The organism is Micromonospora globbae (assembly GCF_036184225.1).
Classification (GTDB): domain Bacteria; phylum Actinomycetota; class Actinomycetes; order Mycobacteriales; family Micromonosporaceae; genus Micromonospora; species Micromonospora globbae.
In genome coordinates this window covers 6,006,592-6,117,459 of sequence record NZ_CP108084.1, presented here as the reverse complement: position 1 = coordinate 6,117,459, position 110,868 = coordinate 6,006,592, and the positions used below count along the sequence as shown (strand labels likewise).

114 protein-coding genes and 2 riboswitches (1 of these 116 only partly in view) are annotated in these 110,868 nt (G+C 74.1%); of the genes, 52 read left to right on the top strand and 62 right to left on the bottom strand.

Annotated elements, in window-relative coordinates:
• Positions 1–162: the start of a sensor histidine kinase gene (locus OG994_RS27935; RefSeq protein WP_328851490.1), read on the bottom strand. Its footprint begins 1,119 nt before the window's first position; the window shows 162 of its 1,281 coding nt (coding positions 1–162); its start codon is at positions 160–162; the stop codon falls past the left edge of the window.
• Positions 163–362: 200 nt separating this feature from the next.
• Between OG994_RS27935 and phoU the strand changes: the two genes are divergently transcribed.
• Positions 363–1,016, top strand: coding sequence for a phosphate signaling complex protein PhoU (phoU, locus tag OG994_RS27930; RefSeq protein ID WP_120329680.1), 654 nt, complete (start codon positions 363–365; stop codon positions 1,014–1,016).
• Between the two features lie 69 nt (positions 1,017–1,085).
• Here the strand turns inward: phoU and OG994_RS27925 are convergent, their stop codons facing one another.
• Positions 1,086–1,853 (bottom strand): phosphoglyceromutase, encoded by a 768-nt coding sequence (locus OG994_RS27925; RefSeq protein ID WP_120329679.1) that lies wholly within the window; start codon positions 1,851–1,853, stop codon positions 1,086–1,088.
• Positions 1,854–2,003: 150 nt separating this feature from the next.
• Here OG994_RS27925 and OG994_RS27920 point away from each other — a divergent pair, with 150 nt between their 5' ends.
• A complete protein-coding gene (locus tag OG994_RS27920; RefSeq protein ID WP_120329678.1) occupies positions 2,004–3,317 on the top strand; it encodes an MDR family MFS transporter in 1,314 nt (437 codons plus the stop codon).
• 83 nt (positions 3,318–3,400) lie between these two features.
• Positions 3,401–4,687 carry an MDR family MFS transporter gene (locus OG994_RS27915; RefSeq protein WP_328851489.1) on the top strand — a complete coding sequence of 429 codons (1,287 nt, stop codon included), beginning with the start codon at positions 3,401–3,403 and terminating at the stop codon, positions 4,685–4,687.
• Positions 4,688–5,361: 674 nt separating this feature from the next.
• Here the strand turns inward: OG994_RS27915 and OG994_RS27910 are convergent.
• From OG994_RS27910 to mshA, 3 genes are all read right to left on the bottom strand, one after another.
• The gene (locus OG994_RS27910; protein ID WP_407942551.1) at positions 5,362–6,300 is read right to left on the bottom strand and encodes a hypothetical protein; all 939 of its coding nucleotides are present in this window, start codon (positions 6,298–6,300) and stop codon (positions 5,362–5,364) included.
• A 194-nt stretch (positions 6,301–6,494) separates the two neighbouring features.
• The gene (locus OG994_RS27900; protein ID WP_120329754.1) at positions 6,495–7,007 is read right to left on the bottom strand and encodes a type III secretion system chaperone family protein; all 513 of its coding nucleotides are present in this window, start codon (positions 7,005–7,007) and stop codon (positions 6,495–6,497) included.
• 63 nt (positions 7,008–7,070) lie between these two features.
• Complete coding sequence (gene mshA / locus OG994_RS27895; RefSeq protein WP_120329675.1) at positions 7,071–8,435, bottom strand: D-inositol-3-phosphate glycosyltransferase; 1,365 nt, start codon at positions 8,433–8,435, stop codon at positions 7,071–7,073.
• Positions 8,436–8,625: 190 nt separating this feature from the next.
• Here mshA and OG994_RS27890 point away from each other — a divergent pair, with 190 nt between their 5' ends.
• Both OG994_RS27890 and OG994_RS27885 read left to right on the top strand, forming a co-directional pair.
• Positions 8,626–9,393 carry an SDR family NAD(P)-dependent oxidoreductase gene (locus OG994_RS27890; protein WP_120329753.1) on the top strand — a complete coding sequence of 256 codons (768 nt, stop codon included), beginning with the start codon at positions 8,626–8,628 and terminating at the stop codon, positions 9,391–9,393.
• 74 nt (positions 9,394–9,467) lie between these two features.
• The gene (locus tag OG994_RS27885; protein ID WP_328851487.1) at positions 9,468–10,265 is read left to right on the top strand and encodes a class I SAM-dependent methyltransferase; all 798 of its coding nucleotides are present in this window, start codon (positions 9,468–9,470) and stop codon (positions 10,263–10,265) included.
• Between the two features lie 101 nt (positions 10,266–10,366).
• On the opposite strand, the gene OG994_RS27880 is transcribed toward OG994_RS27885, so the two are convergent.
• Positions 10,367–11,458: a UDP-N-acetylmuramate dehydrogenase gene (locus OG994_RS27880; RefSeq protein WP_120329673.1), complete on the bottom strand. Its 1,092-nt coding sequence runs from the start codon at positions 11,456–11,458 to the stop codon at positions 10,367–10,369.
• A 70-nt stretch (positions 11,459–11,528) separates the two neighbouring features.
• Between OG994_RS27880 and OG994_RS27875 the strand changes: the two genes are divergently transcribed.
• From OG994_RS27875 to OG994_RS27840, 8 genes are all read left to right on the top strand, one after another.
• Entirely contained in the window at positions 11,529–12,290 is a 762-nt protein-coding gene (locus OG994_RS27875) for a maleylpyruvate isomerase family mycothiol-dependent enzyme (RefSeq protein ID WP_328851486.1), read from the top strand.
• 186 nt (positions 12,291–12,476) lie between these two features.
• Complete coding sequence (locus tag OG994_RS27870; RefSeq protein WP_328851485.1) at positions 12,477–13,787, top strand: ABC transporter substrate-binding protein; 1,311 nt, start codon at positions 12,477–12,479, stop codon at positions 13,785–13,787.
• Between the two features lie 97 nt (positions 13,788–13,884).
• Complete coding sequence (locus tag OG994_RS27865; RefSeq protein ID WP_120329670.1) at positions 13,885–14,889, top strand: carbohydrate ABC transporter permease; 1,005 nt, start codon at positions 13,885–13,887, stop codon at positions 14,887–14,889.
• Positions 14,886–15,719, top strand: coding sequence for a carbohydrate ABC transporter permease (locus tag OG994_RS27860; protein ID WP_120329669.1), 834 nt, complete (start codon positions 14,886–14,888; stop codon positions 15,717–15,719). Before OG994_RS27865 ends, OG994_RS27860 begins: the two co-directional genes overlap by 4 nt.
• Positions 15,716–17,098, top strand: a complete 1,383-nt coding sequence (locus OG994_RS27855) for a GH1 family beta-glucosidase (protein WP_328851484.1) — start codon at positions 15,716–15,718, stop codon at positions 17,096–17,098. Before OG994_RS27860 ends, OG994_RS27855 begins: the two co-directional genes overlap by 4 nt.
• Positions 17,099–17,121: 23 nt before the next feature.
• Positions 17,122–18,129, top strand: a complete 1,008-nt coding sequence (locus tag OG994_RS27850) for a LacI family DNA-binding transcriptional regulator (protein WP_120329667.1) — start codon at positions 17,122–17,124, stop codon at positions 18,127–18,129.
• Between the two features lie 62 nt (positions 18,130–18,191).
• The gene (locus OG994_RS27845; protein WP_120329666.1) at positions 18,192–18,605 is read left to right on the top strand and encodes a RidA family protein; all 414 of its coding nucleotides are present in this window, start codon (positions 18,192–18,194) and stop codon (positions 18,603–18,605) included.
• Positions 18,598–19,503 carry a GNAT family N-acetyltransferase gene (locus OG994_RS27840; RefSeq protein WP_328851483.1) on the top strand — a complete coding sequence of 302 codons (906 nt, stop codon included), beginning with the start codon at positions 18,598–18,600 and terminating at the stop codon, positions 19,501–19,503. The genes OG994_RS27845 and OG994_RS27840 overlap by 8 nt, the downstream gene beginning before the upstream one ends.
• A gap of 10 nt (positions 19,504–19,513) precedes the next feature.
• Here the strand turns inward: OG994_RS27840 and OG994_RS27835 are convergent, their stop codons facing one another.
• Together OG994_RS27835 and OG994_RS27830 are read right to left on the bottom strand one after the other, a co-directional pair.
• The gene (locus OG994_RS27835; protein WP_328851482.1) at positions 19,514–20,029 is read right to left on the bottom strand and encodes an O-acetyl-ADP-ribose deacetylase; all 516 of its coding nucleotides are present in this window, start codon (positions 20,027–20,029) and stop codon (positions 19,514–19,516) included.
• Position 20,030: 1 nt separating this feature from the next.
• Positions 20,031–20,822, bottom strand: coding sequence for an EI24 domain-containing protein (locus tag OG994_RS27830; RefSeq protein WP_120329663.1), 792 nt, complete (start codon positions 20,820–20,822; stop codon positions 20,031–20,033).
• Positions 20,823–20,977: 155 nt separating this feature from the next.
• Between OG994_RS27830 and OG994_RS27825 the strand changes: the two genes are divergently transcribed.
• The 5 genes from OG994_RS27825 to OG994_RS27805 are packed head-to-tail and all read left to right on the top strand — an operon-like array spanning position 20,978 to position 25,573.
• Positions 20,978–21,886 (top strand): ABC transporter ATP-binding protein, encoded by a 909-nt coding sequence (locus OG994_RS27825; protein WP_120329662.1) that lies wholly within the window; start codon positions 20,978–20,980, stop codon positions 21,884–21,886.
• Positions 21,887–21,897: 11 nt separating this feature from the next.
• Positions 21,898–22,632 carry an ABC transporter permease gene (locus OG994_RS27820; RefSeq protein ID WP_120329661.1) on the top strand — a complete coding sequence of 245 codons (735 nt, stop codon included), beginning with the start codon at positions 21,898–21,900 and terminating at the stop codon, positions 22,630–22,632.
• 11 nt (positions 22,633–22,643) lie between these two features.
• Complete coding sequence (locus OG994_RS27815) at positions 22,644–23,912, top strand: sensor histidine kinase (RefSeq protein WP_328851481.1); 1,269 nt, start codon at positions 22,644–22,646, stop codon at positions 23,910–23,912.
• Positions 23,909–24,553, top strand: a complete 645-nt coding sequence (locus tag OG994_RS27810) for a response regulator transcription factor (protein ID WP_328851480.1) — start codon at positions 23,909–23,911, stop codon at positions 24,551–24,553. The genes OG994_RS27815 and OG994_RS27810 overlap by 4 nt, the downstream gene beginning before the upstream one ends.
• Positions 24,554–24,577: 24 nt before the next feature.
• Complete coding sequence (locus tag OG994_RS27805; RefSeq protein ID WP_328851479.1) at positions 24,578–25,573, top strand: helix-turn-helix transcriptional regulator; 996 nt, start codon at positions 24,578–24,580, stop codon at positions 25,571–25,573.
• Here the strand turns inward: OG994_RS27805 and OG994_RS27800 are convergent.
• The 6 genes from OG994_RS27800 to OG994_RS27775 form a co-directional block, all read right to left on the bottom strand.
• On the bottom strand, positions 25,557–26,471 hold the full coding sequence (locus OG994_RS27800) for an SDR family oxidoreductase (RefSeq protein ID WP_120329657.1): 915 nt from the start codon (positions 26,469–26,471) through the stop codon (positions 25,557–25,559). The two genes, OG994_RS27805 and OG994_RS27800, sit on opposite strands and share 17 nt — an antisense overlap.
• 89 nt (positions 26,472–26,560) lie before the next feature.
• Complete coding sequence (locus OG994_RS27795; RefSeq protein ID WP_120329656.1) at positions 26,561–27,298, bottom strand: alanyl-tRNA editing protein; 738 nt, start codon at positions 27,296–27,298, stop codon at positions 26,561–26,563.
• A gap of 11 nt (positions 27,299–27,309) precedes the next feature.
• Positions 27,310–28,197, bottom strand: a complete 888-nt coding sequence (locus OG994_RS27790) for an alpha/beta fold hydrolase (protein ID WP_328851478.1) — start codon at positions 28,195–28,197, stop codon at positions 27,310–27,312.
• Positions 28,194–28,508: a DUF2516 family protein gene (locus OG994_RS27785; protein ID WP_120329654.1), complete on the bottom strand. Its 315-nt coding sequence runs from the start codon at positions 28,506–28,508 to the stop codon at positions 28,194–28,196. The genes OG994_RS27790 and OG994_RS27785 overlap by 4 nt, the downstream gene beginning before the upstream one ends.
• Positions 28,509–28,578: 70 nt before the next feature.
• Positions 28,579–29,343 carry a hypothetical protein gene (locus tag OG994_RS27780; protein ID WP_328851477.1) on the bottom strand — a complete coding sequence of 255 codons (765 nt, stop codon included), beginning with the start codon at positions 29,341–29,343 and terminating at the stop codon, positions 28,579–28,581.
• Positions 29,340–29,957, bottom strand: coding sequence for a helix-turn-helix domain-containing protein (locus OG994_RS27775; RefSeq protein WP_120329652.1), 618 nt, complete (start codon positions 29,955–29,957; stop codon positions 29,340–29,342). The genes OG994_RS27780 and OG994_RS27775 overlap by 4 nt, the downstream gene beginning before the upstream one ends.
• A 113-nt stretch (positions 29,958–30,070) precedes the next feature.
• On the opposite strand from OG994_RS27775, the gene OG994_RS27770 reads away from it, so the two are divergent.
• Positions 30,071–30,868, top strand: coding sequence for an alpha/beta fold hydrolase (locus OG994_RS27770; RefSeq protein WP_328851476.1), 798 nt, complete (start codon positions 30,071–30,073; stop codon positions 30,866–30,868).
• A gap of 21 nt (positions 30,869–30,889) precedes the next feature.
• Here OG994_RS27770 and OG994_RS27765 read toward each other — a convergent pair whose 3' ends face one another.
• The 4 genes from OG994_RS27765 to OG994_RS27750 form a co-directional block, all read right to left on the bottom strand.
• On the bottom strand, positions 30,890–31,849 hold the full coding sequence (locus OG994_RS27765; protein ID WP_328851475.1) for an asparaginase: 960 nt from the start codon (positions 31,847–31,849) through the stop codon (positions 30,890–30,892).
• Between the two features lie 93 nt (positions 31,850–31,942).
• Complete coding sequence (locus tag OG994_RS27760; RefSeq protein ID WP_120329649.1) at positions 31,943–32,770, bottom strand: BKACE family enzyme; 828 nt, start codon at positions 32,768–32,770, stop codon at positions 31,943–31,945.
• A 108-nt stretch (positions 32,771–32,878) separates the two neighbouring features.
• Complete coding sequence (ygfZ, locus tag OG994_RS27755) at positions 32,879–33,991, bottom strand: CAF17-like 4Fe-4S cluster assembly/insertion protein YgfZ (RefSeq protein ID WP_120329648.1); 1,113 nt, start codon at positions 33,989–33,991, stop codon at positions 32,879–32,881.
• Positions 33,988–34,416 (bottom strand): Fur family transcriptional regulator, encoded by a 429-nt coding sequence (locus OG994_RS27750; protein ID WP_120329647.1) that lies wholly within the window; start codon positions 34,414–34,416, stop codon positions 33,988–33,990. Before OG994_RS27750 ends, ygfZ begins: the two co-directional genes overlap by 4 nt.
• Positions 34,417–34,482: 66 nt before the next feature.
• Between OG994_RS27750 and OG994_RS27745 the strand changes: the two genes are divergently transcribed.
• Positions 34,483–35,367, top strand: a complete 885-nt coding sequence (locus OG994_RS27745; RefSeq protein WP_120329646.1) for an aminotransferase class IV — start codon at positions 34,483–34,485, stop codon at positions 35,365–35,367.
• On the opposite strand, the gene OG994_RS27740 is transcribed toward OG994_RS27745, so the two are convergent.
• Both OG994_RS27740 and mtfM read right to left on the bottom strand, forming a co-directional pair.
• Positions 35,348–35,953, bottom strand: a complete 606-nt coding sequence (locus OG994_RS27740; RefSeq protein ID WP_120329645.1) for an FABP family protein — start codon at positions 35,951–35,953, stop codon at positions 35,348–35,350. The genes OG994_RS27745 and OG994_RS27740 overlap by 20 nt on opposite strands.
• A gap of 55 nt (positions 35,954–36,008) precedes the next feature.
• Complete coding sequence (gene mtfM / locus OG994_RS27735) at positions 36,009–36,113, bottom strand: small membrane protein MtfM (RefSeq protein WP_275670844.1); 105 nt, start codon at positions 36,111–36,113, stop codon at positions 36,009–36,011.
• A 12-nt stretch (positions 36,114–36,125) separates the two neighbouring features.
• Between mtfM and OG994_RS27730 the strand changes: the two genes are divergently transcribed.
• From OG994_RS27730 to OG994_RS27720, 3 genes are all read left to right on the top strand, one after another.
• A complete protein-coding gene (locus OG994_RS27730; protein WP_120329644.1) occupies positions 36,126–36,500 on the top strand; it encodes a DsrE family protein in 375 nt (124 codons plus the stop codon).
• A 61-nt stretch (positions 36,501–36,561) separates the two neighbouring features.
• Entirely contained in the window at positions 36,562–36,942 is a 381-nt protein-coding gene (locus tag OG994_RS27725) for an SCP2 sterol-binding domain-containing protein (RefSeq protein ID WP_120329643.1), read from the top strand.
• Positions 36,939–38,996, top strand: a complete 2,058-nt coding sequence (locus tag OG994_RS27720) for an amylo-alpha-1,6-glucosidase (RefSeq protein WP_328851474.1) — start codon at positions 36,939–36,941, stop codon at positions 38,994–38,996. The genes OG994_RS27725 and OG994_RS27720 overlap by 4 nt, the downstream gene beginning before the upstream one ends.
• 196 nt (positions 38,997–39,192) lie before the next feature.
• Here the strand turns inward: OG994_RS27720 and OG994_RS27715 are convergent, their stop codons facing one another.
• The 6 genes from OG994_RS27715 to OG994_RS27690 all read right to left on the bottom strand — a co-directional run bounded on the left by OG994_RS27715 (position 39,193) and on the right by OG994_RS27690 (position 43,710).
• Positions 39,193–40,047, bottom strand: coding sequence for a hypothetical protein (locus OG994_RS27715; RefSeq protein ID WP_328851473.1), 855 nt, complete (start codon positions 40,045–40,047; stop codon positions 39,193–39,195).
• A gap of 153 nt (positions 40,048–40,200) precedes the next feature.
• On the bottom strand, positions 40,201–40,524 hold the full coding sequence (locus OG994_RS27710; protein WP_120329640.1) for a DUF1416 domain-containing protein: 324 nt from the start codon (positions 40,522–40,524) through the stop codon (positions 40,201–40,203).
• Position 40,525: 1 nt separating this feature from the next.
• Positions 40,526–41,374 (bottom strand): sulfurtransferase, encoded by an 849-nt coding sequence (locus OG994_RS27705; protein ID WP_120329639.1) that lies wholly within the window; start codon positions 41,372–41,374, stop codon positions 40,526–40,528.
• A 209-nt stretch (positions 41,375–41,583) separates the two neighbouring features.
• Positions 41,584–41,661 carry an Ms5788A family Cys-rich leader peptide gene (locus tag OG994_RS27700; protein ID WP_311202345.1) on the bottom strand — a complete coding sequence of 26 codons (78 nt, stop codon included), beginning with the start codon at positions 41,659–41,661 and terminating at the stop codon, positions 41,584–41,586.
• A 117-nt stretch (positions 41,662–41,778) separates the two neighbouring features.
• The gene (locus OG994_RS27695) at positions 41,779–42,561 is read right to left on the bottom strand and encodes an LmeA family phospholipid-binding protein (protein WP_120329638.1); all 783 of its coding nucleotides are present in this window, start codon (positions 42,559–42,561) and stop codon (positions 41,779–41,781) included.
• Between the two features lie 102 nt (positions 42,562–42,663).
• Positions 42,664–43,710, bottom strand: a complete 1,047-nt coding sequence (locus OG994_RS27690) for a hypothetical protein (RefSeq protein ID WP_120329637.1) — start codon at positions 43,708–43,710, stop codon at positions 42,664–42,666.
• Positions 43,711–43,971: 261 nt separating this feature from the next.
• On the opposite strand from OG994_RS27690, the gene OG994_RS27685 reads away from it, so the two are divergent.
• The 7 genes from OG994_RS27685 to pstB all read left to right on the top strand — a co-directional run bounded on the left by OG994_RS27685 (position 43,972) and on the right by pstB (position 51,185).
• Complete coding sequence (locus OG994_RS27685; RefSeq protein ID WP_192902184.1) at positions 43,972–44,688, top strand: winged helix-turn-helix transcriptional regulator; 717 nt, start codon at positions 43,972–43,974, stop codon at positions 44,686–44,688.
• 184 nt (positions 44,689–44,872) lie between these two features.
• Positions 44,873–45,790 carry a polysaccharide deacetylase family protein gene (locus OG994_RS27680; RefSeq protein WP_120329636.1) on the top strand — a complete coding sequence of 306 codons (918 nt, stop codon included), beginning with the start codon at positions 44,873–44,875 and terminating at the stop codon, positions 45,788–45,790.
• A 66-nt stretch (positions 45,791–45,856) separates the two neighbouring features.
• Positions 45,857–46,783 (top strand): mycothiol synthase, encoded by a 927-nt coding sequence (gene mshD, locus OG994_RS27675; protein WP_120329635.1) that lies wholly within the window; start codon positions 45,857–45,859, stop codon positions 46,781–46,783.
• Positions 46,784–47,066: 283 nt separating this feature from the next.
• The gene (gene pstS / locus OG994_RS27670) at positions 47,067–48,173 is read left to right on the top strand and encodes a phosphate ABC transporter substrate-binding protein PstS (RefSeq protein WP_120329634.1); all 1,107 of its coding nucleotides are present in this window, start codon (positions 47,067–47,069) and stop codon (positions 48,171–48,173) included.
• A gap of 38 nt (positions 48,174–48,211) precedes the next feature.
• Positions 48,212–49,303, top strand: coding sequence for a phosphate ABC transporter permease subunit PstC (gene pstC / locus OG994_RS27665; protein WP_120329633.1), 1,092 nt, complete (start codon positions 48,212–48,214; stop codon positions 49,301–49,303).
• Entirely contained in the window at positions 49,300–50,388 is a 1,089-nt protein-coding gene (gene pstA, locus OG994_RS27660) for a phosphate ABC transporter permease PstA (protein WP_120329632.1), read from the top strand. Before pstC ends, pstA begins: the two co-directional genes overlap by 4 nt.
• A gap of 20 nt (positions 50,389–50,408) precedes the next feature.
• The gene (pstB, locus tag OG994_RS27655; RefSeq protein ID WP_120329631.1) at positions 50,409–51,185 is read left to right on the top strand and encodes a phosphate ABC transporter ATP-binding protein PstB; all 777 of its coding nucleotides are present in this window, start codon (positions 50,409–50,411) and stop codon (positions 51,183–51,185) included.
• 85 nt (positions 51,186–51,270) lie between these two features.
• On the opposite strand, the gene OG994_RS27650 is transcribed toward pstB, so the two are convergent.
• Positions 51,271–52,458: an epoxide hydrolase family protein gene (locus tag OG994_RS27650; RefSeq protein WP_328851472.1), complete on the bottom strand. Its 1,188-nt coding sequence runs from the start codon at positions 52,456–52,458 to the stop codon at positions 51,271–51,273.
• Between the two features lie 62 nt (positions 52,459–52,520).
• Here OG994_RS27650 and OG994_RS27645 point away from each other — a divergent pair, with 62 nt between their 5' ends.
• Positions 52,521–53,477 carry a helix-turn-helix transcriptional regulator gene (locus OG994_RS27645; RefSeq protein ID WP_328851471.1) on the top strand — a complete coding sequence of 319 codons (957 nt, stop codon included), beginning with the start codon at positions 52,521–52,523 and terminating at the stop codon, positions 53,475–53,477.
• Positions 53,478–53,565: 88 nt separating this feature from the next.
• Here OG994_RS27645 and OG994_RS27640 read toward each other — a convergent pair whose 3' ends face one another.
• Positions 53,566–54,396 carry an NUDIX hydrolase gene (locus OG994_RS27640; RefSeq protein WP_328851470.1) on the bottom strand — a complete coding sequence of 277 codons (831 nt, stop codon included), beginning with the start codon at positions 54,394–54,396 and terminating at the stop codon, positions 53,566–53,568.
• A gap of 70 nt (positions 54,397–54,466) precedes the next feature.
• Here OG994_RS27640 and OG994_RS27635 point away from each other — a divergent pair, with 70 nt between their 5' ends.
• Complete coding sequence (locus tag OG994_RS27635; protein WP_328851469.1) at positions 54,467–55,435, top strand: Gfo/Idh/MocA family protein; 969 nt, start codon at positions 54,467–54,469, stop codon at positions 55,433–55,435.
• Positions 55,436–55,483: 48 nt separating this feature from the next.
• On the opposite strand, the gene OG994_RS27630 is transcribed toward OG994_RS27635, so the two are convergent.
• The 3 genes from OG994_RS27630 to OG994_RS27620 form a co-directional block, all read right to left on the bottom strand.
• Positions 55,484–56,491, bottom strand: a complete 1,008-nt coding sequence (locus tag OG994_RS27630) for an inorganic phosphate transporter (protein WP_328851468.1) — start codon at positions 56,489–56,491, stop codon at positions 55,484–55,486.
• Positions 56,492–56,495: 4 nt separating this feature from the next.
• Positions 56,496–57,122: a DUF47 domain-containing protein gene (locus OG994_RS27625; RefSeq protein WP_076466922.1), complete on the bottom strand. Its 627-nt coding sequence runs from the start codon at positions 57,120–57,122 to the stop codon at positions 56,496–56,498.
• A 118-nt stretch (positions 57,123–57,240) separates the two neighbouring features.
• Positions 57,241–58,245, bottom strand: coding sequence for a PPK2 family polyphosphate kinase (locus OG994_RS27620; protein WP_328851467.1), 1,005 nt, complete (start codon positions 58,243–58,245; stop codon positions 57,241–57,243).
• 266 nt (positions 58,246–58,511) lie between these two features.
• Here OG994_RS27620 and sigJ point away from each other — a divergent pair, with 266 nt between their 5' ends.
• Positions 58,512–59,477 (top strand): RNA polymerase sigma factor SigJ, encoded by a 966-nt coding sequence (gene sigJ, locus OG994_RS27615; protein ID WP_328851466.1) that lies wholly within the window; start codon positions 58,512–58,514, stop codon positions 59,475–59,477.
• A 21-nt stretch (positions 59,478–59,498) separates the two neighbouring features.
• Here sigJ and OG994_RS27610 read toward each other — a convergent pair whose 3' ends face one another.
• Entirely contained in the window at positions 59,499–60,005 is a 507-nt protein-coding gene (locus OG994_RS27610) for a DUF402 domain-containing protein (protein WP_120329625.1), read from the bottom strand.
• 131 nt (positions 60,006–60,136) lie between these two features.
• Between OG994_RS27610 and OG994_RS27605 the strand changes: the two genes are divergently transcribed.
• Positions 60,137–62,296 (top strand): ATP-dependent DNA helicase, encoded by a 2,160-nt coding sequence (locus OG994_RS27605; protein ID WP_328851465.1) that lies wholly within the window; start codon positions 60,137–60,139, stop codon positions 62,294–62,296.
• Positions 62,297–62,311: 15 nt separating this feature from the next.
• Here the strand turns inward: OG994_RS27605 and OG994_RS27600 are convergent, their stop codons facing one another.
• Complete coding sequence (locus tag OG994_RS27600; RefSeq protein ID WP_192902183.1) at positions 62,312–63,610, bottom strand: AI-2E family transporter; 1,299 nt, start codon at positions 63,608–63,610, stop codon at positions 62,312–62,314.
• Between the two features lie 155 nt (positions 63,611–63,765).
• Here OG994_RS27600 and OG994_RS27595 point away from each other — a divergent pair, with 155 nt between their 5' ends.
• Positions 63,766–64,104, top strand: a complete 339-nt coding sequence (locus OG994_RS27595) for a GroES family chaperonin (RefSeq protein WP_120329622.1) — start codon at positions 63,766–63,768, stop codon at positions 64,102–64,104.
• 82 nt (positions 64,105–64,186) lie between these two features.
• Entirely contained in the window at positions 64,187–64,354 is a 168-nt protein-coding gene (locus tag OG994_RS27590; RefSeq protein WP_165947321.1) for a hypothetical protein, read from the top strand.
• A 69-nt stretch (positions 64,355–64,423) separates the two neighbouring features.
• On the opposite strand, the gene OG994_RS27585 is transcribed toward OG994_RS27590, so the two are convergent.
• Positions 64,424–65,878 carry a PrsW family intramembrane metalloprotease gene (locus OG994_RS27585; RefSeq protein WP_120329621.1) on the bottom strand — a complete coding sequence of 485 codons (1,455 nt, stop codon included), beginning with the start codon at positions 65,876–65,878 and terminating at the stop codon, positions 64,424–64,426.
• Positions 65,879–65,901: 23 nt separating this feature from the next.
• A riboswitch (SAM riboswitch) is annotated at positions 65,902–66,022 on the top strand.
• 44 nt (positions 66,023–66,066) lie between these two features.
• Between OG994_RS27585 and OG994_RS27580 the strand changes: the two genes are divergently transcribed.
• The gene (locus OG994_RS27580) at positions 66,067–67,332 is read left to right on the top strand and encodes an aminotransferase class V-fold PLP-dependent enzyme (RefSeq protein WP_328851464.1); all 1,266 of its coding nucleotides are present in this window, start codon (positions 66,067–66,069) and stop codon (positions 67,330–67,332) included.
• A 6-nt stretch (positions 67,333–67,338) separates the two neighbouring features.
• Here OG994_RS27580 and OG994_RS27575 read toward each other — a convergent pair whose 3' ends face one another.
• Positions 67,339–68,610, bottom strand: a complete 1,272-nt coding sequence (locus OG994_RS27575) for an FUSC family protein (protein WP_120329619.1) — start codon at positions 68,608–68,610, stop codon at positions 67,339–67,341.
• Between the two features lie 75 nt (positions 68,611–68,685).
• On the opposite strand from OG994_RS27575, the gene OG994_RS27570 reads away from it, so the two are divergent.
• Positions 68,686–69,330: an HD domain-containing protein gene (locus OG994_RS27570; RefSeq protein WP_328851463.1), complete on the top strand. Its 645-nt coding sequence runs from the start codon at positions 68,686–68,688 to the stop codon at positions 69,328–69,330.
• 56 nt (positions 69,331–69,386) lie between these two features.
• Here OG994_RS27570 and OG994_RS27565 read toward each other — a convergent pair whose 3' ends face one another.
• Complete coding sequence (locus OG994_RS27565; RefSeq protein WP_120329617.1) at positions 69,387–69,653, bottom strand: DUF4031 domain-containing protein; 267 nt, start codon at positions 69,651–69,653, stop codon at positions 69,387–69,389.
• Between the two features lie 68 nt (positions 69,654–69,721).
• Here OG994_RS27565 and OG994_RS27560 point away from each other — a divergent pair, with 68 nt between their 5' ends.
• The gene (locus tag OG994_RS27560; protein ID WP_120329616.1) at positions 69,722–71,119 is read left to right on the top strand and encodes an FAD-binding oxidoreductase; all 1,398 of its coding nucleotides are present in this window, start codon (positions 69,722–69,724) and stop codon (positions 71,117–71,119) included.
• Between the two features lie 4 nt (positions 71,120–71,123).
• Here OG994_RS27560 and OG994_RS27555 read toward each other — a convergent pair whose 3' ends face one another.
• Positions 71,124–71,654, bottom strand: coding sequence for a hypothetical protein (locus OG994_RS27555; RefSeq protein ID WP_328851462.1), 531 nt, complete (start codon positions 71,652–71,654; stop codon positions 71,124–71,126).
• Positions 71,655–71,821: 167 nt separating this feature from the next.
• Entirely contained in the window at positions 71,822–73,633 is a 1,812-nt protein-coding gene (locus OG994_RS27550; RefSeq protein WP_328853811.1) for a glycerol-3-phosphate dehydrogenase/oxidase, read from the bottom strand.
• A gap of 198 nt (positions 73,634–73,831) precedes the next feature.
• On the opposite strand from OG994_RS27550, the gene OG994_RS27545 reads away from it, so the two are divergent.
• The 3 genes from OG994_RS27545 (at position 73,832) to OG994_RS27535 (ending at position 77,650) form a co-directional block, all read left to right on the top strand.
• Positions 73,832–76,306: a S8 family serine peptidase gene (locus tag OG994_RS27545; RefSeq protein WP_328851461.1), complete on the top strand. Its 2,475-nt coding sequence runs from the start codon at positions 73,832–73,834 to the stop codon at positions 76,304–76,306.
• A gap of 81 nt (positions 76,307–76,387) precedes the next feature.
• On the top strand, positions 76,388–77,317 hold the full coding sequence (locus OG994_RS27540; protein WP_328851460.1) for a GNAT family N-acetyltransferase: 930 nt from the start codon (positions 76,388–76,390) through the stop codon (positions 77,315–77,317).
• A gap of 87 nt (positions 77,318–77,404) precedes the next feature.
• A complete protein-coding gene (locus OG994_RS27535) occupies positions 77,405–77,650 on the top strand; it encodes a hypothetical protein (protein ID WP_120329612.1) in 246 nt (81 codons plus the stop codon).
• Between the two features lie 62 nt (positions 77,651–77,712).
• On the opposite strand, the gene groL is transcribed toward OG994_RS27535, so the two are convergent.
• From groL to OG994_RS27520, 3 genes are all read right to left on the bottom strand, one after another.
• Complete coding sequence (groL, locus tag OG994_RS27530; RefSeq protein ID WP_120329611.1) at positions 77,713–79,335, bottom strand: chaperonin GroEL; 1,623 nt, start codon at positions 79,333–79,335, stop codon at positions 77,713–77,715.
• A gap of 275 nt (positions 79,336–79,610) precedes the next feature.
• Positions 79,611–80,390: a hypothetical protein gene (locus OG994_RS27525; RefSeq protein ID WP_328851459.1), complete on the bottom strand. Its 780-nt coding sequence runs from the start codon at positions 80,388–80,390 to the stop codon at positions 79,611–79,613.
• Between the two features lie 1,120 nt (positions 80,391–81,510).
• Positions 81,511–81,714, bottom strand: coding sequence for a cold-shock protein (locus OG994_RS27520; protein WP_013288855.1), 204 nt, complete (start codon positions 81,712–81,714; stop codon positions 81,511–81,513).
• Positions 81,715–81,937: 223 nt separating this feature from the next.
• On the opposite strand from OG994_RS27520, the gene OG994_RS27515 reads away from it, so the two are divergent.
• Complete coding sequence (locus OG994_RS27515; RefSeq protein WP_328851458.1) at positions 81,938–82,468, top strand: GNAT family N-acetyltransferase; 531 nt, start codon at positions 81,938–81,940, stop codon at positions 82,466–82,468.
• Positions 82,469–82,561: 93 nt separating this feature from the next.
• Here the strand turns inward: OG994_RS27515 and paaN are convergent, their stop codons facing one another.
• From paaN to OG994_RS27495, 4 genes are all read right to left on the bottom strand, one after another.
• Positions 82,562–84,235, bottom strand: a complete 1,674-nt coding sequence (gene paaN, locus OG994_RS27510; RefSeq protein ID WP_192902181.1) for a phenylacetic acid degradation protein PaaN — start codon at positions 84,233–84,235, stop codon at positions 82,562–82,564.
• A 52-nt stretch (positions 84,236–84,287) separates the two neighbouring features.
• Entirely contained in the window at positions 84,288–85,307 is a 1,020-nt protein-coding gene (locus OG994_RS27505; protein WP_120329608.1) for a GNAT family N-acetyltransferase, read from the bottom strand.
• 263 nt (positions 85,308–85,570) lie between these two features.
• Positions 85,571–86,857: a threonine synthase gene (gene thrC, locus OG994_RS27500; protein WP_120329607.1), complete on the bottom strand. Its 1,287-nt coding sequence runs from the start codon at positions 86,855–86,857 to the stop codon at positions 85,571–85,573.
• Between the two features lie 10 nt (positions 86,858–86,867).
• Positions 86,868–87,002: riboswitch (SAM riboswitch) on the bottom strand.
• A gap of 160 nt (positions 87,003–87,162) precedes the next feature.
• Positions 87,163–88,134, bottom strand: coding sequence for a DMT family transporter (locus OG994_RS27495; RefSeq protein ID WP_328851457.1), 972 nt, complete (start codon positions 88,132–88,134; stop codon positions 87,163–87,165).
• A 95-nt stretch (positions 88,135–88,229) separates the two neighbouring features.
• Between OG994_RS27495 and OG994_RS27490 the strand changes: the two genes are divergently transcribed.
• Together OG994_RS27490 and OG994_RS27485 are read left to right on the top strand one after the other, a co-directional pair.
• The gene (locus OG994_RS27490) at positions 88,230–88,544 is read left to right on the top strand and encodes an ArsR/SmtB family transcription factor (protein WP_120329605.1); all 315 of its coding nucleotides are present in this window, start codon (positions 88,230–88,232) and stop codon (positions 88,542–88,544) included.
• Positions 88,545–88,781: 237 nt separating this feature from the next.
• Positions 88,782–89,444 carry a DUF4232 domain-containing protein gene (locus tag OG994_RS27485; RefSeq protein WP_328851456.1) on the top strand — a complete coding sequence of 221 codons (663 nt, stop codon included), beginning with the start codon at positions 88,782–88,784 and terminating at the stop codon, positions 89,442–89,444.
• Positions 89,445–89,456: 12 nt separating this feature from the next.
• On the opposite strand, the gene OG994_RS27480 is transcribed toward OG994_RS27485, so the two are convergent.
• Positions 89,457–90,320, bottom strand: a complete 864-nt coding sequence (locus OG994_RS27480) for an ABC transporter permease (RefSeq protein ID WP_328851455.1) — start codon at positions 90,318–90,320, stop codon at positions 89,457–89,459.
• Positions 90,320–93,178, bottom strand: a complete 2,859-nt coding sequence (locus OG994_RS27475; protein ID WP_328851454.1) for an alpha/beta fold hydrolase — start codon at positions 93,176–93,178, stop codon at positions 90,320–90,322. Before OG994_RS27475 ends, OG994_RS27480 begins: the two co-directional genes overlap by 1 nt.
• Before the next feature lie 383 nt (positions 93,179–93,561).
• On the opposite strand from OG994_RS27475, the gene OG994_RS27470 reads away from it, so the two are divergent.
• The 7 genes from OG994_RS27470 (at position 93,562) to OG994_RS27440 (ending at position 101,757) form a co-directional block, all read left to right on the top strand.
• On the top strand, positions 93,562–94,707 hold the full coding sequence (locus OG994_RS27470; protein WP_328851453.1) for a hypothetical protein: 1,146 nt from the start codon (positions 93,562–93,564) through the stop codon (positions 94,705–94,707).
• Positions 94,694–97,066, top strand: a complete 2,373-nt coding sequence (locus OG994_RS27465) for a sensor histidine kinase (RefSeq protein WP_328851452.1) — start codon at positions 94,694–94,696, stop codon at positions 97,064–97,066. The genes OG994_RS27470 and OG994_RS27465 overlap by 14 nt, the downstream gene beginning before the upstream one ends.
• An 84-nt stretch (positions 97,067–97,150) precedes the next feature.
• Entirely contained in the window at positions 97,151–97,627 is a 477-nt protein-coding gene (locus OG994_RS27460) for a roadblock/LC7 domain-containing protein (RefSeq protein WP_192902180.1), read from the top strand.
• Positions 97,624–98,070 carry a DUF742 domain-containing protein gene (locus OG994_RS27455; RefSeq protein ID WP_328851451.1) on the top strand — a complete coding sequence of 149 codons (447 nt, stop codon included), beginning with the start codon at positions 97,624–97,626 and terminating at the stop codon, positions 98,068–98,070. Before OG994_RS27460 ends, OG994_RS27455 begins: the two co-directional genes overlap by 4 nt.
• A complete protein-coding gene (locus OG994_RS27450) occupies positions 98,048–98,830 on the top strand; it encodes a GTP-binding protein (RefSeq protein WP_328851450.1) in 783 nt (260 codons plus the stop codon). The genes OG994_RS27455 and OG994_RS27450 overlap by 23 nt, the downstream gene beginning before the upstream one ends.
• A gap of 43 nt (positions 98,831–98,873) precedes the next feature.
• Positions 98,874–99,341, top strand: a complete 468-nt coding sequence (locus tag OG994_RS27445; protein WP_328851449.1) for a hypothetical protein — start codon at positions 98,874–98,876, stop codon at positions 99,339–99,341.
• 43 nt (positions 99,342–99,384) lie between these two features.
• Complete coding sequence (locus OG994_RS27440) at positions 99,385–101,757, top strand: AAA family ATPase (RefSeq protein WP_328851448.1); 2,373 nt, start codon at positions 99,385–99,387, stop codon at positions 101,755–101,757.
• Positions 101,758–101,836: 79 nt separating this feature from the next.
• Here the strand turns inward: OG994_RS27440 and OG994_RS27435 are convergent, their stop codons facing one another.
• The 15 genes from OG994_RS27435 to OG994_RS27365 all read right to left on the bottom strand — a co-directional run bounded on the left by OG994_RS27435 (position 101,837) and on the right by OG994_RS27365 (position 110,837).
• A complete protein-coding gene (locus OG994_RS27435; protein ID WP_328851447.1) occupies positions 101,837–102,298 on the bottom strand; it encodes a gas vesicle protein K in 462 nt (153 codons plus the stop codon).
• Complete coding sequence (locus OG994_RS27430; RefSeq protein WP_120329597.1) at positions 102,295–102,579, bottom strand: gas vesicle protein; 285 nt, start codon at positions 102,577–102,579, stop codon at positions 102,295–102,297. Before OG994_RS27430 ends, OG994_RS27435 begins: the two co-directional genes overlap by 4 nt.
• Positions 102,573–103,397, bottom strand: a complete 825-nt coding sequence (locus OG994_RS27425; protein WP_328851446.1) for a GvpL/GvpF family gas vesicle protein — start codon at positions 103,395–103,397, stop codon at positions 102,573–102,575. Before OG994_RS27425 ends, OG994_RS27430 begins: the two co-directional genes overlap by 7 nt.
• On the bottom strand, positions 103,381–103,758 hold the full coding sequence (gene gvpJ, locus OG994_RS31695; protein ID WP_120329595.1) for a gas vesicle protein GvpJ: 378 nt from the start codon (positions 103,756–103,758) through the stop codon (positions 103,381–103,383). The genes OG994_RS27425 and gvpJ (OG994_RS31695) overlap by 17 nt, the downstream gene beginning before the upstream one ends.
• A gap of 1 nt (position 103,759) precedes the next feature.
• Entirely contained in the window at positions 103,760–104,107 is a 348-nt protein-coding gene (locus tag OG994_RS27415; protein WP_120329594.1) for a gas vesicle protein GvpO, read from the bottom strand.
• A complete protein-coding gene (locus OG994_RS27410; protein WP_120329593.1) occupies positions 104,064–104,459 on the bottom strand; it encodes a gas vesicle protein GvpG in 396 nt (131 codons plus the stop codon). The genes OG994_RS27415 and OG994_RS27410 overlap by 44 nt, the downstream gene beginning before the upstream one ends.
• Positions 104,460–104,462: 3 nt before the next feature.
• Positions 104,463–105,218, bottom strand: a complete 756-nt coding sequence (locus OG994_RS27405) for a GvpL/GvpF family gas vesicle protein (RefSeq protein ID WP_120329592.1) — start codon at positions 105,216–105,218, stop codon at positions 104,463–104,465.
• Positions 105,211–105,645 carry a gas vesicle protein GvpJ gene (gene gvpJ, locus OG994_RS31690; protein ID WP_120329591.1) on the bottom strand — a complete coding sequence of 145 codons (435 nt, stop codon included), beginning with the start codon at positions 105,643–105,645 and terminating at the stop codon, positions 105,211–105,213. Before gvpJ (OG994_RS31690) ends, OG994_RS27405 begins: the two co-directional genes overlap by 8 nt.
• The gene (locus OG994_RS27395; RefSeq protein ID WP_328851445.1) at positions 105,642–106,847 is read right to left on the bottom strand and encodes an SRPBCC family protein; all 1,206 of its coding nucleotides are present in this window, start codon (positions 106,845–106,847) and stop codon (positions 105,642–105,644) included. Before OG994_RS27395 ends, gvpJ (OG994_RS31690) begins: the two co-directional genes overlap by 4 nt.
• Before the next feature lies 1 nt (position 106,848).
• The gene (locus tag OG994_RS27390) at positions 106,849–107,265 is read right to left on the bottom strand and encodes a hypothetical protein (RefSeq protein WP_328851444.1); all 417 of its coding nucleotides are present in this window, start codon (positions 107,263–107,265) and stop codon (positions 106,849–106,851) included.
• Between the two features lie 291 nt (positions 107,266–107,556).
• Positions 107,557–108,108, bottom strand: a complete 552-nt coding sequence (locus tag OG994_RS27385) for a GNAT family N-acetyltransferase (protein WP_396844868.1) — start codon at positions 108,106–108,108, stop codon at positions 107,557–107,559.
• Between the two features lie 60 nt (positions 108,109–108,168).
• Positions 108,169–109,050 (bottom strand): hypothetical protein, encoded by an 882-nt coding sequence (locus tag OG994_RS27380; protein ID WP_120329587.1) that lies wholly within the window; start codon positions 109,048–109,050, stop codon positions 108,169–108,171.
• Positions 109,043–109,750 carry a DUF3618 domain-containing protein gene (locus tag OG994_RS27375; RefSeq protein WP_120329586.1) on the bottom strand — a complete coding sequence of 236 codons (708 nt, stop codon included), beginning with the start codon at positions 109,748–109,750 and terminating at the stop codon, positions 109,043–109,045. The genes OG994_RS27380 and OG994_RS27375 overlap by 8 nt, the downstream gene beginning before the upstream one ends.
• Positions 109,751–109,773: 23 nt before the next feature.
• Positions 109,774–110,184: a phage holin family protein gene (locus OG994_RS27370; RefSeq protein WP_120329585.1), complete on the bottom strand. Its 411-nt coding sequence runs from the start codon at positions 110,182–110,184 to the stop codon at positions 109,774–109,776.
• Positions 110,181–110,837 (bottom strand): hypothetical protein, encoded by a 657-nt coding sequence (locus tag OG994_RS27365; protein ID WP_328851443.1) that lies wholly within the window; start codon positions 110,835–110,837, stop codon positions 110,181–110,183. The genes OG994_RS27370 and OG994_RS27365 overlap by 4 nt, the downstream gene beginning before the upstream one ends.
• Positions 110,838–110,868 lie beyond the last annotated feature (31 nt).

The window sequence follows — 110,868 nt, the reverse complement described above, 5'->3', positions numbered from 1 at the left end:
ATCGTCGCCTATCGCCGGCCTCCCCGTGCTCACCCGGGAGCCAACGCTCCCCGTCGACCTGTCGCCTCGGCGCGGCGCCGACCGGAACCTGGCCAGGACCAGCCCGGCGACCACTCCGGCCACCAGCGCCACGGCCACCGCGACCGCCACCGCCCACTCCACCCGGCGATCGTAGGGTCATTGTTAACCTGGCTACCGCACACAACGGGATGAATCAGGCTCGCTTCCCGCAAAATTCACGTACGCGACCGGTGTCGTTCACCGGGGTTCATGTCGGGTCCGCCCGGGCCACCTACCGTGGGCGGCGCACCGCCCGACCCCCGGCCGGCCCTGGCCGGCCACGACACCTACAGGACGTGACGATGCGCGACGAGTTCCGGGCCGACCTGCACCTCGTGAGCCAGCTCCTGGTGGACATGGCCGAGGCGACCCGGTCCGCCATGCGACAGGCCACCCGGGCCCTGCTCACCGCCGACCGGCAGGCCGCCGAGACGGTCATCGAACGCGACGCCGAGATCGACGAGCTCTACCGGCACGTCGAGGAGCGGGTCTGCGACCTGCTGGCCCGGCAGTCGCCGGTGGCCTCCGACCTGCGCGCCATGATCACCGCGCTGCACGTCGCCGCCGACCTCGAACGGATGGGCGACCTGGCCGACCACGTCGCGAAGACCGCGCTGCGGCGGCACCCCTCCCCGGCCGTACCGGCCGAGCTGCGGCCGATCTTCACCGACATGGCGACGATCGCCGACCGGATGGCCGAGAAGATAGCGTCCGTGCTCGCCAAGCCCGACGCCGACATCGCCGCCGAGCTGGACCGCGACGACGACGCGATGGACGACCTGCACCGCAGCCTCTTCGGGGTGCTGCTCGGCGCCGACTGGCCGTACGGGGTGGAGACCGCCATCGACGCGACCCTGCTCGGCCGCTTCTACGAGCGCTTCGCCGACCACGCCGTCAACGCGGGCGAGCACGTCGTCTACCTCATCACCGGCGAAACGGCCGCCTCGCCCAACTGACCCGCCCGTCGTACCGGAAAGGGCCCCTCCACGCAGCGCGAGCGTTGCGTGGAGGGGCCCTTCCGCGCGTCAGCGACCCTGGTTGGCGACCGCGGCGGCGGCCTCCTTGGCGGCCTCCGGGTCCAGGTACGTCCCGCCGAGCACCTGCGGGCGCAGGTGGGGGTCCAGGTCGTACCGCAGCGGGATGCCGGTCGGGATGTTGAGCTTCGCGATCGCCTCGTCGGAGATCTGGTCGAGGTGCTTCACGAGGGCACGCAGCGAGTTGCCGTGCGCGGCCACCAGCACCGTACGGCCGGCCAGGATGTCCGGGACGATCGAGTCGTACCAGTACGGCAACATCCGCTCGACCACGTCCTTGAGGCACTCGGTACGCGGCATCAGCTCGGTGGGCAGCAGCGCGTACCGCGGGTCGCCGACCTGGGACCACTGGTCGTTGTCGTCGATCGGCGGCGGCGGGGTGTCGTACGACCGCCGCCAGAGCATGAACTGCTCCTCGCCGTACTCGTCGAGGGTCTGCTTCTTGTTCTTGCCCTGCAACGCGCCGTAGTGGCGCTCGTTGAGCCGCCAGGACCGGCGCACCGCGATCCAGTGCCGGTCCGCCCTGCCCAGCGCCAGCTCGGCGGTGCGGATGGCCCGGCGCAGCACGCTCGTGTGCACCACGTCCGGCAACAGGTTGTGTTCGCGGAGCAGCTCGCCGCCGCGCCGCGCCTCCTCCTCCCCCTTGGCGGTCAGGTCGACGTCGACCCAGCCGGTGAAGAGGTTCTTGGCGTTCCAGTCGCTCTCGCCGTGCCGCAACAGGACCAGCGTCCCGACGGTGGGCCCCTCGCTAGCAGTCATGCGGATCATCCTGCCGTACGTGGCCACGGGACATGCGGGGACCCGTCGTGACGACCACCACGTGGAAAAGCTGGTGACCGGCACTGCCGGGCGGCACTAGGTTGTAAGGCGCTCAAAAGAGATCAGTCATTACCACGGGGGGCACGGCGGATGCGGACGGTACGCGGCTGGTTCAGGGACACGGCGGGCGGACTGCCGACCCGGTTCTGGTACCTGTGGACCGGCACCCTGATCAACCGGCTCGGCTCGTTCGTGCTGGTGTTCCTCGCCATCTACCTCACCCAGGAGCGGGGCTTCTCCGCGTCCCAGGCCGGTCTCGTGATCGGGCTGTGGGGCGTCGGCGGCGCGCTCGGCACCACGGTCGGCGGCACGCTGGCCGACCGCTGGGGACGCCGACCGACGTTGCTCACCGCCCACCTCGGCGCGGCGACCATGATGCTGGCGCTGGGCCTCGCCCGGCCGCTGTGGGCGGTCGCGCTGGGCGCCCTGCTGCTCGGGGCGTTCGCCGAGGCGGCCCGCCCGGCGTTCGGCGCCATGATGATCGACGTGGTGCCGGAGAAGGACCGGCTCCGCGCCTTCTCGCTGAACTACTGGGCGATCAACCTCGGCTTCGCCTGCGCCGCCATCCTCGCCGGCTTCGCCGCGCAGGCCGGCTACCTGCTGCTGTTCGTGGTCGACGCGATCACCACCCTGGTCACCGCGGTGATCATCTTTACCCGGGTCGGCGAGACGAGGCGGGTGACCGGCCCGGTCAGCCGGGGCTCCGCGGCACCGGCGGGCGCCCTCCGGACCATCCTCTCGGACCGGATCTTCCTGGGCTTCGTGACGCTCAACCTGTTCGCCGCGCTGCTCTTCCTCCAGCACATCTCGATGCTGCCGATCGCCATGGGCGACTCGGGCCTGAGCCCCGCCACGTACGGCTCGGTCATCGCGCTCAACGGGGTGCTCATCGTGGTCGGCCAGCTCTTCGTGCCGCGACTGATCCGGGGCCGGAGCCGGTCGCACGTGCTCGCCCTGGCCACCCTGGTGACCGGCGTGGGCTTCGGGCTCACCGCGTTCGCGGAGACGGCCTGGTTCTACGGCCTGACCGTGCTGATCTGGACGCTCGGCGAGATGCTCAACTCCCCCTCCAACGCCACCCTCATCGCCGAGCTGTCCCCCGCCGAACTGCGCGGCCGCTACCAGGGCGTCTTCTCGCTCTCCTGGCAGGTGGCCGGGGCCGCCGCGCCGATCCTCGGCGGACTCGTCCGGGAGCACGCCGGCAACACGACGCTCTGGCTGGGCTGCGCCGTGGTGGGCGCCGTCATGGCGGTGGCCCACCTGATCTCCGGCCCGGCCCGCGAGCGGCGCGCCGCCGAACTGCGCCGGGTCGCGCAGCCGACCGTTCCGGCCACGGCCGTCGACGCCCCGCAGGCCGCGGAGGCCGCGGCGACCGCCCCCGCCGAGCCCGTCCGGGCCAGCTGACGGAATCCCGGCGACCGGCCCGCCGGGCGTCCGATACGGTTCTGGGCGGCAACGGTTAGGAAACTGAACTGTCTGGAGGGCGGGTGCGCGTCCTGCGGCGCTGGTGGCACGACACCGCGGGTGGACTTCCCGCCAGCTTCTGGTACCTCTGGGCGGGCATCCTGATCAACCGGGCGGGCGCGTTCGCCATGCTCTTCCTCTCGCTCTACCTCACCGACGCGCGGGGGGCCAGCGAGGCGCTCGCCGGCACGGTGGTCGGGGCGTACGGGGCCGGCGGCGCCGTGGGCGTGCTGCTCGGCGGAGTCCTGGCCGACCGGTGGGGACGGCGGGCCACCCTGCTCACCGCCCACCTGACCACCGCCGGCCTGATGGTCGCGCTGGCCCTCAGCCAGCACCTCGTGCTCATCGCCGTGCTCTCCGCGCTCGTCGGGGTGGTGCACTCGATGCCCAGTCCGGCGTTCGTGGCCGCGATCGTCGACATGGTTCCCGAGGACCGCCGGGCGCGCGCCTTCAACCTTCAGTTCTGGGCGTTCAACCTCGGAATGGCCGTCGCGTCCCTGCTGGCCGGCGTGCTGGCCGAGGCGAGCTTCCTGGCGCTGTTCCTCGTCGACGCGGGCGCCACGCTGGCCACGGCGCTCGTGATCGCCTGGAAGGTGCCCGAGACGCTGCGCCGCACCGTCGCGTCCCCACGGGCCGTCACGGCCACGCACGGCAGGCGTCGACCGGGCCTGCTCACCGCGCTCACCGACCGGATCTTCCTGACCTTCGTCGGGCTCACCTTCCTGCTGGCCGTACTGAGCATGCAGACCTCGACGATCATGCCGCTGGCGATGCGCGCCGACGGGCTCGGGCCCTCGGCGTACGGCCTGGTGGTGGCGCTGGGCGGTGCGCTCATCGTGGTCGGCCAGCTCTTCGTGCCCCGGCTCATCGAGGGGCGCCGCAAGGACCTCGTTCTCGCGGTCTCCACAGGGCTGATGGCGGTGGGGTTCGGGGCCCTCACGGTCGCCGACGCGCTGGGGGTCTACCTGGCCGCCTCCGTCGTCTGGACGGTCGGCTCGATGCTGGCCGCCCCGCCGAACGCGCAGATCAACGCCGACCTCGCGCCGCCGGAGCTGCGCGCCCGGTACCAGTCGGTCTTCTACCTGACCTTCCCCGCCGCCTCGTTCGTCGCACCCACGCTGGGCGGGGTGAGCCTCCAGTACCTGGGCGCCGCGCACTGGCTCATCGTGGGCGGGCTCGGCCTCGTGGCGGCCGCCGGCCACCTGCTGGCCGGTCCGCCGCGGGAGCGCCGGGTCGCCGCGCTGCGGCGGAAGACGGCGTACGCGGACACCGGCCCGACCCCGACCGAGGACCGCGTGCCGGCGGCGTAGACCTGCCGGCGCCCGTCGAGACCCGTCGAGGGCCGCGTCGCGCACGTCGACGCCACAACTCCCCCGACGGCCCGGCGCAGCCGAGACCACAACATCCCGGATCTTGTCGCTTCCGAGCGCGGCCGAGGCCACTAGATCCTGGATGTTGTCGACGCGGGGCGTGGCCGAGGCCACTAAATCCTGGATGTTGTCCGCTCACGGCGTGGTCGAGGCCACTAAATCCTGGATGTTGTCGCTTCCGAGCGCGGCCGAGGCCACTAAATCCTGGATGTTGTCGACGCGGGGCCCGGTGCGGCTCCCGGGTCGGACACGCAGAATGCCCACCACGCCGATGGCGGTGGTGGGCATTCTCCACGCAGGTGGGGCCGGCGGCGGCGGGCAACACTCACCCCCGTAAGCGTCGCCCGCTCGCGCCGCCGGTCCAAACAGGTGGGCACCGTCCCCCAACGGTTGAACCACCCGTCCCCTCGCGCCTCGCTTGGTGCGCGGACCTGATCGGTCCGCCGCTCCCCCGAACGTTTCCAAGCGTGGCGCGGCGCAATAAAGCTAATTCGCCCGGATTACGGTTTCAACCCAGATCGGCTGTCTCGCCGATCACAGCTGCGGGTGACGCCGCTGCTCCGGACCTCGATCTGGCCAACAGCGCATACCCGCCGGGCATTCCCGCAAACACCTCAGGCGTCCTCCCGATCCGGTGACTCCGTACGGAAGAAGTTGCTCTGCCGGCCGTCGCGCATCTGCTCCTGGTAGATGAGGTTCAGCCGGCGCAGGTCGAACGTGTGGAACCACTCGTCCCAGGTGATCTCGCGGATCCGGCTGCTCTCCCGGTAGCCCGGGATGTTGAACGTGAGCACACCGGCGCGGCCCTCCCGCTCGGTGCCCGCGATGGTGGCCGGCTTCGCGCCCCGCTCCCGGGCCCACCGCATGATCACGTCGTGGTTGCTGGTCACCAGGCTGCGGCCCGGGCGTTCGGGACGGTCGGCCAGCGACGTGATGACCTGCGACGAGCGGGACGACCGGGACGAGCTGCGTCCCGTACGCACACCGGTCGCGGCCTTCGCCGCCGTACCGCCGCCGGCGCTCTTCCGCGCGGGCGCCGTCTTCCTCGCCGCCGCCGTCTTCCGCGCCGGCGCGGTCTTCTTCACCGCCGCCGTCTTCCGCGCGGGCGCGGTCTTCCTCGCCGCCGCCGTCTTCCGCGCGGGCGCAGTCTTCCTCGCCGCCGCCGTCTTCCGCGCCGGCGCCGTCTTCTTCACCGCCGCCGTCTTCTTCACCGCCGCCGTCTTCCGCGCCGGTGTGGTCTTCTTCGCGGCCGCCGTCTTCTTCGCCGCCGCCTTCTTCGCGGGTGCGGTCTTGTTCGCCGGGGCCGCCTTGGCCCGGCCCGGTGCGGCCTTGCCCGCCCGGCCGGCGGCGGCCTTCTTCGTGGCGGACGGCCGCCCCGCCGCGCGGGTGCCGGTGGCCCGGCCGGCCGGCCCGGTCGCCTTGCGCGCCGCACCGCCGCCGCGCGCGGCCCGCATGGCGCGCACCAGTTCCTTCACCAGCTCCGGCTTGCGCAGCGCGGAGATTCCCGAGACGCCGTGCTTGCGGAGCTGGCCCCGGATGTCGTCCACCCGCATCCGGGAGATCTCCGACTCGGAGATCGGTGGGGTGTTCGGCGTCTGGTTCCCCGGCCGTTGCCTTGTCCTGGTCGCAGTCCCGCCGCGACCCGAGCTGTTCCGCTGAGCCATGAGACGCTCACGCTCCTCGACAGTTCGTCCTCGGCGCGTGTGCGGGTCCCATACCTGCCGCACCGCGCGGTGCGGCATACCCGTCAGGACGGCTCCGAACCTCCGGACGGCTCGAAGAGGTGCCGGAAGGCGGCGAGGTTCGCGGTGGATTCACCCCGCTTGATCCGCCACTCCCATTCCCGGCGGATGGAACTGCCGAAGCCGATCTCGAGCATCGTGTCGAAGGACTCGTCGGCGTACGTCAGCACGGCGCCGAGCAGGCGGTCCAGCTCCTCGGCGTCGACGCCGGCGGGATTGACCCGCCCGGTCAGGTAGACGTCGCCGACGGCGTCGATCGAGAAGGCCACGCCGTACATGCGGGCGTTGCGCTGCAGCAGCCACGCCCACAGTTCCTCGCGCCGCTCGTCGGGCTGGCGCATGACGAACGCCTCGATGCGCAGCGCGTGCTCGCCGACGATGAGGTTGCAGACGGTCTTGAGCTTGTGGGTGCCCGGCAGGGTCACGGCGTACGAGAGCGGGCCGGTCCGCTCCCAGGCCAGCTCCCGCTCGTCGCAGACCGACTCGATCAGGGCTCCGAGATCGTTCTTCCCGCTCACCGGGCCCACTCTACGGTCGTACCGGGCGCCGCACCCGTGTGCGTCCGCGCGGACGCGTCCCCGTCACCAGGAACACGAGAGGGCGGCGTCGCCGGCGAGCTGGGCCGCGAGGCGGTCGCGGTGCGCCGCCATCGCCTCGCCGTACACGTCGAGCAGGTTCGCGACCGTACGGTCCCAGGAGAAGACGCGGGCGTGCCGTTCGGCGCCCCGGCCCAGGGTCCGGCGGCGGAGCCGGTCGGGCAGCAGCCGGGCGAGCGTACGGGCCCAGTCGTCGGGGTCGTGCCCGTCGATGAGCACGCCGCTCACCTGGTCGCGTACGGCGGTGACGAGTCCGCCGACCGCGGCGGCCAGCACGGGCGTCCCGCACGCCTGCGCCTCCAGCGCGACGAGACCGAACGACTCGTTGTGGGACGGCACGGCGACGAGGTCGGCGGCCCGGTAGAGGGCCGGCAGGTCGTCACCGGTCTGCGGCGGCAGGAAGGTCACCCGGTCGAGGATGCCGAGCGAGGCGGCCAGCTCGATGAGAGCGGTGGGCCGGTCCAGCCCGCTTCCGCTCGGGCCGCCGCAGATCACGACGGTCAGCTGCTCGGCCAGTGCGGGGTTCCGGTCGCGCAGCGCGGCGGCGGCACGCACCAGCACGTCGGGGGCCTTCAGGGGCTGGATCCGGCCGACGAACGCCACCACGTACCCCCGGGCGGGCAGCCCCAGCCGGCGCCGGGCGGCGGCGACGGCCGCGTCCCGGTCCCCGGTGGGCGGGGAGAACCGGGCCAGGTCGACGCCGGGCTGGACGACGGCGACGCGATCCGGTTCGGCCGCGTACCGCTCGACGAGGTCGCGGGCCTCGGCCCGCGTGTTGGCCACGAGCCGGTCGGCCTCGGCGACCACCTGCTCCTCGCCGATCACCCGCGCCTTCGGCTCGGGCCGGTCCCCCGCGGCGAGCTGCGCGTTCTTGACCTTCGCGAGGGTGTGCGCGGTGTGCACGAGCGGTACGCCCCAGCGTTCCTTGGCCAGCCAGCCCACCTGGCCGGAGAGCCAGTAGTGGGAGTGGATCAGGTCGTAGTGGCCCGGGGGGCGGGCGGCCTCGGCCCGGAGCACCCCGGCGGTGAAGGCGCAGAGCTGACCGGGCAGCTCTTCCTTGGTGAGCCCTTCGAGCGGGCCGGCGGTGATGTGCCGGACCTGCACGCCGGGCGCCATCTCGACCACGGGCGGCAGGTCGCCGGAGGTGGCGCGGGTGAAGATCTCCACCTCGACGTTCGCCTCGGCGAGCCGGCGGGCGATCTCCAGGATGTAGACGTTCATGCCGCCCGCGTCACCCGTGCCGGGCTGGTGCAGGGGCGACGTGTGCACGGAGAGGGTGGCGATGCGCCGTGGACGCGGCCACGGCCGTGCTCCTCGCTGCCGACCGACGCCGGTGTGCAGTTCCGCCACGTCCGCTCCCCTGCTCACGGTTGATGCCGTCTCGCACGACCGGCGCTTGGGTCAACCTGTACGTCGGATGTCATCTTCCCGATCGGGCTCGGGAAATGCGCGGGGACGGCGGGTCGGCGTGACGGACCTCATGGTGAGCGCCGACACGCCCGCGCGGAGCGCCGTCGGGCGGGAGGGTCACAATGTCCGGATGACCTCTGTAGCCATCGTCACGGGTGCGTCGAGCGGGATCGGGGCGGCCACGGCCCGGCGGCTCGCCGCCGAGGGGTTCCACGTCCTCGCCGCGGCTCGGCGTACGGAGCGGTTGGCGGAGCTGGTCGCCGGGATCGAGGCCGCCGGGGGGCGGGCCACGGCGGTGGAGTGCGACGTCACGTCGGACGAGTCGGTGGCGGGGCTCGCGGCGGCGGCCGCCGCGGCGCCCGGGCCGGTCACGCTGCTCGTGAACAACGCCGGTGGCGCCCGCGGGCTGGACCCGGTGGAGTCCGGGTCGGTCGGCGACTGGCAGTGGATGTACGACGTCAACGTGCTCGGCACGCTTCGCGTCACCCAGGCGCTGCTCCCGGCGCTGGAGGCGTCCGGCGCCGGCACCATCGTGGTCGTCTCGTCGACCGCCGGGTTCACCGTCTACGAGGGCGGTGGCGGCTACACCGCGGCGAAGCACGCGCAGACGGCGGTCGCCGGCACGTTGCGGCTGGAGCTGTGCGGCCGTCCGATCCGGGTGATCGAGATCGACCCGGGCATGGTGAAGACCGAGGAGTTCAGCCTGGTGCGGTTCGGCGGCGACGCCGAGCGGGCGGCGGCCGTCTACGCGGGTGTCGCCGAGCCCCTGGTGGCCGACGACGTGGCGGACTGCATCGCCTGGTGCGCGACCCGGCCGCATCACGTCAATGTGGACCGGCTGGTGGTCCGCCCGCTCGCGCAGGCCGCGCAGCACAAGGTGCACCGGGCCGGGCAGTGAAGCGCGGGGGGTGAGCCGGGTTTGCGGGCCCTCCGGGTGGCGACGGCGTCCTCGCGGGATCCGGCGGTCACGCCGTGACCCAGCCGGGGCGGCGCCGGCCGTACGGGGTCATCACCCGGGGCACCACGAACCCCAACCGGCTGCGCCGGGTGGACAACTGGATCGTGGCCACCTGCGGTGACCTGCTGCGCTCCGCGGACGACCCGCTCGTGGTGGACCTCGGCTACGGCGCCACGCCGGTCACCGCCGTGGAGCTGCGTGCCCGCCTGGCCGCCGGCGTACGGCCCGACGTACGCCTGGTGGGCCTGGAGATCGACCCGGCGCGGGTGGCCGCCGCGGCGCCGGCCGCCGACCCGCCGGGGCTGACCTTCGCCCGGGGCGGGTTCGAGCTGGCGGGGCTGCGCCCGGTGCTGGTGCGGGCGCTCAACGTGCTGCGCCAGTACGACGAGAGCGAGGTGGCCGACGCGTGGCGGACGATGACCGCCGCGCTCGCGCCGGGCGGGGTGCTCGTGGAGGGCACCTGCGACGAGTTGGGCCGCCTCGGCGGGTGGCTGCTGATCGACGCGGACGGGCCGCGCTCGCTCACCCTGGCCGCCCGCCTCGCGACCCTGGAGAGCCCCGCCGAACTGGCCGAGCGGCTGCCCAAGGCGCTGATCCACCGCAACGTGCCCGGCGAGCGTGTGCACGACCTGGTCCGCGCCCTCGACGACGCGTGGCGGGCCGCCGCCCCGTACGTCCCCTTCGGCCCGCGGCAGCGGTGGCTGCACGCCGTACGGTCGCTGAGGGAGTCGGGGTGGCCGGTGCTCGACCGTCCGGCCCGCTGGCGTCTCGGCGAACTCACCGTCCCCTGGGCGACGGTGGCCCCGCGCTGACCCCCTCACCCCCGCGATCTTGCACTTTCAGCCCTCGACTCGCGGCTCTTGCCCCGTTTCGCCGGGGCGGAAAGTGCAAGATCGACGGGGTTAGGCCGGGGTCAGATCGCGCAGTTCACGAGGACCGGTTCCGGGTGGAGGGTGACGCCGAAGCGGGCGTGCACGCCCTCGCGGATCTGCCGGGCGAGGGCCACGAGGTCGGCCGTGCTGGCGCGCCCGCTGCGGTTGGTGAGCGCCAGCGTGTGCTTGCTGGAGATGGCGACGCCGCCAGGCCCCGGGTGTCCCTTGCCGAAGCCGGCCTTGTCGATGAGCCAGGCGGCGCTCACCTTGACCATGTCGCCGGGGCACGGCCAGGAGGGCGGCTCGCCGAGGTCGGCGGCGCGCTCCCGGAGCAGCCCGTACGCCTCCTGGTCGAGCACGGGGTTGGTGAAGAAGGAGCCGACCGAGCGGGTGTCCGGGTCCGCGTCGTCCAGCACCATGCCCTTGCCGGCGCGCAGGCGCAGCACGGCGGCCCGCGCCTCGGCCAGCGGCACCCGGTCGCCCACCTCGACGCCGAGCGCCCGGGCCAGTTCGGCGTAGCGGACCGGGCCGGAGAGCGGTGACCGGGCGAGCCGGAAGTCGACGGTGAGCACCACCCACCGGTCGCTGTACTTGAAGATGCTGCCCCGGTAGGCGAACCCGCAGTCGGCCGCGGCGATGCGGCGGGTGGTGCCCTCCACCCGGTCGTACGCCTCGACGGCGGTGATCGTCTCGGCGACCTCCTGGCCGTACGCGCCGACGTTCTGGATCGGCGTCGCGCCGGTGGAGCCGGGCACCCCGGAGAGGCACTCCAACCCGGACCAGCCGTTGGCGACGGTCGCCGCGACCAGGTCGTCCCACGGTTCGCCGGCCTCGACGCGTACGGTCACCGTGTCGGTGTCCTCGGCGACCACCCGCAGTCCCCGGGAGCGCACCAGCACCACGGTGCCGGGGAAGCCGTCGTCCCCGATCACGACGTTGCTGCCGCCCGCGAGGATCAGGACGGGCTCGTCCCGGATGCCCGCCTCGCGTACCGCTCGTACGATCTCATCGGCGCTGGTGCCCGACACGACACGGCCGGCCGGCCCGCCGGTGCGCAGGGTGGTGTAGCGGGCCAGGGAGTTCATGTCGGTCGTGTCGGCTCCGGTTGTCGGCTGGGCGTAGACGTCTGACACACCCTTCACCCTAGGCTGAGGGGTAGCCGCGGCACCCACTGGTGGCCCGGTCACCCCCGGGAGGATGGCGATGAGCAGAGTGCATGGCACGAAGGACTTCTGGATCGGTGCCCTCCGGGTGGAGGGTCCCGCCTTCGCCGCGGCGGTGGCCGAGGCTCCCCCCGAGACGCCGGTGCTCTCGTGCCCGGGCTGGAGCATCGCCGACCTGACCCTGCACCTGGGTTCCTTCTACCACTGGGTCGCCTCGTTCGCGGGCTCCGGGGCGACCAGCGCGCCGGCGGAGCGCCTGGAACGCGGCGAGCCGGCCCCCGGCGTCACGCCGTTGCAGTACTGGCAGCAGGGCTACGACAGGCTGCTCGCCCTCTTCGACGGGCTCGACCCGGAGGCGCCGGCGTGGAACTGGGCGCCGCAGCCGAAGAAGGCTGGTTTCTGGCCGCGCCGCGCGGCGCACGAGACGGCGGTGCACCGGTGGGACGCGCAGCTCGCCATCGCCGCGGGTGAGCCGGTCGAGGCGAAGCTCGCGGCCGACGGGGTGAGCGAGGTGCTCGACACGTGGCTCCCGGCGGGCCGCCGCCGTGCCCCGGGCCAGTGGCACGGCGTGGTGCAGCTCGCCGCGGTGGACGCCGCCCAGCAGTGGTACCTGCGGCTGCGCGGGGAGGGCGTGGCGCTGCTGGACACGGACACGATCCTCGACCACGACGAGCACCGCGCGCGGGCGCACGTGAGCGGCACCGCGAGCGACCTGCTGCTCGCCCTCTGGGGTCGGGTCAGCTTCGACACCCTCGACGTGACCGGCGACCGCGGCCTGCTGGACGGTCTCCGGGTCGGCTGACCGGGGCCACCGCCCCGCCGCCACATCGACGAGAGTGGCCGTCCGCACCGGGCGGCCACTCTCGTCGTACGCGTCGTGAGAGCGCTCTCTTGACATGAGGTGGATCACACCCCACTCTGTGTGAGAGCGCTCTCTCAGATATCTCCCACCCACCACCCACCCGACCTGAGAGGGGTCCGAGACGACATGGGTGCCAATCCGCGCCGCCGCCGGGCGGCCGCGGCCCTCGTGGCCGCCACCGCACTGCTCGTCACCACGGCCGCCTGCGGCGGCGGTGACGACGCCGCCGAGGACGGCCAGATCACGCTCACCGTGGACGTGTTCGGCCAGTTCGGCTACGAACAGCTCTACCAGGAGTACATGGCCGCCAACCCGGGCGTGAAGATCGTCGAGCGGGGCACCGGCGGCAACCTCGACGAGTACTCGCCGAAGCTGACGCAGTGGCTCGCCGCCGGCAAGGGCGCCGGCGACATCGTGGCCATCGAGGAGGGCCTGCTCGTCGAGTACAAGGCCAACCCCGACAACTTCGTGAACCTGCTCGACCACGGCGCCGCCGACCTCAAGGGCAACTTCCTGGAGTGGAAGTGGAATGCCGGGCTGACCGCCGACGGCAAGCACCTGATCGGCCTCGGCACCGACGTCGGCGGGATGGCCATGTGCTACCGCAAGGACCTCTTCGCGAAGGCCGGCCTCCCCACCGACCGGGAGGCCGTGTCGAAGCTGTGGCCCACCTGGCAGGACTACATCCGCGTCGGCGAGCAGTTCACCGCGAAGCGGACCGGCGCCTCGTTCCTGGACGCGGCCACCAACACGTTCAACACCATCCTGTTGCAGACCGCCGGCAACGCGCAGGGCTACAGCTACTACGACACCAGCGACAACCTCGTGGTCGACAGCAACCCCGCCGTCCGGCAGGCGTGGGACACCACCATGGACATCATCGACTCCGGCCTCTCCGGCAAGTACGCGGCGTGGTCCGAGGAGTGGGTTTCCGCCTTCAAGCAGTCGAAGTTCGCGACCATCGCCTGCCCCGCCTGGATGACCGGGGTCATCGAGGGCAACGCCGGCCCCGGCGCCAAGGGCAAGTGGGACATCGCCCGGGTGCCCGGCGACGGCGGCAACTGGGGCGGGTCGTACCTGGCCGTGCCGAAGCAGAGCAAGCACCAGGCCGAGGCGATCAAGCTGGCCACGTTCCTCACCAGCGCCCAGGGGCAGATCGGCGCGTTCAAGGCCAAGGGGCCGCTCCCCTCGTCCCCGCAGGCGCTCGACGACCCGGCGATCGTCCAGGCCACGAACGAGTACTTCTCGGCCGCGCCGGTCGGGCAGATCTTCGCCAAGGGCGCCCGGGAGCTGAAGCCCGTCTACATGGGCCCGAAGAACCAGGCCGTCCGTACCGAGGTGGAGAACGCCGTGCGGACCGTCGAGCTGGGCCAGCGCAGCCCCGAGCAGGGCTGGACCGACGCGGTGACCAACGCCAAGAAGGCCGCCGCCAAGTAGCCCGAGCGAGCGTGCGGGCGGGCACCGCGGGCCCCGCCGGGTGACCACCGGCGGGTCCCGGGGTCCCGCCCGCACACGCGGAAAGGAGTTCCCGGGCATGACGGTCCAGCTCGACGCCCGCCCGCCGGTCGCGCCCGCGCCCGGCCACCGCCGGCGGACACCGGGTGTACGGCTCAGCCGGCTCGACACCCGCTACTCGCCGTACCTCTACATCGCCCCGTTCTTCCTGCTCTTCGCGGTCTTCGGGGCCTACCCGCTGGTCTACACGTTCTGGGTCTCCCTGCACGACTGGGACCTGCTCGGCAGCGACCACCCGTTCGTCGGCGCGGACAACTACACCCGGCTGCTGGCCGACGCCGACTTCTGGCACGCGGTCGTCAACACCCTCGGCATCTTCGTCATCTCGACCGTGCCGCAACTGCTCGCCGCCCTCTGGCTGGCGAACCTGCTCAACCGCCGGCTGCGGTTCCGCACCGGCTGGCGGATGGCCGTGCTGATCCCCAACGTCACGTCGACCGCCGCGGTGGCGATCGTGTTCGGCGTCCTCTTCGGCCGCGAGTTCGGCATGGTCAACTGGCTGCTCGACCTGGTCGGGCTCGACGGGGTCGACTGGAAGTCGAACCGGGTGGCGTCCTGGGTGGCCATCTCCGCCATGGTCGACTGGCGGTGGACCGGCTACAACGCGCTGATCTTCCTGGCCGCCATGCAGGCCATCCCGCGTGACCTGTACGAGTCGGCCGCGATCGACGGCGCGAACCGCGCCCGCCAGTTCTGGTCGATCACCGTGCCGCTGCTCAAGCCGACCATCGTGTTCTGCGTCATCATCTCCACCATCGGCGGCCTCCAGCTCTTCACCGAGCCCCGCCTCTTCCACTCCGGCACCAACCCGATCCGGGGCGGGCCCCTGCGCGAGTCGCAGACCGTGACCATGTACATGTTCGAGAACGCCTTCGCGCCGCACTACAACTTCGGGTACGGCTCGGCGGTCGCCTGGCTGCTCTTCGCGCTGATCGCCGTCGTCGCGACGGTCAACGTGCTGATCATCCGGCGGCTCGGCGGGCGGATGCCGGGCGGCCGGGCGGCGAAGGGAGACTCCCGATGAGCCGGCTCTGGCGGGCCAGCCCGCTCACCTACGTGGCGCTGCTTCTCGCCACGGTCGCGTCGATCTTCCCGATCTACTGGATGTTCGTGGTGGCCAGCCGCTCCAGCGACGCCATGGGGCAGCTGCCGCCGCCGGTCACCCCGGGCGGCAACCTCGGGGCGAACATCGCGCGGCTCTTCGACAACACCGACGCGTACTTCCTGACGGGTCTGGTCAACTCGGCGATCGTGGCGGGCACGGTCACCGTCTCGGTGGTCTTCTTCTCCAGCCTCGCGGGGTTCGCGTTCGCGAAGCTGCGCTTCCGGGGCCGCAACGCGCTGCTGCTGGTGATCATCGCGACGATGATGGTGCCGACGCAGCTCGGCGTCATCCCGCTCTACCTGCTCATGACGAAGCTCAACTGGAACGACCGGCTGCCCGCCGTGATCGTCCCGGCCCTCGTCACCGGGTTCGGGGTGTTCATGATGCGGCAGTACGCGGGCCAGGCGGTCAGCGACGAACTGATCGAGGCGGCCCGGGTCGACGGCTGCGGCACCGCGCGGATCTGGTGGAACGTCGTGGTGCCGGCCCTGCGCCCCGCCGCCGCCGTCCTCGGCCTGCTCACGTTCATGACGACGTGGAACGACTTCCTGTGGCCGTACGCTGTGTTGAACGACCCGGAGAACCCGACCGTCCAGCTCTCCCTGCGGGCCCTGTCGGACGGGTACTACCAGGACATGTCGCAGGTGTTCACCGGAACGGCCCTCGCGACACTGCCCCTGCTGCTGGTCTTCGTCCTGTTCGGCCGCCAGATCATCGGCGGGATCATGGAAGGTGCGGTCAAGGCGTGAGCGAACTCCGATTTCCCGACAACTTCCTCTGGGGCGCCGCGACGGCCGCGTACCAGATCGAGGGCGCGGCCCGCGAGGACGGCCGCGGCCCGTCCATCTGGGACACCTTCAGCCGTACGCCGGGAAAGGTCCACCAGGGGCAGACCGGGGACGTCGCCTGCGACCACTACCACCGGTACGCCGAGGACGTGGCGCTCATGGCCGAGCTGGGGCTGCGGGCGTACCGCTTCTCGATCGCCTGGCCGCGCGTCCAGCCGGACGGCACCGGCCCGGTCAACCCGCGCGGCCTGGACTTCTACGACCGCCTCGTCGACGCCCTGCTGGCGAGGGGGATCGACCCGATCGTCACCCTCTACCACTGGGACCTGCCGCAGACCCTCGGCGACCGGGGCGGCTGGACGAACCGGGAGACCGCCGAGCACTTCGCCACGTACGCCACCGCGGCGTACGCGCGCCTCGGTGACCGGGTGGACGTCTGGACCACGCTGAACGAGCCGTGGTGCTCGGCGTACCTCGGCTACGGCAGCGGGGTGCACGCGCCCGGCGAGCAGGACGCGGCCGCCGCCTTCACGGCCGTGCACCACCTCCTGCTCGGCCACGGCCTGGCGGCCCGCGCGCTGCGCGCGGCCGGCGCGCGGACCGTGGGGATCACCCTCAACCCGGCCGACGTACGCCCCGCCGACGAGTCGAGCGCCGCCGACGCCGCGGCCGTCCGCCTCGTCGACGGCCTGCACAACCGGATCTTCCTGGACCCGCTGCTGGCCGGGGGTTACCCGGAGGACGTGCTGGAGCACCTGAGCCGGATCGTCGAGCCGACGTTCGTGCGGGACGGCGACGAGAAGCTCATCGCCGCGCCGATCGACCTGCTGGGGATCAACTACTACCAGCCGACGTACGTGGCCGGCCGGCCCGACGGCGGCGGGGGCGGCGGCGCGTACCCGGGCACCGACGGTGCCGTGGAGTTCCTGCCGCCGGTCGGGCCGCTCACCGACATGGGCTGGATGGTCGAGCCGGCCGGGCTGACCCGGCTGCTGGAGCGGATCGCCACCGACTACCCGGGGGTGCCGTTGCTGATCACGGAGAACGGCGCCGCGTACCCGGACAAGGCCGGCGCCGACTCGCCGGACGGCCCCGGGCAGGTCGCCGACACCGACCGGATCGCCTACCTGGAGGGGCACCTGCGCGCGGCGCACGAGGCGATCTCCCGGGGGGTGGATCTGCGGGGGTATCTCGTATGGTCGTTGCTGGACAACTTCGAGTGGGCGGAGGGCTACCGCAGGCGGTTCGGGATCGTGCACGTCGACTACCTGACCCAGCGCCGCACACCGAAGGCCAGCGCCCGGTGGTACCAGGAGGTGATCTCCCGGAACGGGCTGTGAGACGAACCGGGGGGAACGGCGCGATGACGACGGCAGGGCGGCCGACGCTCGAAGAGGTGGCCCGGCGGGCCGGGGTGTCCCGGGCCACCGTCTCCCGGGTGGTGAACGGCTCCACCACGGTCGCGGAGCCGATCCGGGAGGCGGTCCACCGGGCGGTGGCCGAGCTGGGGTACGTGCCCAACCTCGCCGCCCGCAGCCTCGTGACGCAGCGCACCGACTCGATCGCCCTGGTCATGCCCGAGGCCGCCACCCGCGTCTTCTCCGACGACCAGTTCTTCCCCGGCATCATCCGGGGCGTCAGCCAGGAGCTGGAGGCGGCCGACAAGCAGCTCGTGCTGATGCTGGCCGGCTCGCCGGCCGGTCACGAACGGGTCGCCCGCTACACCACCGGGCGGCACGTCGACGGTGTGCTCTTCGCGTCGTTGCACGCGGCCGACCCGCTGCCCGCCCGGCTCGCCCGCCTCGGCATCCCCGTGGTGTGCAGCGGCCGGCCGCTCGACGACGCCCCGCTGCCGTACGTCGACGTCGACCACGTGGGCGGTGTGAGCCGCGCCGTCCGGCACCTCCTCGACAGCGGCCGGCGGCGGATCGCCACGATCGCCGGCCCGCAGGACATGGTGGCCGGCATCGAGCGGCTGGCCGGCTACCGGGAGACGGTGGCCGCCGCCGGGCTGCCCGAGCGGGTGGCGACCGGGGACTTCACCCGGGAGTCCGGGGCGACGGCCATGAGGCAGCTCCTCGCCGAGCACCCCGACCTCGACGCCGTGTTCGTGGCCTCCGACCTGATGGCGCAGGCCGCGCTGCGTACGCTGCGGGAGGCGGGCCGCCGGGTGCCCGAGGACGTCGCGGTGATCGGCTTCGACGACACCGAGACGGCCGCGTACACCGAGCCGCCGCTCACCACCGTCCGGCAGCCGATCCAGGAGATCGGCCGGCAGATGACCCGGCAGCTGCTGCGGCTCGCGGCCGGCGAGCCCATCGAGCCGGCCGTGGTGCTCCCCACGGAGCTGATCCTGCGCGACTCCGCCTAGCACGGCGCACCGGCCGCCTTATTCGGTCGAGGCGGCACCGGAACGGCGGTAGCCTGCCGCGGGTGACCGGAGCCGTACGCCTGATTCCCGTTCCCGCCCTGTCCGACGTCGCCGAGTACGCCTACGCGGCCACCGTCGAGCCCCCGACCCGGCTGGTCTTCACCGCCGGCGCGTGCCCGCTCGACGCCGAGGGACGGACCGTGGCGCCGGGTGACCACGTCGCGCAGGCGCGGCAGGTGATGGCCAACCTGGAGGTGGCTCTCGCGGCGGCCGGCGCCGCTCTCACCGACGTGGTCAAGACCACCGTGTACGTCGCCTCGTCCCGGCAGGACGACCTGGTCGCCGTCTGGGAGGTGGTGCGGGACGCGTTCGGCGACCACGAGCCGCCCAGCACCCTGCTCGGCGTGGCCGTTCTCGGCTACGACGACCAGCTCGTGGAGGTCGAGGCGGTCGCCGCGGTGCGCGGCGATGGGTGACCCGCGACTCCGGACGGCCCGCCCCGACGACGCGCCCGCGGTGGTGGCGCTGCGCGCGGTCGTCCACCCGTACCTGGTGCGCGGGGTGGAGTCCACCCGACGGATGATCGCGCAGCCGCCAGCCGGCGAGGACTGGACGGCGTTCGTGGCCGAGGTCGACGGCCACCTCGCCGGTTGGGCGTCGGCGTACCGGAACATCCGCACCTCGGAGACCGGTGTCGGCGAGGTGTCGCTGCTGCACGTCCACCCGGAGCACCGGTGGCGCGGCATCGGCACCGCGCTGCTGGACGCCTCGCTGGACCACCTGCGGTCGCTGGGCGTACGCCGGGTCCGCGCCTGGGCGCTGCCGGACGGGCTGCCCTTCGCCCGGCGGCACGGCTTCACGCCCAGCCGGGAGGTGCGCTACTCGGCGCTCGACCTGCGTCCGGCCCCGCCGGCGCCGGCGACGCCGCCCGGCGTACGGCTGCGGCCGGTGGCCGACGTGGACCCGCGGCGGATGTACCGCGCCGAGGTCACGGCCGCGGCCGACGAGCCGGGCGACGTGCCCTCCGACGCGGTGAGCTACGACGTCTGGCGCCACGACGTCTGGGAGAACGTCGGCCTGGACCGGGCGGCCAGCACCGCCGCCGAGGTGGACGGCGAGATCGTGGTGTTCAGCCTCGTCATCCGCGACGGCGACCGCATGTGGTCGGACATGACGGCGACGGTCCCGCAGTACCGGGGGCGGGGGCTGGCCCGGCTGGTGAAGGCGACCGCGCTGCGGCGGGCCGCCGAGTTGGGCGTCCGGGTCGCGTACACCTCGAACGACGAGGGGAACGCGCCGATGCTGGCCGTCAACACCCGGCTCGGCTACCGGCCGGTGGCCGCCCAGTGGTCGTGCCTGCGCGAGCTGAGCTGACCGGCGGGGCTCAGGCCGACGCGGCGACCCGCTCGGCCGTGGCGTACGTGCCGGCGCCGAAGAGCACGAGCCGGGACTCGGTGACCCGCGCGGGCGTGGCCGCGCGCAGCACGGTCAGCGCCTGGCGTACGGCGTCCTCTACGGGCCAGCCGTAGACGCCCGCCGAGACGAGCGGGAAGGCGACGGTGGTGGCGCCCAGCTCGTCGGCGATCCGGAGGCTGGTGGCGTAGCAGTCGCGCAGCAGCGCCGAGCGGTCCTCGGTCGCCGACCAGACCGGCCCGACGGTGTGGATCACCCAGCGGGCCGGGAGCCGCCCCGCCGTGGTGGCGACCGCCTGCCCGGTGGGCAGCCCCTTCCCGTAGCGGGAGGCGCGCAGGGCGCGGCACTCCGCCAGGATCTCCGGTCCGCCGGCGCGGTGGATCGCGCCGTCCACGCCACCGCCGCCCAGCAGGGACGATTTGGCGGCGTTGACGATCGCGTCGACCCGCTGGGTCGTGATGTCGCCCTCCACCAGCGTGATCTCCACGTCAGCCCTCCTCGATGGACTGGCCGAGCGTGCGCCGGGCCAGCAGGGTGGCGCCGGCCACGGCGGCCGGCATGACGAGCACGGCGCCCAGCGGGACGAGGAAGCAGAGGAAGACGGCCACCCCGAAGCCGAGCGCCGTGGGCCGGTCCGCCTTCAGCAGCTCCCGCCGCTCCGGCAGCCGCATCCCCCGCCGGTAGAAGGGTGCGCCGACGAGTTCCACGGCGAGGAACCATCCGCCCACCGCCGCGCCGATCACCGGCACGACGATCTGGCCGACCACCGGGATGAAGCCGGCGAGGAAGAGCGGGATGCCGACCAGCGCGGAGAGCGCCACCAGGCGTACGGAGTCGGCGAGGCTGCGGCGCAGCGACGACCAGAACGGGACGTCCACCGCGCCCGGGGTGCCGCCGAGCCGCTCCTCCACGCGCTCCGAGATCGCCTCGTAGAACGGGTCCCCGATCACCAGGGTGACGGCCGTGAACGTGAGCACGCCGAGCAGCCCGCCGAGGCCCAGGATCGCCAGCCCCGCCACCACCCGGACGACGGTGCGCCAGGTCGCCGACCAGTCGTCGGCGAACGGGGTGACCAGCGCCGCCAGGTCGTCGACGAACCATGCCAGGACGACGAACGCGGTGAGGAAGAGCGCGCCGGAGATGAGCGCCGGCACGATGCCGAGCAGCATCAGCTTCGGGCTGCGCACGTACAGGCCGATGCCCCGCAGAAGCAGCCCGGCGCCCGCGAAGAAGCGGCCGGCGGCTCCGGTCACCGGGCGGGCCACGCTGGTCACGTCCACGCCGGGAAGCCTAGTGGCTGCCCGCACATCCACCGGTTGGTGGATCGCGGAGGTCCACCGGAGCCCCCTCGACCCGTCGCCGCGCGGTCGATCCGCCGCCGGCCCGTCGCCACCAGGCTGGACAGGTACCACCGGGACGGCGAGAGGGCGGCGCGATGCGGGTCATCGAGGTGACCAACCTGCACAAGCGGTACGGCGATCTGGTGGCCGTGGACGACGTGTCGTTCGCGGTGGAGGCCGGAGAGATCTTCGGGATCCTCGGCCCGAACGGCGCCGGCAAGACCACCACGGTGGAGTGCGTCGCCGGGCTGCGGGTGCCCGACGGGGGCGCGGTGTCGGTCCTCGGACTCGACCCGCGGCGGGACCCGCGCCGGCTTCGCGAGCGGGTGGGCGTGCAGCTCCAGGAGAGCCAGCTGCCCGACCGGCTGCGGGTCGGCGAGGCGCTGGAGCTGTACGCCTCGTTCTACCGCGAGCCGGCCGACCCGGCCGAACTGATCGACAGGCTGGGGCTGGGCGACAAGCGGAAGACCGCGTACAAGAACCTCTCCGGCGGCCAGAAGCAGCGGCTGTCCGTGGCGCTGGCGCTGGTCGGCAACCCGGAGGTCGCCATCCTGGACGAACTGACCACCGGGCTGGACCCGCAGGCCCGGCGGGACACCTGGGCCCTCATCGAGCAGGTACGGGACACCGGGGTGACGATCGTGCTGGTCACCCACTTCATGGAGGAGGCCGAACGGCTCTGCGACCGGGTCGCCGTCATCGACCGTGGCCGGGTCGTGGCGCTCGACAGCCCGGCCGGCCTGGTGTCGCGGGTGGCGCCGGAGCAGCGGATCCGTTTCCGGCCGTCCGCCCCGCTGGACGACCGGCTCCTCACCGAGCTGCCCGAGGTGACCGCCGTGCACCGCAGCGGCAGCCAGGTGGTGGTGACCGGCACCGGTGACGTGCTGCACGCCGTCACGTCGGTGCTCGCCCGCAACCAGATCGTGGCCGCCGAGTTGCGGCTGGAGCAGTCCACCCTCGACGACGCCTTCGTCGAGCTGACCGGGCACCGGCCCGCCGAGTGAGGGAGAACGGCATGCACGCCTTCGGGCAGATCCTCAGGATCGAGACCAGGCTCTTCCTGCGGGACCCCGCCGCACCGCTGACGACCGTCGCGTTGCCGCTCGCGCTGCTGGTGGTGTTCGGGCTGATCCCGGCCGGGCGGCAGCCGGAGGCGCAGTTCGGCGACCTGCCCTTCATCCAGTACTTCGCGCCCTCGCTCCTGGTGATCACGCTCGCCATGACCGGGGTGAACATCCTGCCGACGGTGCTGGCCACCTACCGCGAACGCGGGGTGCTGCGTCGGTTGTCCACCACCCCGGCCAGCCCGGTCGCGCTGCTCGCCGCCCAACTGGTCATCTCGCTCGCCACCATCCTGGTCAGCGCCGTGCTGCTCGTCGCGGTCGGGCGGCTGGCCTTCGACGTGCCCCTGCCCCGGCACCTCCTGGGCTTCGCGCTGGCCCTCGTCCTCGGCACCGCGGCCCTGCTCGCGCTGGGGCTGCTGGTGGCGGCCGTGGCGCCCACGACGAAGGCGGCGCAGGCGCTGGCCGTGCCGCTGTTCCTGGTGGTCATGTTCTTCGGCGGGGTCTACGTGCCCCGGTTCCTCCTGCCCGACCTGCTGGTCCGGATCGGTGGCTACACGCCACCCGGCGTGCAGGCGCTGCTCGACGCCTGGACCGCCGATGCGCCGCAGCCGCTGCACCTCGCGATAATGGCGGCGGTCGCCGTGGTGGCGGGCGCGGTGGCGGCGAGGCTGTTCCGCTGGGAGTGAGCGGGGGTCCGATGACGAGCAGCGCCGAGGAGGTCGACCGGCTGGCCACCTGGGAGGACCGCCAGGTGGGCATCCACCGGGTGGTGCCGTACGTGGGGCTGGCCGTCGGCGCGCTGCTCACGACGGCCGCGCCGGCGCCGGTGGGCCTCTCGCTGGCCCCGCACCTGCTCGTGGCCGCGGCCGCGGCGTGCTGGATCACCTGGTTCGTCACCCTGCACCCCGGTTGGGCCACGCGGACCGGACTGATGACCTTCTACTACGTCGGTCTCATCGGGTTCGGCACGGTGCTGGTCCTCGACAGCCCGTGGTACGGCTTCTTCGCCTGGGCCGGTTTCCTGCACGCGTTCGTGCTGCCCGGCAACTGGCGCTTCGCCGGGGTGGGCGCCTCGGCCGTCCTGGCGGCCACCGCCCAGGGCGGCGGCCCGCCGGCGTCCCTGGCGCACTGGCTGCTCTGGTTCGTGCTGCTGGCCTTCAACCTGGGCGTGGCCGGCGCGGTGACCTGGTTCGGCACCGTCGCCGACCGGCAGCACGCCAACCGGAAGCGGCTCGTCGAGGAACTGGCCGAGGCGAACCGGCGGCTGGCCGAGACGATGCGGGAGAACGAGGGGCTGCACGCCCAACTGCTCACGCAGGCCCGCGAGGCCGGCGTCATCGACGAGCGGCAGCGGATGGCCCGGGAGATCCACGACACGCTGGCGCAGGGCCTCACCGGCATCATCACCCAACTGGAGGCGGCCGGCCAGGCCCGGGACCGCCGGGCCGACTGGCAGCGCCACGTGGACACCGCCATCGCCCTGGCCCGCGAGAGCCTCACCGAGGCACGCCGCTCGGTGCGGGCGGTCCGCCCCGAGGCGCTGGAGTCCGCCCGCCTGCCCGACGCGCTCGCCGAGCTGGCCGGGCGGTGGTCGACGATCACCGAGGTACGCGCCGACGTGAGCGTCACCGGGGACGCCCGCCCGCTGCACCCGGAGGTCGAGGTGACCCTGCTCCGGGCCGCCCAGGAGGCGCTGGCCAACGTGGGCCGGCACGCCCGGGCGTCCCGCGTCGGGCTGACGCTGTCGTACATGGAGGACGTGGTCACCCTCGACGTGCGCGACGACGGGGTGGGGTTCGACGTCACCGGCCAGCCGGCCTCCCGGGCCCCCGACGGCGGGTACGGGTTGACCGCGATGCGGCAGCGGGTGGCCGGCGTCGGCGGTGAACTGGCCATCGAGAGTGAGCCGGGCGGTGGCACCGCCGTCTCGGCGTCCGTGCCCGCGCTTGCCGGAGGTGCCGGTTGACCACACCCCCCGTACGGCTGCTGATCGTCGACGACCACCCGGTGGTGCGGGACGGGTTGCGGGGCATGTTCACCGGCGATCCGGGCTTCGAGGTGGTCGGCGAGGCCGGCGACGGCGCGGAGGCGCTCGCGCTCGCCGCCAACCTCCACCCGGACGTCGTCCTCATGGACCTGCGGATGCCGGGCATGGACGGGGTCACGGCCATCGGTCGGCTCGCCCGCTCCGGCAGCACCGCGCGGGTGCTCGTGCTCACCACGTACGACACGGACGGCGACGTGCTGCCCGCGATCGAGGCGGGCGCGACCGGCTACCTGCTCAAGGACGCGCCGCGCGACGAGCTTGTCCGCGCCGTACGCGCCGCGGCACGGGGCGAGTCCGTGCTCTCCCCCAGCGTGGCCGGCCGGCTCATGGGGCGGCTGCGTACGCCCGCCGAGGAACCGCTCAGCCAGCGTGAGCTGGAGGTGCTCACCCTCGTGGCCCGCGGCTTCACGAACCGGGAGGCGGCGGTCCGGCTGTTCATCAGCGAGGCGACGGTCAAGACGCACCTGCTGCACGTGTACGCCAAGCTCGGGGTCAACGACCGGGCGGCGGCGGTGGCCGCCGCGTACGACCGGGGTCTGCTCACCCCCGGCGGGCGGTGAGCGGCTCCGGGGCAGGATGGACCGGTGCGGGCGTCCCGGTTGATCTCGTTGTTGCTGCTGCTCCAGTCACGGGAGACGATGACGGCCGCCGAGCTGGCCCGCGAGCTGGAGGTCTCGGAGCGGACCATCTACCGGGACGTGCTGGCGCTCTCCGCGGCGGGCGTGCCCGTCTACGCCGACCGGGGCCGGGCCGGCGGTTACCGCCTCCTGGGCGGCTACCGGACCCGGCTGACCGGGCTGACCCGGGACGAGGCGGAGGCGCTCTTCCTCGCCGGGCTGCCCGGGCCGGCCGGCGACATGGGCCTGGCCGACGCGGTCGCGTCCGCCGAGCTGAAGGTGCTCGCCGCGCTCCCGCCCAGCCTGCGTGACGCGCCGGCCCGCACGGGACAGCGGTTCCACCTGGACGTGCCGGGCTGGTTCCGGGAGGCGGGGCCGCCACCCTGGCTCGCCGAGCTGGCCGGCGCGGGGTGGCGGGACCGGACTGTGCGGATGCGCTACCGCCGCGGCGACCGGGAGGTGACGCGGGAGCTGGCCCCGTACGGCCTCGTGCTCAAGAGCGGCACCTGGTACCTGGTCGGCCGGGTCGGCGACGGGTACCGGACGTACCGGGTGGACCGGGTCGCCGGCGTCGAGGTGGGCGAGGAGACGTTCGACCGGGACGACGGCTTCGACCTGGCCGCGTACTGGCGGGGGCAGGCCGGGGAGTTCCTGCGGAGCATGCTCCGGGCCCGGGTCACGCTGCGGCTGAGCGCCGCCGGCCTGCGCCGGCTCCGCCACCTCGTCGACGCTCCCTTCGTGTACGACGAGGCCGTGGCCGCCGCCGACGGACCCGACGCGCAGGGCCGGGTGGTGCTGCGCCTGCCCGTCGAGTCCGTCGAGGTGGCGTACGCCCAACTGCTCACGCTGGGCCCCGAGGTGGAGGTGCTCGACCCACCGGAGCTGCGGGAGCTGATGGCGTCCGCCGCGGCGCGCACCGCGGCGCTCTACGCCTCGTCCGACCCGGTCAGCGGTAGCCGGTGACGTCGGCCGGCTTCCCCCGGTCCTGCACCTCCACGATGTACCGCCACGCGTCCGGCTGGCTCCCGTCGAGGTCCGTGAAGCCGTACACCTTCGCGAGCTCCCCGCTGGAGACCGACTTCCCCGACCAGCGTCCCCGGTCCTCGTCGGCGGCCAGGGCCGCGACCGCCCGGCCGACGTAGGCCGGCGACTCGGAGATGGCGAAGTGCGGCTCCTTGTCGAGCGCGTCCCGCCAGTTCTCCTCGGTCACCCCGAAGATCTCCAGCATGATCTCCGACCGCAGCCAGCCGGGGCTGAGGGCGACGGCCGTGCAGCCGTACGGCTCCAGCTCCTTCGCCTGGCTGAACGCGAGCCGGTTCACCGACACCTTCGCCAGGTCGTAGAAGAGCGACAGCCGGTAGTTGTGGTCGTTGTACGCCGTCGTGCCGTCGCCGATCTCGACGACCAGCCCGCCGGGACGCCGGGTCAGCAGCGGCAGGGCGAAGTGGCTGGTGATGATGTGCGTGTCGACGGCCAGCCGCAGCGTACGCAGGCCGGCCTCCAGGGGCTGGCGCCAGACCGGCTCGTTCCAGGTGACCAGCGACTCGGCACCCCAGATGTCGTTGACCAGCACGTCCAGCCGGCCCTGCTCGGCGTCGATGCGCGCGACGAGGTCGCGGACCTGCTCGGGGACGAGGTGGTCGACCACGACGGGGATGCCCTCGCCGCCGGCCGCGGTGACCAGCTCGGCGGTCTCCTCGATGGTCTCCGGCCGGTCCATCTCCGAGCGGCTGGCGCGGCTGCTGCGGCCGGTGGCGTAGACGGTCGCACCGGCCGCGCCGAGCTGGACGGCTATCTGTCGGCCCGCGCCACGGGTCGCGCCGGCCACGAGGGCGATCTTTCCTGTCAGCGGTTTCGTCATGCCCCGAGGCTGTCACCGATACCCGACAGCCGTTGTCCGGATTTCCGGACCGGTCCTGTGGGGGCGGCCACGGCTGGCGCGACTCCCCGTCAGTCCACGAGGCGGATGCGGACGCGCCGGTTCGCGCGGCCCTTGCTCTCCACCTTGACCACCTGCACCTTGCCGATCTGCGCCGTGGACGCGACGTGGGTGCCACCGTCGGCCTGCACGTCCAGCCCCACGATGTCGACGATCCGCACCTCCTGCTCGTCGGGCGGGATCAGGTTGGACTGGGTACGGATGATGTCCGGCAGCGCGAGCGCCTCCGCCCGGGGCAGCACCCGGACCGCCACCGACCGGTCGGCGGCCACCTCGGCGTTGACGAGTTCCTCGATCCGCGTCTTGAAGTCCGGCGGAACCTCGGGGAGGTTGAAGTCCATCCGGGCCTCGCCGGGTTCCATGTTGCCGCCGGTGACGAGCGCGCCGAAGTCGCGGAAGACCACACCGCAGAGCACGTGCAGGCCGGAGTGCGTCCGCATCAGCCGGGTGCGCCGCTCGTCCTCGACGGCGCCGGTCACCGTGGTGCCGGCCGGCGGCAGCGGGTCACCCTCGGCCGGGATCAGCCACAGGTCGTCGCCCTTGCGCGTGCCCACGATCCGGGTCTGTACGCCCTGCCACAGCAGCACACCGTGATCCGGCGGCTGGCCGCCGCCACCGGGGTAGAAGGCCGAGCGGTCGAGGACGATGCCCTGCTCGGGGTCGGCGTGCAGCACGGTGCACTGCCATTCGCGCAGGGACGGGTCGGCGAGGTCCAGCCGGTGGGTCCGGCCGTGATGTGTGACACCCATGTCAGGGCAGGTTACTCGTTGAGGAAGGCGGAGATCCTCGTCCGAAGGTCGGCGCGTTCGGTCCAGAGCACGCCCGGCCGGTCGTACACGTGCAGCGTGGCCGCCGGGAGCGCGGCCGCCAGCCGTTCGGCGACGTCGACCGGGTGCAGGTCGTCGCCCGCGCAGGCGATCACCAACGCCGGCGCGGTGACCGCCGCGAGCGCGCCGACGTCCGCCAGCGCGATCTGGTCCGGCAGGCTGGCCAACCCGGGGGCGAGCCCGTCGCGCAGCAGCTGGTCGAGGCGCTGGCGCAGGTACGCCCACCCGGCCGGGGTGTTCCGCACGGCGGCCGGCAGCTCGACGCTCACCACGTCGGCGACGGCCGAGGCGTCCCCGCTCTCCACCGCGTCCAGCAGCGCGGTGAACCGCTGGCGGGCGGCGTCACCGCGCGGGCGGTCGAGCACGGCGGGGAGGAAGAAGACGAGCCGCTCGAAACGGTCGGGGCTCTCCGCGAGCAGCCGGCAGAGCGCCCCCGCGCCGAGGCTGGCGCCGAACGCGCGGCTGGCGCCGCCCAGGTCGGCCATGGCCCGCAGGTCCCGGGCCAGGTCGGCGTAGCTCCACGGGCCGGGCGGGGCGTCCGACCGGCCGTGCCCCCGGAACTGGAAGAAGACCTTGCGCCCGGTGACGCCGCTGCCGAAGGGCCGGGTGGTGGCGATGCCGTTGCCGAGCCCGTGGGCGAACACCGTGACCGGGTCGCCGGTGCCGGTGACGAGCCGCTCCAGGCGTACGCCGTGCGGCGTCGTGACCAGCTCCGTGTCCGGCTCGGGCAGTGCCGGCCGCCCGGTACGCGGGGCGCCCGGGCCGGGGCCCCAGGTCCGCGGACCGCCGTCCGGTGGTGGTGGCCAGCGGAAACTTCTCACCAGGACCCTCGGCCGTCGCTCAGGTCGCGCAGCCCGACCCGGACGTCCAGCAGGTAGATGAGCGCCGCCGCGATGCCGATGAGTCCGAAGAGGCTGATCGGCCCGAACAGCAGCAGGGTGAGCACCAGGCAGACCGCCAGGATCGCGATCCACCCGCCCTTGGGCAGGGTGCCGATGGCGTTGAACGCGTCGGACCGCTGGGTGATCGCGTGCACCAGCGCGACGCCCTGGACGATCAGCGCGAAGACGAGCAGGACCAGCTCGATCACGTAGCGGACTTCGAAGGCGAAGAGCGGCGCGGCGTAGGCCATGACGGCAAGCTTATGCCGGCGGCCCCGGAAACGTCCGACAAGGATGCTTCCGGGGCCGCCGGCGTACGGCTCACTCCGCGGACGGGCGGGTCCGCCGGGTGGACCGGGGCAGCTTCGCCGAGGGGGTCTCGGCGGCCTTCGTGGCCTTGCTGGTGGTGGCCTTCGTGGTGCGGGTGGTGCGGGCCTTCTTCACCGCGGCCGGCTTGGCCTCGGCGACCTCGGCCGGGGTCGGCACCTCGGTGGCGGCCGGCGCGGCCGGCGTCGGCGTCCCGGTGGCGGTCGCCGTCTCGACCTGCGCGGCCTCGGTCGCCTCGATGTCGGCGTTCACGGTGTCGGCGGCCTCCAGCACGCCGGCCCCGACCACCCGCTCACCGCGGGCGACCAGTGCCCCGTACGCGGCCAGCGCGCGCTCCTGCGCGACCTGCGCGCCGGCCAGCACGACGGCGGCGTTGCGGGTGGCGGCCGCCCGCAGCTTGTCGAGGTCGGCCACCTCGCGCAGCTTGTCGAGGTCGGCCACCTCGCGCAGCCGGTTCAGGTCGGCGGCGGCACGCAGCTTCTCGAGGTCGGCCACCTCGCGCAGCCGGTGCAGGTCGGCCGCGGCGGCCTTCTCCCGCAGGGTCTCGGCGGTCTGGTTGGCGCTGCGCAGCGTCTCGTTGGCCTTCTGGCGCAGCTCGAAACCGGTCACCACGGCCTTGCCGCCCAGGTCGGCGACGACCCGGGTGCCGAGGTCGCTCACCACGGCGGGAAGCTTGCGCAGGCCCTGGAGGGCCAGTTCGCCGGCGCCGGCGGCGGCGTAGAGCGGGGCCGGGATCCGGTTGGTCTTCGGCTGGGTCATGACGATTCCTCCTCGGCCGACTCGGCGGCCTTCGGGGCCGCGTTCTCGGCGGCCTTCTTCTCGGGGTCGGTGGTCCGGGGGGCCGGTGCCGCACCCGCCTCGGTGACCGCGACGGACTCGAGCACGGCCTCCGTGGGCGTACCGTCCGACGTGGTGGGTCCGGTGGTCGTGGGGTTGACCAGCGACGCCGACTCCGTCGGGGTCGCGGGCCGGCCGGCGCCGGGGTGCGGTGCAGTCCGGGCGTCGTCCGCCGCCGCGGTGGCCTCGGCGAGCCGGGCGTTCTCGCGGCGGAAGGTCTCGTAGATCTGGCTCAGGGACTGCTTCTGCGCCATCGTGAGGTCGGGGTCCACGGCGATGGCGGCGAGCACGCCGTGGCCCTCCTTGTCGTCGAGCAGCCCGGCGCGCAGGTACATGGCCGGGGTGGAGACCCGCAGGGCGCTGGCGATCTGCTGGAGCACCTCGGCGCTCGGCTTGCGCAGGCCGCGTTCGATCTGGCTGAGGTACGGGTTGCTGACCCCCGCCTGCTGGGCGAGCTGGCGCAGCGAGATCTTCGCGTTGCGTCGCAGGTCGCGAATGAACCCGCCGATGTCGGGTAGCTCCTTGCCACTGGCCATGCCACCGACGGTAGCCCCCGCTGCTAGCTACTGCAAGCAAAGTGCTAGCCGGAGTTAGCGATGTCTCATTCACACCCTTGCGTGCCGGGCCGCCCGGTGCGTACGGTCCTCCGATGACCAAGATCGAAGTGAACGGCGCCGTGCTGGCGTACGACGACCTCGGCGCCGGCACCCCCGTGGTGCTGCTGCACGCCGGCATCGCCGACCGGCGGATGTGGCGGGGGCAGGTCGACGCGCTCGCCGCCCGACACCGGGTGCTCGCCCTGGACCTGCGCGGCTACGGCGAGTCCGAGCTGCCGCCGGCGCCGTTCGCCCACCACGACGACGTGGCGGGCTTCCTCGACGCGCTGGGAGTGCCCCGGGCGGCCCTGGTCGGCTGCTCGTTCGGCGGCAAGGTGGCGGTGGACACCGCGCTGGCCCACCCCGATCGGGTCTCGGCGCTCGCGCTCTTCGGCGCCCCCGTCTCCGGCCACGAGTGGTCCGAGGAGACCGAACAGCTCTGGGAGGACCTGGTCGGCGACGTGGACCCGGAGGACTTCGCCGCCACGGCCGCCGGTGAGGTGCGGTTCTGGGTGGTGGGCCCGGGCCGCCGCACCGAGGACGTCGACCCGGAGCTGATCCGCTTCACCGAGGAGATGGACCAGCGGGCGCTCGCCGCCGAACTGGCGCTCAGCGCCGTCGAGGTCGGCGAACTCGACCCGCCGGCGATCGACCGCCTCGACGAACTGGCCGTACCCGTGCTGGTCGGCACCGGCGTGCACGACGTCGCGGACATCCGCCGGCTGGCCGACCGGATCGCGGCCGAGGCGCCCCAGGGCGTACGCCTCGCCGACGTGCCCGACGCCGCACACCTCGCACCCCTGGAGCGACCCGAACCGGTCAACGAGGCCCTGCGCGAGTTCCTCCCCTGACCCGCACCCGGCCGGGCGCGGTCACCAGGCCGGGCGGACCGCCCCGACCGGTACGCCGCCGCCGAAGATCGGCACCTCGGCGTACTCGGTGAGCACCGGAGCGTCGACGCCGAGCCGGCGCAGCGCGGAGACGAGCACCGGCATCCGGGCGCGGGCGGCGCCGTCGTCGATCTTGAGGGCGACCGCGCCCACGCCGGGGAGCGCCGCCGCGATGACGCCCTCGGCGCCGACCTTCGCCAGCAGGCCCGGGATGCCGCGCATGAGGCGGGTGTCGTCGGCCTGGGTGCCGCCGACGATCTCCGGGTGGGCGCGCATGGCGTCGACCACCGTCCGCTCCGGGGAGCCGACCTCGGCCGAGACCAGCCGCAGGAACGCCCCGGCCAGCCCGGTGAGCGAGACGGCGAGCACCGGTGCGCCGCACCCGTCCACGCCGACCGCCGCCACCTCCTCCCCGGTGAACTCCTCGACGGCCGCCCGCAGCGCCTGCTGCAACGGGTGCTCGGGCCGCCAGTAGCCGTCCACCGGCCAGCCGGCGGCCTGGCAGGTGAGCAGCATCCCGCTGTGCTTGCCGGAGCAGTTCATCTGGATCCGGGTCGGACCGCCGCCGGCGCGCAGCACCGCCGCCCGGGCCTCCTCGCCGACCGGCAGGTCGGGCGGGCAGTGCAGCGCCGACTCGTCGAGCCCGGCGCGAGCCAGCAGCGCGCCCACCCGGGCCAGGTGGAACTCCTCACCGGCGTGACTGGCCGACACCAGCGCCAGGTCGGCCGGATCGGTCAGCGGCAGGCCGGCGCGGAGCATCCCGACCGCCTGCATCGGCTTGTTGGACGACCGGGGGAAGATCGCGGAGTCGACGTCGCCCGCGGCGGCCACGACCGCCCCCGTCGCGTCCAGCACCGCGACCGACCCGCGGTGCACCCCCTCCACGAACTCCGACCGGACCACCTCGGCGAGCGGCACGCCGCCCTCGTACGTCTTTCCCACGAGGTGGACGGTACCGACGCGCCGGCGGGACCGGACGGCCGGGTGAGCAGGTCGTCCGCGAATCTGTGACAGGAGTGCCGGACGGGACCGGCCTTACATGCCGAGGAGCTGCCGGGCCTCGGCGGTGGTCAGCGGCGGACGCTGGGCGAGCTGCGCGAACCCGACCGCGCGGGCGACCAGCTGCATGTTGGACTCCACCGGGCGGCCCTTGGCGTACGTCACGGTGTCCTCCATCCCGACCCGCAGGTGCCCGCCCGTGGAGAGCGACGCCAGCAGGACGGGGATGGTGCTGCGCCCGATGCCCGTGGCCGAGAACGTGGTCCCCTCCGGCAGGTCGCGCAGCATCTGCCGCGCGGCGACCAGGGTCTCCGTGGTGCCCGGCATGCCGCCCGGCACACCCATCACGAAGTCGACGTGCACGTGCCCGCCGTGGGGCAGGCCGTACTTGCCGAGCAGCCGCTGGAGGGCGGTCAGGTGGCCGAGGTCGAAGATCTCGTACTCGGGCACGATGCCGCGCTCCTGCATCCGGGTGTGCAGGTCGACGATGAACTCCCACCGGTTGAGGAACACGTCGTCACCGAAGTTGACCGTGCCCATGGTGCAGGAGGCCATGTCGGGCGCGGCGTCGAGCACCGCGAGCCGGTCCGCCTCCGGGTCGGTGACCGCGCCGCCGGAGGAGAGCTGCACGATCAGGTCGGTGCTCTCCCGCAGCGCCGCCACGGTGTCCCGCAGCCGCCCGAGGTCGAGCGTGGGCTTCGCCTCGTCGTCGCGGATGTGGACGTGGATCACGGCGGCGCCGAGCGCCTCGCACTCCTTCGCGGTGGCCAGCAACTCGTCGAGGGTCACCGGCAGCGCGGGAACCTCCGCCTTGGCCGACTCCGCGCCGGTGGGGGCAACCGTGATCAACGTCCCTGTCGTCATGCCCGGATCCTAGACGCCGCCCCGGGGAACGGTCGATCGGCGGCGACCCGGGTGCGTGAGCCGCGCGAGGACGCGGGCCGCGTGTCGAGAGGGGCCCCGGTCAGAACCTCACTCCGGGTCGATGGCCGCCGCGATGTCGCCGACCATGAGGCGGGCGTCCTCGGGGACGTTCCGCTTGACCACCGCCAGGGCGATCTGGCCCAGCTCGTGGTGGTGCACGGCGGTGCCCACGAAACCGACCGCCCGGCCGTCGAGGGTGACGGGCGTGCCGGCGGCCGGAGGCTGGTCGGTGGTCACCCCGTCGAGGTGCAGCAGGACGAGGCGGCGCGGCGGCCGGCCCAGGTTGTGCACCCGGGCCACCGTCTCCTGGCCCCGGTAGCAGCCCTTGTCCAGGTGCACGGCCGGGCCGATCAGGTTCACCTCGGCGGGGATGGTCCGGTGGTCGGTGTCCACCCCCACGCGCGGCCGGCGGGCGGCCACCCGGACCGCCTCGTACGCCCACAGCCCCGCCACGGGCACCCCGGCGCCGCGCAGTTCCGCGACCACCTGGTCCATCGACTCGCGGGGCACCAGCAGGTCCACGCCGAGCGGCACCCGACGCGCCCACCCCCCGGCGGGCAGCGGCTTCACGGCGTACCGGACGGTCGGCCGGGGCGGCAGTTCACCGTGCCGGAACTTCGGACCCGGCACCGCGACGGCGTCCGGCGCGGCCAGCCCCGTCACGCCCAGCGTCTCCAGGGCGGCCGGCGCCTCCGGGCCGACCAGCGAGAGCAGGGCGTGGTCGGCGGTCGCGTCGCGCGGCTCGACCTTGCTGAAGAAGCGCATCTTCTCCAGGTACGCCAGCAGCCCGGTGGTCGCACCCGGCTCCGTGTCGAGCCAGGTGGTCACGCCGTCCTCGGCCACGAGCGCGTGCTGCTCGATGTGCCCGTGCGGGGAGAGCACGAGCAGCTCCGTCCCCTCGCCGGCCGCCAGGTCCGCGAGGTGCTGCGAGGTGAGGGTGTGCAACCAGCCGGCGCGTTCCTCGCCGGGCACGGCCACGACGCCCCGGTGCGACCGGTCCACCAGGCCCACGGCCGTGTCGAGGAGGCGCTGCTCGCGCATCGGGTCGCCGTAGTGGGCGGCGACTCCCCGCACCCCCGCCGCCGCGTGCACCGGCTCGGGCTGGTCGCGGCTGGCCTCGTCGATGCTCTCGACGGCCACCGCACCCGCGATGTCGATCATTCCTGGTCCCCGTTCTCGCACCGGCCGCAGACGCCGAAGAGTGACACGTGCCCGATGTCGACGCGGAACCCCCGCTGCGCGGCCAACTGGTCGGCGAGGGGGCGGAGCAGCTCCGGATCGATCTCGTCGATGCCACCGCACTCCCGGCACACCAGGTGGACGTGCTGGTCCTCACCGGCCGCGTGGTACGTCGGCGAGCCGTGGGACAGGTGGGTGTGCGTCACGAGGCCGAGCCGCTCCAGCAGCTCGAGGGTGCGGTAGATGGTGGTGATGTTCACACCGGCCGCCACCTCACGGACGGCGGTGTGCACCTGCTCGGGCGTGGCGTGGCCCAACTCCAGCACCGCCTGGAGGATGAGCTGCCGCTGCGCCGTCAGCCGCAGCCCACGGGAGCGGAGCATCTCCGCGAGCGAGGATTCGGACACCGTCCGATCATAGTTCGCCGTCACGGCGGTCCCGGTTCACCTCGTACGCCGCTACGCTCGGCGGTCATGGTGGCCTCGAGGATCGCCGTGCTGGGCCGGGGCGCCGTCACCGTCGGCGATCCCGTGCTCCGGGGCGACGACCGGGGCGTGCTGCACGGCGACGGGCTCTTCGAGACCATGCACCTGCGCGACGGCCGGCCGTGGCTGCGGGACGCGCACCTCGCCCGGCTGGCCCGGGCGGCCGCCGCCGTCGAGCTGCCGCTGCCGCCCCGGGCCGTGCTCGTCGGGCTGCTCGACGCGGTCCGCGCGGGATGGCCGCCCGAGGTCGAGGGCGCGCTACGGCTGGTCTGCACGCGGGGCCCGGAGAGCGGGGGGCCGCCCACCGTCTACGCCACGCTCGCCGAGGTCCCACCGGCGTCCCGCCGGGCCCGGGCGACCGGGATCACCGTGGCGACCCTGCCCCTCGGGGTGGCGGCGACGGCCCGGGCCGCGCTCGACTGGCTGCCCGCGGGGATCAAGTCGACGTCGTACGCCGTGAGCACCGCGGCCCGGCGCTGGGCGCGCCGGGCCGGGGTCGACGACGTGCTCTGGGTCTCGTCCGACGGGTACGCGCTGGAGGGGCCGACCGCCAACCTCGTGTGGCTGGACGGGGGCACGCTCTGCACCGTGCCGGCGGCCAGCACGGGGATCCTCCCCGGCACCACCGCCGGCTGGCTGCTCGACCACGCCGGCGAGCTGGGCCTGGCCGCCGCCGAACGGATGGTCACACCGGCCGGGCTGCGCGACGCGGACGGGGTGTGGTTCACCTCGTCCGTACGCGGCCTCGTCGAGGTCACGGCACTCGACGGCGAGCGCCGCCCGCGCTGCGCGCACACCGCCCCGATGCAGGAACTCCTCGGCTTCCCGGTGCCCCCCGAGGACGGCGGTCGCCTCAGCCGCCCACCCGGATGAGCCGCGCCGAGAGGTGCGGGTGGAGGCCCTGGCCCACCGCGGCCATCTCCTGGGCGTAGAGCAGGGCGCCCTCGACGATGCCGAACAGCCGGTGGCCCGCCGTGACCTCCTTGGCCGTCGACGTGCGCACCACCGCGTCGGTCACCAGCTCGACCTGCGTGCCCGTACGGCGCCCCAGGTACAGCTCCATGACCCCGGTCGGCGTCATCATGAGCACCTCCAGCTCGTCGGTGGCACGCTCACCGTCGAGCACCGGCCGCCACCAGCCGACCTCGCGGCCGGCGGGACGGACCGGCTGGCTCTGCTCGTCGAGGATCCACGCGCGGGACTCGTAGAACAGGAAGGGCCGGCCGTCGTGGCTGATCCGGATCTCCTGCGCGAAGTCGAAGTCCTCGATCGTGGGGTAGCCGCCCCGGCCGCGGCCGCGCCACACCCCGATGTAGGGCAGCAGGCCGTCCAGCGTGGGATGCAGCTTCGGGCCGACGCGCAGGTCGTGGCTCTCCTCGTACGGGTACGGGTCGACCGGTGGCGCGTTCAGCCACGGAGGCGGCTGCAGCGGGTTGTCGTCCGACGGATTGGCGCTCACCGCGGCATCTCCGTTCGCGACTGCGGGGCTCGCGAGCCCAGCTCACTCCTCGCGCTCACCAGTTTCCTCTCGAGATGCGTACGACCAGATACACCAGGCCACCGGCGAGCGCGCCCAGGCCGGCGACCAGCAGGCTGACGAACCCGATCTCGGTAACCATCGCGGCCATCCTATGCTGGGCGCCATGGCGCGTACTCTCGTCGTCAAGGCCACCGCGGGGGCGGACGCCCCGGAGCGGTGCGCGCAGGCGTTCACGGTCGCCGCGACGGCCGCCGCGGCCGGCGTTCCCGTGTCGCTCTGGCTGACCGGTGAGTCCACCTGGTTCGCCCTGCCCGGGCGTGCCGAGGAGTTCGCGCTTCCGCACTCGGCCCCCCTGGCCGAGCTGCTGCACGTGGTGCTCGCCTCCGGCACGGTCACCGCCTGCACCCAGTGCGCGGCGCGCCGCGAGATCGGGCCGGACGACGTGCTGCCGGGCGTGCGGATCGCCGGGGCCGCGGTCTTCGTCGAGGAGGCCATGGCCGACGGGGCCCAGGCCCTCGTCTACTGACCGTTACGCACGGACCGCCGATACTGACCCGACATGTCGGGTTGATGCCTACGATCCTTTTGTGAGCCAGGCGATCGAGCGGTTCTTCGAATCGCTGCCGGCGCGCGCGCCCGAGGTCCTGCGCGGGCTGGTGAGCGGCACCCTCCAGATCGATCTCACGACCGGCGGCCTGACGGAACACTGGTTGGTCCGCATGCGGCCCGGCGCCGTCGCGGTCGGCCGCGAGCGCGGGCCGGCCGACGCGATCTGGTACAGCAGCGCGGAACTGTTCGAACGCCTGGTCACCGGACAGGCCCAGGGCGTCGCCGCCGTGCTGCGCAACGAGAGCACCTTCAGCGGGAACGTGGTGCTGTTCCTCGCCTTCCGGCGGTTCTTCCCCAACCCGCCGGGCACCCGCGACCCCCGCGAGGCCGCTCGGCGTCAGACCGGACGGCTGGCGTGACGGACCTGGTCAGCATCCTGGACGGCAACACGTTCCTGGTGTCCGACCGGCGCGGCGACATCGAGCCCTCGTTCGACTTCCCCACGGGCCTCTTCTCCTTCGACACCCGCTTCCTCTCCACCTGGCTGCTCACCCTCAACGGGGAACGGCTGCACGCCCTCTCCATCGACGACGCGGAGTCCTACCGCACCCGGTTCTTCCTCGCCCCCGGCGAACCGACCCACTACCTCGACGCCAAGGTGTCGGTGATCCGCAGCCGAGCCATCGGCGGCAGCTTCCACGAGGAGCTGACGGTGCTGAACCACTCGGGCGACACCGTCGAGTTCACCCTCCGGCTCGACATCGGCGCCGACTTCGCCGACGTCTTCGAGATCAAGCACGCCCGGCAGAAGAAGGGCCGCACGACGGCCAGCGTGAACGGCAACGAGCTGCGCCTGACCTACCGGCGGGAGGCCTTCCACCGGGAGGTGGCGATAACCACCAGCGAACCGGGCGAGATCGACGTCGCCGGCATGACGTTCCGCATCCGGATCGGGCGGCACGGCGAGTGGACCACCCGGCTGCACGTGGCGACCGTCGTGTACGGCGCGCGGGGCGAGGACATCCGGGCCACCCTCCCGTTCGCGGGCAGCCGGGACGTGGCCACCATCATGGCCGAGCAGAACGAACTGATCGAGCGGGCGCCGAAGCTCGGCTGCGACTGCGAGCCGCTCGCCACCGCGTACCGGTGCAGCCTCAACGACCTCGCGGCGCTGCGGTACGAGTCGATCGCCCTCGGCGTACGGCTGCTCGCCGCCGGACTGCCCTGGTTCATGACCCTGTTCGGGCGCGACAGCATCTTCACGTCCCTCCAGGTACTGCCGTTCCTGCCCGAGCTGATCCCGCCGACCCTCCAGATCCTCGCCGGCCTCCAGGGGTACCGCCTCGACGACTTCCGGGACGAGGAGCCCGGCAAGATCCTGCACGAGCTGCGGTACGGCGAGACCGCCGGCTTCGAGGAGCAACCCCACTCGCCGTACTACGGGTCGGCCGACACGACGCCGCTGTTCGTCATCCTCGTCGACGAGTACGAGCGGTGGACCGGCGACAGCCAACTGGTGCTGATGCTCGAATCGGCGGTCCGGGGAGCGCTGAAGTGGATCGACACCTACGGTGACCTGCTCGGCACGGGCTACATCTGGTACCAGACCCGCAACCAGGAGACCGGGCTGCCCAACCAGTGCTGGAAGGACTCCCTGGACTCGATCTCGTACGCCGACGGCCGCCTGCCCGGCTTCCCCCGGGCCACCTGCGAACTCCAGGGCTACGCGTACGACGCGAAGATCCGCGGGGCGAGGCTGGCGCGTACCTTCTGGAACGACCCGGAGTACGCCGACCGGCTGGAGCGCGAGGCGGCGGAGCTGAAGCAGCGGTTCAACCACGACTTCTGGATCCCCGACCGGGAGTACTACGCGCTCGCCCTGGACGCGGACGGCCGGCAGGTCGACGCCCTCGCGTCGAACATCGGCCACCTGCTCTGGAGCGGCATCGTGGACGAGACCCGGGCCGGGCGGATCGTCGAGCACCTGCTCGGACCACGCCTCTTCTCCGGTTGGGGTGTGCGTACGCTCGGCGACGACCAGGGGCGGTACAACCCGATCGGCTACCACGTGGGCACGGTCTGGCCGTTCGACAACTCGATCATCGCCTGGGGCCTCTGGCGGTACGGCTACCGCGAGGAGGCCGGGCGGATCTGCGACGCGATGCTGAGCGCCTCCCACTACTTCGACGGGCGCCTGCCCGAGGCGTTCGCCGGCTACGAGCGGAGCCTGACCGAGTACCCGGTCCGGTACCCGACGGCGTGCAGCCCGCAGGCCTGGTCGACGGGGACCCCGCTGCTCCTGCTCCGGGTCATGCTCGGCCTCGAACCGCAGGGTGAGCACCTCATCATCGACCCGTACGTGCCCGAGGGCATGGGCCGCATCGAACTGCTCGACATCCCCGGCCGCTGGGGCCGGGTGGATGCCCTCGGCCGCAGCCGTACCCCCACCGACGCCCGCCGCCCCAACCCCTGACCCACCCGCCCCCACCCGTCCCCGCGCCGGTCCCCCGCGCCCGTTCCCCGCCTGCCCGTTGCCCGCCTGGCCCGTTGATCATGGAGTTATCGCCACGACACGCCGAGCGGGCGGGCAATAACCTCATGATCAACGGGCCGAGACCGCCGGGACGGAGCCGCGGGCGGGGCCGGGGACGGGGACCGGGCGGAGTGGGTCAGGGGTGGGGGCAGGGGGTGGTGGCTGCCAGGTGGGGATCGTCTGCCGTCGTGTCGGCGAGGACGGTGACCGAGCCGGCGCGGTACGCGTACGCCTCGGGGCCGTCGAGGATCGGGCCGTCCGCGGCGAGCGGGGCGAGGGCACCGGCCGGCGCGCCGGGGTCGAGGTCGACCGCGGCGCGTACGGTCCGGGCGACGCCGCCACCGGGACAGGGGGCGGTCACCACCTCGGGGGCCGGGTCGTCGGGGCGGTCGAGGGCGCGCAGCGCGTCGGCGAGTACGCCCGCCTCCGGGCCGGCCGCCGCGGGGGCGGGCGTGTAGCCGGCGCCGACCGGCCGGCAGCCCGTGTCGACCGTCAGCCGGACCCGGCCGTCGCCGACGGGCCGCCCCGTCACGGTCACGAACTCGCCGGCGTCGGCGCGCAGCCGCAGCCCGTCGGTCGTCGTCCGCACCCCGGCCCGCCAGTCCGCCGGCAGCCGGTCGGCGACGCCCTCCAGCAGATCCCGCTCACCGCCCCCGGCGGCGGCCAGCCACACGTGCCGGGTCAGGACCGCGCCGGCGGCGAACGGGGTGACCCGGCAGCCGCGCTCGACCCGCGCCGGGGTCAGCTCCAGGAGGGCGGTGCCGCCGGCCGCGACCAGCTCACCCGCCGCCCGGTCGACGACCGGGCCGGCCTCGGCGATCGTGCGCTGTTCCCGCACCGTGGGCGGGTCGTCGCGGACGGAGATCCAGACCAGCAGCGCGAGCAGCAGCGCCCAGGCGACGGTCGCGACGATCAGCCACGGACGCCGGGTGGGTGCGGGCGCGCCGGGACCGGTCTGCGGGACGTACCCCGTCTGCACACCACCGCTCACCCGGCCATCGTGACACGCCGGGCCCGACCGCCCCGACCCGCACCCACGCCCGCCCGCGGTCGGTCTCACCCTGCGGATGGCGGCGCCGCAGCCCGGACGCGGCCGGGGCCGCCCGTCGGGTGGACGGGCGGCCCCGGACGATCAGAGCGTGGGTCAGGCGGCGACGGTGACGGACACCTCGTTGATGCCCCGGCCGGCGGTCACGGCGGTGTCGCCGTTGCCGTGCCGGGAGAGCGCGCGCAGCGTCCAGCTGCCCGGCGCCGCGAAGAACCGGAACTGCCCGGCCGCCGAGGTGACGACCTCCGCGGTGAACTCACCGCTGGAGTCGAGCAGCCGGACGTACGCGCCCGGCACGACCTCGCCCTCGGCGGAGCGGACGATGCCGCTGATGACGGTCTCCTTCTCGAGGTCCAGGCCGGCCGGCAGCGGCGCGGCCTGGTCGGGGGCGGCGCAGCCCGCGGCGGTGGGAGCGGTCATGTTACGCCTCCCCGGGCTCGTCGCCGAGCGCGACCGGCACGCCGACCAGCGAGCCGTACTCGGTCCAGGAGCCGTCGTAGTTCTTCACGTTGCGGTGGCCGAGCAGCTCCTGGAGCACGAACCAGGTGTGCGAGGAGCGCTCGCCGATCCGGCAGTACGCGATGGTCTCCTTGCTGTCGTCGAGCCCCGCGTCGGCGTAGATCTTGCGCAGCTCGTCGTCGGACTTGAAGGTGCCGTCCTCGTTGGCCGCCTTCGACCACGGCACGCTGATGGCCGTCGGGATGTGCCCACCCCGCTGCGCCTGCTCCTGCGGCAGGTGGGCGGGGGCCAGCAGGCGTCCCGCGTACTCGTCGGGGGAACGCACGTCGACCAGGTTCTTCGTGCCGATGGCGGCCACCACCTCGTCGCGGAACGCGCGGATCGAGGTGTCCGGCTCCTGCGCCACGTACTGCGTGGCCGGGCGGGTCACCACGTCCTTGACCAGCGGCCGGGCGTCGAGTTCCCACTTCTTGCGCCCGCCGTCGAGCAGCTTGACGTCGCGGTGGCCGTAGAGCTTGAAGTACCAGTAGGCGTACGCGGCGAACCAGTTGTTGTTGCCGCCGTACAGGATCACGGTGTCGTCGTTGCCGATCCCGCGCTCGGACAGCAGCTTCTCGAACTGCGCCTTGTTCACGAAGTCCCGGCGCACCGGGTCCTGCAGGTCGTTCTTCCAGTCCAGCTTGATGGCACCGGCGATGTGGCCGGTGTCGTAGGCGGTGGTGTCCTCGTCGACCTCGACGAAGACGACGCCCGGGGTGTCGAGGTTCTTCTCGGCCCAGTCGGCCGAGACGAGTGCGGTGTCGCGACTCATCAGATCACTCCCTGGTGAGGATGGACGGTGAGCCAGCGCGCGGAGATCGAGATATGTGATTGTCGCACCACGCGCGGGACCCTGGGTTAGAGACGGATCACGGGTTCGTGCGACGGCGCCGCTGCCGGGCGGAAGAGGTGCAAGCACCGAAGGGTACGCGGACCCTGCGTGCGGACGGCCGCGTCAGGCGGCCGAGGACAGCCCCGCCGTCAGATGACGGGGCGACACAGGCAGGTGGCCACGCGGCACAGGTCGACCGCGCGCCGTTTGGTGAGGAGCGTCCCCATGAGCAGGGAGCCTACCAGCCAGCGTGCTCCGCGCCACCGGCCCGACCAGCATCCGGGACGGCGACGACCCGCGGGGGCGGCCGTGGGCGGCCCTCCGCGGACACCGCGACCCGGGCGTCAGCCGGCCGCGTTGATGGGGACGTTCGTGGCGTCGCCGGTGACCGTCAGCCCCTCCGGCAGCGGGCGGACCTCGCGCACGGTGAGCTGGAAGGGCAGCTCCGGAAGGGGTACGTCGATCGAGATGGACCGGGCGTAGTTGGTCAGCAGTTGACGGGCCAGCGGCACGTCGGGCAGGCCCTCGGCGGTCAGGTCGGCGAAGCGCAGACTGACCTTCCCCTGCTCGCCGACCGTCACGTCGGCGGTGCCGGTGATGGTGAAGGTCTGGCCGAGGAAGTCCACCGGCGCGGTGACGGCGAGCTTGCCGCCCTGCTCGCTCAGCTTGAGACCGGGACGGTCGAGCAACGCCGCCAGGCTGTCGTAGCTGATGGTGCCCGTGCCGGTCACCCGCTCCGCGACCACCTCGCCCTGCCCGGAACGGAGCGTGTCGAGCGACGCCCGCACGTCGCGGGCGTCGATGTCGAGCCTCGGCAGGCTGATGGCGTCACCCTGCACCGAGCCGCGCACCTCGCGCAGCACGATGGAGATGTGCTGGTAGCGACCGTCGAGCACCTGGGTCAGGAACGGGAACCCGCCGACCTCGACCTCCGGCGGCGAGGACTGGGCGTCCTGCTTCGCGACCTCCTGCCGGACCTGGTCGGCGATGGCCCGCTCGGCCACCCCGACGGCCACCCGGTCGGCGACCACGAGGAGCCCGACCAGCAGCAGGAGCAGCACCACGAGCACCACGAGCGCCCTGCGCCCGCGCCGCCGGGGACGTTCCTCGTACGCCGCCTGCGCCACGCCCGCCTCCTGTCCGTCGCCGCCTCGCGGCCCGTTCCGCACCCGTCCGCCGCGTCGCGGCGTCCGGGTTGTACCCGACCGCTTCCGCGCTCAACCGTACGTTCAGAGGAACAGCATGCACATGGCGTACGCCGCCGGGGCGGCCAGCGCGAACCCGCCGAGGGGACCCTGCATGTGCCGCGCCACCCACATCGTCGGCTGCTCGCCGGCCATCAGCCGGCCCGCCTCGGCGTACCCCACGGCGAGGTCGGCCAGCACGGCGACGACGGCCGCCACGAGGCCGATGACGGCGGCGCGCGTCGGGGTGAACGGGGTGACCAGGTAGCTGCCGAGGACCGCGCTGACCAGCGTGCCGAGCATCGCGCCGCCGACCACGCCGGCCGCGCCGCGAGGCACCTGCGGGGCGAGCCGGGGCCAGGGCGCCACGGCGTCGGTCAGCCGGGCGACGGTCAGCGCCACACCGCTGGCGGTCAGGCAGACGGTGATCGCCTGGGTGCCGGCCGGGATCCGGCTCAGCACGATGAGCGTGCCGAAGGCGACGACCCCCACCACGATCAGCAGGGTGCTGCCGAGCGAGTCGGTCACCCGCACCCGGTCGACCCGGCGCACCAGTTGGCCGAGCACGGCGAGGATGAAGCCGCCGGCGGCGGCGTACCCCAGCGGCGCCAGCCCGGCCACGTCGGACCGCACCGCGGCGACGTCGGCGACCACGGCCACCCCGGCGCTGACCAGCGCGACCAGCAGCATCGCCGGGGGACGCATGGCCATCGCCCAGGCCAGCACGAACAGCAGCTGGACACCGACGATGACGATCGCGAAGGGCAACCGGTGGCCCGGCCCGGAGGTCTGCGCCCCGAGCACCAGGCCGACACCGAGCAGCGCGGAGAACCCGGCGACGGCGAGCGCGAGCGGCCGGCGCACCTCGACCCGTGCCACCGGCTCCTCGTCCGGCTCGGCGGCGACCTCGACGTCGGGTCGGCGGGCCGGCTCACCGCCGCGCCGGGCCCGGCGGGGGCCGCGCTCCGGGCGTTCACCGTCGTCGGCGCCGGAGCCGCTGCGGGGCGCCGGCGGCGGGCCGTAGGACGGCCCGGGCCGGGGCCCGTCGGACCACGGGTCACGGCCGGTCTCGGGCGAGGTGGAGGGATACACGCCCCGATCGTGCCAGACCGGCGGCCCGCCGCGGGGGGCTGCCCGCCCCGGCGGGGTCACGGTTTCGGCAATGTTAAAACCTGAGCCCTGATCGCGGGCAAAGTGCACAAACGGGAAATGGCCGGCGGGCGGTGACCGACCCATCGGTTACGCTCAAGCCGCTACCCCGCCCGTCAGCGACGCCGGGACCCACGTTGTATGCAGCGCATTCCACACGGAGTGCCGCTGGTCGCGCGCGGCCCTCGGGCCGCCGGGACGGAGGTGATCGTGGAGATCCTGTTGCTGGTGAGCGCCCGCGCAGGTGAGCCGTCCGCCGTGCTGCCGGCACTCGACCTGCTGCCCCACTCGGTCCGCACCGCGCCGCGGGACGTCCGCACGCTGGTCGCCGGCCCGAGCCCCGACGCCGTCCTGGTGGACGCCCGTTCCGAGCTGACCGAGGCCCGCGCGACCTGCCGCATGCTGCACGCCACCGGCCTGGGCGTGCCGCTGGTCGCGGTGGTCACCGAGGCCGGGCTCATCGCGTTGAACGCCGACTGGGGTGTCGACGACGTCATCCTCGCCTCGGCCGGGCCGGCCGAGGTGGAGGCGCGGCTGCGGCTCGCGGTGGGACGACTCAGCAGCGCGGTGGCGGCCGGCGGCTCGATCCGGGCCGGCGAGCTGACCATCGACCCGGACACGTACGCCGCGAAGCTGAAGGGCCGCCCGCTCGACCTCACCTACAAGGAGTTCGAGCTGCTGAAGTTCCTCGCGCAGCACCCGGGCCGCGTGTTCACCCGGGACCAGCTCCTGCGCGAGGTCTGGGGGTACGACTACTTCGGCGGCACCCGGACCGTGGACGTGCACGTCCGGCGGCTGCGGGCCAAGCTCGGCTCCGAGTACGAGTCGATGATCGGGACGGTACGCCAGGTGGGCTACAAGTTCGTGGTCCCGCCGTCGCGCCCGCTGCCCGACGCGGAGCCCGCGCCCCTGCCGGTCTGACCGCCGGCGAAGCGTGTGCGGGGGCCGGTCCGCCCGTCGGCGGCGCCCCGCCCTGCCGGTCTGACCGCCGGTTCTCCCGTTGCCGCACCCCTCTCGGGGGATATTCGCTGTATGCCCCATTTGCGCAGGTAGACGACTTTATCCTGATCGTCGGGCTTGCGAATGAAGGGCGGCGGTGCGTGCGATGGCCACGGGGGGCGGACTCTGGCGGACCGACCGGTTACGGGCACTGCTGCGGCCCGGCTCGACCGCACGCGCGGCAGTGGTGGCCGCCGTCGTGGCGGTCGCGCTGCTCAGCTCGGCGTACGCGCTCGGCCGGAGCCTGATCCCCGACCGGCCACGGCACAGCGCCACCGGGGCCACCGGGCAGTTGGACGGCAGCCACTACGCGGACCAGCCGCCAGCCGACCCGACCGGGCCGGAGCAGGCCGGCCAGGAGGGGAGCTCCGCCAGCCCCTCCCCGACCGCGTCGGACCGCGCCGGGGACGCCGTCGACGAGACCCTCTTCGGCGCGCACGTACGCACCGGCGACGACCGCGTGGCGCTGACGTTCGACGACGGGCCCGACCCGCGGTACACGCCCCAGGTCCTCGCCGCGCTCCGCTCGCACGGCGTACGGGCCACCTTCTGCGTGGTCGGGGAGATGGCGCAGAGCCACCCCGACCTCGTCCAGGCCATCGTGGCCGACGGCCACACCCTCTGCAACCACTCCTGGAACCACGACGTCACCCTCGGCAAACGCTCGCCGGACCAGATCCGCGCCGACCTGATCCGCACCAACCAGGCGATCCGGGCGGCGGTGCCCGACGCGCCGATCGTCTGGTACCGCCAGCCCGGCGGGGCCTGGACCTATCCGGTGGTGTCGGCGGCGCGCGCACTCGGCATGGCGCCGCTGCACTGGGACGTGGACCCGTCGGACTGGGAGGCGCCCGGGGCGCGCAAGATCGCCTCGACCGTCCTGTCCCAGGTCGGGCCCGGCTCGATCGTCCTCATGCACGACGCCGGCGGCGACCGGCAGGGCACGGTGGACGCGCTGTGGCAGATCCTTCCCCAGCTGGCCGCCCGGTTCGAGCTGGAGGCGCTGCCCACCGACACGACGTGAGCGGGCCGTCCACCCGGGACGCCGGGAGGCGGCGGCCGGCCGGGGCGGGCCGGTTAGGGTGAACCGGTGAGCAGTGCCGAGCCCGTCGCCGACGGTGTGACCCGCGCCGACCGGCTGACCCCCGAGGAGATCACCGACGTCCTGGCGCTCGCCGCGGCGGCGGGTGACACCGACGGCGCCGACCCTCTCGACGAGCACGTGCTGCTGCGACTGCGCGACCCCGACGCCCCGGCCGTGCACCTCACCGCCCGGGCCGAGGACGGGACGCTGACCGGGTACGCCCACCTGGACACCACCGACCCCGCCGGCGGGATCGGGGTCGAGCTGGTGGTGCACCCGGCGTACCGGCGGCGGGGCACGGGCCGGGCGCTCGCCCGGGGCGTACTGGCCGCGGCCGGTGGTCCGCTGCGGGCCTGGGCGCACGGCGACCACCCGTCGGCCGCCGCGCTCGCGGTCGACCTGGGCTTCGCCCGGGCCCGGGTGCTCTGGCAGCTGCGCCGGTCGCTGGCCGCCCCGGTGGACGAGCCGCGCCTGCCCGAGGGGGTGGCGCTGCGCGCCTTCCGGCCCGGCGTCGACGACGCCGACTGGCTGGCGCTCAACGCCCGGGCCTTCGCCAGCCACCCCGAGCAGGGTCGGTGGACCGCCGACGACCTGCGCGTACGGCTCGCCGAGCCGTGGTTCGACCCGGCCGGCTTCCTGCTCGCCGTGGACGAGTCGACGGGGCAGTTGCTCGGCTTCCACTGGACCAAGGTGCACGAGCGGCCGGGCTCGGCCCGCATGGGCGAGGTGTACGTGCTGGGGGTGGACCCGTCGGCGCACCGCGGCGGTCTGGGCCGGGCGCTGACCGCGGCCGGGCTCGCGTACCTGCGGGACCGGCGCGGCCTCGACCGCGTGATGCTCTACGTCGACGAGTCGAACGCTCCCGCCGTGGCCCTCTACGAGCGGACCGGCTTCCTGCGCTGGTCCGCGCACGTGAACTACCAGCTCGGCTGACGGCGGTCCCGCCCGTGGGCCCGGTCCGCGCCGGGCAGCGTCACCGCACCCGGGCAGGACCGGAAATATACGCATAGTTCCGACACATGCCTGCCAGTTCACGTAACGGACAACTCACCCTCAGCGTGCCGTCACCTCCTCTGCCGAACGTGTTCACCCCTCGTTCACTTGCGACCGGCGAGCCGGCTACCTGGCGCTCCTAGCTTGTGGAATCAGCCGGTCACTGCCGGTCCCCCGGGCGACCACCGGGGCGCCAAGTCAGACGTGAAGGGAAACCCCTCAGGTGAAGCTCCAGCGGCACGGCGCGCTTGCCTGCCTCGCTCTTACCGCGACGCTCGCTCTCAGTGCATGCGGCTCGGACAACAACGAGCCGGCGACCGGTGCCAGCGCCTCCGGCTCGGCCGCCGCGGTCGACTGCGCCACCGGCACGGTCAACGCCCAGGGCTCCTCAGCCCAGAAGAACGCCATGGCCGAGTGGATCAAGGCGTACCAGCAGAAGTGCTCCGGCTCGACCATCAACTACGAGCCCAGCGGCTCCGGCGCGGGCATCCAGGCCTTCATCGCCGGCACCGCCGACTTCGCCGGCTCCGACTCCGCGCTCAAGCCGGAGGAGCAGCCGCAGGCCGACGCCAAGTGCGTGGGCGGCAAGGCCATCCACCTGCCGATGGTGATCGGCCCGGTGGCCGTGGCCTACAACGTGAGCGGCGTGGACAACCTCCAGCTCAAGCCCGCCACCCTGGCGAAGATCTTCGCCGGCAAGGTGACCAAGTGGGACGACCCGGCCATCAAGGCCGACAACCCGGGCGCCACCCTGCCGTCGACGACGATCCAGACGGTGCACCGGTCGGACGAGTCGGGCACCACCGACAACTTCACCAACTTCCTGAGCAAGACCGCCGAGGCCGACTGGACGTTCGGCAAGGCCAAGGCGTGGAAGGCCCCGGGCGGCACCGGCTCCAAGGGCTCGGACGGCGTGGCCAGCTCCGTCAAGGGCGCGGACGGCTCCATCGGCTACATGGAGTGGTCGTTCGCCGAGAACGCCGGCCTCAAGATGGCCAAGATCGGTAACGGCAACGGCGAGTTCGCCGAGCTGACCGCCGAGAACGCCGGCAAGACCATCGCCGGGGCCAAGATCGAGGGCCAGGGCGACGACCTCAAGCTGTCGATCGACTACAACACCAAGGAGGCCGGGGCCTACCCGATCGTCCTGGCGACCTACGAGATCGTCTGCAGCAAGGGCCTCGCCGCCGACAAGCTGCCGCTGGTCAAGGGCCTGCTCAGCTACGCCGCCAGCACCGAGGGCCAGGCCTCTCTGACCGAGCTGGGCTACGCCCCGCTGCCGGAGTCGGTCCGCACCAAGGTCGAGGCCGCCGTCCAGAACATCTCCTGACCTGACACACCACCTCCGCAACCGAATCGAGCGAGCAGATGGGTGAAACCCCCCACCGCTCGGCCGACGCCGGCACCGGCGGGACCCGCGTGACCCAGAGTCACGAGTGGCCCGCCGGTGCCTCGGCGCGTGTGGCCGAGGCACCAGTGAGCACCCGTACCCCGGGCGGCAGCGGGCTGGGCGGCGGCGGCGCCCTGCCCCGGGCCCGCAAGTTCGGCGCCGAGCGGGCCTTCCGCGGCCTCTCGATGGCCGCCGGCGCCGCCGTGCTGGTCATCATCGCGGCCATCGCGATCTTCCTGATCGCGAAGGCGGTGCCGGCGCTGCGCGCCGACACCGAGAACTTCTGGACCTACGAGGGCTGGTCACCCAACGAGACCGAGCCGAAGTTCGGCATCGGCACGCTCGCGTTCGGCACCGTGCTGAGCTCCGCGCTGGCCCTGCTGATCGCGGTGCCGGTGGCGCTGGGCATCGCGCTCTACCTCTCGCACTACGCGCCACGCCGGGTCGGCACCGCGCTCGGCTTCCTCATCGACCTGCTCGCCGCCGTGCCGAGCGTGGTCTTCGGCCTCTGGGGCCGGGACGTCTTCATCAACCCGGTCCGGGACTTCTCGGTCTGGCTCAACACGTACTTCGGCTGGCTGCCGATCTTCGGCGGCGACGGGCCCTTCGGACGGTCGATCCTGCTCGGCGCCCTCGTCCTCGCGATCATGGTGCTGCCGATCATCACCTCGCTGTCCCGCGAGGTGTTCCTCCAGACGCCCACCGCGAACGAGGAGGCCGCCCTCGCCCTGGGCGCCACCCGCTGGGAGATGATCCGCACGGCCGTCCTGCCGTACGGGCGGCCCGGCATCATCGCCGCCGTGATGCTCGGCCTGGGCCGCGCGCTCGGCGAGACCATCGCCCTCGCGATGACCCTCGGCATCACGTTCGGCATCTCGTTCAACCTGATCCAGAACGGCGGCAACACCATCGCCGCGAACATCGCCAACGCGTTCGGCGAGGCCAACGAGACCGGGCGGGGCGCGCTGATCGCCTCCGGCCTGGTGCTGTTCGCCATCACGCTGATCGTCAACATCACCGCCCGGGCGATCATCTACCGCCGGCGGGAGTTCACGGAGTCGGCCGCATGACCACCACCGTCACCACCCACCGGCCCCGCCCGGCCGCGCAGCCGGACAGCCTGCGGGCCAAGCGACTCCCGCGGTACGCCGCGCCGGCCATCGCGCTGGCCGCCCTGCTGGTCGCCGCCGCCGTCGTGTACGGCACCGGCATCGGCGGCGCGGTGCTCGTCGTGGTGGTCGGGGCGCTGCTCTACCTGGTCGGCCTCTTCGCCGCGGCGAACGCGGTCGAGGGCCGTCGTTCGGCGCGCAACCGCACCTGGAGCGCGCTCATCCACTCGGCGTTCGTCCTCGCCGTCCTGCCGCTCGCGTCGGTCGTCTGGACGCTGCTCAGCAACGGCGTCGACCGGCTCGACGGGAACTTCTTCCTCACCTCGATGAACAACATCGGGGCCCGGGACCCGGAGGGCGGCGCGTACCACGCGATCGTGGGCACGCTGGAGCAGGTCGGCATCGCCACCCTGATCACCGTTCCGCTCGGCGTCCTCTGCGCCATCTACGTGGTCGAGTACGGCCGGGGTCGCTTCGCCTTCGCGATCCGCTTCTTCGTGGACGTCATGACGGGCATCCCGTCGATCGTCGCCGGCCTCTTCGTGCTGGCCTTCTGGGTGCTGATCGTGTCGCCCTGGTTCAACGACGGCCGGCCGAGCTTCTCCGGTTTCGCCGCCGCGCTCGCCCTGAGCGTGCTCATGCTCCCCACCGTGGTCCGCTCGACGGAGGAGATGCTCCGCCTCGTCCCGGCGCCGCTGCGGGAGGGGGCGTACGCCCTCGGCGTGCCCAAGTGGAAGACCATCCTGCGGGTCGTGCTGCCGACGGCGCTGCCGGGCATCGTGACCGGCGTCATGCTCGCCATCGCCCGCGCGGCCGGCGAGACGGCGCCGGTGCTGCTCGTCGCCGGCGGCGGTGCGGCCATCAACTTCAACGCCTTCGAGAACAACCAGTCGTCGCTGGCCCTCTTCGTCTACCAGCAGGCCGGCGACGCGTCGCGGTACGCCCCCGCCCGGGCGTGGACCGCCGCCCTCACCCTGGTCGCCCTCGTCCTGGTCCTGACGATCGCGGCGAAGCTGCTGGCCCGCCGTAACCGCCTCGGCCGATGAACCCCGGAGGTACCACCACCATGGCCAAGCGCATCGAAGCCTCGAACGTCACCGCCTACTACGGCGCCTTCAAGGCGATCGAGAACATCAACCTCACCGTCGAGCCGAAGACCGTCACCGCCCTCATCGGCCCGTCCGGCTGCGGCAAGTCCACGTTCCTCCGCTCGATCAACCGGATGCACGAGGTGCTCCCGGGCGCGCGGGTCGAGGGCAGCCTCACCATCGACGACCAGGACATCTACGACCGCGACGTGGACGTCACGGCCGTCCGGCGCATGATCGGCATGGTGTTCCAGCGGCCCAACCCGTTCCCGACGATGAGCATCTACGAGAACGTCGTGGCCGGGCTGCGCCTCAACGGCGTACGGAAGAAGTCCATCCTCGACGAGGCGGCCGAGAAGGCGCTGCGCTCGGCGAACCTCTGGGACGAGGTGAAGGACCGGCTCGGCAAGCCGGGCGCGGGCCTCTCCGGCGGTCAGCAGCAGCGGCTCTGCATCGCCCGGACGATCGCCGTCGAGCCGCAGGTGGTGCTCATGGACGAGCCCTGCTCGGCGCTCGACCCGATCTCCACGCTGGCCATCGAGGACCTGATCTTCCAGCTGAAGGACAAGTTCACGATCATCATCGTGACGCACAACATGCAGCAGGCCGCCCGGGTCTCCGACCGGACCGCGTTCTTCTCGATCGACAAGACCGGTGAGCCCGGCCGGCTCATCGAGTACGACAGCACGCAGAAGATCTTCAGCAACCCGAGCCAGAAGAAGACCGAGGACTACATCACGGGCCGCTTCGGCTGAGCCGTTCCGGGGCGCCGGTCGTGTCGACCGGCGCCCCTCGTGGCGCCCGGGCGCCCCGTCCGGGCGGAAGCCACGCGAGCGGGGATCAGCCCAGCGTGGCGAAGAAGCCGCGCAGGTCGTCCACCAGCAGGTCGGGCGCCTCGTGGGCGGCGAAGTGGCCGCCCCGGTCGTACGTGTGCCAGGAGACGATGTTCTTGTGGTCCCGCTCGGCCAGCGTGCGGATCGACTGGAAGTCCCACGCGAAGTTCGCGAGACCCAGCGGCACCGTGGTCGGCTCCAACGGCGTGGTGCCGCGACCGTTGACCTTCTGCGTCGGCGGCACCACCTCGGCGTCCTCGAAGTAGTAGCGGGCCGATGAGGCCGCGGTGTTGGTCAGCCAGTAGATCGTCGCGTTGGCCAGGACGTAGTCGGGATCGAGCTGCTCCCCCATCAGCTGGGCCAGCCACCCCAGCAGGCCGGCCGGCGAGTCGGCCAGCGCGTGCGCGACGTTCTGCGGCTCGGTCGAGTGCAGCCGGTCGTAGCCGCCGCGCCGCTGCACGAACCACTCGGCGAAGGCCACCTTGCCCCGCTCCTCCTCCGTGAGCGCGGCCAGCTCGTCGGGGTCGCCGGACGGCAGCGAGAAGATCTGGCTGACGTGCACGCCGAGCACGTGCTCCGGGTCGGCGCGGCCCACCTCCGGGCTGACGAACGCGCCGAGGTCGTTGCCGGCCGCGCCGTAGCGCTCGTACCCGAGGCGGCGCATCAGCTCGGCCCAGGCCCGGGCGACGCGGAACCTGTTCCAGCCCCGCTCCCGGGTGGGACCGGAGAAGCCGAAGCCGGGGACCGACGGGATGACCAGGTGGAACGCGTGCGCCGGGTCGCCGCCGTGGGCCCGCGGGTCGGTGAGTGGCCCGATCACGTCCAGCCACTCGACGACCGTGGTCGGCCAGCCGTGCGTGAGGATCAACGGGGTGGCGTCCGGTTCGGGCGAGCGGACGTGCAGGAAGTGCACGGTCTGCCCGTCGATCTCGGTGGTGAACTGCGGGTACGCGTTGAGCTTCGCCTCCCACGCCCGCCAGTCGTACGTCGTCCGCCACCGCTCGACGAGGCGCTTCACGTAGCCGACCGGGACGCCGTACTCCCAGCCCGGCGGGACCGGACCGGCCGGGGTGGCGGCGGGGTCGGCGGGCAGTTCCTCGGCCCAGCGGGTGCGGGCCAGCCGGTCGGCGAGGTCGTCGAGGTCGGCCTGGGGGACGTCGATGCGGAACGGAACGATCGCGGTGTTGTCAGCCATGCCATCACCGTAGAGATCAATTAGGAACAGTCCGTTCCTAATGCGCTGGCAGAATTCCAGGAATGTTGGAGACCTCGGCGCGACTGCTGCGCCTGCTGTCGCTGTTGCAGACCCCGCGCGAGTGGACCGGCGCCGAGCTGGCCGAGCGGCTGTCGGTGAGCACCCGGACCGTCCGCAACGACGTGGAGCGGCTGCGCAGCCTGGGCTACCCGGTGCACGGGACCCGTGGCGCGGTCGGCGGGTACCGGCTCGGGGCGGGCGCCGCGCTGCCCCCGCTGCTGCTCGACGACGAGGAGGCCGTCGCGGTGGCCGTCGGGCTACGCACCGCCGCCGGTGGAAGCGTCGCCGGCATCGAGGAGACCTCCCTGCGCGCGCTCGCGAAGCTGGAACAGGTCCTCCCCCACCGGCTGCGCCGCCGGGTGAACGCGCTGCACACCCACACCGTGCGGGTGCCCCACGACGCGCCCGGCCCGACGGTGGACGCGGACACGCTCAGCACGATCAGCGCCGCCTGCCGGGACCGGGAGCGGCTGCGCTTCGACTACGTCCGGCACGACGGCACGGCCGACCGGCGGGACGTCGAGCCGTACCGGCTGGTCAACTGGGGGCGGCGCTGGTACCTCGTGGCGTTCGACCCGGGGCGGGACGACTGGCGGACGTTCCGGGTGGACCGGATCACCCCGCGTACGCCCACCGGCCCCCGCTTCCCGGCCCGCGAGCTGCCCGAGGACGTGGTGGACCGGGTCCGGCGCGGGGTCTCCTCGGCGGCGTGGCGGCACCGCGCCCGGGTGCTGGTGCACGCGCCGGCCGAGGTGGTCGCCGAGCGGATCAACCCGGCCGTCGGCACCGTCGAGCCGGTCGACGCGCGGCGCTGCGTCCTGCACACCGGCGCCGACCGGCTGGAGACGGTGGCGGTCTGGCTGGGCCTGCTCGACGCGGACTTCACCGTCCAGGATCCGCCGGAGCTGGCCGACCTCCTGCGCACCCTGGGCACGCGCTACCTGCGCGCGGCCCCCTGACCCCGCGATCTTGCAGTTCCGGCCCCAGGATCGCGGCATATGCCCCTGTTTGCCGGGGCAGAAAGTGCAAGATCGCGGAGGGTTGGGGTCAGAGGACGAAGCGGGCGCCGCCGTCCTCGGTGAACTCCAGGGTGGGGGTCACCGGGGTGGCGGCGTCCCGCACGGCGGCGGCGCGGACCACGCCGGACAGGTCACCGGCGGCCGCCACCTCCCCGAGCGTCACGAGCGTCGGCGGCAGCATGGCCAGCTCGCCCGCCTCCGCCCGGGTCACGGCGTCCGCGGGACGCACCCACAGCGTCCGGTCGGCCTCGCCGGACACGTCACGGGTCCGCTGCCCCTCCGGCAGCAGCGCCACGAAGAAGTACGTGTCGAAGCGGCGCGGCTCGAACTCCGGCGTGATCCACCGGCTCCACGGCAGCAGCAGGTCGGACCGGAGGGTCAGCCCCCGCTCGGCGAGGAACTCGGCGAAGCCCGACCGGCGCTGCTCCAGCGCCACCCGGGCGCTCTCCCAGTCGTCGCCGCTCACGTCACCGACGACGCTTGTCGCGTCCGCGCCGGCGAGGAGCACCCCCGCCTCCTCGAAGACCTCGCGGGCGGCGGCGCAGACGACCGCCTGCGCCGCGTCGGGGGCGAGCCCCAGCCGTGTACCCCAGTCGGCCGGCGCCGGGCCGGCCCAGTCCAGGTGGGTCTGCGAGTCCGACCGGTCCACACCGCCGCCGGGGAAGGCGTACATCCCGCCGAAGGTCATCGCCGCGACCCGGCGGATCAGGTACACCTCGAAGTCGGCGCCCGCCGGGCGGAGCAGCAGCACGGTGGCCGCCACCCGGGGCACCGCCGGCACGCCGCCCTCGGCCCGGAACCGCCGGGCGTGCTCCTGGAGGGCCGGCGGCGCCGGGAAGCCGTCGCGGTGGATGGTCATGACGTGAGCCTAGTCCCGGCCCCCGGAACGGATGACCGGTCGCCGGCCGGGCTGGACTAGCGTGGCCGCCATGACTCGTTGGGGGATCCTCGCCACCGGCCACATCGCCGGCCGCTTCGCCGAAGACCTGCGGCTGGTGCCGGGCGCCGAACTGGTCGCGGTCGGTTCGCGCACCGCCGAGAGCGCGAAGCTGTTCGCCGAGCGGCACGACGTGCCGCGGGCGTACGGCTCGTGGGCCGAGCTGGCGGCGGACCCGGACGTCGACGTGGTGTACGTGGCCACCCCGCACGCCGCGCACCACGAGGCCGCCATGGTGTGCCTGTCCGCCGGCAAGGCCGTGCTGCTGGAGAAGCCGTTCACCCTCGACCTGGCGACCAGCACCGAGCTGATCGAGACCGCCCGCGCCGCCGGTGTCTTCCTCATGGAGGCCATGTGGATGCGGACCAACCCGCTGATCCTGCGCATGGTCGAGCTGATCGCCGACGGCGCCATCGGGACGGTCACGAGCGTCCAGGCCGACTTCGGCGTCGCCGGGCCGTTCCCGCCCGAGCACCGGATGCGCGCCCGGGTGCTGGGCGGCGGCGCCCTGCTCGACCTCGGCGTCTACCCGGTGAGCCTCGCGCACCTGCTGCTCGGGGTGCCCCGGCACGTCCGGTCCTGGGCCACCATCAGCCCGGAGGGCGTCGACGAGAACACGGGCATCGTCCTCGGCTACGACTCGGGCGCGGTCGCGACGTTGAGCTGCGGCATCGTGGGCGCCACCCCGGTGGTCGCCTCGGTCACCGGCACCACGGGCCGGATCGACCTGCCCTCGCTGTTCTTCCGGCCCGACTCGCTGACGCTGCACCGGGCGGGCGCCGAGCCGGAGACGATCCCCGCCGACCTCACCGGGGGCGGATACCAGTACGAGGCGATCGAGGTGCAGCGCTGCCTGGCGGAGGGCGCCCTGGAGAGCCCGCTCGTGCCGCACTCCGCGACTCTCGAGGTGATGGCCCTGCTCGACACGATCCGCGGTCAGATCGGCGTCGACTACGTCTGAGAGGGGCCCCGGTGGCACGCGTGCCACCGGGGCCCCTGTCGACGTGGCTCAGCCGAAGAGCGGGCGGACCACCAGGTAGGTGAGGCAGGCGATCAGCGCCGCCGCGGGGAACGTGACGATCCACGCGACCACGATGTTGCCGGCGACGTTCCAGCGCACCGCGGAGAGGCGTTTCGTCGCGCCCACGCCCATGATCGCCGAGGTGATCGTGTGCGTGGTGGAGATGGGGGCGTGCAGCACCAGGGCGTTGAAGTAGAGCACCGAGCTGGCGACCGTCTCGGCCGCGAAGCCCTCCGGCGGGCCCAGGTCGATGATCTTGCGGCCGAGGGTGCGGATGATCCGCCAGCCACCGGCGTACGTGCCGAGCGCCAGCATGGTGGCGGACGTCCAGAAGACCCAGCCGGGGATGTGCGTCTTGCTCTCCTGGAAGCCGCCCGTGTAGAGGGCGAGCACCACGATGCCCATGGTCTTGGCGGCGTCCTGCATGCCGTGGCCGACGGACATGGCCGCCGCCGACGCGGTCTGCGCCCAGCGGAAGCCGCGGTTCAGCTTGCCCGGCTGGCCCCTCCGGAACAGCCAGAGCAGCGCCAGCATCAGCACGTAGCCCAGCGTGAGGCCGACGATCGGCGAGAGCACCATCGGGAGGATGACCTTCTCGACGATGTTCATCCACTGGACCACGCCACCGACCGCGAGCAGGGTGGCGCCGACCAGGCCGCCGAAGAGCGCGTGCGACGAGGACGACGGCAGGCCGAAGTACCAGGTGATCAGGTTCCAGGCGATGGCACCGAGCACGCCGGCGAAGACCACGCCCAGACTGCCCACGCCGGTGGGGAGTGTGACGAGACCGTCCCCGACCGTCTTCGCCACGCCGGCGCCGAAGTGGGCGCCGACGAAGTTGCCGACCGCGGCCAGCAGGAGAGCGACCCGGGGTGTCAGGGCGCGGGTGGAGACGCTGGTCGCGATCGCGTTGGCGGCGTCATGGAAGCCGTTGGTGTAGTCGAACGCCAGGGCGACCGCGATCACCGCCAGCACGGCGATGAGTTCGGGTGTCACAGGATCAGGACTCCTTGACCGCGATGGTCTCGACCGTGTTGGCCACGTGCTCGAAGGCGTCGCAGGCGGCCTCCAGCTCGTCGGCGACCTCCTTCATCTTCAGCACGGTGAGCGCGTCGTACTCACCGGAGAAGAGGCGGACCAGCAGCATCCGGTACGCCTGGTCGCCGTCGTTCTCGAGCCGGTTGCACTCGATCCAGTAGTCCTCGAGATCCTTCATCGACTTGAGCCGCGGCATCGCCTCGGCGGTCAGCTTCGCCTGCTGGTCGAGCACGTTGACCAGCTCGTGCATCTCCCGCGGCAGGGAGGGCAGCTTGGTCAGGCCGTACAGGTAGAGAAGGTTCCCCACCGCCTCGAGGTGGTCCATCACGTCGTCGAGCAACGAGCCGAGCCGGTAGATGTCCTCCCGGTCGAAGGGCGTGATGAAGGTGGAGTTGATCTTCTTGTACAGCTCGTGGGTGATCTGGTCGCTGTCGTGCTCCACCTCGGTGAGCCGTTCGCTGACCGACTGCACCTCGACCCCGGGCAACGCCAGCTCGTTGAGCAGCTCGGTGCCCCGGACCAGGTTCTGCGCGGCCCTGGTGAAGAGCTCGTAGAAGGCACCCTCGGTGGGGCGGAAGGAAAACTTCACTGCACGGACCTCGTCGTGTCGGTGGAAGGGTGGCGGACGCCGCCGGGGCGCCTGCCCTGGGAATGCTAGGGAACGGCAGAGGCGGGAAATTCCCGGCCCACCCCTGGCCAGGCCGCATTCATCGGTCGTTCACCTGCCGTTCACCTCGGGCGTCTCTCCTGTCCCCCACTGCCCCGGAGCGAAGCCGCTCCCGCTCCCGCGCCACGTCGAAACCGGCGGCCGGATACCCGAGGGCGAGAGTGTCGAACGTCTCGCGCAGCAGATGCGCCACCGCCCAGTCCCGGTACCACTTCCGGTCGGCCGGCACCACGAACCAGGGCGCGGCGTCCGTGCCGCACCGGCCCAGCGCCTCGGCGTACGCGGCCTGGTAGTCGTCCCAACGCGACCGCGCGTCGACGTCGGCGGGGTTGTACTTCCAGTGCTTGCGCGGGTCGTCCAGCCGTTCGAGCAGGCGCTCACCCTGCTCCGCGTACGAGATGTGCAGCATCACCTTCACCAGCGTCACCCCCGCCCCGGCGAGTTCCCGCTCGAAGGCGTTGATCTCGTCGTACCGGGCCCGCCAGGTGGCCTCCGGCACCAGGCCCTCGACCCGCGCCACCAGCACGTCCTCGTAGTGGGAGCGGTTGAAGATCCCGACGTAGCCCGGTGGCGGGAGGGCCCGGCGGATCCGCCACAGGAAGTCGTGCCGCAACTCCTCGGCCGTCGGCGGACCGAACGAGCGGATGTGCAGGCCGAGCGGGTTCATGGCGCCGGCCACCCGCTTGATCGTGCCGTCCTTGCCGCCGCAGTCCATCGCCTGGAGCACGAGCAGCAGCCGCCGCACGGGCCCGTGCGCCGCCCCGCTGGCGGCCAGGGTTCCGGGGCCGTCCACGGGCCCGGGAAGGCCCTCGGCGGCCTTCGCCGTCGCGTAGAGCATCTCCTGCTGCCGGCCCAGTTCGGCACCGATCAGCCGGACCTGGTCCCGCGCCCAGGCCTTGCGGTGCTCACCGGTCACGTCCGCGCCCGGCAGACCCGGCGTGGACCGCGGGTCGATCGCGCCGAGGTCGACCGGCGCCGCCACCCGCAGCAGCTCCCGCAGCCGCCCGGTGGGCGGCACGATCTCCGTCGGCCGAGGTGCGCTCACCCCCGGATCATCGCCCAGCGGTGGCGCGTCCGCTCGCCGAGCGGGCGCGACCGTCCGACGGTCCGCCACGGCTCGGCGCGGCCGCGACGACGGGGCCTCGGTGCCGGATGACCAGGGTCGCCGCCTGGAGCGTGGCGCAGGTCACACCCGCTACCGGTCACATCGTGCGCCGCGAGCGTGTCCAGTGGGCGGGAGGATGTCCGCCGGACGCCGGGCCGGTGCCCGGGTCGGGAGCCGGTGGCCACGTCCGGCGGGAGGAGCACGTGGTGCGGGATCTGGCGACGGAGTTCGAGGCCGAACGGGGACGGCTGCTGCTCGCGGCCCACCGGATGCTCGGCAGCCGCAGCGACGCCGAGGACGCCGTGCAGGAGACCTGGTTGCGGTACGCGAGCGCCCTCGCCGACCCGGCCGCCCGCGCCGAGATCCGTGATCTGCGCGGCTGGCTGACCACCACCTGCGCGCGCATCTGCCTCGACGTGCTCCGGTCCGCCCGGGTGCGCCGCGAGGCGTACGTCGGCCAGTGGCTGCCCGAACCGATCGTGACGCCGCTGGACAGCGGCGGTGGCAGCGACGGCTTCGCCCCCGACCCGGCCGAGCGGGCGGTCCGCACCGACCAGGTCGGCACCGCCCTGCTGGTGGTGCTTGACCGGCTCTCGCCGGAACAGCGGGTCGCGTTCGTCCTCCACGACGTGTTCGCCCTGCCGTTCGCCCGCGTCGCCGACGTGCTGGGCGCCACCGAGGCGGCCGCCCGGCAGCTCGCCTCCCGCGCCCGCCGCGCCGTGAGCGCGCCGGAGGCTCCCCGGCACACCGCCGATCCGGCCGAGCACCGGCGCGTGGTGGCGGCCTTCGTCGCCGCCGCCGAGTCGGGCGAGCTGGAACGTCTCGTCGCGCTGCTCGCCCCGGACGTCGTCTTCGTCGGCGACAGCAACGGGCACTTCCCGACGGCCCGCCGGCCGGTGGTGGGGGCCGGCGCGGTCGGTCGCTTCACCCTCGGCATCCTCGACCGGGCCGGACGCCACGGGCACCGCGTGCTGGCCCGGCCGGTGCTGGTCGACGGCGCGCTCGGGTTGCGGGTGGACGCGCGGGACACCGACGGCCGGCCGATGCGGATGGTCACCGCGTTCGCGGTGCACGACGGCCGCATCACCGGCATCTTCAACCAGGCCAATCCGGAGAAGCTCGCGGACCTGCCGCCGCTCGACCCGACGGACGCCTGGCCGCCCCGCCTGTGACGGCCCGCGGGGGTCAGCGGCTCAGACGACCAGGGCCAGCCACTTCCGGTACGAGGTGGCGAAGGGCTCGGTGCCGTCGCCGAGCGCGGCGAAGAGCCAGCGGGCCGCCGCCTCCGCCTCGGCGACCAGCTCGTCCGGGTAGCCGAAGCGGACCCGGTGCTCGGCGAACTCGTCCTCGTCACGCAGCTCCACGGCGCCCGTGGCGCGTCGCCGGACCACGTCGAGATCCAGGTCGTAGAGGTGGACCGTGTCGTCGGACTCCCAGCGGGCCGGGCTCGCGATGTCGCAGTAGACCTCGCTGGTGCGCGGCGGCGGGTTGAACATCCCCGTCCACCAGGCGTGGTGGGGCACGAGGAGCACGAACGGGATCTGCTCCACCGACGGCCGTCCGTGGTAGACCGACGGGGTGCCGGCGGTCACGCCGAGCCAGACGCCGAGGTCGTCCTCCGCGAGACGACGGGCCGGGTAGTCGCGGTGTGCGCTGCCGTCGTACTTGCGGTAGATCACGCGGACCACGTCGCTCGGCATGAGTCGCACCCTAACCGATACCGCCCACTCGGCGTAGTGCCGACGTAACCGTCACGAGTGGGCCGGAACTCGTTCCCGCCACGCGGCGGAGCGGCGGGTCCGGTGTCGCCCGCGACGGGTACGGTCGCACGGTGACCCCGCCCCGCGCCGCCACCGGTTCCACCGCCCCGTCGGCCCGTGACCGGCGGCGTCGGGGCGACCGGCCCAGCGCGGCGAAGCTGCTCGCGGCCGCCGTGTCGGCCGTGCCGGGCGGCGCGGCGCGCCCCGGCCAGCAGCAGATGGCCGCGGCCATCGAGGAGTGCGTGGCCGCCGGTGAGCACCTGCTGGTGCAGGCCGGCACCGGCACCGGGAAGTCGCTGGCCTACCTCGCTCCGGCGCTCACCGTCGACGGTCCGGTCGTGGTCTCCACGGCCACCCTCGCCCTCCAGTCCCAGCTCGTCGACCACGACCTGCCGAGGCTCGCCGACGCCGTCGAGCCGCTGCTCGGCCGCCGGCCCACGTTCGCGGTGCTCAAGGGGCGGCACCACTACCTCTGCCTGGCTCGGCTCGACAACTCGACCGAGGCCGAGCCGGAGGACGCGCTGTTCGACGCTCCCCCCGCCCGCCCGGGCGGCGCCTGGCTCGGCGAGGCCGGCCGGCTCGGCAAGCAGGTCCAGCGGTTGCGGGACTGGGCGATGGAGACGGAGACCGGCGACCGGGACGAACTGGACCCGGGCGTCGACGACCAGGCGTGGCGGCTCGTCTCGATGCCGGCGCGGGAGTGTGTGGGCGCGACCCGCTGCCCGTTCGGCGCCGAGTGCTTCGCCGAGGCGTCCCGCGCCCGTGCCCGCGAGGCGGACATCGTCGTCACCAACCACAGCCTCCTCGCGGTCGACATGCTGGCCGGGCGCCAGATCGTGCCGCCGCACAAGCTGCTCATCGTCGACGAGGCGCACGAGCTGGCCGACCGGGTGTCCTCGGCCGCCCAGGCCGAGCTGGTGCCGGAGCTCATCGACCGGTCCACCCGGCGGGCCCGCCCGCTGCTCAAGCCGGAGGTCGCCGAGGCGCTCACGGCGGCCGGTGACGCGCTCGCCGTGGGCCTGGCCGAGGCGCCGGCGGGGCGCATCACCGCCGGCCTGCCCGCGCCGCTGCGGGAGGCGTGCACCCTGCTGGACGCGGCCACCCGGGGCGCGCTCGACGCGATCGGCGACGTGAAGGCCGACGATCCCGACCCCGTACGCAAGCAGCAGGCCCGGGCCGTCCTGGACGAGCTGTCGACCACGGCGCAGCGGCTGCTGGAGGAGAACGAGCACGACGTCGCCTGGGTGGAGAAGTCCGACAACGGCGGCCGGCGGGCGCTGGTCGTGGCCCCGCTCTCGGTGGCCGGCACCCTCGCCACCCACCTGTACGAGGACCGCACGGTGGTCGCCACGTCGGCCACCCTGACCCTCGGCGGCCGGTTCGACACGGTGGCCCGGGCGCTCGGGCTGGACGCCCCGCCGCCCTCGCCGCCGTCCCCGGCCGCCGCCGCCCTGGCCGCCTCGACCGGCCCGCGCACGGGCGAGGCCACGGACGCCCGTCCCGGCCGCGCCGCGCGGGGCCGCACGGCCGACGCCGCGGCCACCCCGGCCACCGAGGGCCCGGGCTGGCGTTCGCTGGACGTCGGGTCGCCGTTCGACTACGCCCGTCAGGGCATCCTCTACGTCGCCGCCCACCTGCCCCGGCCCAGCGTGTCCGGGTTGCCCGACGCCGCCGGTGAGGAGCTGCTGGCGCTGGTCGAGGCGCTCGGTGGCCGTACGCTCGGCCTCTTCTCCTCGCGACGGGCCGCCCAGCAGGCGGCGGAGCTGCTCCGCGCGCGTACCGACCTGCCGGTGCTGTTGCAGGGCGAGGAGGCGCTGCCGCTGCTGGTCCGCCGGTTCCGGGAGGAACGGTCGAGCTGCCTGTTCGGCGTCATGTCGCTGTGGCAGGGGGTGGACGTGCCGGGCGACTCGTGCCAGCTCGTGGTGATCGACCGGCTGCCGTTCCCCCGGCCGGACGAGCCGCTGGCCGCGGCCCGGGCGGCGGCGGTGGACGCGAGCGGCGGCTCGGGCTTCGCGGCGGTCAGCGTGCCGATCGCGGCGGTCCGCCTGGCACAGGGCGTCGGGCGGCTCATCCGGGCGACCGGCGACAGGGGCGTCGTCGCCGTCCTCGACTCGCGGCTGGAGACGGCCCGCGGCTACGGGCCGTTCCTGCGCCGCTCGCTGCCGCCGTTCTGGTACACGACCCGCCCGGACGTCGCGCGCGGGGCCCTGAAGCGCCTCGCCGCCGGCTGAGGCGCCGGACGGCCGTCAGGGGGCCTGGGAGGCGACCACCACGGCGTCCGGTGGGGTCTCCGGCACCGTGCGGGCCGCGAGCCGGCGGACGGCCGTGTTCAGCACGGCGATCAGTGGTACGGCGACGAGCGCGCCCGTGATGCCGGCGAGCACCACCCCGGCGGCGATGCCGATGATGACGGCGAGCGGGTGGATGGCGACGGCCCGGCCCATGATGAGCGGCTGGAGCACGTGCCCCTCCAACTGCTGCACCCCGATCACGGCGCCGAGGATGATCAGGGCGGTGACCGGGCCGCTGTCAACGAGGGCGATCAGGACGGCGACCCCACCGGAGAGCGCCGCCCCGACGATCGGGATGAACGCACCCAGGAAGACCAGCGCCGACAGCGGCAGCGCGAACGGGATGTCGAAGATCACCAGGAAGATGCCGATGCCCACGGCGTCGATGAAGGCGACCAGCACGGTGGCCCGGACGTAGGCCACGAGGGTCGCCCAGGCGGCCCGTCCCGCGTCGTCCACCCGCCAACGGGCGGCCACCGGCAGCAGCCGGACGAGGAAGCGCCAGATCCGATTGCCGTCACGCAGGAAGAAGAACGTGGCGAAGAGCACGAGCAGCGTGCCGGTCAGCACCTCGGCGAGGGTGGCGGCCGTGGTGGTCGCCGCGCTGGTGAAGCGGTCGGTGTTGTCGTTGACCCACTTCTGACCCTCGTCGATGTAGCGGTCCAGCTGGCTGTCGGAGACGTGCAGCGGGCCGGTCTTGAGCCAGTTCTGGATCTGCCGGACGCCCTGCGAGGACTTCTCGCTCAGCTCCGGCACCCCCTTGATGAACTCGTTCACCACGAGGGTCAGCGTGCCGACCACGGCGGCCAGGCCGCCGACGAGCACCACGGCGGTGGCGAGCGACCGGGGGAAGCGGGCCCGCAGCAGCCAGCCCACCGAGGGCGCCAGCAGGGCCGAGAGCAGCAGCGCGATGGCGAGCGGGATGATCACGATGCGGACGGTGCTGACGATCCTCAGCAGCGCCCAGGCCACCAGGCCGATCACGATCAGACGCCACGACCAGGCGGCGGCGATCCGCAGCCCGTGCGGCACCTCGGCGTCGTCCCGGCTGGTGGTGCTGCCCGGTGAGGGGGCCGGAGCCTCCGCGCCGACGACCGTGGCGGTCGGCGGGGCCACGGGACCGGGCGACGTCGGCGACGCCACTCCGCCCTCCTCGTGCTCGCCTTCGGACGCGACCCGCCGGGACCGCACGGACGCCCGTCCCGACTCGTACGCCCGGCGCAGCCGGTCGCGAATCCGCTCGAAGCGGCTCAAGCGCACCTCCTGGCAAGACGGCCGGCCCACGGCGACAGGGCGGACAGCATACGCCGACCCTCCGTCACGATAGGCCGGTTCCGCTACATTGCCCCGGTCACCGACCCGGCAACCACCGGGTTCCGGGCCGGGCGCGACACGGTAGCGTCTGCGGCGTGACCGCCGACAAGAATCTCGACTCCGGCCTGCCGATTCGCCTGCTGCACGACCGGGTGCTGGTGCGGATGGAGGGGAGCGAGGGCGAGCGCCGCTCCAGCGCCGGCATCGTGATCCCGGCGACCGCGGCGGTGGGCAAGCGCCTGGCCTGGGCCACCGCCGTCGGAGTGGGTCCGAACGTCCGCTCCATCGTCTCCGGCGACCGCGTCCTCTTCGACCCCGACGACCGCTCCGAGGTGGAACTGCACGGCCAGGGCTACGTCATGCTCCGCGAGCGCGACGTGCACGCCGTCGCCGCCGAGCGGATCGAGAACAACGCCACGGGTCTCTACCTCTAGCAGGGGCGAAGACGCCGCCGACGTCGTTTGCACCGCTCCCCGCCGGGAAGCCAGGGCGCACCACCGGCCCTGGGGAGGGACGATGCCCGAATGGATCAGGAAGCTGTTGTTCTGGGGCTTCATCGCGTTCCTGATCTACTTCATGGCGTTCCGGCCGGACGGCGCGGCGAACATCTTCAAGGCGATCGGAGCGGGGCTCGTGGCGATGTTCCAGGGTCTCGGTGACTTCCTCACCAGCCTGATGACCTGACGGGCGCCGCCCGCCGACCGCGACGCCCGCGACCGGTCGGTGCCGGCTCGCACACCGGCGCCGACCGGATCAGGCGTGCCCCGGCCAGCCCGGCCGCAGGTTGGGCCAACCGGGAGGGTTGTGCACCGGCGGCGGGGCCGCCAGCACCACGGGGATCGGCACCACGGGCTCCTCGGGAGCCTCCACGGTCCGCTGCGAACCGTCGGGGAACCGCAGGTGGTAGCGGTCGCCGTCCCACACGCCGGCGGGTGCCTGCGGATCGCGACCCACGAAGAACGACCGGTACGCGGTGATCGCCTCGAGCAGCTCCCGCTCCTCCCGCGCCGTCCGTTCCCGGTCGGTCGCCTTGCGGTCCAGGCCGCGCAGCGACCCGTCCCGCAGCAGCGCCAGCCGGGTGGCCGCGAACTGGTAGCCGCGCATGGCCCGGACACCCGCGTCCCCGGCGACCCGGCGCGCCCAGGCGCGGGCCGCGTGCCGGCGGCCGAGGCTGCTGAGCGCCGCGACCTCGGGCGGGCTGAGCCAGCCGGCCCGGACGTAGTCGGGCAGCCGCCGTTCGGTGAGCCGTCCCTCCCACGCCCGCAGCCACAGCGCCAGCCCGACCATGCCGAAGAAGATCGGGACCATCACCCCGATGAAGCCGTACAGCATGATCACCGCCTGGCCGGTGACCTGGGTGAGCGTCGGCAGCAGGTTCCAGGTGCCGTGCAGCATCATGGCCAGCAGCAGCCCCGCGATCGGCGCCAGTACGCGCACCCGGCGGTCGGCAGTGCGGGCGGCGATGCCGAGCCCGACGCCGGTCATCGAGGTGAACAGCGGGTGGGCGAACCCGAACAGCAGGATCCGGACGATGAAGATGGCGATGACCTGCTGCGCCCCGGTCGCCGGCCCGAACCGCTCCGCACCGGACGCGAAGCCGTAGCCGCCCAGGTAGAGGATGTTCTCGACCATGGCGAAGCCGACCGCGGACAGACCGCAGTAGACCAGCCCGTCGGTGATGCCCGACCACTCCCGCCGCCGGAAGACCAGCAGCAGGATGGGCCCGAGCGCCTTGGTCAGCTCCTCGATGAACGGCGCCACCAGCACACCGGTCAGCGGGGCGGGGAGCCCCGCGTCGGCGAAACGGCCGGCCGCGAAGTCGTTCACCGTCAGCGAGGCGGCCGTGGAGACGAAGGCGCCCCAGGTGAAGCAGAAGATCAGGTACTTCAGCGGTTCCGGCTCGTACCGGTCGAGCCAGAGGAAGCAGGCCACCAGCACCGGAACCGGCAGGATGGCGGCCACCACGCCGATCAGCAGCGCCTGGAGGCCGAGGCTCTCGCCCAGGGTGAAGACCATGAAGACCGCGCAGGCGGCGATGAGGAGCACCACCCCGGCGAGCACCAGGAACCGCCGCCAGCCCAGCCGGCGCAGCGGCATCCGCGGCGCGGCACCGGGTGGGGCGGACGGCACGGGCGGCGGCGCGCCGCCGGGCGGGGTGTCGGCCATGCGGTCAGCGTAGTCACCCCCGGCCGGCTGGTTCCCGGGCATCGGCGCCCGTTATGCTGCGGCAAGGTCACGAGCGCCAGCGTCAAGCCCCGGCTTGCTGGCCGGCAACCCTCGTCGAGTTCGCGGTGGGGTGCCCCGGGTGATGACCGGGCCCGGCCCGAACCGCGCGCCGGGCAAGCGCGGACCCCGTCCCGACGCCGCCCGGGGTCCCTGACCCCGGAGGTTCCGGCATGTCCGTCACCCTCGTGTCCCCGTCCGCCGCCCCGACGACCGTCGCGCCCGCCGCCGGGCCGCTCGACGTCCTCGGCGTACCCGGCGAGATCAACCTCGACTACGCGGCCACCGCGCCGTGCGCGCGGGCCGCGGCCGACGCGGTCGCCGAGCTCCTGCCGTGGTACGCGAGCGTGCACCGCGGCGCCGGCGCGCTCTCCCGCCGCTGCACCCTCGCCTACGAGCGGGCCCGGCAGACGGTCGGCGACTTCTTCGGCGCCCGCGCCGACGACCACGTGATCTTCACCCGCAACACCACCGACGCGCTGAACCTGCTGGCCCGGTCGCTGCCCCCGGGCACCACGGTGGTCACGTTCGCCAGCGAACACCACGCGAACCTGCTGCCCTGGCCGCGCGGCTCGGTGCGGCTGCCGGTGCCGGCCGACGCGGGTGGGGCCGTGCGCGCGCTCGACGCGGCCCTCACGGAGCTGCGCCGGGCCGCGAACCCGGGCCTGCCGGTGCTGGTCGCGGTGACCGGGGCGAGCAACGTGACCGGCGAGCGCTGGCCGGTGTCCGAGCTGGCGCGGGTGGCCCGGCGGCACGGGGCACGGATCGCGCTGGACGCCGCGCAGCTCGCCCCGCACGCCCCGGTCGACCTGCTCGCGCTGGACGTCGACTACCTCGCCGTGTCCGGCCACAAGCTCTACGCCCCGTTCGGCGCCGGGGTCCTGATCGGGCGGGCCGACTGGCTCGACGCGGCCCCGCCGTACCTGGCCGGTGGCGGGGCCACCCAGCGCGTCGGCGCGGGCACCCACGAGGTCACCTGGGCCGTCGGACCGGCGCGGCACGAGGGAGGCACCCCGAACCTGCTCGGGGCCGTGGCGCTCGCCGCGGTCTGCGCGGCGCTCGCCGACGCCGACCGGGCCGCCCTGCACGAGCACGAGCAGCGTCTGCTGGCCCGGCTGCGAGACGGCATCGCCGCCCTGCCGCACGTGGTGGAGCTGCGCACCTTCGGGCCGGACGCGCCGCGCGTGGGCATCGTCTCGTTCGTGGTGGCCGGCCGGGACTCCGCGGAGGTGGCCGCCGAGCTGGCCCGGGAGCACGCCGTCGGGGTGCGGGACGGCCTGTTCTGCGCGCACCCGCTGGCCCGCCGGCTGCTCGCCGAGGCGGCCGCCCGGACGGGCCGGCGGGACCTTCCACCGACGGCGGTGCGGGCCAGCATCGGCCTGGGCAGCACCCGGGAACACGTGGACCGTCTGCTCGCGGCCCTCGCCACCCTCGTCTGAGGCAGGTCAGCCGACGGGAGGCGCGGTGGGCGGCTTCGTCCGGCCCTCGTCCGGTTCGGGCCGCTCACCCCGGGGCGTCTCCTGTTCGCCGAACGACTTCCGGATCAGCCGGTTCGCCTCCTCCTGCTCGATGCCGGAGGCCACCAGGAGGTCGCTGGCGGCGGTGCGGATCTGGGCGACGACCACGCTGCCGGAGAAGCCCACCCCGTGGCCGTACGCCCGGCCGGCCTCGCTCACGGCGCGCAGCGCCCGCTCCCGGGCCTGTTCCGGCTCGTCGCCCACGGAGAACTCGTGCCGGAGCAGGCGGACCGCCTCGGCGAGATGGGCCACGGCGTCCGGCATCGGGTCGGGGATCGGCTCCTCGTCCTCGATGAGGGTGACCGAGCGCCGGATGAGGGTGCCGCTGTTCCGCATCGCCCGGTCGATCGGCTCGGCCGCCTCCGCGTAGTGGGTGAGCTCGTTGCGGCGGTGCCAGCGGGCCGGCGACAGCGTGGCGGTCTCCTTCGCCCCCTCGATCGCCTCGTTCAACATCGCCAGCTCGCCCTGGTTTCTGCGCAGCCGGTCCAGCGCCTGCTGCACGCGCTGCCGGTCGCGCGTACGCAGCCCCTCGGCGGCGGCGTCGAGCTGGTTGGCGAGCAGGTCCAGCGCCGGCCGGGCGGCGCGGTTGAGCACGCGCAGCGGGTTGAGCGGCAGCAGGATCGCGGTCACCAGCAGCGCGATCCCGCCGCCCAGGAAGGCGTCCACGAACCGGGGTATCTCCAGGTTCTGGGTGGACGGGGTCAGCGTCACGATCAGCACGGCAGTGGCCGCCGCCTGGATGACGATCGCCACGCTCGCCCCGGCGAAGATCGTGAGGATGATGGCCAGTGTGACCACCGCTCCGAGCTGCCACGCCCCGGTGCCGAGCACGTAGATGATCCCGTCGCCGACCGCCACGCCGACCGCCACCCCGACGATCAGCTCCACGGTCCGGCGGAAGCGCTGGCCGACCGAGGCGGCCAGGGTGCCGACCGCCGAGATCGGCGCGAAGACCGGCTGCGGGTTGTTCAGCAGCCGGTGCGACACCAGGTACGCGAGCGCGGCGGCGAGCCCGGCCTGCACGGCCAGTCCCGCGGCCATGCGGACCCGGTGCAGCCGGTCGTGCAGGGTCGCCTTGCTGATCTCCCGCGCCTGGCCCACCGCCTCGGCGATGCGCGCGCTGTCGACGTCGGTGAGCCCACGGCGCAGCTCCCGTGGGCGCACGCGCCACAGCCGTCTGCGCTCCCGGGCCTCCGCCATGCCGGCTACTACCCGAGTCACGCCGGGTGAATCCTCGGTCCCGCGGCGCGTCGGCCGATGCGGCAGACTCGGCGGGTGGCCGAGCTTCTGGACCGGTGGCGGGCGGCGGCCCGGGGCGCCGGGGCGACCCGCGAGACGGACCTGACCGGCACCGGGGAGGACCTGGTGCGCCGCTGGCGGGAGCCGCACCGGCACTACCACACGTGCGACCACCTGCGGGCGGTGCTGGACGTCGTCGACCGGTACGCCGACCTGGCCGGGCGGCCGGACCTGGTGCGGCTCGCCGCCTGGTACCACGACGCCGTCTACGACCCCCGGGCGGCGGGCGACGCCAACGAGCGGGACAGCGCGGCGCTCGCCGTGCGCGTCCTCACCGGTCTCGGGCTGTCGGGCGCCGCCGTGGACGAGGTCCGCCGGCTGGTGCTGCTCACCGCCGGGCACGTGGTCGGGCCCGGGGACGCCGACGGCGCCCTGCTCTGCGACGCCGACCTCGCCGTGCTGGCCGCGGCGCCCCCGGTGTACGACCGGTACGCGGCCGCGATCCGGCGGGAGTACGCGCACGTGCCCGACGCCGACTTCCGGGCCGGCCGGGCACGGGTGCTCACCGCCCTGCTCGCCCTGCCCGCGCTGTTCCGGACGCCGCCGCTCGCGGCCTGGTGGGAGCGGCCGGCCCGGGCGAACCTGCACCGCGAGTTGGCGGCGCTGACCGCGCCCGGCTGATCATTTGGTGCCACGGCACGCCGGCGCGGCCGACGACGGGTGACGGTGGCGGCCGGTCAGGGTCGTACGAGGTGCTTCGGGCGGCGCAGCCCGGCCTCCCGGAGCAGGCGGACCAGCTCCCGGCTGGGCACCACCCGCGCGCCGAGCCAGACGGCCATCGCGAACCGCTCTGCGGGGATGTCGTAGTGGTCCCGGTCGAAGCCCCGGCGGGGAGCCCCGAGCGCCTCGGCGAACGCGTGCAGCTCGGCGTACGAGACGTCGCTGACCAGGTGGGACCAGAGCCGGCCCCGGGACGGCCAACCGGGGCGGTCCAGGTAGATCATGCCCACCACGCTAGCCCCGCCTGTGGATCATGTTGATGATCGGCTGCCGGCCACCTAGCCTCTGCACCATGGTTTCCCCCCTCCTCGACGACCTGCGTGCCGCGCTCGGCGAGAACGGCGTGCTGACCGACCCGGACCTGCTCCGGATGCACGAACGCGACGAGGCCGACCTCTGCGCCGCCGGCTCGCCACTGGTCGTGACCCGGCCGCGCAGCACCGAGGACGTGGTGGCCGTGGTGCGGGCCGCGGCCCGGCACGGCGTACCGGTCGTGCCGCAGGGCGCGCGCACCGGACTGGCCGGCGCGGCGAACGCCGTCGACGGCGCCGTGGTGATCAGCACCGTGGCGATGGACGAGATCCGGGAGATCGACCCGGTGAGCCGGATCGCCGTGGTGCAGCCCGGCGTCGTGAACGCCACCCTGGCGGCCGCCGTGGCGAAGCAGGGGCTGTGGTACCCGCCGGACCCGGGCTCCTGGGAGTCCTCCACCATCGGCGGCAACGTGGCCACCAACGCCGGTGGCATGTGCTGCGTGAAGTACGGCGTGACCACCGAGTACGTGCTCGGCCTGGAGGTGGTGCTCGCCTCGGGCGAGGTGCTGCGCACCGGGCGGCGCACCGCCAAGGGTGTCGCCGGCTACGACCTCACGCGGCTCTTCGTGGGCTCGGAGGGCACCCTCGGCGTGATCACCGAGGTGACCGTGGCGCTGCGGCCCGCCCCGGCGGAGTCGCTCACCCTCGTGGCGGTCTTCCCGTCCACCGCGGCGGCCGGCGCGGCGGTCGCCGAGATCGCCGCCCGGGGGCTCAGCCCGAGCCTGCTGGAACTGCTCGACCAGACCCACCTGCGGGCCATCGAGGCGTACCAGCCGATGGGCCTGCGTACGGACGCCGAGGCCCTGCTGCTGGCCGCCGCGGACACCGGCACCCGGGCCGCGGAGGACCTGGCCGCCCTCGCCGAGGTCTGCGAGTCGGCGGGCGCCGACGAGGTGTACGCGGCCACCGACGCCATCGAGGCGGCCGCCCTGCTCCAGGCCCGCCGGCTGGCCCACCCCGCCATGGAGAAGTTCGCGGCGGACGCCTACCCGGGCGGCAACGGCGGCCTGGTCATCGACGACGTGGCGGTGCCCCGCGGTGCGCTCGCCGCGCTGCTCGACGGGGTGTCCCGGATCGCGGCGGAGTGCGACGTGCCGATCGGCGTCGTGGGCCACGCCGGTGACGGCAACATGCACCCGAACATCGTCGTCGACCGCGCCGACCCGGCCAGCCTGGAGCGCGGCCGGCGGGCGTTCGACGAGATCATGCGACTCGGTCTCGACCTGGGCGGCACCTGCACGGGCGAGCACGGGGTGGGCCTGCTCAAGCGGGACTGGTTGGCCCGCGAGATCGGGCCGGTCGGCGTCCGCGTGCACCAGGCGATCAAGGCGGCGCTCGACCCGACCGGCCTGCTGAACCCCGGAAAGGTGCTCTAGAGCCTCAGCCGGTCAGCTCGGCCGGGGTGGCCTGGGTGAGCAGCAGGAGGATCTCACCCGCGATCTTCGGACGCTCGGCGCCGGGGCAGTCCTCGGAGGTGATCGGGCCGACGGCGGTGAGCAGGCTCGACGTCAACGCGTCGATGCAGGTGGCCCGGTACTGGCGGGCCTCGTCGGTCTCCCCGGCCAGTCCGGGGTCCGCGAGGAGCTGCTGCAACCGGCTCACCTGCTCGGGGGTGAGCGTGCCGGTCGAGTTCACCCCGTCGCCCGCGCAGTCGGTGCACTTCCACGTGCCGTCCCGCTCGACCCGGAGGGTCCGCAGTGGACCGGTCGTGCCGAGCTTCTGGAAGAGGCTGACCTGCCCCTCGCCGACGGTGGTCGGCGCGTCCGGACCCGGCAGCCCGGTGGCCGCCGACGCCGGTGAGGCATCGGTGTCGTCAGTGGACGCGTGGACGAGGGTGCAGCCGGTCAGCGCGACGGCCAGCGCCGCGCCGAGGAGGGGAACGAGCAGACGGGAGGGGGAACGGGGTAGCACTTGCCGGAAGCTACAGGACCGTAGGTTGCCGCTGGTACCCCTACACCTCGGTAGCTTTCCGCGGATCCCCGTCGGTCCAGCCGCACCGGCCGGGGCGCGATCGGCACCCACCGACCGCGCCGGCCCGCCCGCCGGGTCGCGCCCGGCCCGCCGCCGTCGACGCCGGCTCAGCCCGAGGGCAGTTCGGCCGGGTCGCCGTCGCCGCCGCGGTCCGCGGCGAAACCGCGGACGTCCGGCGCGCCGAGCCGGGCCGCGTCCGCCGCCACGTCGTCCGGCATGAGCTGGGACTGGCGCTCCGCCTCGACCCGCGCCCGGTAGTGCGCCACCTCGCGGGCGCGCCGCGACGCGTCCCAGCCGAGCACCGCGCCCATCAGCTCCGCGGCGTGCTCCGCCGAGTCGACGCCCCGGTGGCTGGTCTCGAAGGAGATCCGGGTACGCCGCGTGAGCACGTCCTCCAGGTGCAGGGCGCCCTCCGCGCGGGCCGCGTAGGTGACCTCGGCCGCCAGGTACTCCGGTGCGCCGGCCAGCGGTGATGCGAGCAGCGGATCGGAGTCGATGAGCGCGAGCAGGTCCAGCGTGAGCGTGCCGTACCGCTCCAGCAGGTGCTCCACGACACCGACCGGCACGCCGTGCCGCCGGGCCAGGTCGGCCCGGTCCCGCCACATGGCGGCGTACCCGTCCGCGCCGAGCAGCGGCAGGTCGGCGGTACGCGACGGGCGTACCCCGCCGAGGCGGCGGGCGGCGCGGTCCACCACGTCCGAGGCCATCACCCGGTACGTCGTGTACTTGCCGCCGGCCACGAGCAGCAGCCCGAGCATCGGTTCGACGACCGCGTGCTCCCGGGAGAGCTTCGAGGTCGAGTCCGCCTCGCCGGCCAGCAGCGGGCGCAGCCCCGCGTACACCCCCTCGATGTCGGCGGTGGTGAGCGGGCGGTCGAGCACCCCGTTGACCTGCTGGAGCAGGTACTCGATGTCGCGCGCCGACGCGGCCGGGTGCGAGCGGTCCAGCCGCCAGTCGGTGTCGGTGGTGCCGATGATCCAGTGGCCGCCCCACGGGATGACGAAGAGCACGCTGGTGGCGGTGCGCAGGATCAGCCCCGCCTCGCCGGTGATCGCCGAGCGCGGCACCACGAGGTGCACGCCCTTGGACGCCCGCACCCGCATCCCGGGGCGCAGCCCCACGTCGTTGAGCATGCGCGACATGTCGTCGCTCCACACACCGGTGGCGGCGATCACCGTGCGCGCCCGCACCTCGAACTCCGCGTCCGGCGAACCGGGCGGGGCCTCCAGGTCCCGTACGCGGACGCCGGTCACCTCCCGCGCCTGCCGGATCAGGCCGACGGCCCGCGCGCTGCTCACGACGGTGGCGCCGAGACTGGCCGCCGTGCGGGCCAGGGTGACCACCAGCCGGGCGTCGTCGACCTGCCCGTCGTAGTAGCGGATCGCACCGGCGAGCGCGTCGGCCCGCAGGCTCGGGAAGATCCGCCGCGCGCCCTCGCGCGTCAGGTGCCGGTGCAGCGGCATCCCGCGGCCGCTGCCGAAGATGCCGGCGAAGACGTCGTACGTCGCCACGCCCGTGCCGTAGTACGAGCGGCGGAACACCCGCCCGGGCAGGTCGCGCAGCCCCCGGCCGGCGGGCAGCGGCACGAGGAACGGCACCGGCCGGACCAGGTGCGGCGCGAGCCGGGTGGCGAGGAGCCCGCGCTCGGTGAGCGCCTCGTGGACCAGGTGGAACTCCAGCTGCTCCAGGTAGCGGAGCCCGCCGTGGATGAGCTTGCTCGAACGGCTGGAGGTGCCGGCGGCGAAGTCGCGGGCCTCGACGAGCGCGACCTTGAGCCCGCGCGAGGCCGCGTCCAGCGCGGCGCCCGCGCCGGTGACCCCACCCCCGATCACCAGGACGTCGAACCGCTCGGCCCGAAGTTTGCGCAGGTCGTCGGCGCGGCGCTCGGGCGACAGCCGGCCGGCGACGGATCGGGACACGTTGGGGTCGCGCACCCGTCCACCGTAACCGCCAAGAACATCCGGCGGCACTCCGCACGGCCCGGGCGGGTCCCGGCGCGGTCCACAGGGCCGGGCACGAACGTCCCCGGGGCTGGTCCGACAGCCGTCGCGGCCCCGGGGACTCCCCCGGCACCCGCCGGTCGCCGGGGGTCGGGCGGCCCGTCGTACTGTTTCGCAATGCAGGCCGTACCCCCGGCGTGGGCCGGCGCCCGCCCGCCGCACCATCCTCCGTCCGGTCCCTGGCCCGTCGTCGCGGCCGTGCTCACCGGCTGCTGGACCGTCGCGGTCACCGTGCCCGGGCAGCTGGGCGGCTGGCTGGTCGACCAGGTGCTGCTCGGCTTCGGGCGGGACCGCGTGCCGTGGCTCTGGCCGGCGGCCGGCCTGCTCACGGTGGTGCTCGTCGGCACACCCGCCCTGCTGCTGGCCCTGCTCCCCCGCTCCGCCGCCGTCCGCGCCACCGGCCGCGCCTGGCTCGCCGCCGCGCTGGTGCTCGGCGTGTTCGGGCTGCTGCGGGCCGTCCCGCCGGTGCACCACGAGGCGTACCTCGCCGGGCTCGCCGCGACGGCCGCCGTGGCCGCGCTGGTGCTGCGCCGGGTCTTCCGGCGACCGGCCGGCCAGACGGTGGCGCCGGGGCCGGTCCCGGGCACGCCGGCGGCCGTCGAGGGCGGGCCCCCGGTCGTACGCGCCGGCCGGCCGGACCCCGCCACGCTGCTGGCGATCGCCGCCGGGCTCGCCCTCCTGCTGCCCTGGGCGTGGCTGGGCGCGCTCGGCGGGCTGCTGGAGACGGTGCTCGCCGCGCTGGCCGCCGCCGCTGTCGGGGCGGTCGCCGCGGCGCTGCTGGGCACGACGTTCTGGTCCCGGTTCGCGGTCGGCGAGCCGCCCCGACCGGCCCGCCTCGTGCTGGTGGGCGGCCTGGTCTCCGGTGTGGCGCTGCTGCCGCTCGCGGCCGGCTCCGGTCAGTCCGGGGCGCAACTGCCGGCCCTGCTCACCCTCCCCCCGACCGGTTTCGCGCTGGCCGCCCTGTACGCGGTGGCGCGCCGCCGGCACCCCGCCGGCTCGGTGCCCACCGCACCGACCCGGTGGCTCGTCGGGCTCGCCGCGTTCGGGCCGCTGGCCTTCGCCGACCCGGAGGAGATCAGCCTGCTGCTGGTGGGCAGCCGGGACGTGCCGTTCTGGGTGGCGGTCGCCGGCGGCGCCGGGCTCGGCGTGGCGCTGCTGCTCGCCGCCGCGTACGCCGTGCTGTTCGCACGCCGCGGCGCACGCGTGCCGAGCCGGCGGACGGCGGCCGTCTGCGCGGCGGTCCTGCTCGTGACGCTGGCCGCCGTGGATCTCGGGCCGGGCCAGCCTGGACTGCACGGCGAGCGGCTGTTCGTGGTGCTGCGGGAACAGGCCGACCTGACCGGGTTGCCGGCCGCCGCGCCGGGCCGGGCCGGCCGCGACGCGCGGGCCCGCGAGGTCTACCGCCGGCTCGTCGACACCGCCGACCGGACGCAGGCCGACCTGCGCCGGGAGCTGACCCGGCTGCGCCTGGACCCCGAGCCGTACTACCTCGTGAACGCGATCGAGGTGGACGGCGGGCCGGGGGTACGGGCCTGGCTCGCCGGCCGGCCCGAGGTGGGCCGGGTGCTGGTGAGCCAGCGGCTGCGCCCGCTGCCCGCGCCCGCCGGCACGACCCGCGGCACGGACCCCGCGCCGACCGGTCCCGAGTGGAACATCCGGCGGATCGGCGCGGACCGCGTCTGGTCGCAGCTCGGGGTGACCGGCGCGGGCGTGGTCATCGGCAGCTCGGACTCCGGAGTGGACGGCCGCCACCCGGCGCTGGCCGGGGGCTTCCGGGGCGGTGACGACTCCTGGTACGACCCGTGGGACGGCACCCGCGTCCCCACCGACAGCGGCGGGCACGGTACGCACACGCTCGGCAGCGCGGTGGGGCGGGGCGGCATCGGGGTGGCACCCGGCGCACAGTGGGTGGGCTGCGTGAACCTGGACCGCAACCTCGGCAGCCCGGCGCACTACCTGGACTGCCTCCAGTTCATGCTGGCCCCGTTCCCGGCCGGCGGCGACCCGTTCACCGACGGGCGTCCCGAGCGCGCGCCGGACATCCTCACCAACTCGTGGGGCTGCCCGGGCATCGAGGGCTGCGACGCGGGCGTGCTCCGGCCGGCCACCGCCGCGCTGGACGCCGCCGGCATCTTCGTGGTGGCCGCCGCGGGCAACACGGGCCCGTGGTGCGCCTCGATCGACGACCCGCCCGCGCCGTACCCGGACGTGCTGACCGTCGGCGCGGTGGACCAGCGGGACCGGGTGGCGGAGTTCTCGTCGCGGGGGCCGGCACCGGGCGGCGCGACCAAGCCGGACGTGCTGGCGCCCGGCGTCGGGGTGCGCTCGGCGATGCCCGGCGGCGGATACGGCACCCTGGACGGCACCTCGATGGCCACCCCGCAGGTGGCGGGCGTCGTGGCGCTCATGTGGTCGGCGAACCCGGCCCTCGTCGGTGACCCGGCCCGGACCCGGCAACTGCTGCGGGAGACCGCCACACCGGCCGAGCCCACCTACCGCTCGCGCGCCCCGGGGGACGCCTGCGGCGGTCCCGCGAACATCACGGGCGCGGGACTGGTGGACGCATACGCGGCCGTCGAAGCCGCCCGCTGACGGTACGGGCAGGGCCATCCGGCGGTACCCGCGTCCGCGCTCTTGCGCCGACCCGTACCTCGTGATCTAGGGTCGGCCACCATGGAGATCGACATCGTCGACCTGACCCCCGAGCGGGCACCGGCCGTCGTACGGCTCGCCGAACGCGCGCTGGACCTGCCCGAGGACGCGGCCGAGGCGCACGCCATCGTGGACGCCCTGTGGACGCGCGCGGCCGCCGACCGGCCCGTGTTCACGCTCGGCGCGTACGACGGGGACGTGCTGGTCGGGGCGCTCGTCGGCTCGACGTCGGCGGCCGACCGGCGGCTCGGGCACGTCGATCTGGTCGCCGTGGCGCCCGAACACCGCCGGCGGGGCGCGGGGCGGGCGCTGCTGACGGCCGCCGAGCGGCGGCTCGCCGGGCTGGGCGCCGCCGAGGTGCTGCTCGCGGGCAACCCGCCCTACTACGCGTGGCCGGGCATCGACGTCCGCTACACCCCGGCGGTCTGCGCGGCGCTCGCGCTGGGCTACCGGCAGGACCGGACCGCGTGGAACATGACGGCGGACCTGTCGTACGACGACTCGCCCGCCCTGCGGTCGACGGAGGCCGGGGAGCGCCGGCTCGCCGAGCAGGGCGTCACCGTACGTCGGGCGGAGCCGGCCGACCTGCCGGCGCTGGCCGCCTTCGCCCGTACGACCTTCGGCGGCGCCTGGGACGCCGAGCTGGCGGGTTCGCTGGGCCGGTCGGGGGCGGGCTGCCACCTGGCGGAGCGGGACGGCGAGGTGCTCGGGTTCGCGGCGTACGGCTCGTCCCGGCCGGGCTGGTTCGGGCCGATGGGCACCGCGCCGGCCGCGGAGGGCACCGGGATCGGTGGGGTGCTGCTGCGCCGCTGCCTGCGGGACCAGCGCGCGGCGGGGCACCGTTCGGCGCAGATCGGCTGGGTCGGGCCGGTGCCGTTCTACGCGCGCAGCGCGGGTGCCCGGATCGAGCGGGTCTTCTTCCTGTACCGGAAGACGCTGGAGGATCGATAAAAGGGCGAATGGGATATAGACCCCGATAACGCCGTTCGCCCGCAGGGGTCATCGACGCCCCCTACCGTTTCGGTAGAGGAGGCAGCCATGACCACGGACGACGACGAGACCGACGACGTCGCACCCGTCACCTGGAAGCCGGTCGGGGACCTCCCCGGCCATCTCCCGATCGACCGGCTGGACTACGGCGACGCCGAGCAGCTGGCCGAGATGACCGGCGCCCTCGACCCGGCGGCCGAGGAGCCGCTGGAGATGGTGGACGCGCCCGTCCAGCTCCGCGCCCCGTACGACCGCACCCACAAGCGGCGCAACCAGCGCCCGCTTCCGACCTGAGAACGAGGAACGGGGCGGACCGCGTCAGCGGCCCGCCCCGTTCCCGTTGCGATCGGCAGGACTCAGAAGTCCATGTCCCCGCCACCCGGGCCAGCCGGGGCGGCCGGGGTCTTCTCCGGCTTGTCCGCCACGACGGCCTCGGTGGTGAGGAACAGCGCCGCGATCGACGACGCGTTCTGCAGCGCCGAACGGGTCACCTTGGCCGGGTCGATGATGCCCGCGGCCAGCAGGTCCACGTACTCGCCGGTGGCGGCGTTGAGGCCGTGGCCCGCCTCCAGGTTGCGGACGTGCTCGACGACCACGCCGCCCTCGAGGCCGGCGTTGACGGCGATCTGCCGCAGCGGGGCGTCCAGCGCGATCTTGACGATCTGGGCGCCGGTCGCCTCGTCGCCGGTCAGGTCCAGCTTGTCGAAGGCGGTCTTGCCGGCCTGCACCAGCGCGACACCACCACCCGGGACGATGCCCTCCTCGACAGCGGCCTTCGCGTTGCGCACCGCGTCCTCGATCCGGTGCTTGCGCTCCTTGAGCTCCACCTCGGTCGCGGCACCGACCTTGATCACCGCAACACCGCCGGCCAGCTTGGCCAGACGCTCCTGCAGCTTCTCCCGGTCGTAGTCCGAGTCGCTCTTCTCGATCTCGGCCCGGATCTGGTTCACCCGGCCCTGGATCTGCTCCGCGTCACCGGCACCGTCGACGATCGTCGTCTCGTCCTTGGTCACCACGACCTTGCGGGCGCGGCCCAGCATGTCGAGGCCGACGGCGTCGAGCTTGAGGCCGACCTCCTCGCTGATGACCTGGCCACCGGTGAGGATGGCGATGTCGGTGAGCATGGCCTTGCGGCGGTCACCGAAGCCCGGCGCCTTGACGGCGACCGACTTGAAGGTGCCGCGCACCTTGTTGACCACCAGGGTGGCCAGGGCCTCGCCCTCCAGGTCCTCGGCGATGATCAGCAGCGGCTTGCCCGACTGCATGACCTTCTCCAGGATCGGGAGCAGGTCCTTCACCGACGAGATCTTGCTGTTGACGATCAGGATGTAGGGGTCGTCGAAGACGGCCTCCATACGCTCCGGGTCGGTCATGAAGTACGCGGAGATGTAGCCCTTGTCGAAGCGCATACCCTCGGTGAGCTCCAGCTCCAGGCCGAAGGTGTTGCTCTCCTCGACGGTGATGACGCCTTCCTTGCCGACCTTGTCCATCGCCTCGGCGATGATCTCGCCGACGCTGGTGTCACCAGCCGAGATGGACGCCGTGGAGGCGATCTGCTCCTTGGTCTCCACGTCCTTGGCGAGCTTCAGCAGCTCCTCCGAGACACTGGCCACAGCGGCCTCGATGCCCCGCTTCAGGGCCATCGGGTTCGCACCCGCGGCCACGTTACGCAGACCCTCACGCACCAGAGCCTGAGCCAGGACGGTCGCCGTCGTCGTGCCGTCACCGGCCACGTCGTCGGTCTTCTTCGCGACCTCCTTGACCAGCTCAGCACCGATCTTCTCGTACGGGTCCTCGAGCTCGATCTCCTTGGCGATGCTCACACCATCGTTCGTGATGGTGGGCGCACCCCACTTCTTCTCGAGCACGACGTTGCGGCCCTTCGGGCCGAGGGTCACCTTCACGGCGTCGGCGAGCTGGTTCATGCCCCGCTCGAGGCCGCGGCGCGCCTCTTCGTCGAACGCGATCATCTTGGCCATACGGCGTTGTCCTCCTGGACACTCACGGGCCACCCGAGTGTGTGTCCCGGATGGGCCGCCTGGTGTACGCACCTTGGCGACGTCGCCCTCCTGACGGCGACGACGTCTCCTCGGCCGGGCCGGATAGCCCGCGACGACCGGCCACGTGCCCCACCGGCGGCTTGTCCCGCCGGCGCGGCCGCGGCCCCACCGCCCCGACCTTGGCACTCACGGGGTGCGAGTGCCAATGACTTGTTTAGCACTCTCCCTAGCCGAGTGCAAGCACGGTCGGCCCCTCAGCCGAGTTCGGCGACCAGCCCGGCGCTGTTCACCGGCCCTTCGTGGGCGCGTTGTTCGGCGTACGTCACCACGAGCCCCACCAGCGGCACGACCTGGAGGGGCAGCGCCAGCAGCCCGGTGACGGCCAACACCGCCACTACCCCGACCGCCGTGCCCGGGGCGCCCAGCGGGTCGGTGCCGAACGGCGCCGTGAGAGCACCCTGCACGGCACCGAAGACCGCCCCGCCGACGATGGCGATGCCTGCCACCAGCGCCACGCGCCCGAGGACCATCCCGAACCGCTGGTGGAAGATCCCGAACGCCCGACCGATGGGGTTCTGCCGTTCGAACAGGTAGACCGGGCCGGCCAGGCTCAGCGCGAACGCGAGGTAGATCCCGGGGAGGACGCAGAAGCAGATGCCCAACCCGATGATCACGCCCATCAGCAGCGTCCAGCCCCAGAGGCCGAGCGCGCGGCGCAGGCCGTAGCGCAGGGCCGAGCCGAGGTCGGCCGGCTGCCCGGCCGCCTGACGCGCCATCACCCACGTCCCGGCCGCCCAGCCCACGCACTGCACGAGCCCGATCAGCACGCTGCCGCCGATCGACACAAGCAGAACGGTGACCATGTCCTGGAAGAAGTTCTCCGGCAGCGCGGCGGGGTCCTGGGCGGTCGAGACCTCCCACCGCGCCGTCGGGTCGACGCCGAGCGTGAGCACCGACAGCACCACCGCGGGAAGCACCTGGGTCACGAGGAGGAGAGGCAGCAGCACCCGCCAGCCGCGACGCACGGCGCCCACGCACCGTTCGAACCAGCCTCCGATCCCCGCGCCGGGCGGGGTCACGAGGGGGTCGGCCGGGTCGACACCCGGCGGGTACCAGCCGGTCGCGTACCCCCAGTGCTGGCCCGGGTACGGCGTCGGGCCCGGGTAGCCCCCGCCGGGTTGCGGTCCTCCGGGAGGTCCCCATCCCGGCGGCGGCGCCGGCGGCGCGCCCCAACCGGGCTGAGTGCCGTAGGGGCCCGGCGCGGCGGGGTCCCAGGCGGGCTGGCCCCCGGACGGGCCCTGCGCCGCGGGGTCCCAGGCAGGTTGAGCGCCGTACGCGCCTTGCGCGGTCGGATCCCAGGCAGGTTGAGCGCCGTACGCGCCTTGCGCGGTCGGATCCCAGGCGGGCTGAGCGCCGTACGCGCCTTGCGCGGTCGGATCCCAGGCCGGTGGCGTTGCGGACGGACCCCAGGGCGCGGCCGGGCCTCCGGCGGGCGGAGTGGCCGACGGCGGGCCGGGCGGCACCGCCTGGCCCGGCTGCCCGGGTTGCGGCACGGGCTGGGCCGGACCCGGCTGGCCCGGCGGGCCGAGCTGCGGACCCGGCTGGTCGGCCTGCCCGGGCTGCGGACCGGGCAGGCCCGTCTGCCCAGGCTGCGCGCCCGGCTGGCCCGGCTGCGGAGCGGGCTGGCCGGGATGCGCGGCGTACGGGTCGGGCTCGCCCGGAGGTGGGGCGGCCGGGGGTGGCAGGTCGGACATGAACCCTCCTCAGCGACGCGGGACCGGTCCATGATCTTCCCGGCCGCGCGACCGCCGCGCAGCCCCACCCGTGCCGCCGGCGCACCATCCGCGCCGCCGCCCGTCCGGGGCGACGACGCTCACGCCCTGACGTCCGGCGAACGGTTTCCGGCGACCGGGGCCCGCCGACCTCACTGCGCGCCGGGGCGGCCGACCTCGCCGAGCGCCAGGGCCGTCGACCTTCGCGAGCGCTGGGGTGGCCGACCTCGCCGGGCTGGGGACTCCGGGGTGGCCAGCACGTCGCCGTCACCGCCGGGTTGACCGGCGGCCGGAGGGCTCACGGACGCGGTCCGGACCGGGCGCTGCCGCGCTCGGCGCGCCCGGCCGGTCGGTGCCGGTGACCGTACGCGGACGGAACCGCTCAGGCGATGACGCGCACCCGCTCCGCCTGGGGGCCCTTCTGCCCCTGGGCGATCTCGAACTCGACCCGCTGGCCGTCGTCCAGCGCCTTGTAGCCGTCCATCTCGATCGCGGAGAAGTGGACGAAGACGTCCTGCCCGCCGTCGACGGCGATGAAGCCGTAGCCCTTCTCGGCGTTGAACCACTTCACGGTGCCCTGTGCCACGGTGCACTTCCTCACTCTGCGCGGCGTTTCCTACCCCGGGCGCCCGGGCACGGCCGAGCGCTCGGAAACCACCGTTTCCGCGATCGGCGACGGCCGCTGAACCGGTGACCGAAATCGCACGCTACACGAGGTGTGACGGCGGCGCACGACCACAAATCGGGCATATCCCGCCGATGAACGGCGAGTGCGAATCGTCGGTCGTCGCTGTGGTAGGCATGCGGGCATGACGAGCGCCCCGGGCAGCCCGGAACCGAGCCTCCCCGAGGTCCGCCGGGTGCGGCCGGAGGACGCGGCCCGGATGCGGGCGCTGCGGCTGGAGATGCTCGCCGACGCGCCGCTCGCCTTCCTGGAGACCATCGCCGACGCGGCGGCCCGGCCCCACGCCGAGTACGCCGCCCGGATCGCGGCCACCTCCGCCGGCACGGCGATCGCGCAGTTCGTCGCCGACCCCGGCGGCCGGTTCGCGGGGCACGCCGGCGGGACGGTCAGCCCGTCCGAGCCGGGTCTCACGGTCGTCTACGCCGTCTACGTCACGCCGGCCTGGCGAGGCAGTGGGGTGCTCGCCGACCTGGTGGACGCCGTGGCCGCCTGGTCGCGGGCCTGCGGGCGGCCCGAGCTGATGATGGAGGTCGTGGTCGGCAACGACCGGGCCTACCGCGCGTACCAGCGGCTGGGCTTCGTCGACACGGGCGTGCGGGTGCCGCACCCCACCGTCCCGGTCCTGACCGAGCTGCAGATGCGGCGCCCCGCCTGAACGCCCGGCAGGCCCGTCCGAGCCCGCCCAGCCGTCCGTCACGAAGGGGCCCGTCCGCCACGGATGCGCGGCGGAGGGGCCCCTTCCCGCACGTCAGGCGTGGCGACGGGACTGGACGATGCGGAACCGGTTGGCGACGTACGCGCCGTCGGTGAGCGCCGCGTTCGCCGCCGCGTTGGCGCCGCTGCCGTGGAAGTCGGAGAACGCGGCCGACTGGTTCACGAACACCCCGCCGGTCAGGTTGCAGGACAGGTGCACCCCGACCTCGACGGCCACGTTCTCGGCGGCGTCGAGGACGGCCTCGTCGGTCGAGTAGACGCTCGCGGTCAGCGCGCCCTTCTCACCCACCGTCCGGCGCATGATCTCCAGGCTGTGCGCCGTGGAGTCGGTGGGGATGACGAACGAGATCGGCCCGAACCACTCCCGGCCGTAGGTGGCGGTGTCGTCCGCCGAGACCTTGACCACGGTCGGGGTGCGGACGACGGCGCCGGGGAAGGACGGGTGCGCGACCGTACGCGACTCCAGCACCGGCTCGCCGACCTTGGTGACCTCGTCGAGCCGCTCCAGCACGCCGTCGTTCACGATCGCCCCGGTGAACTCCACCCCGCGGGCGGGGTCGGCCGTCAGCTTGGCGATCGCCGTGGCGATGCCCTCGGCCACCTCGTCGAAGCTCTTGTGGCCCTGGTCGGTCTCGATGCCGCCGGCCGGGATCAGGATGTTCTGCGAGGTGGTGCACATCTGGCCGCTGTAGAGCGTCAGCGTGAAGCCGAGGTTGCGGCACATGCCCGCGAAGTCGTCGGTGGAGTCGATCACCACCGTGTTCAGGCCCGCCTTCTCGGTGTAGACGGACGCCTGCCGGGCGTTCGCCTCCAGCCAGTCGCCGTACTCGGTCGAGCCCGTGAAGTCCACGATCTTGACGGCCGGGTGCAGGGCCAGCGTGGAGGCGAGCTTCTCCCCCGGCGCCTCGGCGGCGAGCAGCACGAGGTTCGGGTCGAAGCCGGCCTCGGCGAGCACCTCCCGGGCGTACCGGACGGTGACGGCCAGGGGCAGCACGGCGCGCGGGTGCGGCTTGACGATCACCGGGTTACCGGTGGCCAGCGACGCGAAGAGGCCCGGGTAGGAGTTCCAGGTCGGGAACGTGTTGCAGCCGATGACGAGGGCGACACCGCGCGGCACCACGTGGAAGGTCTTGGTCATCCGCAGCGGGTCGCCCTTGCCGGCGGCCTTCTCCCAGCCGGCCGTCCCCGGGTGCCGGGTCATCTCGGCGTACGCGTAGGCGAGCGACTCCAGCGCGCGGTCCAGCGCGTGCGCGCCGCCGGCCTGGAAGGCCATCACGAAGGCCTGGCCGCTGGTGAACTGCACCGCGTTGGCCAGCTCGAAGATGTGCTTGTGCAGCCGGTCGAGGATCTCCAGGCAGACCCCGACCCGGGCCTGCGGGCCGGCGTCGCGCCAGGCGGGCAGCGCCGCGCTGGCGGCGGCCACCAGCTCGTCGGCCCCGGCGTGGGGGTAGCGCACGCCCAGCTCCACGCCGAACGGGCTCGTCTCGGTGGCGACCCGGTCGCCGGCGCCCGGCTGGTCGAGGGGGAAGTCGCCGTTCAGGTACGCCTCGAAGGCGGCCTTGCCCTCGGCGGCGGCGGTCTCGCCGTACACCCGGGGGCTGGGTGACTCGGGGTAGGCGGACCAGTACCCGCGCTCGGAGATCGCGGTCAGCGCGCGGGTGAGGGTGTCGACGTGCCGGTCGTAGAGGGGGTGCGGGGTCTCCGTCATGCCCGCCATCATGCAACAGGAAGCACCAAAATCAGTAGGCCCGTGTCACAACTCAGATCGTGAGCTGCCAGTCCGTCCAGCCGTCCACCGGCCGGAAGCCGAGCCGCTCGTTGATCGCGATCATGTGCGTGTTCGACGCGGCGTTGAACGTGTCGATGGCGCGGATCGCCGGCTCGTGGGCGAGCAGGTGGCGCAGATTCTCGATCTTGACGAGCAGGCCCAGCCGGTGGCCGCGGTGCGCCGGGTCGACGATGGTGATCTGCTGGAACGCGTGCCAGTCGGCGGAGGCGCCGACGTCGAGCAGGGTCCACGCCACCACCCGTCCGGACGCCTCGTGCCGGGCCGCCACGTGGTACTGCCGCCGGCCCCGCGCGGCGAGCGCCCGCTCGACGCCCCGGATCCGCTCGGCGTCGACCCGCTCGGCCTCCCACTCCAGGTCACCCATGGGCGCGTCGGTCGACAGCCGGCCGTCGAGGTAGGCGATGTCGGCCACGTACTCCTCGGGGATGGCACCGTGCCAGCGGACCGTGCGGTACCCGGCGGCGTTCGCGCGGGCGTCGGCCAGCAGCGCGTCGAGCGCGCCCTGGTCGACGGCGGTGGGGTCGAGGCGGCGGCGGACCCCGGCGAGCGCGGGTTGTGCGCCCATCGCGGCGGCGAACGCCCCACCCGCCTCCGGCCGCTCCGGACCCCCGGGCAGCGCCGACAACGCCATGCCGATGACCCGCTTGCGGCCCCGCTCGCGGAGCAGGCGGCGGCAGTGCTCGTGCAGCGCCCGGCCCACCCCGCGGCGCCGGTGGGCCGGGTGGACGACGAGGTCCGCCGTGGCGTTCTCGGTGTTGTCGAGCTGCGGCAGTTCCAGCGCCAGGTAGCCGGCGGGTACGCCGTCGAGGCGGGCGAGCGCCCACAGCGTGTCGGCGCCCGGCGTCGGGTGGTGCAGGAGCCCGTCGAAGCGCCGCCGGCAGAACGGCGGGTAGTCCGGCACGTCGGCCGCGTAGGCCGCCGCCCCGATCCGGTACGCCTCGTCGATCGCGGCCGGGTCGGCGGCGTCGAACGGCGCGATCGTGATGCCCATGCGGTGAGGGTGCCCGGACACAAACGATCGGGCCAGCGATTAAACCGCTGGCCCGATCGGACGTTGGTCGGGAGGGACGATCGCACAACGCCTCCGGCGTTGGGTCGCAAGAACTCAAAGTCTTCGGCGATACGCCCTCCCGCACGGAGCATCTTGCGCCGTCCGGTTCCTGCCGTCAAGTCCTTAGCGGCGGGTTTTCCGCACGGAGAGCGAAAAGCCGGCTACCCGGCGAATCCGTCCGATCCCCCGCCCGGGCGATCCGCTCAGCCGAGGAGGCCGGCGTCGCGGGCGGCGCGCAGCGACGGGCGGATCCGGTGGGTGGGACCGACCTGCCCGGCGACCGCGTCGATGGTCTTCAGCCCCTCACCGGTGTTGAAGACGACGGTCTCCGCGGCCGGGTCGAGCTTGCCGGCCTCGACCAGCTTGCGCAGCACCGCGACCGTGACCCCACCGGCCGTCTCCGCGAAGACGCCGGTCGTCCGGGCCAGCAGGCGGATGCCGGCACGGATCTCGTCGTCGTCGGCGTAGTCCATCCAGCCACCCGAGCGGCGGACGGCCTCCAGGGCGTACAGGCCGGCGGCCGGATCGCCGATGTTCAGCGACTTGGCGATGCCGGTCGGCTTGACCGGGACGATCTCGTCGCTGCCGGCGTGCAGGGCGGTCGCGATCGGGTTGCATCCCGCCGACTGCGCGCCGAACACCCGCCAGCCGCCGGCCGGCGCCTCGACGAGCCCGATCTCCACCAGCTCGGCGAACGCCTTGTCGATCTTCGTGAGCAGCTCGCCGGAGGCCATCGGGATCACCACCTGCGCGGGGATGCGCCAGCCGAGCTGCTCGGCCACCTCGTAGCCGAGCGTCTTGGAGCCCTCGGCGTAGTACGGGCGGACGTTGACGTTGACGAACGCGGTGTCCTCGAACTCGTCGGTCTCCACCAGCTCGCCGCAGAGCCGGTTCACGTCGTCGTACGAGCCGTCGATGGCCACCAGGTCGCCGCCGTAGACGGCGGTGGTGACCACCTTGCCCTGCTCCAGGTCGCCGGGGATGAAGACGACCGACGGCGCGCCCACCCGGGCGGCGTGCGCGGCGACCGAGTTGGCGAGGTTGCCCGTGGAGGCGCAGGCGAAGCGGGTGAAGCCGAGCGCCCGGGCGGCCGTGAGGGCCACCGAGACGACCCGGTCCTTGAACGAGTGGGTGGGGTTGGCGCTGTCGTCCTTCACCCACAGCGGCGCGGTGATGCCCAGCTCGGCGGCCAGGTGCGGGGCGGCCACGAGCGGGGTGAGGCCGGGGTCCAGCGTGACCCGGGTGGCCGGGTCCTGGCCGGCGGGCAGCAGCGCCGCGTACCGCCAGAGGTTGGCCGGCCCGGCCTCGATCTGCTCCCGGGTCACGCGGGCCAGCGCCGCGCTGTCGTAGTCGACCTCCAGCGGGCCGAAGCACTCGTAGCAGGCGTGCTGCGCGGCGAGCGGGTAGCGGGCCTGACAGGCGCGGCAGACGAGGGCGCGGGCGGGGCTGGCGGTGGTGTCGATGCCGGACGCGGCGACGGTCGACGTCATGTCGAGAGTCCTCTCATCTTTCCCCGCATCGCACCCTGCGGCGGGGACGGAATTGGCACCTGCCCCGCCGTCGCTCGTCGGTGAGCGTGCGGAGTGGTTGCCGGGGCGTCATCGGGCCGTATCCCTCAGCCCCTCTGGATGAGGTGTTCAGTTGTGCCGCCGAGTCTATTCGCCCGCCCCGGCCCGTCCTCCCCGGGTTCCCACGGTGTGAGCGGCCGATCGGACCGGCGGGGGTTGCGACACCGTGGTGACCTCCTTCCGCCGGAGGCCACCACGACGCCCCTCGGGCCTGGGGCGCGTGGGCCCTAGCGGGCCACGACGGCGACGGGGTCGACGACCGCCACCGGGTCGGCGACGGCGGTCGCCTCCGGCTCCGAGCGCCGCGAGACCATCCGGGCCCGGGTGACGAGGTTGGCCGCCACGAGGGCGGCGATGGTCACCGCCGCGCCGACCAGCTCGATCGCGGTGGGCCGGTAGCCGCGGGCGATCTGCACGGCGAACGTGGTCACCGGGACGAGGTTCATGAACAGCGCCGCGTTGGCCGAGCCGAGCCGCCGCACCCCGGTGTTCCAGGCGAGCACCGCGATCACCGCGGCCACGATCACGGCGTACGCCAGCTGCGGCGCGACCGCCACGAGGTCGGCGGCGGCCGGCAGGTGCTGCACCCCGGCGAGGTCGGCGCCGGCGCTGGCGGCGAGCATGGCGAGCGTGCCGGCCGTGGCGGTCAGCGTCGTGTACCGCAGCGGCGACCACCCGACGAACCGGCTCCCGCCGTGGGTGTAGATCGCCCAGCCGAGCACCGCGGCGATCATCATGAGCCCGCCGACGCCGAACCGGTCGAGCCCGGCCAGGCTGCCGCGGGTGATCACCAGGCCGACGCCGACGAGCGCCACCAGGGAGAGGGCCAGCAGGGCCGGCCGCGGGCGTACGCCGTCACGCGCCCAGCGGACGAGTTGGGTCACCAGCGGCGTGGTGGCCACGAAGAGGGCGGTCTGCTGCGGCGTGGCGTGCTCCAGAGCCAGGTTGGTGAGCAGGTTGAAGCCGGCGAAGCCGACCACGCCGAGGAACACGATCTCGACCGCCCGACCCCCCGGGCGCAGGCTCGGCAGCCCCTCCCGGAGCAGCAGGAGCGCGATCAGGACGGCCGTGGCCAGCACGTACCGGGTGGTGGTCAGGTTGAGCGGATCGACCCGGGCCAGCGCGCTGGCGAGGACCGGGAACATGACTCCCCAGCTCAGCACGGCGAGCAGGGGGAAGGCGGCAGCGCGGGAACGCATCAGTGGAACTCCCGATGTTCGAGTAACGTCGAACCAACGCCGACCGACACTATGCCCTTGTTCGAGTATTGTCGAACAAGGGTTACACTGGTCACATGGAGATCCACGAACCCGAGCTGCGCGAGGTGCCGGTGACCGTCGTGCTCGCCGCCCTGGCCGACGACGTGCGGCTCCAGATCGTGCGGACACTCGCCGAGGGCGGTGAGTACGCCTGCGGCACCTTCGAGTTCGGCGTCTCCAAGGCCACCCGCAGCCACCACCTCAGGGTGCTGCGCGAGGCCGGGCTGACCCGCACCCGTGTCGCGGGCACCAGCCGCTACGTCCGGCTACGCCGCGAGGAGATCGACCGCCTCTACCCCGGGCTGCTCGACGCCGTCCTCAGCCGCGCCGCCCCGGCGGTCACGTCCTAGCCGATCCCGGCGGGCGGTGACCTCGTCGAGCGCCGCCGGGACCACGCAACCACCGAGATCACGCAACTTCGTGGATGTAGTGGTCTCCGCGGCTCGTCGAGGCCACTACATCCAGGAAATTGCGCGGCCCGACCCGGGATGCGCGGCGCGGCGCGGGCTGCGCGGCGCGGGCCGGCCCGGGGTGCGCGGCGCGACCCGGCGGGGCCGGACACGCCTCGCCGGTGAGAGGATGCACCCGTGACACCCCGACCGGCGCGGCTGCGACTCCTGCTCAGCGGCCTGCCGCTCGTCGTGGCGCTTCCCCTGGCCGCCTGCACCGCCGGGGCCGATCCGACCACACCCGCCCCCGTGCCGACGGTCACGCCCACGGCCACCCCGGCCGGGCCCGCGACCTGCCCCGAGTCGGGCGTGCTCATCCGCTCGACCGGATCGGACGCCGCCATGGGCCTGCGGGCGCTCGGCCTCGAGCTGGTGAACTGCGGCACCGAGCCCTACGAGCTGAACGGCTATCCCGTGCTCGTCGTACGCGACGAGCAGCGCCAGCCGATCACCCTCACGGTCGTCGACGGTGCGAAGGGGATCACCTCCGGCTTCGACGCGCCGCCCCGCCCGCTCACGCTCCGCCCCGGCGATCGCGCCACGGCCGCCGTCCTCTGGCGCAACACGTTCACCGACTCGACCGGGGCGCCGACGAACGGCGCGTACCTGGACGTGGCGCCGGCCGACGGCCGGCCCGCCCAGGCCGTCGACCCGGACGGGCCCATCGACCTGGGCAACACGGGGCGGATCGGCGTCAGCGCCTGGAAGCGCGCGGAGCCGGCGACGCCCGCGCAACCGCCCGCGCCGTCGCGGCCGAGCGGCGCGCCGTCGGTGGCCGTCACGCCCGACGGCCGGGTGTGAGGGCGCGGCCCGCTACGAGGTGACGTCCTTGCGGGTGAAGCGCCAGTACGCGAGCGCCCAGAACAGCGTCGCGTAGCTGATCGAGGAGATCGTCCCGCGCACCACGTCGTCGGTCTGCATCGGCGTGGAGAGCAGACCCAGCCACGCGGTGCTGAAGTGGGTGGGCAGGAAGGCGCGCAGCCCGCCGAGCGCGGTGATCTGGTCCAGGATGCTGGAGAGGATCCAGAGCAGCACCGCGCCGCCGACCGCGCCGAGCGCCGCGTCGGTGCTCACCGACAGCAGGAACGCCAGGCCCGCCACCACCAGCAGGACGACCGCCAGGTAGCCGAGCACGGCCAGCAGCCGCAGCAGCCCCTTCCCCGGTGGCAGTTCGGCGGCGACGGCGCTGCGCAGCGGCGACCAGCCGTAGCGCAGCGTGCCGGCGAGCAGGGCCGTGCCGGCGAGCAGCAGCAGGGCCGACGCCGAGTACGCGAGCGCGACGAGCAGCTTCACGGTGAGCAGCCGGGCCCGGGGCACCGGCACGGCGAGCAGGTACCGCAGGCTCCCCCAGCTCGCCTCGCTCGCCACCGTGTCGCCGAAGAACAGCGCCACCACCACGACGAGCAGGAACGACGCGGACACGAAGATGGTGAACAGCGTGAAGTTCAGCCCACCCGAGGTGGCGAACGAGATCAGGCTGGCGAACTCGCCACCGCCGTTGTCGTCGTCCCCGGCGTCGAACTGGAACGCGATCAGGATGATCAGCGGCAGCAGCACCATGAACCCGAGCGCCAGCTGCGTACGCCGGCGGGCCGCCTGGCGCCGGAACTCGGCCGCGAACGGGAGCGTGGCCGACGGCCGGTAGCCGGGGGCGGCGCCCACGGTGGAATTGCTCATCAGCGGTCCCCACTTCCCCGCGAACTCTCGCCCACCAGGGCGAGGAACGCGTCCTCCAGGCGGCGCCGCGGCACCACCCGGTCCACGCCGATGCCGGCACGGACCAGCTCGGCCACCACCTCGCTGCGGGCCGTGCCGTTGGTGTCCACCACGAGCTGCCCGTCGCTCTCGGGCAGCACCCGCACGCCGTCGAGCCCGTCCAGCACGGCCCGCGCCGCCGCCGGGTCGCTCACCTCGAACAGGACGCTCGGCGACTCGCCGACGATCTCCGCGACCGGCCCGGACGCCACGATCCGGCCCTTGTTGACCACCACGGCGTGGGTGCAGGTCTGCTCCACCTCGGCGAGCAGGTGGCTGGAGACCAGCACGGCCCGGCCGTCGGTGGCGTAGCGCTGGAGCACCCGGCGCATCTCGGCGATCTGCGGCGGGTCGAGCCCGTCGGTCGGCTCGTCGAGCACCAGCAGCTGGGGCAGGCCCAGCATGGCCTGCGCGATGGCGAGGCGCTGCCGCATGCCGTGGCTGTACGTCTTGATCTTCCGGTGCACCGAGTCGCCGAGGCCGGCGATCTCCAACGCCTCGTCGAAGTGGGCGTCCGCCGCCGGCCGCCCGGTGGCGCGCCAGTACGCCCGCAGGTTCTCCAGGCCGCTCAGGTGCGGCAGGAAGCCCGGCCCCTCGACCAGCGCCCCGATGCGGGAGAGCACCGGGGAGCCGGGCACCAGGCGGTGCCCGAAGACGTAGATCTCCCCGGCGGTGGGCTGGGTGAGCCCCATGAGCACCCGCAGGGTGGTCGTCTTCCCGGCGCCGTTCGGCCCGAGGAGGCCGACCACCTGCCCGGGGTGCACCTCGAAGTCGACGTCGGAGACCGCCACGAAGCCGTCGGCGTACTCCTTGCGCAGACGGCGCACGGCGAGCGGGATGTCCGCGTACTCCGGATGCACGGAGCTGTCGTGACGGCGGTGCCGGCGGCGCACCACGGCCACGACCACGACGAGCCCGACGGCGATGGCCGCGAGCAGGCCCAGCAGCACCCAGCGCCAGACGGCCGCCGCCGTGGGGATCGGCTCGCCGGCCACGTCCGGCAGGGCGACCGGCGCATCGCCCGCCGCGACCGTGTAGACGGCCGGTTCGGGCGGCGTGGTGTACGCCTGGTCCGAGCTGGCCACCACCACCCGGAGCCGGTGCCCGGCCTCGAACCGGTGGACGATCGCCGGCAGGGTGACGGTGACCGGGCGGGCGTCGGCGGTCCGCTCCGGCAGCCCGGTGAGCCGCACCGGGGCGATGAGCCCGTTCGGGAGGGTGGCGGCGCCATTCGGGTCGACGTCGTAGAGCTTCACGAACAGCACGGCCTCGCCGGTGGGCGACGCGGCCCGCAGCGACACCGTGGGGGCGCCGACCACGTCCACCGCCTCGCTGAGCGGCGCCGACTCGAAGCGGGCGTGCTGGCCGGGCACGTCCCCCGCCACGCCGTCGAGCAGGCCGGAGAGGCCACCGGCGAAGGGCACCGACGAGACGGCCGCGGGGTTGCCGTTCGGCGGGTTGGCGATCGCCTGCTCCGGGCCCGCCACGGTCACCTCGGTGCGGCGCGTGCCGCCGAGCCCCGGGTAGTCGGCCGTCCGGTAGCCGGTGGCGACGAGCCCGCGGTCCATGGCGTCGAAGCCGGCGATCCGCGACCAGGTGAAGTCGTCGCCCGGGGCCTCGCCCTCGCCCTTGACGTAGTGGTCCAGCCACTGGGCGGTGAGGAACCGCACCCGGTCGGAGTCGGTCCGTGGTCCCGTGCCGCCGTCGTGGCCGCCGGTGAACCAGGCGACGCGCACGGGCGTGCCGTTGGCCGCGATGCCCCGCGCGTTGGCGTCCGCCTCGCCGAGCGGGAACAGGCTGTCCGCCTCGCCCTGCACGAGCAGGGTGGGCGCGGTGATCCGGTCGAGCACGCCGGCCGGGCTGGACCGGCGCAGCAGGTCCACCGCCGCCTGGTCGGCGCGGCCCGTGGTCGCGATCCGGAGGTACGCGGCGCACACGTCGGCCGCGAAGCGACCGCAGGACGGGTCGGCGGCGGCGCCCGGCGCGTGGCCGGGTCCGGTGCCCGGGCCGGCGCCGGGACCGGGGCTCGGCGGACCGGCCGACGCCGGTGCTCCCTGCGGCTGCGCGGCCGTGGTGCCGGACAGCCCGGCCGGCCCGGAGCCGACCGAGCCACCGCCGCCGAAGAAGAGGCCGGCCCAGCCCTTCTTGAACACGCCGGCCGTGGTGGGACCGCCCGTGCTCTCCGGCAGGAAGCTGCGGGCCAGGTCGTTCCAGGTGATCATCGGGACGATGGCGTCCACCCGCCGGTCCTGGGCGGCGAGCAGCAGGGCGAGCCCACCGCCGTACGAGCCGCCGACCACGCCGACCCTCGGGTCGCCCGCGGCGTCGGTGCGGACCTCCGGGCGCGCGGCGAGCCAGTCCAGCAGCCGCTGCGCGTCGCGCACCTCGTAGTCGGGGTGGTCGAGGTGGATCTCGCCGCCGCTGCGGCCGAAGCCCCGCGCCGTCCAGGTGAGCACGGCGTACCCGCGACCGGCGAACTCCTCGGCGTCGTCGCGCACCGAATCCTTGGTGCCGCCGAAGCCGTGCGCCAGCAGCACGGCGGGGACCTTGTGACCGGCCGAGGCGTCCTCCGGCAGGTAGAGCGTGGTGTCCAGGTCGACCGGCTGCTGCCCGTCCGGTCCGGAGCGGACGGTCAGCATCGCCGCCTCCGTACGCACCTGCGGGCCGCGTGGCAGCACCGCCCAGACCACGGCGGCGGCCACGAGCACGGCGACGACCGCGGCGGCGACCGCCCGGCGGCCGGTGGGCAGGGCACGCCGGATCGACGGAAGCGATCTCATGCGGCACACGGTACGGGCCGACTCCTGAGCGTTGGCTGAGATCCGCCGTACGTCCGTCCGGCCGGTCCGATCGTCGCCACGAGAGGTGCGGCCGCCCACTGCCGGGGACGTCTCGGCGAGCCGAGTTCGGATTCCGTGAATTCCGATCTACCGCTGGAAATCGGCCTTCATCGCTGCATGTCACGCGCCAGCCGCCCACGCACCGTGCCGGCCGGGCGGGCGGACGGTGACACCACCCGAAGTGACGCAAAGCTGACCGAGCGACGGCGGGATCACCGACCCGCGCTTCGGTTACGTTGCCGGTCCGGTGTACGGGACCAACGACGGTCACCCCGGAACCCCGACACCACTCCCGTCCTCACCTCCGCCGGAGGAGACGCACCATGACCGTCCCCGCGTCCCGGGTCCGTCCACGGCCCGCCGGCCGCGTGCTGCCCCTGCTGCTCGTCGTGGCGCTGCTGGCGCCGCTGGGCGTGCTGTTCCAGCAGGCGTGGCGGCTCACCGACGACGACCGGAGCCTCGCCGAGCGGGAACGGCTCGGGGTGGAGTACCTCCGCGCCCTCGCCCCGGTCACCGACGCGCTCGTCCAGGCCCAGTCCGCCGCCGTCGCCGGCCGCCCGGCCTCCGGCGCGGCGCTCACGGACGCCGTGGCGGAGGCCGCCGCCGTCGACGCGCGGATCGGCCGCGACCTGCGCAGCCAGGAGCGCTGGGCCGGGGTGCGGGCGAAGCTGGAGGCGCTGGGCGGGCGCGCCCCCACCGACCCCGAGGCCGCCTTCACCGCGTACGCCGAGGTCACCGACCTTCTGCTGGACCTGCACCGCAAGGTCCGGGAGAGTTCGGGGCTGGTCCGCGACCCGGAGTCGGACTCGTTCTACCTCCAGGACGCGGCCGGGCGGCAACTGCCCGAGGCGATGGTCGCCGCCGGGCGGCTCACCGACCTGGCCACGCTCGCTGCCGGACGCCCCTCCGCCGAGCAGCCCCGCACCGTCGCCGACCTGGCGGCCCTCCGGGTCGCCGCGCTCACCCCGGCCGGCGCCCTCGTCGACGACCTGCGCGCCGCCGTCGACAACTCGGAGAGCACCGACCTCGGCGGCACCGTGCTGACCCCGCTGGACACCTACCAGCGGGCCGTCGAGGCGCTCGCCGCCGCCTCCGCGCCCAGCCGGACGGGCGTGGCCGACCCCGGGCCGCTCGCCGGCGCCCGCCTGAACGCCCACGCCGCCGCCGAGCAGCTCCAGCCCGTCATCCTGGCCGAACTCGACGCGCTGCTGGACGCCCGGGTCGACCGGCTGGAGCGGGACCGCCGGCTCACGGCGGCCGGCGGCGCGCTCGGCGTACTGCTGCTGCTCACGCTCGGCGGTGTCCTCGTCGCCGCGGGACGGCGGCGGGCCCGCGCGGCCCGGCCGGAGCCGGCGGCGCCGGAGAACGGGGCGTGGCCGGTCGCGTCGGAGCCGCGCCCGTTGCAGCCCGCCGGCCGGGGCGGCGACCCGGAGGCCGCGCGCTGGGGGCCCGCCGATGCTGCTCGGTAGGCTGCGGATCCGCGGGAAGCTCGCCCTGCTCGTGGTCGTCCCGCTCATCAGCATGGTCGGCCTCACGGTGCCCGTGGTCCTCGACCGGGTGGCGGTCGCGCAGCGGGCCGCCGAGACCGCCGACCAGGTCCGGCTCGCCAGCCGGATCGGCACCCTGGTGCAGGACCTGCAACAGGAGCGCATCCTGTCGATCGGCCTGCTCCTCGGTCGGGTGGAACGCGCCGAGCTGGTCCGCAGGACTGCCACCGTGGACGACCGGGTGGCCGACCTGCGCACCGATACCGGGCTGCCGCCCCTGGTCTCCGACGCGCTCGACGGCGTACGCGCGCTCACCGACCTGCGGGCGGCCGTGCTCGCCGGCACCGCCAGCCCCGGCCAGGTGCTGGACGCGTACGGCCCGGTCGACCTGGCGCTCATCGACTCGCTGCGGCTCGCGTTCGACGTGGACACCGACACCGCCGCGGGCCAGCAGGTGCTCGCGCTGGACTCCCTGCTGCGCGCGGACGAGGGACTGGGCACCTGCGCCACGCTGATCGTGCTCGTCAAGGCGACGGACGACCCGGCCGTCAACAACAGGTTCGTCGCCTGCATGGCCGCGCTGCGCGCCGAGAGCCTCCGGTTCCGCAGCCTCATCACGCCGGAGCAGCGCAAGCTCACCGAGCTGAACGACGCGGCGGTCGCCGCCCGCACCAGCGCCGACTTCCTCACCACCAGCGTCGTCGACCCGGCCGGCTCGGTCCGCAACGTGCCACTGGACGCGCTCTTCCCGTCGGCCCGGTCGATGGTCACCCTCGGCCAGTTCATCGAGAAGAAGGTCGTGGCCGACGTGCTCGCCGAGGTGACCCGGGAGCAGCGGCGGGCGCTGACCGGCGCGTACCTGGTCGCCGGGGTGGCCGTACTGGTGCTCGGGGCGGCGCTGCTGCTCGGCGCGGCCGTGGCCCGGGCCGTGGCCCGCCCGCTGACTCGGCTCACCCGCTCGGCCGACCGGGTGGCGCGGGTCGCCGAGGCCGAGCTGGTGCGGGTCGCCGACGACGAGGCGGAGAGCGCCGCGCCGGTACGCCTCGACCCGGTGGACGTCCGGGCCCGGGACGAGATCGGCGACCTGGCCCGCGCGTTCGAGCGGGTGCAGGCCACCGCCGCCCGGCTGGTCGAACGGCAGGTGGCCGGCCGACGCAACGTGGCGCAGATGTTCGGGCACGTCGGCCGACGTACGCAGAACCTCGTCGGGCGGCAGATCGCGCTCATCGACCGGCTGGAACAGCGGGAGACCGACCCCGAGCGGCTGGCCGACCTGTACCGGCTCGACCACGTCTCCAGCCGGCTGCGCCGCAACGCGGGAAGCCTCGTGGTGCTCTCCGGCTCGCCGGGAACGGACGCGTACGTGGCACCGGTGCCACTCGCCGACGTGGTCCGGCTCGCACTCGGTGAGATCGAGGACTACACCCGGGTGGACGTGCGGGTGCCGGCCGAGATCGCGGCGGCGCCCGCCACGGTGGGCGACCTCGTGCTGGCGCTCGCCGAACTCATGGAGAACGCCACCACCTTCTCCCCGCCGCACACCCGGGTGGTGGTGAGCGCCGAACGCACCGACGGCGGCGCCCGGCTCACCGTGACCGACCACGGCATCGGGATGACCCGGGAACGGCTGGCCGAGGAGAACGCCCGGCTGACCCGGCGGGAACGGCTGGACCTGGCCCCCACCGAGGTGCTCGGCCTGTTCGTGGTGGGGCGGCTGGCCCGCCGGCACGGCTGGACGGTGCGCCTCACGCCCACCCACGGGGGCGGGGTGACGGCCCGGCTCGACGTCCCGCACGAGGCGCTCGTGCTGCGGCGTACCGAACGGGCCGGCGCGGCGGTGGCCCGGGCGGCGGTCCCGGCCCGCGACCGGCGCTCCCCCGCCGGCCGCACGCCGCCCGGAGTGGCGGCGCCGCCGCCCGCGACCGCGACACCGGCGGGAGCGCCGCCCGTGACCACGCCGTCGGCGGGACCGGCGGCCGGGCCCGTGGCGGTACCGCCCGCCGGGACCACGCCGGGCGGGCTGCCCCGGCGGCCGGTGCGCCGGCGGGCGGACCCGCCGGTGGTCCGGCAGCGGGTGCCGGGGGCCAACCTGCCGCCGACCGGCCCGCCGGGCGCCCCGGTGTCCGGCCCCGCCGACGACCCGACGGCCGCCCGCGCCCTGGTGGAGGCGGTGGAGTCGGGCGTACGCCGGGCCGAACTGAGCCGGCGTCCGCCCACGCCACCGGTCGAGCCCGGCGCGCCGCCCCGGCTGAACCGGCGTGTGCCGGGGGCCAGCCTCGGGCCCGCGCCCGCCCGGCAACCGATCAGCTCGCACCCGGGGGGACCCGGCCGAGGTTCGTGACCTCGTGGCGGAGTTCGAGGCGGGCGTCGCCCGCGCCCTGCGTGAAGTCAGTCCAGCCCGTCGCGACGAAGAGGGATCATCACGGTGACCAGTTCCTTCCTACACGACAACGTCGAGCACCCCGGCGGACCCGCGCCGGCCGGCGACCTCAGCCCCGAGGCCCGTACGTTCAACTGGCTGCTCGACTCGTTCACCTCCGGCACCGCGGGTGTGCTCGAGGCGATCGCCGTCTCGTCGGACGGGCTGCTGATGGCCATGTCGGCCATCCGGGACCGGTCCAACGCCGAGCGCCTCGCCGCCGTGGTCTCCGGCATGACGAGCCTGGCCGGCGGCGCGGCGAGCTGGTACGCCCTCGGCGGGCTGAACCGGGTCATCGTCGACATGGCCGACGGCTACCTGCTGATCAGTGCGATCAGCAGCGGCTCGGTGCTCGGGGTAGTCGCCGACCGGTCGGCCAACCTGGGCACCGTCGCGTACGAGATGACGCTGTTCGCCGGCCGGGCCGGTGGCGCGCTCACCCCCCGCCTCATCGCCGAGTTGAAGAACGCCGCCCAGCAATGACACCCGACGCCGGCGGCGAGGGCGACCCGGAGCAGCGGGTGCGGATCCGCCCGTACCTGCGTGCGCCCGTCGCGGGCGCGGCGGCGTCCGCGCCGGATCCCGGTCCCGAGGGCCCACGCCCGTTCGTGCTCACCGCCGGACGGGTGGCCTCCGCCGACCCGGCCATCGGCCTGGAGACCCAGGTGACCGCCGAGCCGGGGGCGTCCGACGACGAGGTCGCCCTGCTGCCACCGGAACTCCAGGCGATCATCGCGCTCTGCGCGGAGCCGATCTCCGTGGCCGAGATCTCGGCCCGGACGCGGCTGCACTTCGGCGTGACCCGCGTGCTGGTCGGCGACCTGCGCGCGGCCGGTCACCTCGAGGTGCACCTCGGTCCCGGGGACGGCGCCTCCGACCCCGAACTCATCCTGCGAGTGATTGATGGACTCCGTGCGATCTCCTGACTGGCCGGCGGCCCCGCTCGGCGGGCTCGCCGCGAACAGCGCCGCCGCCCGCTACGGCACACCCTCCGGACCCGCCCCCGCGGTCGGGCGGGCGCAACCGCCGCATCCGGCCGAGCCGGCGTACCCGCCGGCACACCCGCCCGCCCCGCCGGCGCCCGTGGCGGGGCCGAGGCCGGAGGCGCACCCCGGCCCACGCGAGGCGCCACCCGTACCCGTCAAGATCCTCATCGCCGGCGGGTTCGGCGTGGGCAAGACGACCACGGTCGGCGCCATCTCCGAGATCGCTCCCCTCACCACCGAGGCGGAGATGACGAGCGCCGGGATCGGCATCGACGACCCGGGCGCGCGGTCGGCCAAGACCACGACCACCGTGGCCATGGACTTCGGCTGCGTCACCATCGACCGCAGCCTCAAGCTCTACCTCTTCGGCACGCCGGGCCAGGCCCGGTTCGGCTTCATGTGGGACGACCTGGCCCGCGGCGCGCTCGGCGCGCTCGTCGTGGTGGACAGCTCGCGGCTGGACGACTGCTACCCGGTCGTCGACTACTTCGAGCAGGCCGGTCTGCCCTTCGTGGTCGGCGTCAACGCCTTCGACGGGCGGCTGGCACTGGACCTCGACGCGATCCGCTGGGCGTTGGCGATCGGCGAGCACGTGCCGCTGGTGCGGTTCGACGCGCGGGACCGGCTGTCGGTGCGGGACACCCTGCTGGTCGTCCTGGACCGCGCACTGCAACGCGCCACCCGGGACAGGGGGGCCTGAACTTCCGGGCGGTGGAACCCGTTTCCTCGAAGGGGTGGTCGTGATGAGAGGTGGGTTGGACGAGACACTGGCCCGGATGGCCCGGCGCGAGGAGGCGCTGCGCCGCCGGGCGGAGCCGCCCGAGCCGGTCACGCCGGTGCGGCCGGCGGAGCCCGCCGGCCGGGAGCCGGGCGCGCACCGCCGGGAGGAGGCCACCGCGGGCGTACGCCCGGGAGGCGACCCGCTCCAGGAGATCGCCGACGCGGTGCGGCGGGTCGTGGCGGGGCATCCCGGCCTGGCGGTCACGGTGCAGGTGGAATGGGACGGTCAGGCGTACCCGATGCGGGTCGCCTGGACCGGCGGTGAGGTGACGGTGGCCGAGGAACCCGACGCACCGCCGCCCTGGCCGGCGTCGCAGCCGCCGGCGTCCGCGTGGCCGGCCGGAGGCGACGCGCCGGTCCGGGGCCCCGCGGCCCGCCTGGCGGAGCTGATCCGCCGCGACCCGACGCTGCTCACGGACCGCGAACGGTAGCGGGACCCGGCGGGAGCGTGCCGCCGGCGGCTAGGGTCGGGCGGTGGCGCAACCTGACCTGACCCTGACCGCGAGCCTGCGCCCGGCGGCGCTGGACGCCCGTCGCGGCGTCGTCCGGCTGCACCCGGAGGTGCTGACCGCACTGGGCCTGCGCCCGGGCGACCCGGTCCGGCTCACCGGCCGGCGGGTGACCGCCGGGATCGCGGCGGCGGCCGCACCGGGCGCGAGCACCGCCCTGCTCTACGCCGACGACCTGGTGCTGGGCAACCTCGGCGTCCGCGACGGCGGGCAGGTGACGGTGGCTCCGCTGCCGGTGACCCCCGCCGGTCGGGTCACCCTCGCCGGGCCCGTGGAGATCGTGGCCGCCGTGAGCCCCGAGATGCTGCGGCTGGCCCTGCTCGGGAAGGTGGTCACCGCCGGCGACGACGTGTCGCTGCTGCCCCAGGACGTGGCGCCGGACGCGTCGGTCCGCAGCCTCGTGGCGGCGGCCCGGCGCAGCCTGGCCAACACGGTCGGGTACGCCTGGACGAGCACCCTGCTCACCGTGGTCGACGCGCAGCCGGCCGGCGGCGTGCTGGTCACCATGGACACCCGGGTGGGATGGGAGCACGGGGCGGTCACCCACGGCTCCGCCGAGGCCCGCCCGCCGGCCGCCGCGAACGCCACGGCAACGGCCGCCACCGCCGGGTGGGGCACGACCGGGGCGGGGACGCCGGGCGCCGCCGGGACCGGGGCGGGCGGGCCGGGCACGGCAGGGCCCTGGGCCGGTGCGACCGGGAGGCAGGACGCCCGGGCCGACGGGAGCGCTGGTCCGGGCGGCGAGGTCGAGGCGGCGGTGCCGACGGACGGCCCGGCCGTCGACGAGCTGCCCGGGCTGCGCACCCAGGCGGAGGAGCTGACCGAGCTGCTGGACCTCGGGTTCCACCACCGGGAGGTGCTGGACCGGCTGGGCACGAGCGTCTCGCTCGGCGTGCTGGTCAGCGGACCGGCCGGCTCCGGCAAGTCCGCCCTGGTCCGCGCGGTGGCCGCGCAGGTGGGCGCCCGCGTCTGCGCGCTGTGGGCGCCGGAGGTGGCCGCCCTGACCAACCAGGCCGCCGCGGAACGGCTCCGCGCCGCGGCCGCCGCGGTCGGCGCGGGCGGCCCGGCCGTGCTGCTCGTCACCGACGTCGAGGCCCTCGCCCCGGCCGACGAGCCGGGTCCGGTGGCCACCGTGTTCCGCCAGGTGCTCGCCGAGACCGTACGGGCCGGGGCGGCCGTGGTCTGCACGACCGGCCGGCCGGAGGCCGTCGACCCGGCGCTGCGCGCCCCGGACCTGCTCTCCCTGCGCATCACCATCCCGCTGCCCGATCCCGCGCTGCGCCGGGAGCAGCTCACCGTGCTCACCCGCCAGGTGCCGCTCGCCGACGACGTCCGGCTGGACGAGATCGCCGGCCGGACGCCCGGGTTCGTGGCCGCCGACCTGGCCGCGCTGGTACGCGAGGCCGGCGTACGGGCCGCGCTGCGGCAGAAGTCGGCGCGGACGCCGACGGTGGCCATGGCGGACTTCACGGCCGCGCTGGAGGTGGTCCGGCCGACCACGATGGCCGCGTCCACCCTGGAACTGGCCACGGTGACCCTCGACGACGTGGGTGACCTGGTCGAGGTGAAGCAGACGCTCACCGAGTCCGTGCTCTGGCCGCTCACGTACCCGGACACGTTCGCCCGGCTCGGCGTGCAGCCGCCCCGCGGCGTGCTGCTCTACGGCCCGCCGGGGTGCGGGAAGACGTACCTCGTGACCGCGCTGGCCGGCTCGGGGCGCGCCAACGTGCTCTCGGTGAAGGGCGCCGAACTGCTCTCGAAGTGGGTCGGTGAGAGCGAGCGGGCGGTACGCGAGCTGTTCCGCCGCGCGCGCGAGGCGGCCCCCACTCTGATCTTCCTCGACGAGGTGGACGCGCTGGCCCCCGTACGCGGCCAGGCCAGCGACGGCGGCACGACCGACCGCGTGGTCGCCGCACTGCTGACCGAGCTGGACGGGGTGGAGGCGCTGCGGAACGTGGTGGTCGTCGGCGCCACGAACCGGCCCGACCTCGTGGACCCGGCGCTGCTGCGCCCCGGCCGGCTGGAGCGGCTCGTCTACGTGCCGCCGCCGGACGGGCCCGCCCGGGCGGAGATCCTGCGCGCGGCCGCCCGCACCGTCCCGCTCGCGCCGGACGTGGACCTTGACGAGCTGGCCGCCGACCTGGACGGGTTCTCGGCGGCGGACTGCGCGGCGTTGGTCCGCGAGGCGGCACTCGCGGCCATGCGCGAGTCGTTGGCCGCGTCCACGGTGACCGTCGCGCACGTCGCGGCCGCCCGGCGGCGGGTGCGCCCCTCCCTGGACCCGGCCCAGCTGGCGCACCTGGCCGCCTACGCCGCCACCCGCACCCCTCCGCGTTGATCATGAGGTTGGCGGGGACCACCTCGGCGTGTCGCGCCCGCCAACCTCATGATCACCGGGACGAACGGGGGGCGGGTGGTCAGTCGGTGGGCAGCAGGGGGCCCAGCGGGCCCAGGTCGAGGTTCAGGTCCTCGGGGGCCAGGCCGAAGTACTCGCGCAGCCCGGCCATCTGCTCCTCCAGCGCCATGAGGGTCGTCCCGATCCGCTCGATCTGCTCGTCGGTGAGGTCGCCCAGCTCGACGCGGCGCAGCGCCTGCCGCTCCATCAGCTGCCGGAGCAGTTCGATCACGGTGAGGACGAGGCTGGCCAGCCCGCGCTCGACGGAGTTCCGGTCCACCGACAGCCGCCGGTCCAGCGGCGTCACCCGGGGCGGACGCCACTGCGGCGCGTCCAGCGCCGCGGCCAGCTCCGCCGCCTCGTCCCGGCCCGCCAGTCCCGGATCCCGCGCCGCGGCGGCCGCCTCACCCGTCGGCCCACGTCCCCGCGCGACCCCGGCCGCCTCGTCCCGGCCCGCGCCCGGCGCGCCGTTCCGTTCCGTCACCAGTCGCCTCCAGGGAGGGCGCCCGCCGACGGCGCGTCCGGGCCCGGCACCGCCGCCGCACCGCCCGCCGCCGGCGGCTCGGGCGGGGCGAGGGCGCCGACCGAGGCGATCAGCGCACGCAGGGAGATGCGGACCAGGTCCACGTCGGCGATGGAGAGCGTGATGTCGCCGCTGACCACCACGCCCGTGGCCAGGACCCGGTCGAGCAGGTCCACGAGGGCGACCGGCCGGTAGGCCAGCGGGTCGTCGGCGCTGTTCGGCGCGAGCGAGGTGGTCACCATGCCGGCTCCCGCACCCGCGCGGGCTCCGCGGGCCGTTCGGCCACGAAGGAGTACGGCGGCCACGGGCCGGTCAGCTCCAGCCGCAGCTCCGGATGGCGGGCGCCGAGCGTCTCCACGAGCCCCGCGAAGCCGGCCGCCGCGGTGGCGTCCACGAGGTACGCGCCGTTGAGCGCCATGGCGGTGGGCGCCCCGGAGAGCCGACGGTCCTGCGGCGCGTGCCGCCGGGCGGCGACCGCGTGCCGAGACAGCGCCTCGTGCACGGCCGCCGCGGCGGCAGCGGCGTTCCGCTGCACGTCCTCCCGTGCGGTGAGCTGTGCCCGGCGCCGCCGCAGGTACGCGGCTCCGGCGCCGCCGGGGCCGGCGGTCTCCTCGGCCTGCGGCACCGCGCCCGGCACGACGTACCCCTTGACGCCCCACTCCCCACGCCCGGTGAGCCGGTCGAGCAGGGCGGCCAGTTCGGCGCGGCGCTCGGTGAGCGAGGCGGCGACCCGGCCGTCGTCGTGGTGCACGGTCGCCAGGCGGGCAGGCACGACGGCGCCCGCCCGCGCCAGCGCGTCCACCACCCGGTGGTGCGCCCGGGCCACCCGCTCCAGCCAGGCCAGGTCCTCCAGGTTGCGGTGCAGCGCCTCCTCGCCGTACTCCGTCAACGGCACCGCGCTCACGACGGCCACCAGGCCGGCCGCGCGGACCGGGCGGACCGGCTCGCCGGTCATCCCCGGCAGGCCGCTCAGCAGCCCGAGGTCCGCCTCCCGGAGCACGCCGTGCAGCCAGCGCCCGGTGTCGCCGGCGTCCGTCGGGGGCTCAACCGTCGATCTCATCCCACTCCTCCCGTCCGACGTCCCGCCGCCGGGCCCGGGCGGCGACCCGCGGCCGGCGTTCGGCCTCCACCTCCTCCGGATCCCGTGGGCCGGGCTCCACGGGCGGGCGGGCACGGGAACTGAGCCACGGATCGTGCTCCCACCAGTCGATGCCGATCTGGCGTGCGGTGTCGACCGACGCGATGACCAGCCGGAGCTTCAACGTCAGCAGCTCGATGTCGAGCAGGCTGACGCGGATGTCACCGGCGATCACGATGCCCCGGTCGAGCACCCGCTCCAGGATGTCGCCGAGGTTGGCCGGCTCGTGCCCGGCCGGCAGGACCTGGCCGGAGTTCTGCACCACGGACGGCGTACTGGTCATCTCAGCCCACCTCGCCCTTCCCCCGCTGGTAGCGCCGCACCCGCCGGTAGCCGAGCAGGGCGCCGTCGATGTCCAGCTGCACCTCGTACAGTCCGAGCAGGTCCGTCGAGGCCGGGATGCGGCGGTCCTCGACCACCTCCACGCCGACCAGCCAGCCGTCGCGCACCGCCTTCAGCGACGTGGTGCCCACCGGCTCGCGTCCGGTCAGCTCGACGATCTGGCGCAACCCCTCGCGCGCCGCCTCGGCGGCCGACAGGGGCTCGACGTACTCCTCGTCGCCCTCCCACTCGTCCTCCGGCTCCGGTTCACGCCGCCGGGCCCGGTCGCCGTCGCCGCGGATCCGATCCATCACGCACACCTCCCCCGCGTCGTCGCTCCGTGTCCGCCCGCCGCGCCCGCCGTACGGGGGCCCGGGCGGGCCGGCCGCCGCCCCGGGCGGGCGGCCGGTCCTCCCGGTCCCGCGCGGCCGCCGGGCGTACGCCACCCGTGAGCCTCTCCAGGACCTGCTGCTGCCGCCGGTCACGTTCCTCCGGCGACAGCTCGCCGGCCGCGGCCGCCGCGTCCAGCTCCTCCAGTTCCCGCCGGATGTTGATCGGGTTGGTGCGCTGCGACTCGGCCTCCCGGGCGATGACCTTCACCACGGCGGTGAGCCCGCGCACGGGCGCGTACGGCAGGGTCAGCAGCGCCCAGAGGATGTCCACGCCTCACCCCGCCAACTGGTGGGCGCTCACGAAGTCGTACGGGGCGAGGGGCCCGCGCAGCCGCATCCGCACCAGGCCCCGCCGCTGCTCGGCGAACTCCTCGACGGCGTCCACGAACTCGTCCTCGCTGTCCTCGTCGACGAGGAAGGCCGCGTGCACGGCGTCCAGCTCGTTGCTCGGCGGTCGCGCGAGGCCGGACACCGCGAGCGGGCCGAGGAGGTCGAGCAGTTCGCGGTTCTCGGCCTCCCGGCGCAGCTCCACGGCCTGGCTGATGATCTCGCCGAGCCGGATCCGCTGCTCCCGGGTCTCCTCCTCCGGCCGCCCGCGCACCTGGTCGGCCAGGTCGGCGGCGGCCGGGTTGTCCTCCAGCACACCCTGGACGAGCGCCGACTCCTCGTAGCGACCGTGCACGATGTACTCGAATCGGCCCTCCAGCTCGTCCAGGGCCTCCGCGAACCGGTCGCCGTGCGCGTCGAGCAGGTCGGCCACCGCGTCGGGGCCGGTGACCACCGTGCCGAACCGGACCGGCAGCACCGGGGCGACGGCCGCCGTGCCGTCGAGCAGTTCCTCGTACGCGGTGAGGTCCGCCGGCCGGCCGAGCGCCGCCTCCAGCGACACCTCGCTCACGAGGGCGGCCACCCGGCCCTGCCGGACCACCGTCACCTCGCCGGGCGGGTCACCGACCCCGGACGCGTCCGGGGTCGGCTCCACGTCCGACGGCACGATCCCGTAGATGAACAAGCCCCGCTCCTCAGCCATCGGACCGCTCCTCGTCCCGGCGCCGGCGCCGGGGCCGCTCGCGGTCCCGGTCCGAGCCGAGTTCCTCGACCGCGTCGCGGACGGCGCCGCCGATCGCGCCGACCGTCTTGCCGAGGCCGGACGCGGCCTTGCCGGCGCCCACGGCCCCGGACGCTCCCTCCACCAGGTCGGGCAGCCCCTTCTGGTTACGCGGCGTGATGTCGAGCCGGTCGACCGCCTGCGCGAACCGCAGGTACGTCTCGACGCTCGCCACCACCACGCGGGCGTTGATCTCCAACAACTGGATGCCGACCACGGCGACGGAGACCTGCGCGTCGATGACGACGCCCTTGTCGAGCACGGTCTCCACGACGTCCGCCAGGCTGGACGACGACCCGCTGCGTTCCAGCGCGCCGCCGGCCTGACCACCTGTGGTTGCGACAGTCACTCGTCTGACACCTCCCGACGACGGCGGACCACGGGACGACGGGGGGTCTGGGGAGCGCGGCGGGCCCGTGGCTCCTCCTCGGGCTCGGGTTCCGCCCGGCGGGCCCGCGACGCGGGCGCCCGCCGGCGCACCGGACGCGGTTCCTCCGGTTCCTCCGGCTCCTCGTACTCGTCGTCGTAGTCCTCGTCGTACTCGTCCTCGTACTCCTCGTCGGCGGGGCGACGCCGCACCGGGCGGCGGCGCGCACGCACCGCGCGCCGGCGGGGGCGCTCCTCCTCGCCGACCTCCTCTTCGGGGCGCTCCGGCGGTTGCTCCCCGGCCTCCGGGTGCTCCTCGGCCGGCGGACCCTCCCGCCGGGCGCGCTCCTGCTCCTCGCGTACGGCCGTGTCGTGGTCCCGGACCACCTGGGAGTCGCGGATCTCGCCCCGCCAGCCCTGCACCGAGTCCGGGTCGAGCACGGTGTGGGTCATCACGTGCCGGACGAAGTGCTTGAGTTCCAGCCGTACGCGGCGGCCCTGCGCGCGCCACAGGTTGCCGGTGTGTTCGAAGAGGCCCTGCGGGTGGTACTCGAGCACCACCAGGATCCGGGTCAGGTCCGGGGTCAGCTCGTGGAAGCTGACCGTGCCGTCGACCGAGCCCTTCTCGCCCTTCGACCGCCAGTGGATGAGCTTGTCCGGGATCTGCCGGACGACGGTCGACACCCACGTCCGGTGCGACCAGAAGACCTGCGCCTTCCAGGTGAGCTTCTCGTCGGACTCGGTGTCGACGTTCTCGACCTTCTTCATGAAGCTCGGGAAGTCGCCGAACTGGGTCCACTGGTTGTACGCGACCCGGACCGGCACGCCGACCTCGATCGCCTCGACGATGTTGGTCACCTTGAGCTTCCCGCCGCCGCGCTCGCCGCCCTTGCGCCTGCCGAGCGCCGACATCACCTTCTCCTTACCGCCGGCCATCCCGGCGTGGATCATCGCCTTCACCGGGGAGTCGCCCTCGGCCATCCGCTGCGCGCCGGTGGCCGCGGCGATGAGGCCGGGACCACCGCCCTGCTTGGCGTACTCGCTGAGCCGGTGGGTCGCGCTCGTGAGCTTCTCGGTCACCACGGAGGCGGCCCGCTCGCCGAGCGCTTCGGCCAGGTTCCGCACGTCGTCGGCGAGCTGGCCGCGGACCTTGCCGGCCAGGCCGCCGGCCTCGTGTCCCACCATGTCACCGCCCCCGCCCCTGGGCGGCGGGCTCGGCCGTGTCGGACCGGCCCGAGTCGCCCGACGGCTCGTCGGCGCCACGGTCCCTCGACGTCTGGCCGGTCACCTCGGCGGAGCGGCGGCGCAACGTGTCCGCCGAGTTGCGGAGCTTCCCGCCGAGCGCGTCGATGCCGTTGCCCGCGGCCGCGGTGGCGGCCGCCTTGCCGGCGGCGGCGAGCGGGCCGCCGAGGCGGCCGAGGTTGGTCAGGTGGGGGGAGGCCTGGAGCAGTTCGCCCCCGCGTTGCAGCAGCCCGCCGGGGTGCATGCTCGCCCGGCCGGCCGCGACGGCCGCGGCCAGGGCGAGCGCGGTCCGCAGCTTGCGACGGCGACCGATCAGGTACCCGAGACCCACGGCGAGTCCGATTCGTGTTCCGCTGTTCATCTGTTCTCCTTCGCTCCCCCGCGGTCCGGACGCCTGCCGCCGGCGGGGCCGGAAGAAGGGGCCCGCTGAGTGACGCGAGCCGGGACCTTCCGTCCGGCGTCCCGTTGTGGCGGACCCGGCGGGCAGTACCCCACGGCATGACCGCGAAACCGCATCCGTGCCATTCCGGGAAATGCGAGCGAAATGAATTCCGAAAAGCGGGTGATCATCGCGCCAAAAGGGGCGATGAGACACGTAGAGGCAGGTCAGGAGTGCGAAAAGGACAGCCGGTCGACGACCGCGCGAATCGGTTCAGAGGGCCGGCGGAGTCGAATCCAGACAGATTTCCGCGTACACCTTGCCGGCGTCGTGACGCAATGTGGCGCCGCATTTTTCGAGCACCTGGAGCGCGCCGGTGTTGTCGGAGGTGGTCTCGGCCACCACGGTGCGCATGCCGGCCGCGGCCGCCTCGTTCAGCAGCTCCCGCAGGGCCGCCCCACCGACGCCCTGGCCGCGTGCGGAGCGGCCGAGCCACATGCCGGTCTCCACCGTCCCCGGATCGTCACGCCGGGTCATCCGGACCATCCCGACCACCTCGCCGCCGGCGAGGATCGCGTACATCTGCGTCCGGGTCGGGCCGGCGAGCCCACCGAAGCTGGCCCGGTGGAACTCGCGGAACGCCTCCCGACGCGCGTGCGACCAGCCCGCCGGCGCCTCCACCGGCGGCATCACCTCACCGGGCTCCGCCTCGGCGGCCGCTACGGAGAGCAACGGCTCAAGGTTGTGCTCGTCCACCGGCGCAATCCGGACCTCACCCGTCACGTCGCGCAGTCTGCCGCCCCTACCGGGAGAAGTCCACCCCATTCGGCGGTGACTGGCGGTCCGTCGCCAGGTACCGACCGGTCGGGTGGACCGGGTCCGGCCTTACGCTCCGCTGTCGCCCGGACCGAACTCGCAGAGGACCACCGACGCGTCGTCCGCGCGCTTGTGCCGGCGCAGCCGGTCGGACAGGTCCCGCTCGGCGGCGCGTACGCGGCCGATGAGGGCGTCCGGCCCCTCGGCGCTCACCAGGTCGAGCAGCCCCGACCAGTCCATGAGGTCGAACTGCTCGACGGCCGCGGAGGCGCCGTCGCTCAGCAGCACGGCCCGGCGCAGCGCCCCCGGCCCGCGCAGCGGCACGGTCCCGGTCACCGCGTGGTACGCCGCGTCGGGGTCGGACGCGGCCACCCAGTAGCCGTGCGTACGGTTCATGCGTTCCCGCTGGATGCCGACCGCCTGCCGGAACCGGGTGGTCCGGTCCGCGGTCCCGGCCGGCACCGCCGCCACCGTGCGGCGCAGCTCCGCCATGGCGGCGTCGAGCCGGTCGTCCGACACGACGCTGACGCGCCCGCCCGCGTCCAGCACCAGCGGGCTGTCGCAGAGCACGAGGTAGTCCACCTGGTCGCCGCCCTCGCGCAGCAGGCAGACGGTGCTGGAGGGCGTTCCCGGATGGTCCAGGTCGCACACGCCGCCGTGGTCCGCGCGTACCGCGAGGATCGCCGCCGCGAGGTTGCTCATGAGACTGGCCGTGGGGCGCACCGCCTCGGCCAGCCCGATCCGGGCGGCGAGGTGCCGGACGTACCACTCCGGGCCGTGCACGCATCCGGTGTCGAACCCCTCCGGCACGGTGGCGCCGTCGAGCACGCCGACGAGGGCGCCGAACCGGAACACGAGATCCTCGTTGACGTCCCGGCCCGGCGCCGGCGCGGAGGCGGAGCGGACCCGCATGAGCGGGGCCCGCCCCACCGCCCGTACCGGCTCAGCCACGCCGGACCTCGCCGACGGCCTCCTGCGTCTCACCGCGCACGTGCTGGGCCGCGGACCGGCCCTCCTCGGCGACGGCGGCGGCGCCCCTGGCGGCGGTGGAACCCACCGACCGGGCCGCCTCCTGCGCGGGGCCGCGCATGCCGGCGGTGAGCTGCTGGCCGAACTGACCGGCCTGGTGCCGCAGGTCGCCAGCGTGCTGGCCGACCATCTCCCGGGCCTGCCCGGCCCACTGCCGCTCCCTGCGGCTCGGCGGCATCAGCGCCGAGACCAGCACACCGGCGCCGAAGGCGAGCAGACCGGCCGTCATCGGGTTGCCCTGCGCCTGCTCCCGGGACTGGTGCCCGATCGAGCGGGCCTGCTGCCGCGCGGAGTCGGCGGCGTGGGACATCCGCTCACCCGCGTGCTCGCCCATGTGCTGGACCGAGCCGGCGGCGGACGACATCCGGTGGCCGGCCTGTTCGCCCATGTGCTGCACCGAGCCGGCGGCGGAGGACATCTTCTGACCCGCCGCGTCGCTCATGTGCGACGACGTACCCATCACCTTCTCCTTCATCCGGGTGAGCATGCCCCGGGCCTGCCCGACCCGGTCGCTCGCGATACGCCGCGGGTTGACCTTGTCGCTGAGCGCGTCGACGTTGGTGCTCAGCTCCCCGCGCGTGTACTCGATCTGCTGCCGGATCCGGTCCGGATCGGTCGACATCGTCTGCTCCCTTCCGGCTCCGGTCACCGGTCGCGAATCGGGTCGCGAATCGCGCCCGGGACCTGCCGTACGGTCTCCTGCGTCCGTGGCAACACGCCACGGACCTGGCGCAGCCTCGCCCGTCCGGCGACGGCCAGGATGGCGGTGGCCACCGCCCAGACAGCCGCCACGATCAGCGCTGCCCAGCCCTGGTCCATCACGTTGGACAGACCCCACCACGCCGCGTACGAGACGAACAGGATCGTCAGGAATCCTGCCAGCGCCGCGCCGCCGAACATGCCGCCGGCCTTGGCGGCCGACTTCGCTTCCTCCCGCAGCTCCGCCTTGGCCAGTTGGATCTCCTGGCGGACCAGCGTGGACATGTCGCGGGTCACGTCACCCAGCAGGTCACCGACCGACTGGGTGCGCACCCGCTCCTTCTCCGGGGCACTCATGGCGCCACCCCACCCGGGACGCCGGGCTCCTGCCGCCGACCGTCGGGCGACACGTTCTCCGCCCGGGCCGCGCCGCTGTAGGCGCTCTCGGCGGTGTACGGCGCCGTGACCTCACGCTCGTACGGCTGGCCACCCGGGGGCATCCGGTGCTCCGGTCGTTCCCCGTCCGGCGACGAGGTCAGGCTTCGGGTGAGCCGGCCGAACAGCAGTCCGGCCACCGCCGCGCCGGCCAGGAACCGACCCGGGTTCCGCCGGGCGTAGTCGCGCACCTCGTGCAGCACGTCGGCCGGCTCCCGCTCGTCGAGCCAGCCGGCCGCCCGCTGCGCGGCGTCGGCGACGCGCCGGACGACCTCACCGGTCATGCCGGAGTCGGTGCGTTCGGCCACGGAGCCGAGTTCCCGACCCAGCCCGCGCAGTCCTTCGGCGGCCCGGTGCTGCTGCATACGGGCCTGCTCGCGCAACTGCGAGGTGGCCTCGTGGGTCAGGTGCTGGGCCTGGTACCGCGCCTGCGCGGCCACCTCCCGGCCCTGCTCGGCAGCGGCGTGTCCGATCTGACCACCGGCATGTGCCGTCTGCTGACCGACCCGGGACGCCTGCTGGCGGGCCTGCTCGGTGGTGCCTCCCGGCGGTCTGTTCTGGTTGATCGCCGTCATCGTGCACTCCCTTCCTCGGCCCCGGGCCACG

Excerpts from the sequence above, each read along its gene's own strand:
- phoU (WP_120329680.1), top strand. The coding sequence starts at position 363 with ATGCGCGACGAGTTCCGGGCCGACCTGCACCTCGTGAGCCAGCTCCTG.
- OG994_RS27925 (WP_120329679.1), bottom strand. The coding sequence starts at position 1,853 with ATGACTGCTAGCGAGGGGCCCACCGTCGGGACGCTGGTCCTGTTGCGG.
- OG994_RS27920 (WP_120329678.1), top strand. The coding sequence starts at position 2,004 with ATGCGGACGGTACGCGGCTGGTTCAGGGACACGGCGGGCGGACTGCCG.
- OG994_RS27910 (WP_407942551.1), bottom strand. The coding sequence starts at position 6,300 with ATGCGGGTGGACGACATCCGGGGCCAGCTCCGCAAGCACGGCGTCTCG.
- OG994_RS27890 (WP_120329753.1), top strand. The coding sequence starts at position 8,626 with ATGACCTCTGTAGCCATCGTCACGGGTGCGTCGAGCGGGATCGGGGCG.
- OG994_RS27875 (WP_328851486.1), top strand. The coding sequence starts at position 11,529 with ATGAGCAGAGTGCATGGCACGAAGGACTTCTGGATCGGTGCCCTCCGG.
- OG994_RS27870 (WP_328851485.1), top strand. The coding sequence starts at position 12,477 with ATGGGTGCCAATCCGCGCCGCCGCCGGGCGGCCGCGGCCCTCGTGGCC.
- OG994_RS27865 (WP_120329670.1), top strand. The coding sequence starts at position 13,885 with ATGACGGTCCAGCTCGACGCCCGCCCGCCGGTCGCGCCCGCGCCCGGC.
- OG994_RS27860 (WP_120329669.1), top strand. The coding sequence starts at position 14,886 with ATGAGCCGGCTCTGGCGGGCCAGCCCGCTCACCTACGTGGCGCTGCTT.
- OG994_RS27850 (WP_120329667.1), top strand. The coding sequence starts at position 17,122 with ATGACGACGGCAGGGCGGCCGACGCTCGAAGAGGTGGCCCGGCGGGCC.
- OG994_RS27840 (WP_328851483.1), top strand. The coding sequence starts at position 18,598 with ATGGGTGACCCGCGACTCCGGACGGCCCGCCCCGACGACGCGCCCGCG.
- OG994_RS27825 (WP_120329662.1), top strand. The coding sequence starts at position 20,978 with ATGCGGGTCATCGAGGTGACCAACCTGCACAAGCGGTACGGCGATCTG.
- OG994_RS27820 (WP_120329661.1), top strand. The coding sequence starts at position 21,898 with ATGCACGCCTTCGGGCAGATCCTCAGGATCGAGACCAGGCTCTTCCTG.
- OG994_RS27815 (WP_328851481.1), top strand. The coding sequence starts at position 22,644 with ATGACGAGCAGCGCCGAGGAGGTCGACCGGCTGGCCACCTGGGAGGAC.
- OG994_RS27800 (WP_120329657.1), bottom strand. The coding sequence starts at position 26,471 with ATGACGAAACCGCTGACAGGAAAGATCGCCCTCGTGGCCGGCGCGACC.
- OG994_RS27795 (WP_120329656.1), bottom strand. The coding sequence starts at position 27,298 with ATGGGTGTCACACATCACGGCCGGACCCACCGGCTGGACCTCGCCGAC.
- OG994_RS27785 (WP_120329654.1), bottom strand. The coding sequence starts at position 28,508 with ATGGCCTACGCCGCGCCGCTCTTCGCCTTCGAAGTCCGCTACGTGATC.
- OG994_RS27780 (WP_328851477.1), bottom strand. The coding sequence starts at position 29,343 with ATGACCCAGCCGAAGACCAACCGGATCCCGGCCCCGCTCTACGCCGCC.
- OG994_RS27775 (WP_120329652.1), bottom strand. The coding sequence starts at position 29,957 with ATGGCCAGTGGCAAGGAGCTACCCGACATCGGCGGGTTCATTCGCGAC.
- OG994_RS27770 (WP_328851476.1), top strand. The coding sequence starts at position 30,071 with ATGACCAAGATCGAAGTGAACGGCGCCGTGCTGGCGTACGACGACCTC.
- OG994_RS27760 (WP_120329649.1), bottom strand. The coding sequence starts at position 32,770 with ATGACGACAGGGACGTTGATCACGGTTGCCCCCACCGGCGCGGAGTCG.
- ygfZ (WP_120329648.1), bottom strand. The coding sequence starts at position 33,991 with ATGATCGACATCGCGGGTGCGGTGGCCGTCGAGAGCATCGACGAGGCC.
- OG994_RS27745 (WP_120329646.1), top strand. The coding sequence starts at position 34,483 with ATGGTGGCCTCGAGGATCGCCGTGCTGGGCCGGGGCGCCGTCACCGTC.
- mtfM (WP_275670844.1), bottom strand. The coding sequence starts at position 36,113 with ATGGTTACCGAGATCGGGTTCGTCAGCCTGCTGGTCGCCGGCCTGGGC.
- OG994_RS27730 (WP_120329644.1), top strand. The coding sequence starts at position 36,126 with ATGCTGGGCGCCATGGCGCGTACTCTCGTCGTCAAGGCCACCGCGGGG.
- OG994_RS27710 (WP_120329640.1), bottom strand. The coding sequence starts at position 40,524 with ATGACCGCTCCCACCGCCGCGGGCTGCGCCGCCCCCGACCAGGCCGCG.
- OG994_RS27705 (WP_120329639.1), bottom strand. The coding sequence starts at position 41,374 with ATGAGTCGCGACACCGCACTCGTCTCGGCCGACTGGGCCGAGAAGAAC.
- OG994_RS27700 (WP_311202345.1), bottom strand. The coding sequence starts at position 41,661 with ATGGGGACGCTCCTCACCAAACGGCGCGCGGTCGACCTGTGCCGCGTG.
- OG994_RS27680 (WP_120329636.1), top strand. The coding sequence starts at position 44,873 with ATGGCCACGGGGGGCGGACTCTGGCGGACCGACCGGTTACGGGCACTG.
- pstC (WP_120329633.1), top strand. The coding sequence starts at position 48,212 with ATGGGTGAAACCCCCCACCGCTCGGCCGACGCCGGCACCGGCGGGACC.
- pstA (WP_120329632.1), top strand. The coding sequence starts at position 49,300 with ATGACCACCACCGTCACCACCCACCGGCCCCGCCCGGCCGCGCAGCCG.
- pstB (WP_120329631.1), top strand. The coding sequence starts at position 50,409 with ATGGCCAAGCGCATCGAAGCCTCGAACGTCACCGCCTACTACGGCGCC.
- OG994_RS27650 (WP_328851472.1), bottom strand. The coding sequence starts at position 52,458 with ATGGCTGACAACACCGCGATCGTTCCGTTCCGCATCGACGTCCCCCAG.
- OG994_RS27645 (WP_328851471.1), top strand. The coding sequence starts at position 52,521 with ATGTTGGAGACCTCGGCGCGACTGCTGCGCCTGCTGTCGCTGTTGCAG.
- OG994_RS27640 (WP_328851470.1), bottom strand. The coding sequence starts at position 54,396 with ATGACCATCCACCGCGACGGCTTCCCGGCGCCGCCGGCCCTCCAGGAG.
- OG994_RS27635 (WP_328851469.1), top strand. The coding sequence starts at position 54,467 with ATGACTCGTTGGGGGATCCTCGCCACCGGCCACATCGCCGGCCGCTTC.
- OG994_RS27610 (WP_120329625.1), bottom strand. The coding sequence starts at position 60,005 with ATGCCGAGCGACGTGGTCCGCGTGATCTACCGCAAGTACGACGGCAGC.
- OG994_RS27590 (WP_165947321.1), top strand. The coding sequence starts at position 64,187 with ATGCCCGAATGGATCAGGAAGCTGTTGTTCTGGGGCTTCATCGCGTTC.
- OG994_RS27585 (WP_120329621.1), bottom strand. The coding sequence starts at position 65,878 with ATGCCCGGGAACCAGCCGGCCGGGGGTGACTACGCTGACCGCATGGCC.
- OG994_RS27580 (WP_328851464.1), top strand. The coding sequence starts at position 66,067 with ATGTCCGTCACCCTCGTGTCCCCGTCCGCCGCCCCGACGACCGTCGCG.
- OG994_RS27575 (WP_120329619.1), bottom strand. The coding sequence starts at position 68,610 with ATGGCGGAGGCCCGGGAGCGCAGACGGCTGTGGCGCGTGCGCCCACGG.
- OG994_RS27565 (WP_120329617.1), bottom strand. The coding sequence starts at position 69,653 with ATGATCTACCTGGACCGCCCCGGTTGGCCGTCCCGGGGCCGGCTCTGG.
- OG994_RS27560 (WP_120329616.1), top strand. The coding sequence starts at position 69,722 with ATGGTTTCCCCCCTCCTCGACGACCTGCGTGCCGCGCTCGGCGAGAAC.
- OG994_RS27545 (WP_328851461.1), top strand. The coding sequence starts at position 73,832 with ATGCAGGCCGTACCCCCGGCGTGGGCCGGCGCCCGCCCGCCGCACCAT.
- OG994_RS27540 (WP_328851460.1), top strand. The coding sequence starts at position 76,388 with ATGGAGATCGACATCGTCGACCTGACCCCCGAGCGGGCACCGGCCGTC.
- OG994_RS27535 (WP_120329612.1), top strand. The coding sequence starts at position 77,405 with ATGACCACGGACGACGACGAGACCGACGACGTCGCACCCGTCACCTGG.
- groL (WP_120329611.1), bottom strand. The coding sequence starts at position 79,335 with ATGGCCAAGATGATCGCGTTCGACGAAGAGGCGCGCCGCGGCCTCGAG.
- OG994_RS27515 (WP_328851458.1), top strand. The coding sequence starts at position 81,938 with ATGACGAGCGCCCCGGGCAGCCCGGAACCGAGCCTCCCCGAGGTCCGC.
- paaN (WP_192902181.1), bottom strand. The coding sequence starts at position 84,235 with ATGACGGAGACCCCGCACCCCCTCTACGACCGGCACGTCGACACCCTC.
- OG994_RS27505 (WP_120329608.1), bottom strand. The coding sequence starts at position 85,307 with ATGGGCATCACGATCGCGCCGTTCGACGCCGCCGACCCGGCCGCGATC.
- thrC (WP_120329607.1), bottom strand. The coding sequence starts at position 86,857 with ATGACGTCGACCGTCGCCGCGTCCGGCATCGACACCACCGCCAGCCCC.
- OG994_RS27495 (WP_328851457.1), bottom strand. The coding sequence starts at position 88,134 with ATGCGTTCCCGCGCTGCCGCCTTCCCCCTGCTCGCCGTGCTGAGCTGG.
- OG994_RS27490 (WP_120329605.1), top strand. The coding sequence starts at position 88,230 with ATGGAGATCCACGAACCCGAGCTGCGCGAGGTGCCGGTGACCGTCGTG.
- OG994_RS27480 (WP_328851455.1), bottom strand. The coding sequence starts at position 90,320 with ATGAGCAATTCCACCGTGGGCGCCGCCCCCGGCTACCGGCCGTCGGCC.
- OG994_RS27475 (WP_328851454.1), bottom strand. The coding sequence starts at position 93,178 with ATGAGATCGCTTCCGTCGATCCGGCGTGCCCTGCCCACCGGCCGCCGG.
- OG994_RS27470 (WP_328851453.1), top strand. The coding sequence starts at position 93,562 with ATGACCGTCCCCGCGTCCCGGGTCCGTCCACGGCCCGCCGGCCGCGTG.
- OG994_RS27465 (WP_328851452.1), top strand. The coding sequence starts at position 94,694 with ATGCTGCTCGGTAGGCTGCGGATCCGCGGGAAGCTCGCCCTGCTCGTG.
- OG994_RS27455 (WP_328851451.1), top strand. The coding sequence starts at position 97,624 with ATGACACCCGACGCCGGCGGCGAGGGCGACCCGGAGCAGCGGGTGCGG.
- OG994_RS27450 (WP_328851450.1), top strand. The coding sequence starts at position 98,048 with ATGGACTCCGTGCGATCTCCTGACTGGCCGGCGGCCCCGCTCGGCGGG.
- OG994_RS27445 (WP_328851449.1), top strand. The coding sequence starts at position 98,874 with ATGAGAGGTGGGTTGGACGAGACACTGGCCCGGATGGCCCGGCGCGAG.
- OG994_RS27430 (WP_120329597.1), bottom strand. The coding sequence starts at position 102,579 with ATGGTGACCACCTCGCTCGCGCCGAACAGCGCCGACGACCCGCTGGCC.
- OG994_RS27425 (WP_328851446.1), bottom strand. The coding sequence starts at position 103,397 with ATGAGATCGACGGTTGAGCCCCCGACGGACGCCGGCGACACCGGGCGC.
- gvpJ (WP_120329595.1), bottom strand. The coding sequence starts at position 103,758 with ATGACCAGTACGCCGTCCGTGGTGCAGAACTCCGGCCAGGTCCTGCCG.
- OG994_RS27415 (WP_120329594.1), bottom strand. The coding sequence starts at position 104,107 with ATGGATCGGATCCGCGGCGACGGCGACCGGGCCCGGCGGCGTGAACCG.
- OG994_RS27405 (WP_120329592.1), bottom strand. The coding sequence starts at position 105,218 with ATGGCTGAGGAGCGGGGCTTGTTCATCTACGGGATCGTGCCGTCGGAC.
- OG994_RS27395 (WP_328851445.1), bottom strand. The coding sequence starts at position 106,847 with ATGGTGGGACACGAGGCCGGCGGCCTGGCCGGCAAGGTCCGCGGCCAG.
- OG994_RS27390 (WP_328851444.1), bottom strand. The coding sequence starts at position 107,265 with ATGAACAGCGGAACACGAATCGGACTCGCCGTGGGTCTCGGGTACCTG.
- OG994_RS27385 (WP_396844868.1), bottom strand. The coding sequence starts at position 108,108 with ATGGGGTGGACTTCTCCCGGTAGGGGCGGCAGACTGCGCGACGTGACG.
- OG994_RS27375 (WP_120329586.1), bottom strand. The coding sequence starts at position 109,750 with ATGTCGACCGATCCGGACCGGATCCGGCAGCAGATCGAGTACACGCGC.
- OG994_RS27370 (WP_120329585.1), bottom strand. The coding sequence starts at position 110,184 with ATGAGTGCCCCGGAGAAGGAGCGGGTGCGCACCCAGTCGGTCGGTGAC.
- OG994_RS27365 (WP_328851443.1), bottom strand. The coding sequence starts at position 110,837 with ATGACGGCGATCAACCAGAACAGACCGCCGGGAGGCACCACCGAGCAG.